This is a genomic window from Maribacter luteocoastalis, assembly GCF_048890225.1.
GTDB lineage: Bacteria > Bacteroidota > Bacteroidia > Flavobacteriales > Flavobacteriaceae > Maribacter > Maribacter luteocoastalis.
In genome coordinates, this window is the sequence record NZ_JBMFZG010000006.1 from 115,343 (window position 1) to 230,685 (window position 115,343).

Annotated in this window: 111 protein-coding genes, 2 tRNA genes and 1 other RNA gene (2 of these 114 running past the window's edge); 65 read left to right on the top strand and 49 right to left on the bottom strand. The window is 37.3% G+C overall.

All coding sequences use genetic code 11. The features are described 5' to 3' along the window. On the top strand, positions 1 to 1,508 hold the 3' portion of the coding sequence (lon, locus tag ACOCEA_RS12805; RefSeq protein ID WP_420756648.1) for an endopeptidase La. It extends 943 nt beyond the left edge of the window; the window shows 1,508 of its 2,451 coding nt (coding positions 944-2,451); the start codon falls outside the window, past its left edge; the stop codon is at positions 1,506 to 1,508. Between the two features lie 16 nt (positions 1,509 to 1,524). After that, positions 1,525 to 2,220 carry a (d)CMP kinase gene (gene cmk, locus ACOCEA_RS12810; protein ID WP_420756649.1) on the top strand — a complete coding sequence of 232 codons (696 nt, stop codon included), beginning with the start codon at positions 1,525 to 1,527 and terminating at the stop codon, positions 2,218 to 2,220. 47 nt (positions 2,221 to 2,267) lie between these two features. Here the strand turns inward: cmk and ACOCEA_RS12815 are convergent, their stop codons facing one another. Next, the gene (locus tag ACOCEA_RS12815) at positions 2,268 to 2,648 is read right to left on the bottom strand and encodes a LysM peptidoglycan-binding domain-containing protein (RefSeq protein WP_420756650.1); all 381 of its coding nucleotides are present in this window, start codon (positions 2,646 to 2,648) and stop codon (positions 2,268 to 2,270) included. A gap of 266 nt (positions 2,649 to 2,914) precedes the next feature. Between ACOCEA_RS12815 and rpsA the strand changes: the two genes are divergently transcribed. The 8 genes from rpsA (at position 2,915) to ppk1 (ending at position 10,904) form a co-directional block, all read left to right on the top strand. Beyond that, positions 2,915 to 4,753 carry a 30S ribosomal protein S1 gene (gene rpsA, locus ACOCEA_RS12820; RefSeq protein WP_420756651.1) on the top strand — a complete coding sequence of 613 codons (1,839 nt, stop codon included), beginning with the start codon at positions 2,915 to 2,917 and terminating at the stop codon, positions 4,751 to 4,753. 126 nt (positions 4,754 to 4,879) lie between these two features. After that, the gene (gene pyrR, locus ACOCEA_RS12825) at positions 4,880 to 5,419 is read left to right on the top strand and encodes a bifunctional pyr operon transcriptional regulator/uracil phosphoribosyltransferase PyrR (RefSeq protein WP_420756652.1); all 540 of its coding nucleotides are present in this window, start codon (positions 4,880 to 4,882) and stop codon (positions 5,417 to 5,419) included. A gap of 3 nt (positions 5,420 to 5,422) precedes the next feature. Next, the gene (locus ACOCEA_RS12830; protein WP_420756653.1) at positions 5,423 to 6,349 is read left to right on the top strand and encodes an aspartate carbamoyltransferase catalytic subunit; all 927 of its coding nucleotides are present in this window, start codon (positions 5,423 to 5,425) and stop codon (positions 6,347 to 6,349) included. Between the two features lie 6 nt (positions 6,350 to 6,355). Further along, positions 6,356 to 6,688, top strand: coding sequence for a ribonuclease Z (locus ACOCEA_RS12835; RefSeq protein ID WP_420756654.1), 333 nt, complete (start codon positions 6,356 to 6,358; stop codon positions 6,686 to 6,688). Continuing rightward, positions 6,685 to 7,590, top strand: a complete 906-nt coding sequence (locus ACOCEA_RS12840) for a ribonuclease Z (protein ID WP_420756655.1) — start codon at positions 6,685 to 6,687, stop codon at positions 7,588 to 7,590. The genes ACOCEA_RS12835 and ACOCEA_RS12840 overlap by 4 nt, the downstream gene beginning before the upstream one ends. Positions 7,591 to 7,690: 100 nt before the next feature. Next, on the top strand, positions 7,691 to 8,338 hold the full coding sequence (gene pdxH, locus ACOCEA_RS12845) for a pyridoxamine 5'-phosphate oxidase (RefSeq protein ID WP_420756656.1): 648 nt from the start codon (positions 7,691 to 7,693) through the stop codon (positions 8,336 to 8,338). Between the two features lie 14 nt (positions 8,339 to 8,352). Then, the gene (locus ACOCEA_RS12850) at positions 8,353 to 8,841 is read left to right on the top strand and encodes a SixA phosphatase family protein (RefSeq protein ID WP_420756657.1); all 489 of its coding nucleotides are present in this window, start codon (positions 8,353 to 8,355) and stop codon (positions 8,839 to 8,841) included. Continuing rightward, complete coding sequence (gene ppk1 / locus ACOCEA_RS12855) at positions 8,838 to 10,904, top strand: polyphosphate kinase 1 (RefSeq protein WP_420756658.1); 2,067 nt, start codon at positions 8,838 to 8,840, stop codon at positions 10,902 to 10,904. The genes ACOCEA_RS12850 and ppk1 overlap by 4 nt, the downstream gene beginning before the upstream one ends. A 43-nt stretch (positions 10,905 to 10,947) precedes the next feature. Here the strand turns inward: ppk1 and ACOCEA_RS12860 are convergent, their stop codons facing one another. Continuing rightward, positions 10,948 to 11,529 (bottom strand): MiaE family protein, encoded by a 582-nt coding sequence (locus ACOCEA_RS12860; RefSeq protein ID WP_420756820.1) that lies wholly within the window; start codon positions 11,527 to 11,529, stop codon positions 10,948 to 10,950. Between the two features lie 116 nt (positions 11,530 to 11,645). Between ACOCEA_RS12860 and ACOCEA_RS12865 the strand changes: the two genes are divergently transcribed. The 7 genes from ACOCEA_RS12865 to ACOCEA_RS12895 are packed head-to-tail and all read left to right on the top strand — an operon-like array spanning position 11,646 to position 18,425. After that, positions 11,646 to 12,491 (top strand): EboA domain-containing protein, encoded by an 846-nt coding sequence (locus tag ACOCEA_RS12865; protein WP_420756659.1) that lies wholly within the window; start codon positions 11,646 to 11,648, stop codon positions 12,489 to 12,491. Positions 12,492 to 12,495: 4 nt separating this feature from the next. Further along, positions 12,496 to 13,404 (top strand): TatD family hydrolase, encoded by a 909-nt coding sequence (locus tag ACOCEA_RS12870; protein ID WP_420756660.1) that lies wholly within the window; start codon positions 12,496 to 12,498, stop codon positions 13,402 to 13,404. A 1-nt stretch (position 13,405) separates the two neighbouring features. Continuing rightward, positions 13,406 to 14,305, top strand: coding sequence for a UbiA-like protein EboC (gene eboC, locus ACOCEA_RS12875; protein WP_420756661.1), 900 nt, complete (start codon positions 13,406 to 13,408; stop codon positions 14,303 to 14,305). Positions 14,306 to 14,309: 4 nt separating this feature from the next. Further along, the gene (locus tag ACOCEA_RS12880; protein WP_420756662.1) at positions 14,310 to 15,473 is read left to right on the top strand and encodes a 3-dehydroquinate synthase; all 1,164 of its coding nucleotides are present in this window, start codon (positions 14,310 to 14,312) and stop codon (positions 15,471 to 15,473) included. A gap of 4 nt (positions 15,474 to 15,477) precedes the next feature. Beyond that, on the top strand, positions 15,478 to 16,671 hold the full coding sequence (eboE, locus tag ACOCEA_RS12885; protein ID WP_420756663.1) for a metabolite traffic protein EboE: 1,194 nt from the start codon (positions 15,478 to 15,480) through the stop codon (positions 16,669 to 16,671). A 29-nt stretch (positions 16,672 to 16,700) separates the two neighbouring features. Next, complete coding sequence (locus ACOCEA_RS12890; RefSeq protein ID WP_420756664.1) at positions 16,701 to 18,074, top strand: alkaline phosphatase family protein; 1,374 nt, start codon at positions 16,701 to 16,703, stop codon at positions 18,072 to 18,074. Between the two features lie 6 nt (positions 18,075 to 18,080). After that, positions 18,081 to 18,425 (top strand): transmembrane 220 family protein, encoded by a 345-nt coding sequence (locus ACOCEA_RS12895; protein ID WP_420756665.1) that lies wholly within the window; start codon positions 18,081 to 18,083, stop codon positions 18,423 to 18,425. On the opposite strand, the gene ACOCEA_RS12900 is transcribed toward ACOCEA_RS12895, so the two are convergent. Further along, entirely contained in the window at positions 18,422 to 20,284 is a 1,863-nt protein-coding gene (locus tag ACOCEA_RS12900) for a DNA polymerase III subunit gamma/tau (protein ID WP_420756666.1), read from the bottom strand. The genes ACOCEA_RS12895 and ACOCEA_RS12900 overlap by 4 nt on opposite strands. A gap of 108 nt (positions 20,285 to 20,392) precedes the next feature. Between ACOCEA_RS12900 and rnpB the strand changes: the two genes are divergently transcribed. Beyond that, positions 20,393 to 20,707, top strand: an RNA gene (rnpB, locus tag ACOCEA_RS12905) — RNase P RNA component class A. 64 nt (positions 20,708 to 20,771) lie between these two features. Then, positions 20,772 to 21,458, top strand: a complete 687-nt coding sequence (locus ACOCEA_RS12910) for a class I SAM-dependent methyltransferase (protein ID WP_420756667.1) — start codon at positions 20,772 to 20,774, stop codon at positions 21,456 to 21,458. Between the two features lie 472 nt (positions 21,459 to 21,930). On the opposite strand, the gene ACOCEA_RS12915 is transcribed toward ACOCEA_RS12910, so the two are convergent. The 7 genes from ACOCEA_RS12915 to ACOCEA_RS12945 all read right to left on the bottom strand — a co-directional run bounded on the left by ACOCEA_RS12915 (position 21,931) and on the right by ACOCEA_RS12945 (position 25,990). Continuing rightward, positions 21,931 to 22,308 (bottom strand): hypothetical protein, encoded by a 378-nt coding sequence (locus ACOCEA_RS12915; protein ID WP_420756668.1) that lies wholly within the window; start codon positions 22,306 to 22,308, stop codon positions 21,931 to 21,933. Positions 22,309 to 22,529: 221 nt separating this feature from the next. Then, complete coding sequence (locus ACOCEA_RS12920; RefSeq protein WP_420756669.1) at positions 22,530 to 23,144, bottom strand: aspartyl/asparaginyl beta-hydroxylase domain-containing protein; 615 nt, start codon at positions 23,142 to 23,144, stop codon at positions 22,530 to 22,532. A 71-nt stretch (positions 23,145 to 23,215) separates the two neighbouring features. After that, positions 23,216 to 23,521: an alpha-ketoglutarate-dependent dioxygenase AlkB gene (locus ACOCEA_RS12925; RefSeq protein WP_420756670.1), complete on the bottom strand. Its 306-nt coding sequence runs from the start codon at positions 23,519 to 23,521 to the stop codon at positions 23,216 to 23,218. After that, the gene (locus ACOCEA_RS12930) at positions 23,522 to 23,800 is read right to left on the bottom strand and encodes a hypothetical protein (RefSeq protein WP_420756671.1); all 279 of its coding nucleotides are present in this window, start codon (positions 23,798 to 23,800) and stop codon (positions 23,522 to 23,524) included. Positions 23,801 to 23,989: 189 nt separating this feature from the next. Further along, entirely contained in the window at positions 23,990 to 24,526 is a 537-nt protein-coding gene (locus tag ACOCEA_RS12935; RefSeq protein ID WP_420756672.1) for an RsmD family RNA methyltransferase, read from the bottom strand. Beyond that, a complete protein-coding gene (locus tag ACOCEA_RS12940) occupies positions 24,526 to 25,398 on the bottom strand; it encodes a DUF3822 family protein (RefSeq protein WP_420756673.1) in 873 nt (290 codons plus the stop codon). The genes ACOCEA_RS12935 and ACOCEA_RS12940 overlap by 1 nt, the downstream gene beginning before the upstream one ends. Further along, the gene (locus tag ACOCEA_RS12945; protein WP_420756674.1) at positions 25,340 to 25,990 is read right to left on the bottom strand and encodes a hypothetical protein; all 651 of its coding nucleotides are present in this window, start codon (positions 25,988 to 25,990) and stop codon (positions 25,340 to 25,342) included. Before ACOCEA_RS12945 ends, ACOCEA_RS12940 begins: the two co-directional genes overlap by 59 nt. A 101-nt stretch (positions 25,991 to 26,091) precedes the next feature. Between ACOCEA_RS12945 and ACOCEA_RS12950 the strand changes: the two genes are divergently transcribed. The 11 genes from ACOCEA_RS12950 (at position 26,092) to ACOCEA_RS13000 (ending at position 40,739) form a co-directional block, all read left to right on the top strand. Then, positions 26,092 to 27,525: an ATP-dependent DNA helicase gene (locus ACOCEA_RS12950; protein WP_420756675.1), complete on the top strand. Its 1,434-nt coding sequence runs from the start codon at positions 26,092 to 26,094 to the stop codon at positions 27,523 to 27,525. Between the two features lie 95 nt (positions 27,526 to 27,620). Then, positions 27,621 to 28,190: a DUF4126 domain-containing protein gene (locus tag ACOCEA_RS12955; protein WP_420756676.1), complete on the top strand. Its 570-nt coding sequence runs from the start codon at positions 27,621 to 27,623 to the stop codon at positions 28,188 to 28,190. 19 nt (positions 28,191 to 28,209) lie between these two features. Beyond that, positions 28,210 to 28,923 carry a 3-deoxy-manno-octulosonate cytidylyltransferase gene (gene kdsB / locus ACOCEA_RS12960; protein ID WP_420756821.1) on the top strand — a complete coding sequence of 238 codons (714 nt, stop codon included), beginning with the start codon at positions 28,210 to 28,212 and terminating at the stop codon, positions 28,921 to 28,923. After that, complete coding sequence (locus ACOCEA_RS12965) at positions 28,914 to 29,612, top strand: HAD family hydrolase (protein WP_420756677.1); 699 nt, start codon at positions 28,914 to 28,916, stop codon at positions 29,610 to 29,612. Before kdsB ends, ACOCEA_RS12965 begins: the two co-directional genes overlap by 10 nt. A gap of 8 nt (positions 29,613 to 29,620) precedes the next feature. Next, the gene (locus ACOCEA_RS12970) at positions 29,621 to 30,748 is read left to right on the top strand and encodes an iron-containing alcohol dehydrogenase family protein (protein ID WP_420756678.1); all 1,128 of its coding nucleotides are present in this window, start codon (positions 29,621 to 29,623) and stop codon (positions 30,746 to 30,748) included. Between the two features lie 55 nt (positions 30,749 to 30,803). After that, a complete protein-coding gene (locus ACOCEA_RS12975) occupies positions 30,804 to 31,334 on the top strand; it encodes a 1-acyl-sn-glycerol-3-phosphate acyltransferase (RefSeq protein ID WP_420756679.1) in 531 nt (176 codons plus the stop codon). 163 nt (positions 31,335 to 31,497) lie between these two features. Then, entirely contained in the window at positions 31,498 to 32,529 is a 1,032-nt protein-coding gene (locus tag ACOCEA_RS12980) for a hypothetical protein (RefSeq protein WP_420756680.1), read from the top strand. Positions 32,530 to 32,875: 346 nt separating this feature from the next. Continuing rightward, positions 32,876 to 33,418 carry a peptidase associated/transthyretin-like domain-containing protein gene (locus tag ACOCEA_RS12985; RefSeq protein WP_420756681.1) on the top strand — a complete coding sequence of 181 codons (543 nt, stop codon included), beginning with the start codon at positions 32,876 to 32,878 and terminating at the stop codon, positions 33,416 to 33,418. A 5-nt stretch (positions 33,419 to 33,423) separates the two neighbouring features. Then, positions 33,424 to 33,936 carry a phage tail protein gene (locus ACOCEA_RS12990; protein ID WP_420756682.1) on the top strand — a complete coding sequence of 171 codons (513 nt, stop codon included), beginning with the start codon at positions 33,424 to 33,426 and terminating at the stop codon, positions 33,934 to 33,936. 55 nt (positions 33,937 to 33,991) lie between these two features. Continuing rightward, the gene (locus ACOCEA_RS12995; RefSeq protein WP_420756683.1) at positions 33,992 to 34,504 is read left to right on the top strand and encodes a phage tail protein; all 513 of its coding nucleotides are present in this window, start codon (positions 33,992 to 33,994) and stop codon (positions 34,502 to 34,504) included. 37 nt (positions 34,505 to 34,541) lie between these two features. Further along, the gene (locus ACOCEA_RS13000) at positions 34,542 to 40,739 is read left to right on the top strand and encodes a lamin tail domain-containing protein (protein ID WP_420756684.1); all 6,198 of its coding nucleotides are present in this window, start codon (positions 34,542 to 34,544) and stop codon (positions 40,737 to 40,739) included. Between the two features lie 448 nt (positions 40,740 to 41,187). Here the strand turns inward: ACOCEA_RS13000 and ACOCEA_RS13005 are convergent, their stop codons facing one another. The 19 genes from ACOCEA_RS13005 to gcvT form a co-directional block, all read right to left on the bottom strand. After that, complete coding sequence (locus tag ACOCEA_RS13005; protein WP_420756685.1) at positions 41,188 to 41,580, bottom strand: S41 family peptidase; 393 nt, start codon at positions 41,578 to 41,580, stop codon at positions 41,188 to 41,190. A gap of 17 nt (positions 41,581 to 41,597) precedes the next feature. Next, on the bottom strand, positions 41,598 to 41,888 hold the full coding sequence (locus ACOCEA_RS13010) for a hypothetical protein (protein ID WP_420756686.1): 291 nt from the start codon (positions 41,886 to 41,888) through the stop codon (positions 41,598 to 41,600). 53 nt (positions 41,889 to 41,941) lie between these two features. Next, positions 41,942 to 42,427 (bottom strand): hypothetical protein, encoded by a 486-nt coding sequence (locus tag ACOCEA_RS13015; RefSeq protein WP_420756687.1) that lies wholly within the window; start codon positions 42,425 to 42,427, stop codon positions 41,942 to 41,944. A 1-nt stretch (position 42,428) separates the two neighbouring features. Continuing rightward, positions 42,429 to 43,568 (bottom strand): serine hydrolase domain-containing protein, encoded by a 1,140-nt coding sequence (locus ACOCEA_RS13020; protein WP_420756688.1) that lies wholly within the window; start codon positions 43,566 to 43,568, stop codon positions 42,429 to 42,431. A gap of 47 nt (positions 43,569 to 43,615) precedes the next feature. Then, the gene (locus ACOCEA_RS13025) at positions 43,616 to 44,218 is read right to left on the bottom strand and encodes a hypothetical protein (protein WP_420756689.1); all 603 of its coding nucleotides are present in this window, start codon (positions 44,216 to 44,218) and stop codon (positions 43,616 to 43,618) included. Between the two features lie 122 nt (positions 44,219 to 44,340). After that, positions 44,341 to 44,610 carry an alpha/beta fold hydrolase gene (locus tag ACOCEA_RS13030; protein ID WP_420756690.1) on the bottom strand — a complete coding sequence of 90 codons (270 nt, stop codon included), beginning with the start codon at positions 44,608 to 44,610 and terminating at the stop codon, positions 44,341 to 44,343. 3 nt (positions 44,611 to 44,613) lie between these two features. Then, a complete protein-coding gene (locus ACOCEA_RS13035; RefSeq protein ID WP_420756691.1) occupies positions 44,614 to 45,282 on the bottom strand; it encodes an alpha/beta fold hydrolase in 669 nt (222 codons plus the stop codon). A gap of 91 nt (positions 45,283 to 45,373) precedes the next feature. After that, positions 45,374 to 46,018 (bottom strand): hypothetical protein, encoded by a 645-nt coding sequence (locus ACOCEA_RS13040; RefSeq protein ID WP_420756692.1) that lies wholly within the window; start codon positions 46,016 to 46,018, stop codon positions 45,374 to 45,376. Positions 46,019 to 46,235: 217 nt separating this feature from the next. Next, a complete protein-coding gene (locus ACOCEA_RS13045) occupies positions 46,236 to 46,853 on the bottom strand; it encodes a CatB-related O-acetyltransferase (RefSeq protein ID WP_420756693.1) in 618 nt (205 codons plus the stop codon). Beyond that, entirely contained in the window at positions 46,850 to 47,236 is a 387-nt protein-coding gene (locus ACOCEA_RS13050; protein ID WP_420756694.1) for a hypothetical protein, read from the bottom strand. Before ACOCEA_RS13050 ends, ACOCEA_RS13045 begins: the two co-directional genes overlap by 4 nt. Next, positions 47,233 to 48,105 carry an SDR family oxidoreductase gene (locus tag ACOCEA_RS13055; RefSeq protein ID WP_420756695.1) on the bottom strand — a complete coding sequence of 291 codons (873 nt, stop codon included), beginning with the start codon at positions 48,103 to 48,105 and terminating at the stop codon, positions 47,233 to 47,235. The genes ACOCEA_RS13050 and ACOCEA_RS13055 overlap by 4 nt, the downstream gene beginning before the upstream one ends. Positions 48,106 to 48,128: 23 nt before the next feature. Further along, positions 48,129 to 48,587: a hypothetical protein gene (locus tag ACOCEA_RS13060; protein WP_420756696.1), complete on the bottom strand. Its 459-nt coding sequence runs from the start codon at positions 48,585 to 48,587 to the stop codon at positions 48,129 to 48,131. Positions 48,588 to 48,608: 21 nt separating this feature from the next. Further along, positions 48,609 to 49,439: a serine hydrolase domain-containing protein gene (locus ACOCEA_RS13065; RefSeq protein ID WP_420756822.1), complete on the bottom strand. Its 831-nt coding sequence runs from the start codon at positions 49,437 to 49,439 to the stop codon at positions 48,609 to 48,611. A 3-nt stretch (positions 49,440 to 49,442) separates the two neighbouring features. Further along, the gene (locus tag ACOCEA_RS13070) at positions 49,443 to 49,688 is read right to left on the bottom strand and encodes a hypothetical protein (protein WP_420756697.1); all 246 of its coding nucleotides are present in this window, start codon (positions 49,686 to 49,688) and stop codon (positions 49,443 to 49,445) included. 100 nt (positions 49,689 to 49,788) lie between these two features. Further along, positions 49,789 to 51,561, bottom strand: coding sequence for a helix-turn-helix domain-containing protein (locus tag ACOCEA_RS13075; protein WP_420756698.1), 1,773 nt, complete (start codon positions 51,559 to 51,561; stop codon positions 49,789 to 49,791). An 807-nt stretch (positions 51,562 to 52,368) separates the two neighbouring features. Beyond that, the gene (locus ACOCEA_RS13080) at positions 52,369 to 53,076 is read right to left on the bottom strand and encodes a YebC/PmpR family DNA-binding transcriptional regulator (RefSeq protein WP_420756699.1); all 708 of its coding nucleotides are present in this window, start codon (positions 53,074 to 53,076) and stop codon (positions 52,369 to 52,371) included. Between the two features lie 57 nt (positions 53,077 to 53,133). After that, positions 53,134 to 53,421 (bottom strand): 4a-hydroxytetrahydrobiopterin dehydratase, encoded by a 288-nt coding sequence (locus ACOCEA_RS13085; protein ID WP_420756700.1) that lies wholly within the window; start codon positions 53,419 to 53,421, stop codon positions 53,134 to 53,136. Between the two features lie 10 nt (positions 53,422 to 53,431). Further along, complete coding sequence (locus ACOCEA_RS13090; protein WP_420756701.1) at positions 53,432 to 54,262, bottom strand: sugar nucleotide-binding protein; 831 nt, start codon at positions 54,260 to 54,262, stop codon at positions 53,432 to 53,434. 18 nt (positions 54,263 to 54,280) lie between these two features. Beyond that, the gene (gcvT, locus tag ACOCEA_RS13095) at positions 54,281 to 55,366 is read right to left on the bottom strand and encodes a glycine cleavage system aminomethyltransferase GcvT (RefSeq protein ID WP_420756702.1); all 1,086 of its coding nucleotides are present in this window, start codon (positions 55,364 to 55,366) and stop codon (positions 54,281 to 54,283) included. Positions 55,367 to 55,507: 141 nt separating this feature from the next. Here gcvT and ACOCEA_RS13100 point away from each other — a divergent pair, with 141 nt between their 5' ends. After that, positions 55,508 to 57,124 carry an aminopeptidase P family protein gene (locus ACOCEA_RS13100; RefSeq protein ID WP_420756703.1) on the top strand — a complete coding sequence of 539 codons (1,617 nt, stop codon included), beginning with the start codon at positions 55,508 to 55,510 and terminating at the stop codon, positions 57,122 to 57,124. Here ACOCEA_RS13100 and thrC read toward each other — a convergent pair. Genes thrC through thrA form a run of 3 tightly spaced genes read right to left on the bottom strand, consistent with a single transcriptional unit; the run spans position 57,121 to position 61,830 of the window. After that, positions 57,121 to 58,416, bottom strand: coding sequence for a threonine synthase (gene thrC / locus ACOCEA_RS13105; RefSeq protein ID WP_420756704.1), 1,296 nt, complete (start codon positions 58,414 to 58,416; stop codon positions 57,121 to 57,123). The two genes, ACOCEA_RS13100 and thrC, sit on opposite strands and share 4 nt — an antisense overlap. Positions 58,417 to 58,462: 46 nt before the next feature. Beyond that, positions 58,463 to 59,386, bottom strand: coding sequence for a homoserine kinase (locus ACOCEA_RS13110; RefSeq protein WP_420756705.1), 924 nt, complete (start codon positions 59,384 to 59,386; stop codon positions 58,463 to 58,465). Positions 59,387 to 59,388: 2 nt separating this feature from the next. Then, positions 59,389 to 61,830 carry a bifunctional aspartate kinase/homoserine dehydrogenase I gene (gene thrA, locus ACOCEA_RS13115; protein ID WP_420756706.1) on the bottom strand — a complete coding sequence of 814 codons (2,442 nt, stop codon included), beginning with the start codon at positions 61,828 to 61,830 and terminating at the stop codon, positions 59,389 to 59,391. A 264-nt stretch (positions 61,831 to 62,094) separates the two neighbouring features. Between thrA and ACOCEA_RS13120 the strand changes: the two genes are divergently transcribed. After that, complete coding sequence (locus tag ACOCEA_RS13120) at positions 62,095 to 63,639, top strand: NAD(P)H-hydrate dehydratase (RefSeq protein WP_420756707.1); 1,545 nt, start codon at positions 62,095 to 62,097, stop codon at positions 63,637 to 63,639. A gap of 32 nt (positions 63,640 to 63,671) precedes the next feature. Here the strand turns inward: ACOCEA_RS13120 and ACOCEA_RS13125 are convergent, their stop codons facing one another. Next, positions 63,672 to 64,073, bottom strand: a complete 402-nt coding sequence (locus ACOCEA_RS13125) for an STAS/SEC14 domain-containing protein (protein ID WP_420756708.1) — start codon at positions 64,071 to 64,073, stop codon at positions 63,672 to 63,674. A gap of 201 nt (positions 64,074 to 64,274) precedes the next feature. Next, on the bottom strand, positions 64,275 to 66,827 hold the full coding sequence (locus ACOCEA_RS13130) for an ATP-dependent Clp protease ATP-binding subunit (RefSeq protein ID WP_420756709.1): 2,553 nt from the start codon (positions 66,825 to 66,827) through the stop codon (positions 64,275 to 64,277). A 260-nt stretch (positions 66,828 to 67,087) separates the two neighbouring features. On the opposite strand from ACOCEA_RS13130, the gene gyrA reads away from it, so the two are divergent. Together gyrA and ACOCEA_RS13140 are read left to right on the top strand one after the other, a co-directional pair. Continuing rightward, positions 67,088 to 69,622 (top strand): DNA gyrase subunit A, encoded by a 2,535-nt coding sequence (gene gyrA, locus ACOCEA_RS13135; protein ID WP_420756710.1) that lies wholly within the window; start codon positions 67,088 to 67,090, stop codon positions 69,620 to 69,622. 33 nt (positions 69,623 to 69,655) lie between these two features. Then, positions 69,656 to 70,918 carry a tetratricopeptide repeat protein gene (locus ACOCEA_RS13140; RefSeq protein ID WP_420756711.1) on the top strand — a complete coding sequence of 421 codons (1,263 nt, stop codon included), beginning with the start codon at positions 69,656 to 69,658 and terminating at the stop codon, positions 70,916 to 70,918. A gap of 46 nt (positions 70,919 to 70,964) precedes the next feature. On the opposite strand, the gene ACOCEA_RS13145 is transcribed toward ACOCEA_RS13140, so the two are convergent. Both ACOCEA_RS13145 and ACOCEA_RS13150 read right to left on the bottom strand, forming a co-directional pair. Next, entirely contained in the window at positions 70,965 to 71,714 is a 750-nt protein-coding gene (locus ACOCEA_RS13145) for a C40 family peptidase (RefSeq protein ID WP_420756712.1), read from the bottom strand. Between the two features lie 17 nt (positions 71,715 to 71,731). Next, positions 71,732 to 72,907, bottom strand: a complete 1,176-nt coding sequence (locus ACOCEA_RS13150) for an acetyl-CoA C-acyltransferase (RefSeq protein ID WP_420756713.1) — start codon at positions 72,905 to 72,907, stop codon at positions 71,732 to 71,734. A 124-nt stretch (positions 72,908 to 73,031) separates the two neighbouring features. On the opposite strand from ACOCEA_RS13150, the gene ACOCEA_RS13155 reads away from it, so the two are divergent. The 3 genes from ACOCEA_RS13155 (at position 73,032) to ACOCEA_RS13165 (ending at position 75,371) form a co-directional block, all read left to right on the top strand. Further along, positions 73,032 to 75,068 (top strand): HD family phosphohydrolase, encoded by a 2,037-nt coding sequence (locus ACOCEA_RS13155; RefSeq protein ID WP_420756714.1) that lies wholly within the window; start codon positions 73,032 to 73,034, stop codon positions 75,066 to 75,068. A gap of 111 nt (positions 75,069 to 75,179) precedes the next feature. Next, positions 75,180 to 75,263, top strand: a tRNA-Ser gene (locus ACOCEA_RS13160). Between the two features lie 33 nt (positions 75,264 to 75,296). Continuing rightward, positions 75,297 to 75,371 (top strand) — tRNA-Pro (locus ACOCEA_RS13165). A gap of 1,164 nt (positions 75,372 to 76,535) precedes the next feature. Here ACOCEA_RS13165 and ACOCEA_RS13170 read toward each other — a convergent pair. From ACOCEA_RS13170 to ACOCEA_RS13225, 12 genes are all read right to left on the bottom strand, one after another. Then, positions 76,536 to 77,423, bottom strand: a complete 888-nt coding sequence (locus ACOCEA_RS13170; RefSeq protein ID WP_420756715.1) for a helix-turn-helix domain-containing protein — start codon at positions 77,421 to 77,423, stop codon at positions 76,536 to 76,538. A 15-nt stretch (positions 77,424 to 77,438) separates the two neighbouring features. Beyond that, a complete protein-coding gene (locus ACOCEA_RS13175; protein WP_420756716.1) occupies positions 77,439 to 77,870 on the bottom strand; it encodes a DUF1348 family protein in 432 nt (143 codons plus the stop codon). A gap of 36 nt (positions 77,871 to 77,906) precedes the next feature. Next, positions 77,907 to 78,179: a hypothetical protein gene (locus ACOCEA_RS13180; protein ID WP_420756717.1), complete on the bottom strand. Its 273-nt coding sequence runs from the start codon at positions 78,177 to 78,179 to the stop codon at positions 77,907 to 77,909. 62 nt (positions 78,180 to 78,241) lie between these two features. Further along, a complete protein-coding gene (locus ACOCEA_RS13185; protein WP_420756718.1) occupies positions 78,242 to 78,787 on the bottom strand; it encodes a carboxymuconolactone decarboxylase family protein in 546 nt (181 codons plus the stop codon). A gap of 368 nt (positions 78,788 to 79,155) precedes the next feature. After that, a complete protein-coding gene (locus ACOCEA_RS13190) occupies positions 79,156 to 79,608 on the bottom strand; it encodes a GNAT family N-acetyltransferase (RefSeq protein WP_420756719.1) in 453 nt (150 codons plus the stop codon). A gap of 14 nt (positions 79,609 to 79,622) precedes the next feature. After that, positions 79,623 to 80,546 carry a TolB family protein gene (locus ACOCEA_RS13195; RefSeq protein WP_420756720.1) on the bottom strand — a complete coding sequence of 308 codons (924 nt, stop codon included), beginning with the start codon at positions 80,544 to 80,546 and terminating at the stop codon, positions 79,623 to 79,625. Beyond that, the gene (locus tag ACOCEA_RS13200) at positions 80,543 to 82,234 is read right to left on the bottom strand and encodes a serine hydrolase domain-containing protein (RefSeq protein WP_420756721.1); all 1,692 of its coding nucleotides are present in this window, start codon (positions 82,232 to 82,234) and stop codon (positions 80,543 to 80,545) included. Before ACOCEA_RS13200 ends, ACOCEA_RS13195 begins: the two co-directional genes overlap by 4 nt. 17 nt (positions 82,235 to 82,251) lie before the next feature. Continuing rightward, positions 82,252 to 83,076: an NmrA family NAD(P)-binding protein gene (locus ACOCEA_RS13205; protein ID WP_420756722.1), complete on the bottom strand. Its 825-nt coding sequence runs from the start codon at positions 83,074 to 83,076 to the stop codon at positions 82,252 to 82,254. A gap of 62 nt (positions 83,077 to 83,138) precedes the next feature. Continuing rightward, a complete protein-coding gene (locus ACOCEA_RS13210) occupies positions 83,139 to 83,543 on the bottom strand; it encodes a DUF5367 family protein (RefSeq protein ID WP_420756723.1) in 405 nt (134 codons plus the stop codon). Positions 83,544 to 83,582: 39 nt separating this feature from the next. Beyond that, positions 83,583 to 84,077, bottom strand: coding sequence for an anthrone oxygenase family protein (locus tag ACOCEA_RS13215; RefSeq protein ID WP_420756724.1), 495 nt, complete (start codon positions 84,075 to 84,077; stop codon positions 83,583 to 83,585). After that, positions 84,061 to 84,423, bottom strand: coding sequence for a hypothetical protein (locus ACOCEA_RS13220; RefSeq protein ID WP_420756725.1), 363 nt, complete (start codon positions 84,421 to 84,423; stop codon positions 84,061 to 84,063). The genes ACOCEA_RS13215 and ACOCEA_RS13220 overlap by 17 nt, the downstream gene beginning before the upstream one ends. Before the next feature lie 105 nt (positions 84,424 to 84,528). Further along, entirely contained in the window at positions 84,529 to 85,518 is a 990-nt protein-coding gene (locus ACOCEA_RS13225) for an AraC family transcriptional regulator (RefSeq protein WP_420756726.1), read from the bottom strand. Between the two features lie 807 nt (positions 85,519 to 86,325). On the opposite strand from ACOCEA_RS13225, the gene ACOCEA_RS13230 reads away from it, so the two are divergent. The 9 genes from ACOCEA_RS13230 to ACOCEA_RS13270 all read left to right on the top strand — a co-directional run bounded on the left by ACOCEA_RS13230 (position 86,326) and on the right by ACOCEA_RS13270 (position 93,973). Further along, positions 86,326 to 86,919 carry a Crp/Fnr family transcriptional regulator gene (locus ACOCEA_RS13230; RefSeq protein ID WP_420756727.1) on the top strand — a complete coding sequence of 198 codons (594 nt, stop codon included), beginning with the start codon at positions 86,326 to 86,328 and terminating at the stop codon, positions 86,917 to 86,919. Between the two features lie 53 nt (positions 86,920 to 86,972). Continuing rightward, complete coding sequence (locus tag ACOCEA_RS13235; protein ID WP_420756728.1) at positions 86,973 to 87,617, top strand: hypothetical protein; 645 nt, start codon at positions 86,973 to 86,975, stop codon at positions 87,615 to 87,617. A gap of 23 nt (positions 87,618 to 87,640) precedes the next feature. Next, positions 87,641 to 88,012: a DoxX family protein gene (locus ACOCEA_RS13240; RefSeq protein WP_420756729.1), complete on the top strand. Its 372-nt coding sequence runs from the start codon at positions 87,641 to 87,643 to the stop codon at positions 88,010 to 88,012. A 174-nt stretch (positions 88,013 to 88,186) separates the two neighbouring features. Continuing rightward, a complete protein-coding gene (locus ACOCEA_RS13245) occupies positions 88,187 to 88,723 on the top strand; it encodes an NADPH-dependent FMN reductase (protein ID WP_420756730.1) in 537 nt (178 codons plus the stop codon). Positions 88,724 to 88,819: 96 nt separating this feature from the next. Then, a complete protein-coding gene (locus ACOCEA_RS13250) occupies positions 88,820 to 89,938 on the top strand; it encodes a type 1 glutamine amidotransferase domain-containing protein (RefSeq protein WP_420756731.1) in 1,119 nt (372 codons plus the stop codon). Between the two features lie 107 nt (positions 89,939 to 90,045). Then, a complete protein-coding gene (locus tag ACOCEA_RS13255; protein WP_420756732.1) occupies positions 90,046 to 91,023 on the top strand; it encodes an AraC family transcriptional regulator in 978 nt (325 codons plus the stop codon). 100 nt (positions 91,024 to 91,123) lie between these two features. After that, positions 91,124 to 91,852, top strand: coding sequence for a DUF4386 domain-containing protein (locus ACOCEA_RS13260; RefSeq protein ID WP_420756733.1), 729 nt, complete (start codon positions 91,124 to 91,126; stop codon positions 91,850 to 91,852). Beyond that, entirely contained in the window at positions 91,849 to 93,072 is a 1,224-nt protein-coding gene (locus tag ACOCEA_RS13265) for an alpha/beta hydrolase-fold protein (protein ID WP_420756734.1), read from the top strand. The genes ACOCEA_RS13260 and ACOCEA_RS13265 overlap by 4 nt, the downstream gene beginning before the upstream one ends. Before the next feature lie 145 nt (positions 93,073 to 93,217). Beyond that, positions 93,218 to 93,973: a type 1 glutamine amidotransferase domain-containing protein gene (locus ACOCEA_RS13270; protein WP_420756735.1), complete on the top strand. Its 756-nt coding sequence runs from the start codon at positions 93,218 to 93,220 to the stop codon at positions 93,971 to 93,973. A 196-nt stretch (positions 93,974 to 94,169) separates the two neighbouring features. Here the strand turns inward: ACOCEA_RS13270 and ACOCEA_RS13275 are convergent, their stop codons facing one another. Continuing rightward, positions 94,170 to 96,227: a helix-turn-helix domain-containing protein gene (locus ACOCEA_RS13275; RefSeq protein ID WP_420756736.1), complete on the bottom strand. Its 2,058-nt coding sequence runs from the start codon at positions 96,225 to 96,227 to the stop codon at positions 94,170 to 94,172. 234 nt (positions 96,228 to 96,461) lie between these two features. Between ACOCEA_RS13275 and ACOCEA_RS13280 the strand changes: the two genes are divergently transcribed. From ACOCEA_RS13280 to ACOCEA_RS13370, 19 genes are all read left to right on the top strand, one after another. Beyond that, positions 96,462 to 97,106 carry an ankyrin repeat domain-containing protein gene (locus ACOCEA_RS13280; protein ID WP_420756737.1) on the top strand — a complete coding sequence of 215 codons (645 nt, stop codon included), beginning with the start codon at positions 96,462 to 96,464 and terminating at the stop codon, positions 97,104 to 97,106. Between the two features lie 22 nt (positions 97,107 to 97,128). Beyond that, on the top strand, positions 97,129 to 98,226 hold the full coding sequence (locus tag ACOCEA_RS13285) for an acyltransferase family protein (RefSeq protein WP_420756738.1): 1,098 nt from the start codon (positions 97,129 to 97,131) through the stop codon (positions 98,224 to 98,226). 52 nt (positions 98,227 to 98,278) lie between these two features. Next, on the top strand, positions 98,279 to 99,331 hold the full coding sequence (locus tag ACOCEA_RS13290; RefSeq protein ID WP_420756739.1) for a serine hydrolase domain-containing protein: 1,053 nt from the start codon (positions 98,279 to 98,281) through the stop codon (positions 99,329 to 99,331). Between the two features lie 22 nt (positions 99,332 to 99,353). Next, the gene (locus ACOCEA_RS13295) at positions 99,354 to 100,121 is read left to right on the top strand and encodes a DUF6090 family protein (protein WP_420756740.1); all 768 of its coding nucleotides are present in this window, start codon (positions 99,354 to 99,356) and stop codon (positions 100,119 to 100,121) included. A gap of 28 nt (positions 100,122 to 100,149) precedes the next feature. Beyond that, the gene (locus tag ACOCEA_RS13300; RefSeq protein WP_420756741.1) at positions 100,150 to 101,238 is read left to right on the top strand and encodes an adenylate/guanylate cyclase domain-containing protein; all 1,089 of its coding nucleotides are present in this window, start codon (positions 100,150 to 100,152) and stop codon (positions 101,236 to 101,238) included. An 83-nt stretch (positions 101,239 to 101,321) separates the two neighbouring features. After that, complete coding sequence (locus ACOCEA_RS13305) at positions 101,322 to 102,176, top strand: CPBP family intramembrane glutamic endopeptidase (protein ID WP_420756742.1); 855 nt, start codon at positions 101,322 to 101,324, stop codon at positions 102,174 to 102,176. 16 nt (positions 102,177 to 102,192) lie between these two features. After that, positions 102,193 to 102,576 carry an NAD(P)-dependent oxidoreductase gene (locus tag ACOCEA_RS13310; protein ID WP_420756743.1) on the top strand — a complete coding sequence of 128 codons (384 nt, stop codon included), beginning with the start codon at positions 102,193 to 102,195 and terminating at the stop codon, positions 102,574 to 102,576. Between the two features lie 537 nt (positions 102,577 to 103,113). Further along, on the top strand, positions 103,114 to 103,887 hold the full coding sequence (locus tag ACOCEA_RS13315) for a DeoR/GlpR family DNA-binding transcription regulator (RefSeq protein WP_420756744.1): 774 nt from the start codon (positions 103,114 to 103,116) through the stop codon (positions 103,885 to 103,887). A gap of 26 nt (positions 103,888 to 103,913) precedes the next feature. Beyond that, positions 103,914 to 105,326 carry an L-fucose/L-arabinose isomerase family protein gene (locus ACOCEA_RS13320; RefSeq protein WP_420756745.1) on the top strand — a complete coding sequence of 471 codons (1,413 nt, stop codon included), beginning with the start codon at positions 103,914 to 103,916 and terminating at the stop codon, positions 105,324 to 105,326. 8 nt (positions 105,327 to 105,334) lie between these two features. Then, entirely contained in the window at positions 105,335 to 106,159 is an 825-nt protein-coding gene (locus ACOCEA_RS13325; RefSeq protein WP_420756746.1) for a transketolase, read from the top strand. 6 nt (positions 106,160 to 106,165) lie between these two features. Then, entirely contained in the window at positions 106,166 to 107,134 is a 969-nt protein-coding gene (locus tag ACOCEA_RS13330; RefSeq protein ID WP_420756747.1) for a transketolase family protein, read from the top strand. 7 nt (positions 107,135 to 107,141) lie between these two features. Beyond that, a complete protein-coding gene (locus tag ACOCEA_RS13335) occupies positions 107,142 to 108,560 on the top strand; it encodes a DUF1593 domain-containing protein (protein WP_420756748.1) in 1,419 nt (472 codons plus the stop codon). Between the two features lie 2 nt (positions 108,561 to 108,562). Further along, positions 108,563 to 109,510: a D-ribose ABC transporter substrate-binding protein gene (locus ACOCEA_RS13340; protein WP_420756749.1), complete on the top strand. Its 948-nt coding sequence runs from the start codon at positions 108,563 to 108,565 to the stop codon at positions 109,508 to 109,510. A 2-nt stretch (positions 109,511 to 109,512) separates the two neighbouring features. After that, entirely contained in the window at positions 109,513 to 110,130 is a 618-nt protein-coding gene (locus tag ACOCEA_RS13345) for a DUF2291 family protein (RefSeq protein ID WP_420756750.1), read from the top strand. 1 nt (position 110,131) lies between these two features. Continuing rightward, entirely contained in the window at positions 110,132 to 111,652 is a 1,521-nt protein-coding gene (locus tag ACOCEA_RS13350; protein ID WP_420756751.1) for a sugar ABC transporter ATP-binding protein, read from the top strand. 20 nt (positions 111,653 to 111,672) lie between these two features. Further along, the gene (locus ACOCEA_RS13355) at positions 111,673 to 112,644 is read left to right on the top strand and encodes an ABC transporter permease (RefSeq protein ID WP_420756752.1); all 972 of its coding nucleotides are present in this window, start codon (positions 111,673 to 111,675) and stop codon (positions 112,642 to 112,644) included. A gap of 6 nt (positions 112,645 to 112,650) precedes the next feature. Then, positions 112,651 to 114,138: an FGGY family carbohydrate kinase gene (locus ACOCEA_RS13360; protein ID WP_420756753.1), complete on the top strand. Its 1,488-nt coding sequence runs from the start codon at positions 112,651 to 112,653 to the stop codon at positions 114,136 to 114,138. 10 nt (positions 114,139 to 114,148) lie between these two features. Beyond that, positions 114,149 to 115,330, top strand: a complete 1,182-nt coding sequence (locus ACOCEA_RS13365; RefSeq protein ID WP_420756754.1) for an alpha/beta hydrolase — start codon at positions 114,149 to 114,151, stop codon at positions 115,328 to 115,330. Positions 115,331 to 115,342: 12 nt separating this feature from the next. Beyond that, a protein-coding gene (locus ACOCEA_RS13370; protein WP_420756755.1) for a DUF1593 domain-containing protein crosses the window boundary here: on the top strand, position 115,343 shows a 1-nt sliver of it. Its footprint extends 1,493 nt past the window's final position; a 1-nt sliver of its 1,494-nt coding sequence is all that appears in the window; its start codon straddles the right edge of the window (only 1 of its three bases is visible, at position 115,343); its stop codon lies beyond the right edge, outside the window.

A 115,343-nucleotide genomic window follows, 5' to 3' on the forward strand; every position in this document is an offset into this window, starting at 1 on the left:
TGAACCCACAAGTCGCAGAATATTCCATTCAAAGAAATTATTTGGACCTTTTTCTAGATCTGCCTTGGAATGAGTTTAGTAAGGATAAATTTGATTTAAGGAGAGCGGAACGAATCCTAAACAGAGATCATTATGGATTAGAGGACGTAAAGCGTCGTATTATTGAATATTTAGCTGTTCTTAAGCTTAGAAACGATATGAAATCGCCAATTTTATGTTTATACGGACCTCCTGGCGTTGGTAAAACATCCTTAGGTAAATCTATTGCAGAAGCGTTAGGTAGGGAATACGTGCGTATTTCTCTCGGTGGACTTAGAGATGAGGCGGAGATTCGTGGTCACCGTAAAACATATATTGGGGCAATGCCAGGTAGAATTATTCAAAGTTTAAAGAAGGCCGGCACTTCCAATCCAGTCTTTATTTTAGATGAAATCGATAAACTTACCAGTAGTAATCAAGGGGACCCTTCGTCTGCCATGTTGGAGGTTTTAGATCCAGAGCAGAATAGTGAATTTTATGATAATTTCTTAGAAATGGGATATGACCTTTCTAAAGTAATGTTCATTGCTACAGCTAATAATTTAAGTACGATACAACCTGCATTGCTAGATCGTATGGAAATTATAAACGTTACCGGTTATACAATAGAGGAAAAAGTTGAGATTGCCAAAAGGCATTTGTTGCCCAAACAGTTGGAAGAACATGGTTTGGATTCCAGTCATTTAAAAATTGGAAAACCACAATTGGAGAAAATTGTAGAAGGGTATACCCGTGAGTCGGGCGTTCGTGCATTAGAAAAGCAAATAGCTAAAATGGTACGATATGCTGCCAAGTCTATTGCCACGGAGGAAGCTTATAATATTAAAATCAGTAATGAGGATATAATTGAAGTATTGGGCGCACCCAAATTGGAGCGGGACAAATATGAAAACAATGATGTGGCGGGTGTCGTTACAGGATTGGCATGGACAAGTGTAGGGGGCGATATTTTGTTTATAGAATCTACCCTGTCAAAAGGTAATGGTGCCTTAACGATCACCGGTAACCTTGGTAAGGTAATGAAGGAATCGGCCACCATAGCTATGGAGTACATAAAATCCAATGCAGAACGGTTTGGCATTGACCCATCAATTTTTGAGAAATATAATGTTCATATACACGTACCGGAAGGGGCAACGCCAAAAGACGGTCCAAGCGCAGGTATTACTATGCTAACATCTTTGGTGTCTTTATTTACCCAAAAAAGAATAAAGAAAAGTCTAGCTATGACAGGTGAGATAACTTTGCGGGGTAAAGTTTTGCCAGTAGGTGGTATTAAAGAGAAAATATTAGCAGCGAAAAGGGCTAGAATAAAGGAAATTATTCTATGTAAGGAAAATGAACGGGATATTAAGGAAATAAAGGAATCTTATTTAAAAGGCCTAACTTTTCATTATGTTACCAATATGCATGAAGTAATAGATATTGCCGTGACGGATAGACCAGTCAAATTCGCAAAAAAACTCTAATAAACATCAATGTTGCATGAGTAAAATAACCATTGCCATAGATGGCTTTTCTTCAACCGGTAAGAGTACTTTGGCTAAGCAATTGGCAAAAGCATTGAAATATATTTATGTAGATACTGGGGCAATGTATAGGGCCATTACCTTGTATGCCATGAGAAATGGATATATTGGTAAAGGTGATGAGCAAATAGATGGTTTACTTTCTGATTTGGATAAAATAATCCTAAAGTTTGTTTACAATTCAGACAAGGGATTTGCAGAAATGTATTTGAATGGTGAAAATATTGAGCAGGAAATACGAACCTTGGAGGTTTCTAAACATGTGAGTAGAATTGCAGAATTAAAGGAAGTTCGTTCAAAATTAGTGGTCTTACAGCAAGAAATGGGTAAGAAAAAGGGAATTGTAATGGACGGTCGTGATATTGGTACTGTTGTATTTCCAGATGCGGAGTTAAAAATTTTCATGACGGCTTCCCCAGAAAAAAGGGCGTATAGAAGGTACAAGGAGCTTTTGGATAGGGGAGATAAAGTCACTTACGAAGAAATATTGGAAAATGTGGAAAAGCGCGATTATATTGATTCGCACAGGGAATTCTCACCTTTAAAAAGAGCAAAAGATGCTATTGAGTTTGATAATAGTGATATGGGCTTGAAAGAACAATTTGAACGCATACTTGGTTATGCGCTTCGCATCATAGAAAAACAAAAATAAAAAAAGCCGTTAGTATCCCTAACGGCTTTTTTGTTATTCTTCATTTTTTACAGGTTTGGGATAACCAAAACCTGATCAGGATGAATTACATCCGGATTGCTTAAAATATTTGTATTTGCCGAAAATATTTGCTTGTATTTCATTGGGTCGCCATAGTAATGTTTGGCAATCTTACTTAAAGACTCACCGCTTTTTACAACATGTCTGTGGTATACAGACTCATCTTCAACCGTAATGTTTGCTTTAATATCAGTAGGTTTTTCCCCTCCAATTTCTTTAATCTTGTCCCAAATAAGGTTTTTTTCATATTGGGTTTTTGCTTGTCCCTTTACTTTTAGGATATTTCCTTCTTCAGTAACGTTGCCGTCCTTTATTCCTAATTGCTCACCAAGGTCCAAAACCCCTTGGTATTTAGCTTTAACACTCATAATACTTTGTTTTAATGGTTAATATTAATGCATGTAATATAGTTATAAAATTTAGGATTTTAAGGTCAACTAATTGAAAATACATAGCTGTAATTGAACAATTGTAACTCTAAGTTGTTGGTTATTAAAAATTAATGTATTTTTGCACTCCTTTTTTGGCAAGGATATCAAGAAGAAAAGGGAAGAAAAACAAATAAAAATAACAACTTTCATAATTATTGCTTAAATCTTGATAGGGTTATGAAATACAAATTTTAAATCAGCAAATGGCTGAAGAAAAAACAACTGCTGAAGTAGAAGAAACTACTGAAGCAACACAACAACAAGCGGTGGCAACACCAGTACAGGATCCTCAGGAATTTTTAGAAAATTTTAATTGGGAAAAATACGAGCAAGGAATTGAGCGTGTTGAGGATTCTAAATTAAAGGAATTTGAAGATTTAGTAGCTGAAAACTTCGTAGATACTGCCGATGAGGAAGTAGTTGAGGGTACAGTGGTATATCTTACGGATAGGGAGGCGATTATAGATATCAATGCCAAATCAGAAGGTGTTATCTCTTTAAACGAATTTCGTTACAATCCAGGATTAAAAGTAGGGGACAAAGTAGAGGTATTGATTGATATCCGTGAAGACAAGAGCGGGCAATTGGTATTATCGCACAGGAAGGCTCGTACGATTATGGCTTGGGATCGCGTAAACGCTGCTCATGATAAAGAGGAAATCGTATCAGGTTTTGTTAAGTGCAGAACTAAAGGTGGTATGATCGTTGATGTTTTTGGAATTGAGGCATTCTTGCCAGGTTCTCAAATTGATGTGAAACCTATTCGTGACTATGATCAGTACGTAAACAAAACAATGGAATTTAAGGTGGTTAAGATCAACCATGAATTTAAAAACGTTGTTGTTTCGCACAAAGCATTGATTGAAGCGGATATCGAAGAACAGAAAAAAGAAATCATTAGCCAATTAGAGAAAGGACAAGTACTAGAGGGTGTTGTTAAAAACATTACTTCTTACGGTGTGTTTATTGATCTTGGTGGCGTTGATGGGCTTGTACACATTACAGATCTTTCTTGGAGTAGAATTAATCACCCGAATGAGGTGGTTGAGCTAGACCAGAAATTAAATGTTGTAATTCTTGATTTTGATGAGAACAAGTCTAGGATTCAATTAGGTCTTAAACAATTAGAGAAGCACCCTTGGGAAGCGCTAAGTGATGAGATCAAAATTGGTGATAAGGTAAAAGGTAAAGTAGTTGTTATTGCAGATTACGGCGCATTTATTGAAGTTGTAGAAGGTGTTGAAGGATTGATCCATGTATCTGAAATGTCATGGTCTACCCATTTACGTTCTGCACAGGATTTTGTGAAAGTAGGTGATGAGGTTGAAGCAGTGGTGTTGACATTAGATCGTGAAGATCGTAAAATGTCTCTTGGCATTAAGCAGTTAACGCCGGACCCATGGACCGATATTACTAGCAAATACCCTGTTGGATCCAAACATAAAGGTATCGTAAGAAACTTTACCAATTTTGGTGTATTTGTAGAGTTAGAGGAAGGTATTGACGGTCTTATCTATATTTCTGATCTTTCTTGGACCAAGAAAATCAAACATCCATCTGAGTTTACCAATGTAGGTGACACTTTGGAGGTTGAGGTATTGGAATTGGATGTAGAAGGTCGTAAGTTAAGCCTTGGTCACAAGCAGACTACGGAAAATCCTTGGGACAAATATGAATCTGATTTCGCAGTGGGAACAGTTCATACCGCTACTATATCCGATGTTGTAGATAAAGGTGCTACTATTGAATTTAACGAAGATATTATTGCCTTTGTACCACAACGTCACTTAGAGAAAGAAGACGGCAAAAAATTAGGTAAGGGCGATGAGGCAGAATTCAAGATTATTGAGTTCAATAAAGACTTCAAACGCGTAGTAGCTAGTCATACAGCAATCTTTAGAGAAGAAGAGCAACGTAATGTAAATGCTGCGGTTAAGAGACAAGCAGCTGCGGCCGATGAAGCTAAACCTACATTAGGTGATGCCAATGATGCCTTACAGGCGTTAAAAGATAAAATGGAAGCTGATTCTAAAAAGAAATAGTTTCAATTTTAAAGTAAAAAAAGCCCTGTCAAGAAATTGACAGGGCTTTTTTGTTTATCGAAACCATTCTAACAATATTAGTTAGAATTTCCTATTTTTGTTAAGCTAAAAGCACGGGTGCCCATTATGAGTCAAAAAGTTTTACTCTCTTCCAAGGAAATAAATATCATCCTGCATAGATTGGCTTGTCAGCTTCTTGAAAATCATTTAACGTTTGAGAATACGGTACTTATAGGTATTCAGCCTAGAGGAACCTATGTTGCAGAGCGATTGACCAAAATTTTAAAAGAAGAATATAAGGTAAAACATATAGACCTGGGTTTCTTGGATATTACCTTTTATAGAGACGATTTCAGAAGGGGAGAAAAGACCTTAGAGGCCACAAAAACCAATATAAATTTCTTGGTAGAGGATAAGAAGGTTGTATTAATTGATGATGTACTGTATACAGGGCGTAGTATTAATGCGGCATTAACGGCACTACAATCCTTTGGTAGACCATCGGAAGTAGAGCTTTTGACCTTGATAGATAGAAGGTTTAGCAGGCATTTGCCCATACAACCCAATTATAGGGGCAGACAGGTAGATGCCATTAACAATGAAAAGGTAAAGGTGATGTGGAAAGAAAATGAAGGTGAGGATGTAATTTATTTGATTAATAGGTAACAAATGAGCGAACTAAGTGTAAATCACTTGTTGGGAATTAAATATTTAAAAGAGACTGATATTCAGCTCATATTTGAAACAGCAGACCATTTTAAAGAGGTCATTAATAGATCTATCAAAAAAGTACCCTCTCTGCGCGATATTACCATAGCCAATATTTTTTTTGAAAACAGTACCCGTACAAAACTTTCGTTTGAGTTGGCGGAGAAAAGGTTATCTGCAGATGTTCTCAACTTCTCTGCAAGTCAATCATCGGTTAAAAAAGGGGAGACTTTAATAGATACCGTTAATAACATACTTTCTATGAAAGTGGATATGGTGGTAATGCGACATCCAAATCCAGGAGCGGGAATTTTTTTAAGCAAACATGTAAAGGCTGCAATTATCAATGCTGGAGATGGCGCCCATGAACATCCCACCCAGGCGCTACTAGATTCATTTTCAATCAGGGAAAAATTAGGGGATGTAGCAAATAAAAATGTGGTAATCGTTGGTGATATTTTGCACTCTAGAGTAGCATTGTCTAATATATTTGCTTTAAAACTTCAAGGTGCAAATGTGAAAGTTTGTGGACCTCAGACCTTACTTCCAAAATATATAACCGCTTTAGGTGTAGAGGTAGAGACCAATTTACGCAAAGCCTTGGATTGGTGTGACGTAGCCAATATGTTGCGTATTCAAAAAGAAAGGTTAGATATCAGTTATTTTCCCACAACTAGGGAATATACCCAACAATTTGGGGTCAACAAAGCTCTTTTGGATAGTTTAAACAAGGAAATTGTGATTATGCACCCAGGACCTATCAATAGGGGTGTTGAGATCACTAGTGATGTCGCAGATTCAAAACAATCCATTATACTTAACCAAGTAGAAAACGGAGTTGCAATTCGCATGGCCGTTATTTATTTATTGGCCTCAAAAATTAAATAAAAAGTTATGATTTTTGATAAAGAAGGAACTACTACCATAGTTTACCAAGAAAAAAATTCGATGGTTACTTTTCTTCAAAATTTGAATGAGGGCTACGAGAATATAAAAAACGATAACATTATAGTAAATCTGTTTTCGTTTGAAAAATTATCATCTGGAGATGTGTTGGAATTTCTTCCACTGTCTAATAAACACAGGGAAAATGGTAAATCTTTTGTTATTGTAACAGACAAGGTGGCTTATGATCAGCTACCAGAGGAAATTATGGTTGCCCCAACAATTCAGGAAGCCAAGGATATTATAGAAATGGAGGAAATTGAAAGGGATTTGGAATTGTGAATTTAACTATCCTCGGTTGTTATGCAGCTACACCAAGAACTTTGACAAATCCTACCGCACAAGTTCTTGAAATAAAAAACCATCTTTTTTTAATTGACTGTGGGGAAGGCACCCAAGTACAACTAAGAAAGCATAAGATTAAATTTACGCGAATCAACCACGTATTTATTTCACACTTACACGGTGATCATTTCTTTGGATTGCCCGGACTTATTTCCACCTTTAGACTTTTAGGAAGAGAAAAAGAATTGCATGTATATGGACCAAAAGGAATTAAAAAAGCCATAACCCTTTTGCTGCAATTGGGGGATTCTTGGACAAATTACCCATTGTATTTTCATGAACTTACATCAAAGGATAGTGATCTTATTTATGAAGATGAAAAGGTAATGGTAACTACAATTCCGTTAGATCATAGGATTTATACCAATGGATTTTTATTTAAAGAAAAAGAAGGGCCTCGTAAATTAAATATTGAAGCTGTAGAAAAGCACAAAATAGATAAGGCCTATTATCAGAATATAAAAAATGGAAAAGATGTTATTTCTGAGGAAGGTATTCTGGTGCCAAACAAGAAGTTAACATTAGACCCAGTAAACCCCAAGTCTTATGCGTTTTGCAGTGATACAATGTTTAAGCCAGATTTGGTCTCACAACTGAAAGACGTGGACATGCTTTACCATGAAGCAACTTTTTTGGAATCCGAGGAAAAACTAGCTATTAAAACCAAGCATTCAACTGCTAAGCAAGCTGCTCAAATTGCCAAAGATGCGCATGTTGGCGGTTTAATTCTAGGTCATTATTCCACTAGGTATAAATCTTTGGCTTTATTCCAAGAAGAGGCTTCTGCCATTTTCCCTTATGTTTACTTGGCAGATGACGGTAAATCATTTGAAATCTAAAATCTTTTTTCTTTAAATTTCAATAGAAAAGAGATACTCTTCTCTTATTTTATGATTTCTTTTCCTGATCTTTGAGTATCTTGTTTTTTTAGTTGAATTGATGCAGAAAGACTTAGCAAATTATAGGAAATCTTACGAGAAAAGTGCTCTATTGGAAGATAGTATTTCTGATAATCCTATTCAGTTGTTCCAGACTTGGTTTTATGAAGTTGAGCAATCAGATGGTTTGGATGAACCAAATGCCATGACAGTTTCCACAATTGGATTGGATGGATACCCAAAAAGTAGGGTGGTACTATTGAAAAAATACACCTACGAAGGTTTTATTTTTTACACTAATTATCATAGTGAAAAGGGTAGGGCAATTGAGCAGAATGCCAATGTTTGTCTCTCTTTTTTCTGGCCAAATTTGGAACGTCAAATAATCATAAAGGGTAAAGCAGAAAAAATTTCAGAAAATTTGTCCGATGGTTATTTTGAATCCCGACCAGAAGGGAGCAAGTTGGGTGCAATAGTTTCAGAACAAAGTAGTGTTATAGAATCAAGGGAAACCTTAGAGGAAAACTTAAAAAAATTGGAGAATGAGTATAAAGGTAAAGAGATCAAGAGGCCTGAACATTGGGGTGGATATCTAGTTAGACCAATTTCCATAGAATTTTGGCAGGGACGTCCCAACAGGTTGCATGACCGGATTAGGTATACTTTAGAAAATGATTTAGATTGGATTATGGAGCGATTGGCCCCATAAAGACATTGTTTAGAATGAAGGATTTATTTTTAATGCGCCATGGTAAGTCTTCATGGGAGTTAAACGTTAATGATCAAGACCGTGCCCTTTCACAAAGAGGGGTATTTGATGCACATTTGATTGGTTCTAAATTTGCAGAACAAAATTTAAAAATTGAATATGCATTTTCCAGCCCTGCAAATAGGGCATTACATACCGCTTCAATTTGTTTACAAGAGTTAGGACATTCCTTTGGGAAATTTAGCATTTCTCCTGAACTATATGATTTTTCGGGAAACCAGGTTCTTAATTTTATAAAAAACATTGGTAATAGTATAGATACGGTTATAATATTTGGGCATAATCATGCCTTTACCCACTTAGCTAATATGTTAGGTGACAGACATATAACCAATGTGCCAACAAGCGGTTTAGTTCATTTACGTTTTAATGAAACCACATGGCAAAATATTACAAAAGGCAATACAGTACAAACCATTTTTCCAAAGCAGTTTAAAGAATGATGAAATTTAATAACCAGTACGTTAATAGAGAAATTAGTTGGTTGTGGTTTAATGAGCGTGTTCTCCAAGAGAGTGCGGATAAAAAAGTCCCCCTGATTGAACGGTTACGATTCTTAGGGATCTTCTCTAATAACTTGGATGAATTTTTTAAGGTACGGTATGCTACGGTTAAAAGAATTGTTGAAGCCGGGAAAACTGGTAAAAGTGTACTAGGAGGGGAAAAGGCCAAAGATTTACTGGAAGAGATCACCAAAATAGTAATAGATCAACAAACTAAAAGTTTGGCAATCTTAAAGCAGATAGAAGATGAGCTGGAGAAACAGAACATATTCATCATTAAAGAAACTGAGCTTAAAGAAAGCCAGAAAAGTTTTGTTAAGACATACTTTCTTCAAAATATAAGTCCACAGCTAATGACGATCATTTTAAATGATCTAACAAGATTTCCGACATTAAAGGATACTGCCGCTTATTTGGCTGTACGAATGCTGATAAAAAATGAATTGGGTAAAAAAGAAAAGCGTTATGCTTTAATAGAGATACCTAAAGGCATTGATCGTTTTGTGGTATTGCCCCAAGAAGGCGAAAAGAATTATATAATAATTTTAGATGATGTCATTAGATATTGTTTGGACAATATTTTTACAATGTTCGATTACGAATCTATTTCTGCCCACATGATTAAGATTACAAGGGATGCAGAGTTAGATATGGATAATGACCTAAGTAAGAGTTTTATAGAGAAAATATCCACAAGTGTAGAGCATAGAAAAATTAGCGATCCAGTACGGTTTGTTTATGACAAACGTATTGGCAAGGATACTTTGGCATTCTTAAAAGAGAAGATGAACATAGAGGATACGGATAGTGTAATTCCTGGAGGTAGGTATCATAACCGACGAGATTATATGGGATTCCCTAGCCTAGGAAGACAAGATCTTTTGTATGACAAGATTAAACCGTTACCTGTCAAAGGTCTAAGTGTTGAAGGGAGTATCTTGGAAGACATCTCTAAAAAGGATTATTTACAATACACTCCGTATCACACATTTTCTTATATCATCAAGTTTTTGAGAGAGGCGGCATTAGATCCAAAAGTAAAAACAATAAAGATAACCGTGTATAGGCTGGCCAACGATTCCCAGGTAGCTGCATGTCTTATCAATGCCGTTAAAAATGGGAAGCAAGTAACGGTACAAATAGAGCTACAGGCGCGTTTTGATGAACAAGCAAATATTGAGTATGCAGAACAGCTTCAGGCTGAAGGGGTTAGATTGATTTTTGGTGTACCAGGATTAAAAGTACACAGTAAAATTTGTCTTATTGAGCGTGAAGAACCAGAGGGTGTTAAACGTTATGGTTTTATTAGTACAGGTAACTTTAATGAATCAACTGCAAGAATTTATACAGATTATACACTTTTTACTGCTCATGATGCCATTTTAAAGGAATTGAACAAAGTATTTGATTTCTTTGAAACTACATATAAAATCAATAAATACAAGCATTTAATTGTTTCTCCACATTATACGAAAAGTACATTTGCCAAACTTATTGATAATGAAATTGCCAATGCCATTGTAGGAAAGGAAGCCTACATCAAAATAAAAATGAACAGCTTCACCTCCTATAAAATGGTAGATAAACTCTATGAGGCCAGTAGGGCAGGTGTAAAAATCCAGTTAATTATTAGGGGGATTTGTTGTTTGGTGCCCGGTGTAAAAGGTATGAGCGAAAATATCGAGGCCATTAGTATTGTTGATAAATTTTTAGAGCATACCAGATTGTTTGTATTTGCCAATGAGGGTAATCCTAAAGTATATATTTCCTCTGCAGATTGGATGACACGTAACCTAGATTATAGGGTAGAGGTAGGTTGTCCTATTTATGATCAGGATATTAAGGAAGAATTAATGGATACTTTTGAAATTTGTTGGAGCGATAACCTAAAAGCACGTGTTTTTTCCGAAAAGCAAGATAATGCCTATCGTAAAATTAAAGGACCAGAAAGCAGATCGCAATTTGCAACCTATGATTATTATTTAAAGAAATTGAAAGAATAACCAATTTGTAAATCAAATTGTCTCATCGGATATCTTAATTATCCTATCCGTGTATGGTTTCAGTTTTACTTAAATTGAGCATTATTTTAGCTTCATATTCCAAAAGATCTTGCCATTTTTTGTCCACTTCCTGCCGTATGCCGTATTGTCGTGCAAACTTCAAGAACATGGTGTAATGGCCAGCTTCGCTGATCATGAGTTTGTGATAAAATTTTGCCAATTTCTTATTAGGCAGCTGTTCTGAAAGTAGTCGAAAACGTTCACAACTACGTGCCTCTATGAGCGCGGCATATAATAATCGATGAACTAATTGGGTGGTGCGGCTACCGCCTTTTGGGAAAAATTTCAAAAGTTCTATTACATAATAATCTTTTCGGTCTCTACCAAGTGTATTACCACGGGCTATTATTAAATCATGTACCATTTTAAAATGCCCCATTTCTTCTCGTGTTAATGCTACCATTTCTTCAACCAGTTCGGTATATTCTGGGAAGGAAACTATTAATGAAATAGCGGTACTTGCTGCTTTTTGCTCACAAAAGGCGTGGTCGGAAAGTATTTCATCAATATTCTTTTCAACAATATTGACCCATCTTGGATCTGTTGGTAGTTTTAAACCTAGCATTTGTCCCATTAATTATGTTATTTTTAACGCTCCCGTATGTTCTTTAGACTGTAAAAATAAGGCATTATGGCTTTTAATAATTATTTTTGAACAAAGACAATTACAATATATCCTGAATGGAGATAAGTGAAGAATTATTAGGCGTACTGTCCACATACGGTAATCAAGAAGCATTACATTGGCTGAGTCAAAGGATACAAAAATTAGAATCGGATAAATCTGTTAAAGATTTATTTATGACATATAGCATATTGGCTTCTAAGTTTAATGCAGACCCTATTGCTCATCTGAATTCCGACAAAAAGATAATTAGGTATCTAATATCTCAAAATGCCAACTATCTTGAGATTGCTAGAATATATTTTCTGATCAAAATTTTGGAAATTGATGAGGATTTTTTTGGTCCAAAAGTGTCCAACATCATTCAGGTAGCGGATACAGGGGAATTGGTAGCGTTTTTAAAATTTTTAGTATTGTTGCCTAATCCAGAACGTTTTAAGGCTGTGGCTGTGGAGGCTTTGCGAACCAACATAGCTACGGTGTTCGATGCCATCACATTGAACAACCCTTACCCCGCTAAGTATTTTAATGATCAACAATGGAATCAAATGTATCTTAAGGCTGCATTTATGGAGAGGGATCTTTCTTTGATTTTATCTGTTGATGAAAGAGGAAATGAAGATTTAGCACGAATTATATCGGACTATGCCCATGAGCGTTGGGCGGCATCAAGAAAAATTGATCCATTGTTTTGGAGACCGGTATCTAAATTCTTGAATGATAAATTACTTTCAGACATGCAACATTTGTTAAACAGTGATAATGAAATAGAACAACGTGCTGCTGTGTTATGTTGTTTTTACTCCAATAATGATAAGGCAAAAAAGCTATTGGATAAACATAGTAATTTAACTAAAGCGATAAAAACCGATAAACTAACCTGGAATACAATTAAGGATTAAGAATATGGAAGATAAAATGATGATTATAGACCCACATGTGCACATGAGTTCCCGTACAACAGATGATTACGAGGCTATGGCGGCGGCAGGGGTTGTGGCAATAATAGAACCCTCCTTTTGGCTTGGTCAACCTAGGACACAAGTAGGTTCTTTCCAAGATTATTTTAGTAGTTTGGTGGGTTGGGAACCCTTTAGGGCAAGTCAGTTTGGAATTAAGCATTATTGTACCATTGGTTTAAATTCTAAAGAAGCCAATAATGAAGCATTAGCGGAACAAGTGGTTGAATTATTGCCCTTATACCTACATAAGGAAAATGTGGTAGCCATAGGTGAAATAGGATATGATGACCAAACACCTGCAGAAGATAAGTATTTTAGAATGCAGCTAGATTTGGCTAAGGAGCTGGATATGACGGTTCAAGTACATACACCTCACCGAGATAAAAAAGCGGGTACCATAAAAAGTATGGAGGTGTGTTTGGAACATGGTCTAGACCCAGCTAATGTTATTATTGATCATAATAATGAAGAGACTGTAAAAGAAGTCCTTGATCGTGGTTTTATTGCAGCGTTTACCATATATCCTAAAACCAAAATGGGGAATGAACGTATGGTAGAGGTGGTAAGAAAATTTGGAAGTACAAATATTATTGTTGATAGCTCGGCAGATTGGGGTGTTAGCGATCCTTTGGCTGTTCCTAAAACAGCTTCTTTAATGTTGAAAAGGGGAATTGCAAGAGAGGATGTAGTTAAAACATGTTATCAAAATGCTTTGGATGCCTTTAGTAAAAATGGTAAGATGAAAGAGGAGCACTGGTTAAAGCCAAATGGAATAGACCAATCTCAATTATTCAATGACAATAGTGTTTTAAGGGGGCAATCACCGAGAATAGATTCGGACCAAATTACGTAATATGAGGGAGAAACTCTTGGGTTTTGCCCGTTTGGCAAGGCCTGCGAACTTACCCACTGCCGCTGCGGATATTATAGCTGGAATTGCCATATGTCTTTCTCATGAAGGTATTTCAAGTATTGATTTCTTTCAAGAAAACATGACCCTACTGGTAGCCTTAGTTTTTTCATCGGTATTTTTATACGCAGGAGGTGTAGTTTTTAACGATGTTTTTGATGCTAAGTTAGATGCCGTTGAACGACAGGAAAGAGCAATTCCTAGTGGATTAGTTTCCTTGAAAGAAGCTGTGGTTTGGGGTATTATACTTCTTGCGCTAGGTGTTACTTTGGCTTTTGTAGTAAATCAGTTAAGTGGTTTGTTGGCTGTAGTCTTGGTTGCTACCATTTTATTATATGATGCCATTGCTAAAAAGTATTCTTTTTTTGGACCTCTGGTCATGGGACTTTGTAGAGGTTTAAATCTTTTGTTAGGTATGTCTTTTTTAGGAAATCTCAATCTTTGGTGGATTGCAATAGTTCCCGTAGCATATATTTTCGCTATTACCTTAATTAGCAGGGGAGAAGTACATGGAGAGAATAAAAGGCATATTGTCATGGCAGGTATATTGTATTTAATGGTAGGTTTTTCAATGGCATATGTTGTTATTGTGAAAACCGGAGAAATAGTACTCATTTTGCCTTTTTTACTATTATTTTCTTACCAAATTTTTCGTCCTTTAATTAAAGCTTATCACGAGAATTCTCCCTCAAATATTAAGAAAGCAGTAATGGCGGGTGTCTTGTCGTTAGTTATAATGGATGCTTGTTGGGCGGTTGGATTTTCAAATTGGTATGTGGGTTTAGGTGTTTTATTACTTTTGCCACTATCTTTATTGCTTTCAAAATTATTTGCTGTTACCTAATTGTATGGATTTAAGACCGATAAAACAATCATTTTCAGTTGAATACAACTATCAACTTCATTTTGCAAAGGGTTTGTTCAAATTGGACAATCTTCTTTTTCTTAACATTATTAAGGATTATAAGGATTATGAAGCTGTAAAATTATTGTTTGTAGTAGATAAAGGTGTTGTTGGACATCATCCAGAGTTACTTTCCAAAATTTCTGAGTATTGTTCTGTCAATAAAAATTATTTGGCACACACACAGAGTTTAGTTTTAGATGGTGGTGAACAGTCTAAAAATAGTGCTGAATATGTTGATATTGTTTTAAAGGGAATAAATGAAAATGCCATATGTAGGCATTCCTTTGTTGTTGCCATTGGTGGTGGAGCCATCATCGATATGGTTGGCTACGCGGCCGCCATTGCCCATAGGGGGGTAAAATTAATTCGTATCCCCACAACTGTTCTTTCACAGAATGACTCTGCTGTGGGCGTAAAGAATAGCATAAACTTTTTTAAGAAAAAAAATTTTTTGGGAACTTTTGCTCCTCCTTTCGCCATTATTAATGATAGTGATTTTTTAAAAACATTAGAACAACGTGATTGGATATCTGGTATTGCAGAAGCTATAAAAGTGGCATTGATAAAAGATAAGCACTTCTTTACATATATTTCAGATAATGCATTAGCATTAAGGAATAGAGAACATGAGCCTATGCAATATGTAATTTATAAATGTGCTGAGATGCACATGCACCATATTTCCCAAGGCGGTGATCCTTTTGAGTCAGGCTCCTCAAGACCACTGGATTTCGGTCACTGGGCTGCCCATAAATTAGAGTATATGACCAACTATCAGTTGCGTCATGGTGAGGCAGTTGCCAAAGGTATTGCATTGGATGTTACCTATGCCCACCAAGTTGGTCTAATATCAGAATCAGATTTGGATTATATTTTGAGTGTAATGACGACTATAGGTTTTGACCTCATGTTACCGTTAAATTCTGATGTAGAGATAAATAATTTATTAGCTGGTATAGAAGAGTTTCGGGAGCATTTAGGAGGGGAACTTACCATTACATTAATTTCTGATATTGGCACAAAACATGATGTTCATGAAATAGATTTAGGGTTAATGACCCAAGCTATTGAAAAATTAAACCATCACTTCGCCTTAAAGCAGTAGAGTCATGTTTATTGATAATACGTTACATCTATCCTATTGCACTAATATTCATCCTGGGCAAGATTGGGAAAGTACTTTTAATAGTTTAAAGGAATATGTTCCGGGAATAAAAAACTCTGTGTCTCCTGAAGCTCCGTTTGGAATTGGATTAAGGTTGTCTAATAAAGCAAGTGAGGAGTTAGAATTAGGGAATTCAATGGAAGATTTTCAAAATTGGTTAAAGGATAACCATCTTTATATTTTTACTATGAACGGTTTTCCTTATGGCAATTTCCATGATGAGCGCGTTAAGGATGATGTTCACAAGCCAGATTGGACCACTAAAGAAAGATTAATCTATACCCAAAGATTATTTAGACAATTGGCTGCTTTGGTACCAAAAGGAATATCTGGGGGTATTTCTACATCCCCAATAAGTTATAAATATTGGCATAATACAGATGAGGATAAGCAAAACGCGTTTGCCAAAGGCGCAGAACATATGATTCTTGTAGCCCAGCAATTATATGAACTAGAACAGGACTCAGGAACATATCTTCACTTGGATATTGAACCTGAACCAGATGGGTTGCTAGAAAATAGTGATGAGGTTATTTCGTTTTATTCGGATTATTTAATACCAACGGGAATAGCGATGCTAGGCGAATCATTGCATTTGGATGGACCAGAAGTTGACAAGCTTATTAAACGCTACATTACTGTTTGTTATGATATTTGCCATTTTTCTTTAGCTTATGAAGAGCCAGAGGATACATTCGGCAAGTTTAAGTCAGCAGATATTAAAACAGGGAAAATACAAGTAAGTGCTGCCTTGAAAATTTTGTTCACCGGAAAGGATGATGATGAAATATGGGATTTACTTGCTCAATTTAACGAACCAACATATTTGCATCAGGTTACTGAAAAGGTGGATTCTAAAGTGAAAACCTATAACGATTTGCCGCAGGTTTTAGAACAAAGGAATTCCTATGATGAATTAAGGGCCCATTTTCATGTCCCCATCTTTTTGGAACAATTTGGCCCTTTGTATTCTACCCAAGACCATATTTTAAAAACGCTTTCTTATTTAAAAAGCGACCCGGTTTCAGAACATTTGGAAATTGAGACCTATACTTGGGATGTGTTGCCCAAAGATTTAAAAGAAGATCTTTCGGTCTCCATAACCCGAGAAATAAAATGGCTTAAAGATCATTTGTAACAAGCTATCCATATCATTAAAAAGAGATAATGAAAAAGACTGTGGTAATTAATGTTGTGGGACTTACAAAACGACTCATTGGTGAACACACACCATTTATTGAGGAATTTTTAGCTAAAAATAACTTGTCCTTTATAAAACCCGTGTTGCCTGCAGTTACCTGCTCAGCACAATCTACATACCTTACCGGTAAATGGCCGAACGAACATGGTATAGTAGGAAACGGGTGGTATTTTAAAGATGAATGTGAGGTTAAGTTTTGGCGCCAGTCCAATAAATTAGTGCAACAGCCTAAAATATGGGATGCCCTTAAAGAAAAAAATAAAGCCTTTACCTGTGCCAACCACTTTTGGTGGTATAATATGTATTCCAATGTAGATTACAGCATAACCCCACGACCTAATTATCTGGCAGATGGCAGAAAAATACCAGATATATATTCGCATCCAGCAGAACTTAGGGATGAATTAAAAAGTAAATTAGGAACTTTTCCATTGTTTGAATTCTGGGGCCCTAGAACAACTATAAATTCCTCCAAATGGATAGTAGATGGGGCCATTTATACCGATATAAAACATGACCCTACTCTTACGTTAATATACCTGCCTCATCTAGATTATAATTTACAGCGGTATGGTTTAAATTTTGATATCATCTCCAAAGATCTCAACGAGATTGATGAAGAAGTGAAAAAATTGGTTACACATTATCAGGAGGCAGATGCTAATATCATTTTATTATCAGAGTATGGAATTACAAATGTAAACAGACCAATTCACTTAAACCGTATTCTAAGAAAGGAAGGTCTTATTGCCATTCGAGAGGAAAGGGGACTAGAATTATTAGATGCTGGTGCGAGTGATGCCTTTGTCGTAGCTGATCATCAAATAGCACATGTTTATATTAAAGATCAAGTTAACAGGGAAGCAGTTAAAGCGTTGATAATGAATGTTCCAGGTGTGGAAAAAGTATTGTCAAAGACTGAAATTGACGAAAACCATTTAAACCATGAAAGGTGCGGTGATTTGGTGGTAGTGGCAGATAAGGATTCTTGGTTCACCTACTATTTTTGGTTAGATGATGCCAAAGCCCCAGATTATGCCCGTATGGTGGATATTCATAAAAAACCAGGCTATGATCCCGTAGAAATGATGACTGACCCTAAGGATAAATTAATAATGGCCAAGGTTATGGGTAAACTTATAAAAAAGAAACTGGGTTTTAGAACCGTTATGGATATTATTCCATTGGATGCCACTTTAATCAAAGGCTCTCATGGCCGTATTACAGAAGAAAAGGATGATTTTCCTGTATTCATTACAAATAGATATACTAACAATCATAAAGAAAGCATTGAAGCTATCGATGTTTACGATCTGCTTGAAGATCATGTATTAAACTAGATATAAATGAAGCAATTATTTAAATTTATTGGAATAGTATTTGCGATATTATTTGCTTTGGGCGCAGTTGTGCAATACAATGACCCAGATTCATTATTATGGATTATTATTTATGGTTTTGCTACAGTTTTATCCATTCTATTTACACTAGATAAACTAAAGTTCATTGTTCCCGTAGTAGTAGGCGTACTTTGCTTGCTTGGTTTTTTTTATTTGTATCCAACAGATTTTCAAGGTTTTGATTTAAATGATGGAGATATTAAAACTGTAGAATTGGGAAGAGAAGCCTTTGGTTTATTGATTATCGGTTTGGTAATGTTTATTTATTCATTCCGTATAAAGCGATCTTAAAAGTTTAGATCAAACTCTTGTCTTAAAATATCTATTGCAGGATTTTTTTCCCTTAACTTTTGGTACTTTTCCTCTGGAGTAAAGGCAAACTTTTTTGCACTACTCTCATTCACGGTAATATTTAACTGTATAAAATGATTATTCAGTTTTGCGCGTAGATAGTTCATGAGTTCAAAATTTTCACGCTCTATCTCTTTCTTCATGGTACTGTTGGGCAGCTCAATACTAATAATATGGTCTTCTGTTAATGTAGGGACATCGGTATTAAGGTTTGAAGCCAATATTTTTTGCCCATTTTCATCAATTTGATTTACAAAATCGTTCCAATGCTGTTCTAACTGTTCTTGTGTAAAAGGGTCTTTTGGTAAATCGTTCTCATCAATTACTACCTCAATTTTATTTAGCTCATGTTGTTTTTTGGCCTTTAAACTAGAAATGGAAAGCCCAGAAACTCTTTTTGAAGGCGCTTTAATGTCGATTTTTTTATTGGTAGATTTTAATTCTACTTCAACAGTTGATTCATTTACCACGTTAACAGCAGATATGGGTTGTTTATGGCTACCAGTTTCTAAAACATCCGGAATCGAAAAATTTTCATGGGCAACCGATTCTACATCTGTAGTAGACTTGTCATTAATAACCTCCTTAGGTTCTTGGATAATTTCAGGAAGAGGCTCCGTTATTATTTCTGAAGAAGTATTCTTATGGGTTGACTTAGGGATGTTTTGATAAAAAGCCGCTGGAGCAATAAAATCTATTATTTTATTCTGAAATGCTAACGATTCAGGATTTTTTTTTTCTCCATCAAAATCGATAGAGGCAAGTTTCATTAAGGTGAGTTCTACAAGTAAGCGTTGGTTTTTACTTGTTTTATACTTTAAATCACAGTCATTTGCCAAGTCCAGACCCTTCAGCAGAAAGCTGTTGGATGTTTTTTGTGATTGTTCACGGTATTGTTTTTGTGCGCCGTCACCCACCTCCAATAGGACAATGGTGTCTTGATGTTTGCAAACCATTAAATCCCTAAAATGGGATGCTAATCCACCAATAAAATGATGTCCGTCAAAACCAAGTGACAATGTTTTGTTGAATAAAATTAGCAATTGGGGAATATTATGTTCCAAGATTAAGTCTGTTGCTTCAAAATAGGTGTCATAATCTAACACATTCAAATTCTCTGTAACGGCTTTCCTTGTTAGTTCTTTACCCGAGAAACTTACGACTCGGTCAAAAATTGAGAGAGCATCCCTCATGGCGCCATCTGCTTTTTGGGCTATGATATGAAGGGCGTCTTCCTCAGCATCTATGCCTTGGTTTTCAGCAATATACTTCAGGTATTCAGCCGCATCCTTAACGGTGATCCTCTTAAAATCAAAAATTTGACAACGCGAAAGAATCGTTGGGATTATCTTATGTTTTTCAGTAGTTGCCAAAATAAAAATGGCGTGCTTTGGCGGCTCTTCCAATGTTTTTAAAAATGCATTGAAAGCAGATTGCGAAAGCATATGTACCTCATCAATAATATAAACTTTGTACTTGCCAACTTGCGGTGGAATACGAACTTGGTCTATAAGACTTCTAATATCATCTACAGAGTTATTGGAAGCCGCATCCAATTCAAAAATATTAAAGGCAAAATCTTCATCCTCACTTTCCGTTCCATCAGAATTAATCTGTTTGGCAAGAATACGGGCACAAGTAGTCTTACCGACACCTCTGGGACCACAGAATAACAATGCCTGTGCCAAATGGTTTTGATCAATGGCATTTTGGAGTGTATTGGTAATGGCTTGCTGCCCAACAACATCCTTAAATGTTTGGGGCCTATATTTACGTGCCGATACAATAAATGGTTCCAAAATGTAAAACGTTTAGTACAATTACAAATATAAAAATAGCGACTAATTCTACTAGGTATTTAAAACAGAGATCATCCTTAGTTATCAACAATTGCAGTACCTTTGTATTTAGCAGGCTGCCTTATCGCGGTTTGTTCCTTTTTTGGAACAGAACGAGGAAAGTCCGGACACCATAGTACAGTATAGCGGGTAACGCCCGTCCGCCGAAAGGCGAGGACAAGTGCAACAGAAAGCAAGTACAGTTCGGCTGTAGTGAAATCAGGTAAACTCTATACGGTGAAACGTCATGTAAATCGGTGTTTGAGGGTTGTACGCCCAAGCCGAAGGGTAGGCGGTTTGAGCCTTTGGGCAACCATTGGCCTAGATAAATGATAAGGGTTCGTATATTCGAAAACAGAATCCGGCTTATGGCCTGCTATTTTTTATCTTTCCTTTGTATATATTCCGGCAGTTTAATTTAAAGTTTTGAATTTTTATTTCAAAAAAAATGTTTGTCAATATGGGCGATAATGATTTTGAAAAAATTAAGAGACCCTGGCCAACCAAAGACGCCATGGAACAGATTTATGAGAAGAATCTTTGGGGTGGCGACTCTTCTGTTTTTTATTCAGGTATCGGATCTCATAATCCAGAGATAATAAATCCATATATAGCTGTTCTACAATCATTTTTGAAATCTTTTGAACACCCTATTACGGTTTGTGACTTGGGCTGTGGTGATTTTAATGTTGGAAAAGAATTGGTAAAACATACCAGAAAATATGATGCTGTAGATATAGTGTCAAATCTAATAATTTATAACAAGGGAAAATTTAAAGACGAAAATTTAAAATTTCATTGTTTAGATATAGCGGTAGATGACCTACCTCATGGAGATTGTGCTATTCTACGGCAAGTGCTCCAACATGTATCCAATACTGAAATTCAATGTATTTTGACAAAATTAAACCAATTCAAATATGTTATAATTACAGAGCATTTGCCCCAAGGGAATAATTTTATACCTAATAAGGACATTGTTTCTGGTCAAGGGATACGATTAAAAAAACAAAGTGGCGTAAACATATTGGCAGTGCCTTTTAATTTTAAGGTAAAGCAAGAAAAACAATTATTGTCTTTAAATTTAAAAGATGGTACAGGCGTTATAGAGACCACTTTATATAAAATCTTTTAATCTAAATTCAGTTTGATATATGATTGTCACATCTTTAAGAGAATTGATGCGAGCATAAATTTAAGGAGCCAACAAATTTAACTCCTTAGAGTAATCAAATACTAATCTACGAATGAATGTTATTTTACTTGTTTTGCAGAAAATTTAGTTCTTTTTTGAGACTGAGAATTCTAATCTTTATAAAGCGGGTAATGCTGGATGAATCAATACATCATTATAAATTGAAGCGATTACCAATATAATAATGTCAGGTCAAAAGGGACTTTATAGTATTTCTCAAGGTTAGTTGGTTTTACATTTTATAATACTACTTTAAGATTTGTTCAGCTTATTTTCAAAGTGATGTGTAAGATTGATTATACAAAACATCAGTATATGAAAATACTTGCTTAATAGTCGGTTTTATGATTCTATTATAATAGTAGGTAATAGTAGCAAGATGTTAGTTCAATTTTTGTTCTTTAATGAAAATTTATCTGAGCCACTTTCTCATAATTGGAAATTCTTCTTTCTTACATAGTGACATCCATTCCAAGAGTGGAAGTGCCAAATAATTTTTGTTGTTAAATTGTTCGATTAGCCATGAAGCTTCATTTTTATATCCGTCAGGGTGAAAGACCACCTCTAAATCGAGATTCAAATGACAAGACGCTGCATAAGACCATAATATGGCAGCCAATTCCTCACCGTCAGTTGGCCATGAATTATCGATTTCTTTTGAGCCAAGTAAAGGTCTAATAGTTTCTTCTGTTACAGCAATGTGACCAGCTTCATGTAGGAGGTCTCCAGGGTATTTTAGTTTTGTCCTATCCAATAAAATTGTACTACCTTTAATTTGTAAACCAGGCAAAAAAGTAGGATTAGTCAATTCTTTTTCAACAACCAGTATTGTAATGGAACTCAGAAAATTGACTATCTGCGTTACTAATTCTTTATTATAATTCAAACACGAAATTTTTTAGTTTATATGTTCATTTAGAATTTGTGCATATTTTAAGAACATAATAATAGTAAGGTACAGTCTATATCTAGAATATTGGATAAGGTTAATAGATAATAGAAACAGAATCCTTATTTAATCAAAGGTTGGCCCCTTCTAATCATTTTAACTACCCAATCATTGGGAATCACATCTATGGTTAAGTTTACACGATCAGTTGCTCCATGGTTTATTACCTTATGTGGGTCCGTAAGTCTTAAATACCAACATTCACCGGGTTGCATTGGAACCGGATCTCCGTTTAAGAAGAAGCTGACCTTTTCATTTATAGAAATTGGAATCGTTAGGCGGATAACGGATTTTTGTATCTCTAGTGCCAACGTAGGATCGGTATGTTCTTTTACCACTGAATCAGGAGCTAATCTTAGTAATCGGACTAGTGTGACCTTTGTTTTTTTTCTAAAAGTATTTACGACACTCATCAAGTATGGAGAATTTTTTAAAGCAGCCGTATCAAGCCAGTCTGTCCAAGAACCATCGGCATAATCTTCCGCTGGTGGAGGTGAAGGCAATGTAGTATCTACCATAAATGCGGGTGCCCTTAGTGGAATTACATCGTAATATTCAAAATGTTTCGATTTTTGTGTTTCAAATTCTTCTAACATTTTGACTGTATCAAAGGTCAAAGGTAATTTAACCCTGTCGTTAATTACATACTGTTGATCTACATTAGGTTGCTTTGTCATCAATGTTTAGTTTAAAATATAGTTTTGAATTGTATTGGTGAAGTTGCGCTTTTATTTGATTTTACAGTTTGCTAAAAGCCATATTTTCTAAAAGTCAAATTGATTCTTGGTTTCAAATACTTTACATCTGTAGGTAAACTATGTTCAAAACGCTCTTGACATCCATCTTTCATAACCAGTAAACTGCCGTGTTTTAATATCAACTTGGTTGTGGACATGTTTTTTTTCTCTCTTAAACAAAATTGTCGCTCTTCTCCCAAACTAATTGAAGGAATTATTGCGGTGTCACCAAATGCTGTTTTATCTGAATGGTAATCTATACCAGAATTTCCATCTGGATAAAAAATACAAACACACGTTTGAAATACAAGGCCCACTTAATTTTCAACCTGTTTTTTTATGGGAATTATATGTTCTGACCATTCCATAGTATTTCCCCAAATTGATTTTGGAAGTGCGTTTTTTGCAATCAGTTCATTGTCTAAAAACATCATTTTTCCAAAGTTCAAATTAAACTTCTCACCAGATTCAGTTTCTATTTTCACCATATTGGTAAGATCAGAGTAGCTCATTAATTGATTAAATAACGCAGTTGCCTTTTCTTTGGTAAGAAAGATTTCGTTGTAGTCGATAACATCATTAATAGTACTTGACATAATTCTACTCAAATATTCAATTATAAAATTAATTTGTTGCTAGACTGTTTGGTATTTAACGTTTTATGTGTAGGCTTTGTTGCTTTTAAGTGGAAAACATTTTCCAACAATAACATTTCACATATATATGGTTGCTTATAGCTATATTCCAATATGAAATATGTATGAAAGAAAAATTACGTTAAATAGTTAGCCTTTAAAAAAGCTAAAAACACTACCACCATATTTACGGGAGCGTTCAAAATTGGGAAGGTGTTCTAGGTTGGTGTGTTTGGAATGCTCAATAATCAAAACTCCGTCGGGTAACAACAGGTTCTTTTCGAAGATGAGTTCGGGAATTTTTAAAAAATCATCAAGTTCCATATTATAAAAGGGATCTGCGAAGATGATGTCAAACTTTTCCGTATTTCGACCTAAGAAAGTAAAAACATCACTTTTAAGGGTGCGTATTCCCATTTCTAGGTCTTTTGAAGTTTTATCTATAAAAGATATACAGCCCAGATCGGTATCTACTGCCAAAATATCTTCTACGCCCCTTGAGGCAAACTCATAACTTATATTTCCGGTACCTGCAAAAAGGTCAAGTACTTTAAGGTCTGGGAAGTAATAACTGTTGTGAAGAATATTAAATAGCCCTTCCTTGGCCATATCCTTAGTAGGACGTACCGGTAATTTTTTAGGCGCCATTAAATGGCGGCCTTTATGTTTTCCAGAGATAATGCGCATTAAAGAGCGTTTAGTACTGTAAAGTCGATAACTTCTGCTTGTGGTTCACCCAGTTCCATATGATGTGGGGAACTGGGGACAAAGATACCTATGTTTTTAATATATGTGTAGCACAGTTCAAAAATAGGGTCGTCTTCCTCAATGGTGCCAAAAAGTTTTACGGCAACCGTCTCCGTGTCTAAATCCAATTGTTCTAATACAAATAAAAGGAAATAGGCAAAGTCTTCCTTAGTTTCAAATATGAAGCTGTTGTAAAGTTGTAATTTGCGTTGTGAGATTACAGCAACATCCATTTGTCCTTTACCTACGTGTACATAGCAAATAGGGTCCTTTTGGTTGCCATATAGGTCCAATAGTGATTGTATAAGAACGGTGCCATTATGTAAATAAGTGAATTCTCCGAAAATTTCATAAACGTAATTGTTTATGTTCATATATGGTACATAAACATTCACAATATCTTGATTTCCTAACTCATCATAGGCAAGCTCGTCATTGGCCAATATTGTGGTATTGTACCTTAAATATTGTGCTAGGGTATCAGCGTTAAATAGTGGTTTTGGTACTAAGCCAAAAAGAGTATTTCGGTGAACAACAACAACATCGTCAAATTGTTGTTCATCTAATTTGTGTTTCCTGAATAGCTTTTCTAGTTCTGCTTTTGTTGAAATAGGGTTTAGCTCCTCTTTAAAAAACAAAGTATCGGACATAAGTACTTTGTGTGAAACCGTATCGGCCACACAAAAAGAAAGTCCATTCAAGCTAACCTGAATGGACAATTTCTTAAAATTCTTATCAGCTATGTCTAAGCCTTTATTGATCTTGTTTTTTATCATAGATTGGTGGCCAGTTACCACTGGTACTAACTTCATCTAAGGAACCAACTGTTATTTCTGACCCATTGACTTCTTCAACACTCATTTGCGCATTTTCACGAGCCAATAAGTCTTTTGGCTGATCATACAAAATTATGCTTTTATCAACTTTTGCCTCAAAAACAGGGGCTTTATAACCACTTTTTTCAATAATGGCAGATTTCATGGTAAATTTTTCACCTCCTGGCGCTGTAGGCACAACTGCCAAATCTTTATATCTGTTATCGCTTTTAAATAAAGAGTCACGCACAGAAACAAAACCTAAGGTATCAATAATCTTAACTTCTTTAAGTAAATCAATTCCATATGCTTTATCAAACTCCATAAATGAAGAATCCCTTTGTTGCGTGATAACATATTTACCTGTATCAATGAACTTGATCAAACTCGGAAAATCATTTGCGTACTTACCGTTTACAGTTTTATAAGCTTCCTGGGAGTTTCTAATATCCTTTAATTTCGCAACTACTTGTGCAAAACGTTCTTCCTTAACTTTTTTAAATTCAATAGGTCCGGTAACCGAATTATAAATAAGGTACCCTAAACCAATACAAGCAATCCAAAGTACAATCTGTATTATGGTCTTCATTTCGTAAGTGTTAATTTAATTTAGTGGTTGTCACAAATCTACAATTTTTTTTTAATCGCAAAAGTTTTTGCCCTAAAAATCCTCTTTATATTTGACATCACATGAAACCACTTACACCCACTATATTTTATAAAGAGTTAAAAACCAAGTTTCCACATGACCCTACGGTTACACAAGAGGTAGCTTTAGAAAAGCTGGCTAACTTTATTTTGTCTAAAAATAAGGACGAAGTATTCCTTTTAAAAGGTTTTGCTGGTACTGGAAAAACAACTTTAGTAGGTACTTTAGTGAATAGTCTCTGGAAAACGCGGATGAAATCCGTACTTATGGCCCCTACGGGAAGAGCGGCAAAAGTAATGTCCAATTATTCCCAAACACAGGCCTTTACCATTCACAGAAAAATATATTTCCCAAAGAAACAGACTGGAGGAGGTGTGCAGTTTGTTTTAGCGCCCAATAAACACCGGGACACCCTTTTCATTATTGATGAAGCTTCTATGATTCCAGATACTCCAGCCGATTCTAAACTTTTTGAAAATGGTTCTTTGTTGGACGATCTTATGATGTTTGTATATTCCGGTTATAATTGTAAACTCTTATTAATTGGTGATACGGCACAATTGCCTCCTGTACATTTACAGCTAAGTCCTGCCTTGGATGCCGACAAATTGGCTTTGAATTATAATAAAGAGGTAGAGCTATTGGAGTTGGATGAAGTGGTGAGGCAGGCAGAAAACTCTGGTATTCTAGTGAATGCTACTTTGCTTAGGGAGCAATTACAGGGTGATTTTTTTGATGATTTTCGTTTTGATGTAAATCCGTATAAGGACATTGTACGTTTAATAGACGGCCATGAAATACAAGAAGCCATAGATGATTCCTATTCCCAAAATGGAAAAGAAGAAACTGCTATTATCGTGCGTTCTAACAAAAGGGCAAACCTTTATAATCTGAGCATTAGGGAGCGCATTCTTTTTTTGGAAAACGAACTTGCTGCAGGGGATTTTATGATGGTGGTCAAGAACAATTATTTTTGGCTAAAACCCAATTCCGAAGCTGGGTTTATTGCCAATGGAGATATTATAGAAGTACTAGAAATTTTTAACTTTAAAGATATTTATGGTTTCAAATTTGCGGAGGTAAAAGTGCAGATGGTAGATTATCCCAATATGAAACCCTTTGAGACGGTGCTACTTTTAGATACCATAAAGGCAGAATCACCATCCCTGTCCTATGAAGACGGCAACCGTTTATACCAAGAGGTAATGAAAGACTATGCCCATGAAAAATCCAAATACAAGAAATTTCTAGGTGTAAAGAACAATAAGTATTTTAATGGTTTGCAGGTTAAGTTTTCATATGCAATAACTTGTCATAAATCTCAAGGCGGACAATGGAATACAGTTTTTGTAGAACAGCCCTACCTTCCAAATGGAATAGATAAGGAATATCTTCGCTGGCTGTATACTGCGGTGACTAGAGCAAAGGAAAAACTCTATCTTATTGGCTTTAAGAACGATTTTTTTGTTGAATAGGAAAAGGCTATTTTAGTGGAAAATAATCGAGTCTGTATCTAGTCCCAAAAATAATGGATTAGTAAATAATTGATTTTTAGTTAAATACCCCATTCATGACTTCCGAAACAGTAATTAGTATATTCTTAGGCGTTGGACTCGCTGCCTCCGTTGGTTTTAGGGTGTTTTTACCTTTATTCGCACTTAGTATAGCTTCCTATTTTGATGTTTGGACACTAAATGATAGTTGGGAATGGATTGGGAGTTTGGCTGCAGTAATTACATTGGGTGTGGCCACCTTAGTAGAGATTTTTGCATATTTTATCCCTTGGGTAGATAATCTTTTGGATAGTTTTGCCATTCCCTTGGCAGCTATTGCCGGTACTGCGGTAATGGTTTCTACAGTTGCAAATCTAGACCCCGTAGTAACTTGGTCATTGGCCATTATTGCTGGTGGTGGAACCGCAACAGCCATTAAAGGGGCTGGTGCTACCGGAAGGTTGGCATCCACTGCAACCACAGGTGGACTTGCCAATCCCGTAGTTGCCACCGTAGAAACGGGCACAGCTGTTGCGGTATCGGTAGCCTCTATATTTGCACCTATACTTGCAGCGGTCTTGGTAATAATCATTTTATTTTTCATTTTTAAAATTTATAGAAGTTTAAGGCCTAAATCTAATACGTAAACCAGTGAAGATAATTGCAATGATTCCAGCCAGATATGCGGCATCTAGATTTCCTGCTAAACTTATGCAGGACTTATCTGGCAAACCCGTAATTGTGCGTACCTATGAAGCAGCAATAAAAACAGGGCTTTTTGATGATGTTTATGTGGTGACCGATAGTGATATCATTTACGAGACAATTACTAATGTAGGTGGTTTGGCCATTATGAGCCAAAAGGAACATGATTGTGGTAGTGATCGTATTGCTGAGGCGGTTATGGACATGGATGTTGATATTATTGTAAACGTACAAGGTGATGAACCATTTACGGATCGTGAGAGTTTGGCAGGGGTTTTGGAGGTTTTTAAGAACGATGTTAACGAGGAAATAGACCTAGCTTCTTTGATGGTCAAAATTACAGACGAAGAGGAAATCAACAATCCTAATACGGTAAAAGTAATTGTAGATAACAGAAATTTTGCACTCTATTTTTCCAGGGCACCAATACCTTATCCGAGGTCAAAAAACGAAAATACGGTTTATCATAAGCATAAAGGTATTTATGCTTTTAGAAAACGTGCTTTAATGGATTTTCAACGATTACCTATGTTGGCATTGGAAGCGACAGAAAAGATAGAGGCCATAAGATATCTCGAGTATGGTAAGAAAATAAAAATGGTAGAAACTACAGTTTCTGGTATAGAAATAGATACCCCAGAAGATTTAAAAAAAGCGCAGGCTGCATGGAGATAGATTTTAGTACTATTAAGGTTATAGGATTTGATGCAGATGATACCCTTTGGGTGAATGAAACTTACTTTAGGGATGCCGAGGAACATTTTGCAACTTTGTTGGAAGATTACGAGACCAAGAATAAGATAGACCAAGAGCTTTTTAAAATGGAAATAAAGAACTTGGGGTTATATGGGTATGGGATCAAGGGGTTTGTACTTTCTATGATAGAATCTGCCTTGGAACTTTCAAATAATGAAGTTTCACAAGCAACACTTTTGGAACTATTGAATCTAGGTAAAAACATGATTGATCATCCTGTTGAAATATTGGATGGGGTAAAGGAAGTACTTAAAGGTTTAAATGGAAAATACAGGTTGATAGTTCTTACAAAAGGCGATTTACTTGATCAAGAACGAAAATTAGAAAAATCTGGATTGTCAGTATATTTTCATCATGTTGAAGTCTTGAGCGATAAAAAAGAGAAAAACTATCAAGATTTATTGGATCATCTAGAGATTCCGGTGAACGAGTTTTTGATGATAGGAAATTCATTAAAATCAGATGTCTTGCCGTTAGTGAACATTGGGGCTAAAGCTGTACATATACCATTTCATACCACATGGCAGCACGAAGAGGTTGAAGAGCCCAAGGAAAAGAATGGGTATATAACCGTAGGCAAATTAACAGATGTCTTGGATTTCCTTTAATATAAAGTATGAAAATCAAAAAAGAAAGAAGATTGAAGAATATACCTACTAGAGCTTCAGAAAAATATAGAAATTTCCCAATGGTACCAAGGGTCGTCTACGGTATTGGTAGTTTTGACCAATTGGGAACTATTTTAATGCCCAAAAGGAAACATTCAGAGGCACCAGTTATTTATTTAGTGGATGATGTTTTTGAAGGTACAGATTTGGTAGCGCGAATTCCTAAAATTTTCTGTGATCAGATTGTCTTTATTTCAGCTGGGGAGGAACCCAAAACAGAACAGGTTGATGCTTTGGTGGAAATGATTAAGGACAATTTCCAAGAACTACCATCAGGTATAGTAGGTATTGGAGGTGGAACATTGTTGGATCTAGCAAAGGCACTTGCAATAATGATGACCAACAAGGGTAGTGCTGCAGAATATCAAGGTTGGGATTTGGTGCAGAAAAAATCGATATATCATGTGGGTATCCCAACAATTAGTGGCACTGGGGCAGAAGTTTCTAGAACCACAGTTCTAATGGGACCAGATAAAAAATTGGGAATAAATAGTGATTATACCACGTTTGATCAAGTGATTCTTGATCCAGATTTGACAAATGGAGTGCCAAAGCAACAATGGTTCTTTACGGGAATGGACTGTTATATACATTGCATAGAGTCTTTAAATGGCACTTTTTTAAATGCCTTTAGTCAAAGTTATGGTGAGAAATCATTAGAACTTTGTAAGGAGGTTTTTCTTAAGGATTTGCCGGTTTTAGAAAGTAGAGAGAAACTGATGATGGCGTCGTGGCATGGTGGTATGAGTATAGCGTACTCACAGGTAGGGGTAGCCCATGCCTTGAGCTATGGTCTAGGTTATCTTTTGGGTGTAAAACACGGTATAGGCAACTGTATGGTTTTTCAGCATTTGGAAGAGTTTTATCCAGAAGGTGTTTCGCTTTTTAATGAAATGGTCAAAAAACATGAAATTGAAATCCCTACCGGTATTTGCAAGGATTTATCGGAAAGTGAATTTGATAAAATGATTTCTGTAGCGTTGAATATGGAACCATTATGGGAAAATGCGCTAGGTAGACAATGGAAATCTATTATTACGCCAGAAAAATTGAAATCAATCTATAAAAAAATATAAGAGTCTATCAGTACAAAAGGTTCTCCCTCTTAATATAGATCTACAATCCAAACTCATGCAACAACTGGCCAAATTCATTTATTTTAAACTTATGGGCTGGGAGATAAAAGGCAAGTTTCCTTCGAAATTAGACAAATTTGTAATTATTGTCGTGCCCCATACAAGCTGGTGGGATTTTCTTTTAGGTCTTTTAATAAGAAAAGTTTGGAATGAAGAGATAAACTACATCGGTAAAAAAAGCCTTTTTGATTCCCCTTTAGGCTGGTTTTTCAGGTGGACAGGCGGTGCACCAATAGACAGGAGTAAAAGCAGCGATACCGTAAGTGGTATTGCTCAAATTTTTAAGGAAAGAAAAAAATTCCGTTTGGCACTTTCTCCAGAAGGTACCCGTAAAAAAGTGCAAAATTGGAAAACGGGATTCTACTTTATAGCAAAAACAGCTAATGTCCCCATTGTCCTAGTCGCTTTTGATTATGGTAAGAAAGAAATAAAAATTTCAGAACCGATTCCTGTATCGGAAAATCAAGTTGCCGATTTTAAAAAGTACCAAGCTTTTTTTGAAGGTATTGCGGGAAAGGTAAGATAACGATCTTCTTGTTTTATTCTTCTTCATTTCTAGAGTCAATCTATCAATCTCACTTAATTTTAAAGGTGTTTTGTGATCGATGAAATACACTCGTTTTTAACATTTTATTTAGAACCTTACCCTAAAAACTACGTAGGTATGGTAAAACAATTAAATCTTAAAAATGATGATTAATAAAATTTTTTGGAAATGTAGTTTGGCAATTACTATTGCTTTAATGTTGTTTGTATCCTGCGATAAGGAAAATGATGGTGGCGATGCTATGCAGAATTTAGAAAGCACACAATTATATGCATCAAATAATACTGATGGGAATATAACGGTATATGACATGGTAACTGGCGATGTAAACACTTTGACTACAATTTCTACGGCCGCTGAAGGAATATATTACGATGCTGAAAGGGATGAAATAATCCAAGCTTCAAGATCTTCAAATAGGTTGAACGCCTATACAGATATAGCTTCAGTGTTAGGTAGTGTGAGCATTAATGCTACTTTCTCTAGTAGCGCTGATGTATCTAGTCCTCGTGATATTGCCGTTAATGACAATTTTGTGGTTGTTTCAGATAACGCTGATGTTGATGGGGATGAGACCACTGCCGATGGAAGGTTATTTATCTATACACGTGTTAATGGATCTTTAACTTTAAGAAACACTTTGGTAACGGACTTTGCATTATGGGGAATTGAGTTTGTTGGTAATGATTTATATGCGGTAGTAGATAAAACAAATCAATTGGCAGTATTTGCCAATTTTACGGCAACGAATACAACGGATGCAACCGTTAGTGTTAGCAAAAAAATAGCAATCGAGGGAATAGTAAGAACTCATGGTTTGGCATATGATAAAGGTACTATGGTTTTAACGGATGTAGGTGATGCAGCGTCCGATACGGATGGTGGCTTTCATATTATATCAGATTTTGAAAGTAAATTTTCAGGTGTTTCCAATGGAGGTATCCTTACCGTGGCTGGTAATCAAACACGAATAGCTGGTAACGCTACTTCTTTAGGTAATCCGGTAGCAGCAGAATATGATGCGACTTCAAATACCGTTTTTATTGCTGAAGCTGCAAATGGAGGGGGTAAGGTATTGGCTTTTTCAAATGCGGATACGGGTGGTAATATTACACCATCAGTAAATAATAATTTATCAAAGGCATCTTCATTATATTTCTATAGTACTAAATAATAGGTTGTTGGGTTTATTAGGTTATTGGTTTTGGTCTGTCTGGGAAGACAGGCCTTTTTTTATTATAGGATGGTGTGGTTATATGAATCTAAGAATCAGAAGATTTGTGAATTTAGGATTACTTTAAAAATGTAAGGATCTTTAGAATATGTTAACATATTTTAACCGTTTATCGTAGAAAATATACCATTCATATAACTTTTAAAGTAAAATGTTAACAAACACCTATCTTTTGAGTGTTCAACTAACTTGAAGTTTATTGACAATTAAATATTGTGACCCCCACATTTTATAAAGCTTAAGTACTTCCTTATGGTTTGGCTAACCAACAAACTGTAATAGGAATATGAAACAAAACTACCTAAGGAGGAATTTTCTAAAAAATTCCCTTATAGCCTCTGGAGGGCTAATTCTCTTTCCAACCATAGCAAGTGCTTCGAATTCTGGTCTAAGAACAGAAATTGGGATATCTCACCAAACAGATATCCGAAGGAACCTTTTCGGTAAACAATTAGAAATAACAGGGCAAATTTTTGACGTAACGGGTAACAATACCTTAAGAGGTGTAAAAGTTGAGTTTTGGCACCTTTCACCTAATTCGGAAATAATAGAGTATAGAGGTGAAATGTTCACTGACATAAATGGCAGGTATCTTCTAAAAACAGATTATCCTTCTAGGTCAATAGGTAAAGCTGCGACCATTCATTTTAAAATATCCAAAGATTATGGTCAATTCGAAACAGAATTAAAAATTTCTGAGTTTGGTGCTAATATTACCGGAGAGCATTGGGAGGCCAACAATCATATTGGTAATGACCTTCTTTTTCCAAAAATGGATAAAGCTCTTTATAAGACTAAAATCAATTTCAATTTTTCATTAAAGAAATAAATATTATGGAAGGATTTATAGGACAAATCATTTTATTTGCAGGTAATTTTGCTCCACGCAATTGGGCTTTTTGTAATGGACAACTTTTGGCCATTTCACAGAATACGGCGCTTTTCTCTATTATAGGCACCACTTATGGGGGAGATGGCAGGACAACTTTTGGCTTACCTGATTTAAGAGGTAGGGCAGCCATAGGAGAAGGGACGGGACCTGGACTGCCAAGTGTTAGGTTAGGTGAAAAATCTGGTAGCGCGCAAAACTATTTAACCGTTAATCAACTACCCTCTCATAACCATGGAGTAAGCTTACCTGCGAAAGAAGAAGCAGATACTGAGGTTCCAACTGGAAATTTTATTGCTGGTGCAGGTTTTGATGGTTTTGGTACAACTTCAGATACTACAATGGGTAGCTTACCGCAAAATAATGTTGGTGGTGGTCAGCCTGTCAATAATATGCAACCTTCTTTGGTTGCAAACTATATCATATGTCTTTATGGTACTTTCCCTTCAAGATCTTAATCTTTGTGAATTATGATATGTTCAAATTTAATAATCTAAAAAAATAGTACGATATATGGAACCCTATTTAGCACAAATCATTTTATTTGCAGGTAATTTTGCACCTCGAGGTTGGGCATTTTGCCACGGACAGATTTTACCTATAAGTCAAAATCAAGCACTTTTCTCTCTTTTGGGAACAATTTATGGAGGTGACGGAAGGACAACGTTTGCCCTGCCAGATTTAAGGGGTCGAGTACCTATTGGAGTGGGACAAGGCCCAGGGTTGCCTAATTATCGTGAAGGGCAAAAAGTTGGAAGTCATATCACGATATTGAACACCAATCAATTACCCTCCCATAACCACGGGGTGTCCATGCCAGCGAAAGAAGAAGCCAATTCTGATGTACCTAATAATCACTTTGTGGCAGGTGCCGGTTTTGATGGTTTTGGCACCACTTCAGATACCACCATGGGTGCTTTGCCCCAGAACAATGTAGGTGCAAACCAAGAAATCAATAATATGCAGCCTTCCCAAGCATTAAATTATATCATTTGTCTCCAAGGCATATTCCCTTCAAGATCATAAATAACAAGTACTGAAACATCAACCATAAACCAATCCTATGAAAAAATCTTTACTTTCTTTACTAGTTATTTTATCGGTATACCTCTCAAATGCACAAACGGTGCTAGCACCCGGGGATATTGCCTTTTTAGGTGTTAATACGGATGGAGCAACCGATGCAGATGACAATTTTGCATTTATTCTTTTAAAGGATATTGATGCTGCTACCCAGATTATTTTCACCGATCGGGGTTGGAATGATGGTACTGGTTTTTTTGAAGCAGTTGGTGACGGTGATTTCACTTGGACCGCTAGCACTGCTTTAAGTGCAGGAGAAGTGGTAGTGTTGGATTTCAGTAATTTACAACCTTTGGCAGCTTCCTTTACAGTATTGGGGGATCAATTATTTGCCATTCAAGGTAGTCTTTCCAGCCCCACATTTATTGCAGGGCTGCATTTCAATGTGTTAACGGGTATAACGGACGATGCAAATTGGGATGGTGCTGCAACCAGCAATACCACTTCTGCTCTGCCCGATGCTTTAACAAACGGTGATACTGCCATTCGGCTTTCGGGTCCAGGAGGTATTGAGCAAGACAATTTTCAATTTAGCTGTGCAACCGCTACTTGTCCGTTGGCTGGTACACCAGAAGAAATCAGGACCATTGTGCATAACCTATCCAATTGGGTTAGCAAAAACGATACTCCTTTTTCAGGAACAGTTGACACCAATTTTGGTACGCCTACGGTTACGGATTGTGTAGCAACGCTAACAGCCTCTGAAACCGAGGTTTGTTTGTCATTTAATCCGCCCACATCTATAGACTTATCAGGTAATTCCACGCCTGATCCAACAGGGACTGGTTCTTTTAGTTTTGGTGCAGGTTCAGATACGCCAGCGGCTCCTGCTTTGGTAGATAATAATGACGGTACGGGTACATTTGACCCAATAGCTGCGGGAGCAGGCACCTATATTATGGTCTATACTCATACAAATTCAACAGGATGTGTTGCTGTGGCCCAAGAGACCATAGTGGTTTATCCTGAGGTAAATATTAGTATAACGGGTTCTTCTTCGGTTTCTGAGGACGCAGCCCCGGTGAACTTTCAGGGACTTTTAGGAGGTACTTCTACTTCAGGTGTACTGGCAATGTCTCCTACTCCCCCGAATGGGAGTTATGTTGGTAGTGCTCCAAATGCAACTGGTCAATATACCCCTGCAATCGGTGATGCCGGAAATTATACTATAACCTTTACGTACGTAGACACAGATAATAATAATTGTATCAACCAAGTAAGTATACCGTTTACTGTGGAGGAGTTGCCACCGTTTATAGTTATAAACGAAATCATGCAAAACCCTTCAGCAGTTGCAGATAGCGCAGGAGAGTGGTTTGAATTGTATAACGCCGAGACTACTGATATTGATATAAATGGGTGGACTATTAAGGACAATGATGCCGATAGCCATGTAATTAACAATGGTGGGGCTTTAATTATCCCTGCTGGTGGCTATTTGATCCTGGGTAATAATGCTGATACAGGTACCAATGGAGGAGTAGCTTTGGATTATCAATACACTGGTTTGTTTTTGGCTAATGGAGACGATGAAATTGTACTTCTCGATGGCTCAGGTAAGGTAATAGACCATATTGAATATGATGGTGGACCTAATTTTCCAGATCCAACCGGAGCTTCTATGGCCCTTAAAAATCCTACCAATGACAATAATGTGGGGAGTAATTGGGAAACATCAAAAAATCCATTTGGTAGCGGTGATTTAGGTACTCCCGGACTTTCCAATGATACACCGGCAGATATCACTCCTCCAGTCATCACCTGCCCCGGGGATATTATTATAAGCAATGATTTAGGGCAATGTGGTGCAATGGTTAATTTTACCGCTACTGCTACGGACGATTCTTCATTTACTATAGCCTATAATATTGATCCAGGTAGTTTTTTTAGTGTTGGCACGACTACGATAACCGCTACAGCTACCGATGTGGCTGGTAATCAAAGTGTATGTAATTTTAACGTAACGGTAAATGACACGGAGCCTTCAGCTATAGAATGTAAACCACTATTTGCAGAACTTGATAGTGATGGCAAATTTGAAATATCAGCAAATTTCTTGTTTAACAATGCATTTTCATCAAGAACAGATAACTGTGGAACTAATAATGGTAATATTAATGTAACAGGGCCTCTTATTTACGATTGTTCCAACATTGGAGAAAATTCCATAACGCTATTTGTTTTTGATGTTAATGGGAATCAAAGTTCATGTAAAACAACTATAACCATCACAGACCCTTTGAATACTTGTCCGGAACCTTGTTCTGTTGTTCTGGATTCCCAACCACAAGATATTACAGTATTTGAAGGCGATTCAGATAGTTTTTCTGTTACGGCAAGTGGTACTGGAATTTTATCTTATGATTGGCAGTTATCTAATGATCAAGGTGTAACATGGACGAGTTTCGCTCCTGAGATAAATGGAGGAACTACACTTCATTTGGCTAGAATTGACCTAATTGAAAATGGAAATCAATATAAGGTGAAAGTAACTTCAGATAATGGTACACCTGGTAATGACAAAGATGATTGTTTTATAATAAGTGATGTGGCCACATTAAACGTTAATCCATTGTCAAAAGTAATAGTTACAAAAGATGTAATCGGTATAGGTTCAAATCCTGATGCGCAATTCTATTTCTTTTACAATACCTCTATACCTAATGAGTATGGGAATTTTTATCTAAGTGAAAGTGGTATTAATTCTCCAGAGCAGGAAGGCGGTTCGTTTTCATATGCCGGTACTTTCTTGATTCAAATTAGGGAAGAAAATCTACCTGATAAATACTCGATAAGTGATATTCAATTTAATTCTGAGAAAGGTACTTCCACAATTAGGTTAAAAACACAAAATGAAATACAGATTGATGTGGCTTCGGGAGATAATGTTTCCATAAAGTTTATAAATGAATATACTGAACCTTGTTCAGTTGAGATAGATACCCAACCAGTTAGCGCAACTATTTGTGCGGGAGATCCTTTAAGTTTTGATGTAGGAGCCACAGGTACAGGTACCCTGTCCTATCAATGGCAAGTGGATACTGGCAACGGTTTTGAAAATTTAGGAGGACCAAGTTTCAATTCACTATTAAGCTTTGCTTCTATGGAAATAGGTGGTGACGGCTACCAATATAAAGTCATTGTTACTTCGGACAATGGTACACCAAATGTTGATACTGACGACTGTAGTGTAACCAGTGAAGTCGCAAGATTGACAGTGAATCCAGCACCAATAGTCCAGATTTCAGGAAATGAAAGCTATTGTCATAACGGTGATGGTGTGGTTCTAGATGCTGGTGCTGGCTTTACGAGTTATTTATGGTCACCAGGCGGCGAGACCACCCAGTCTATTACAGCTATGGCAGGTAATTATTCGGTTCAAGTAACCAATGAATTTGGATGTGGTGCAATCTCAGAGGTGTTTATGGTAACCAATAACCAACAATTGGTCTGTAGCATAGAACAAGAAAAACTTGCCACGAACCACATTACAGAAGATGGGGTTGCGACTGTATATGCAACTGGCGGAACTGGCCAATTCACCTTTTTATGGGATAATGGTGAAACCACCCAAACAGCCAATAGCTTGACATACGGCCTTCATAACGTAACGGTTACCGACTCCAATGGATGTGAAACCAGTTGTCAAATAGATATAGCCAAAGAATTGTACTGTTGGGTCAACTTAATTCAAAATGTAAGTGTGGTCGGAGGAAACGATGGAGCAGCACAGGTTAAAGGTAATGGAGGGTACAGACCTTATACCTTTAAATGGGAAGATGGCTCAATAGCGGAAGTAAACTCCTCGTTGACAGTAGGTACCCATTATGTGTCCATTACGGATGCCACTGGGGCCACATCGCAATGTAGTGTAACTATTGCTGAGCCTACCAAAGAAAAATGCAATGATTTTGTAAGTACTATAGAGCAGGACGAGCTTGCAACAAACCACATAACAGAAGATGGGGTTGCGACGATATACGCAACGGGCGGTACAGGCAAATTGACCTATTTGTGGGATAATGGCGAAACTTCCCAAACGGCAACAAGATTAACATATGGTCTACATAGCGTTACGGTTACCGATGCCAAAGGTTGTGAAACTACTTCTCAAATAGATATCGCAAAAGAATTGTATTGTTGGACATATTTGATAAATAATGTTAGTGAATATGGTGCTAATGATGGGGCTGCAGGAGTAAGAGGTAATGGAGGCTATAGGCCATACACGTTTAAATGGGATGATGGTTCAACTGAGGAGGTAAATTACTCGCTATCTGCAGGTAGCCATTATGTAACGATAACGGATGCTACTGGGGCCACATCAAGATGTGGTATTACCATTACCGAACCAAACCAAGAGGTGTGTGACGGTGTGGACAATGATGGTGATGGAGACATTGACGAAGGTTTTGACCAAGATGGAGATGGAATAGCCGATTGTTTTGATAAGTGTGCTAAAGGAGATGATAGTGTAGATATTGATAATGATGGTATACCGGATGCTTGTGATGATAATGTTTGTATTAAGAGTGATGAGCCAGTAACGGAATGCTACCAGACCGCTGAATGGAACGAACAGACCTGTAGTTGGGATATTGTTGGGGAGAAGCCTATGGAGCCGGTGACCGAGTGTTATGAAACGGCCGTTTGGAACGGGCAGACCTGCAGTTGGGACATAGTAGATGGACAGCCAGAGAAGCCAGTAACGGAATGCTACCAGACCGCTGAATGGAATGAACAGACCTGTAGTTGGGATATTGTTGGGGAGAAGCCAATGGAGCCGGTGACCGAGTGTTATGAAACGGCCGTTTGGAACGGGGCTACTTGTAGTTGGGACATAGTAGACGGCCAGCCTGAGAAGCCAGAAACGGAATGTTACCAGACCGCTGAATGGAACGATCAGACCTGTAGTTGGGACATTGTTGGTGAGAAGCCCATGGAACCGGTAACCGAGTGTTATGAAACTGCTGTTTGGAACGGGGTTACCTGTAGTTGGGACATAGTAGACGGCCAGCCGGAGAAGCCAGAAACGGAATGTTACCAGACCGCTGAATGGAACGATCAGACCTGTAGTTGGGACATTGTTGGTGAGAAGCCCATGGAACCGGTAACCGAGTGTTATGAAACAGCAATATGGAACAGCCAGACCTGCAGTTGGGACAAAGTGGACGGACAGCCAGAGAAGCCTGTGACAGAGTGTTACCAGACCGCTGAGTGGAACGAGCAGACCTGTAGTTGGGACATTGTTGGTGAGAAGCCAATGGAGCCGGTAACGGAATGTTACGAAATAGCAGTTTGGAACGAACAGACCTGTAGATGGGATATTGAGGGTGAACAACCCGAGATGCCAGTTACAGAATGTAATGAAACTGCGGTCTGGAACGAGATAACCTGTGACTGGGAAATTATTGAAAATGATAATGACTGCGGTACTGGTACAATTGATCAATGCGAAACAGCGTTTGCCAGATCTTCGGATGTAAATGTAAGGACATGCCTCTTGGATATTGCTAATGTAAGTGGTAACCGTTGGGGATGGACGAATGAGTTCCCATCTATTAATGGTACATATCAAATGGATGTATATGCTGCCGCTGGTCAGTGTGATATTTCAAAAGGTGCTTTGGTAGGTAATGTTGAAATTATTTATACCGATGGTAAAATAGATGTGACTGTTTCTACCCTAAGTGCATATGAAATGACGGATGCTCAATTGCATGTTGGAACCAAAGTTTTACCAACACAAGGCAATGGGTTTACTGCTGCACCAGGTCAGTACCCTTATCCAGATATGGCCAATGGAGCTTTCAATACGTATACATTTGAGGATATTTACACAGGGGATATGGACAGCTTTTATGTAGTGCTTCATGCCAATGTTTGTCCAATTGAAAGTTTAACGGTGAAGAGACCTGTTGCTAAACTTGAATTAAACGCTTATCCTATTCCATTTAATGAAAACCTGAATCTTGAAATAGTTTCTCCAATGAACATGATAGGCACGTTATCATTATATAACGGAATTGGACAAAAAGTACAGGGTTTTGGCACATTTAACTTAAAGCAAGGTGACAATGAAATTAATCTGAATATCGGTGAATTGCCAATTGGCATGTATTTTATTCGTATGACTTCTATTTATGGAAATGAAAGCTTGAAGGTGATAAGGAAATAGAATGAAAATGTAAGAAAGATACTGCTGTTAAGTAGATATTTTAAATTGATGAATTAAAAAAAGCCACTCCTAGGAGTGGCTTTTTTTACTAATTACAATTATTTTTTATTCTTGCATGGTATGATAAACGTTCTGTATATCATTATATTTTATTTAAATCATTCATAATCAAATAATTAATAAAATATAAAATTAAGTTTGTTCGACATTTGTTCGTTAATCTATGTGTAAACCTACTATAAAATTAAATATTTCTTATTCTTTCGATGTTTTTTCTACTCAAAATTGACGTAATAAATTCCTGCAATTAGTCTTACAATACTGCTAGGATGTGGATTAAGGAATCTAGTAGCGCAAGTCTCGTATCGGGCATAGTCTTCCAAATTGCTATGGGATCGATTTAGACTATGACTAGAACTTTCTATTTTTCGCAACCTGGGTTTAATTATTACCAGCTCTGTATTAATTCTTTCAAAACAGTATCTATTCCCTCATATAAATCATCCCGTTTCTGATGTAATAAAACATCGGGTTGAAGCGCTCTATTTACCTGGTCTGACAATCGAAATAGTCTTTTTGAATAGGTGATTGCTAGATTTGAATGCGGTAAGGTAAAGCTATCCATATCTTGATATCCATTAGGATTGGAACCCGTGGGTTGACCCACAATTTTGGCATTCAACAATTGCTTGAACAGGGCCGCACTGCTTGTGGCAGCAGAAAAGGTCTTGTTACTGGTTAGCTCAAACACGCCATGCTTCCAATCAATGGAATCAGCAAGATTTAGAGCATACGCTAAAACGGTGCCTACGTATAAATCCCCACCGCCATTTTCACGCATATCTATAATAACTTGCTTCAGTTCGTTTTCTTGAATAAGGCTGCCAAGTGTTCACCAAAAACTTGCATTTCTTCAAAAGAAGGATAGTCCGTGAATTGTATATATAGCGCTTTTATACCTGAAACTGGCGCGAACCAAAAACCGACATCGACGGTTTTGGGATTTTTTATTCCAGGTACCGTTAGCTTTAATTTAGAAACTTCACTGTGTTCCCACATTTCAAGTGATACCGCTTCCAATTCCATCGTTATCAATTCATTGGCTTTATTCCTGAAACCAAAGGTGGCCTTGGTTTTAGAATCTATCAAATTCAGATGGAAAAGCAATTCCTCAATCGGCACATAACTTCCCGTTCTTTCCTTTAGGGAATATTCATTTTCAACGAATTGGCAATCACCGATACTTTTTGAGCAATGGTATCCATCGGAACGCCATTTATGGATTCCAAGGTAGTTTTGAACAACTTTTTATTTTCAGGCAATGTTTTGGTTACATACCATCGGTCTGCTATCCATTCAATTTCCAAAGGAAAACGATAGGTGGAAATATTGCTTAGGGAAACCGCAGTATACCCGTCATTGATTCGTCTGGTTAAGCGCATCAATTTTAGAATGATTTCAAAATCATTTAAGGTGTCGACACTGTTGTAAATATTATTCCAGTAGTTGTAAAATACTTCCCGAGTTACCGAATGGTAAAGATCGATATGTTTTTGCTCCAAAGATTCCTTGTAGATTTTAAGGTCTTCTTTCCAATCCGTTTTGTATGATGCCTGTGCAAATACTGAATTCATTACAGAAATCACGAAAATGGAGGTATAAACTATTCCTTTCTGAAATGAATTCATATTATTGCCTATTTTCTACCAGCTCAAGTATGTTATACACTAAATTCAGGGTGCTTTTTGAAGCTTCCAGTTGGTTTAAAGTGCCAGCAATATAGGTATCCCCTTGTGGGCAATACCATAAAAAGGATGCGGTACTACCCGAATGGCCAATGACTTCCAGGTTTGTATCTTTCTCAAAAAGAGTTTTGAAAGATACCTTTCGTATCCCATAACCGTATTCCATACCCATTGTTTCATTGACCCATTGTTGCATGGCGTGGCGGGTTTTTCTTTTTACCAGTTTATTGGTGTTATAGGCTTCCAAAAAAGTAATTAGATCCTCGGTGGTGGATACCAAACCTCCGCCACCCCAATCGGCACTTAAACTTTTAATGGATGATACTTCCGTATCGCCCACATAAAATTTAGCCATGGGCCGTTCACTCTTTGACGGCGATGATTTTAAATTGATATATGAAGACTCCATCCCTAAAGGCTGAAAAATATACTTCCTAAAAAACTCATCTAAGGGAATGCCACTTACCTTCTCGATTAGCAAGGCCAACAGCACATATTCCGTATCCGTATATTGATAGCCCTTACCAGGTACAAAATGAGGTTTCATCTTTTCTTTAGTAAACTGAATTGTTTCCTGAGGTGACCAAGATTTATCGGTATCCGTCAATAACTGATTTATGATATTGGGACTATTATCCAAAGTTCCGTTCGTAAAATAATCCGGCAGACCCGATGTATGCTGCAAGAGATGGGCGATGGTGATGTCTTTTGAGTACTCCTTTCCATCCAATAGGTGGAGCTGTGTAACTAATGATGCTGACAGATATTGGGCTATTTTATCTTCAAATTTTAGCTTTTTTTGATCTTTTAAGATTCCTACAGCGGTAGCCGTCAGCATTTTGGTAATACTGGCCGTGTAAAACGGATTATTAATCGTTAGGTCATGTTCCGATTCGACCGTACTCTCGGCCAACTGTATATTAATTCCTTTGGATTTGGAATAGACATGCAGAAATGCACTTTTGACGGGTTCCTTTTCCAATTCGGCCGTAAACAATTCCGCAATCTTTTGAGGTGCGGTCCGCTGACCAAATGCCCATATCGAAACAAAAAGAACTATGGTTGGTATTACCTTATTTTTCATTGTATTGCTTTAGTTATGTAAGATACTTCATTTAAAATAGTACTTTATTAGAACCAACTGAACCCTAACCCGATGTTAACGCTTACTATATCCCTATGGGCATCTCCTGCTAAAAACGTCCTGCCCATCACCAGCTTGGACTGAATATTTAGCGCAAAATTTTTCTTCTTGTAGATTTCATAGCCCGTGCTGGCCATCACGGCACATCCAAAATTCCAATCATCATTTTCGTTGTCCTTAATGTCGTAGAGTGCCGGTGAATCTATGGCCAGGCCTAAACCTCCATGAATCCACCATCGGTCTTTTGCCCAATATTGTAGGGAAGGTATAAAGCCTCCAAAATGTCTGTCGTTGTCCTGAAATTCGTATATGTTTCCTGGTAAAGAGACCGTAATGGCGAGATTATCGTTCAACATATGGCCAAACTTTAAATCTGGAAAAACTAAAGTTCCTTGAGTTTTGTCAAATGTTTGATTACCAGCACTATCTTCTATACCGATTATGCCTCCACCTGCTACGAATTCGAAGATGAAACCATCCCTTTGTGTTGTTGTTTCAGAATTTGTGTTTTGCGCGTATGTTGTAGTTGATAATAATGCAAAGGCTACAAAAGCCATTTTTAATACCATTTGTTTTTTGATTGTTTTCATGATTGTTCGTTTTTTGATTGTTTTAAAATGATGTTACAAAGTTGGGGTACATATTCAAGCAAATCGTCTTGAATTATAATTTGAAACCTTTTACTTTAAATTGATTACTTGCTGGGCCTCGCTTAGACATTGCAGATCAAATTCTGCATTTCTGCGGATTTGTACATCGGTATTTGATGTCCCGCATTTTTCAGCCGAAACAGTTGTTTTTTGGGTGCTTCTAGCTTTTTATAAAATTTTTGGGTGAGTTCAAAACCAGTGGTTACATCTTCCTCCCCTATGAATACATACACGGGGATTTTAAAAAGGGTTCGATGCTTTAATACGGTAATGCTATACAGTTCTTTATAAAGGGGCATCCATTGTGGCTCCCATTCCTTAAAGAATTTCATGAATTACCCATATTCATTTTCTAGAATGGGAGTTCCCTTGTAATCACTGATCCATATAAATTGAACGGCCATATCCTCGATATTTTCATAAGGTATATATACAGCTTTAAGTTGCCTAACAGCTTCCCTATTGTTGCGTGCCCTGTAGTGTTGTATCAGTTTGGATTGGGTCGCGTTTTGACTTTTTTGATTATCTATTACGGGACTAATGGCCACTAATGAGGCTATTTTATTTGGACATTTTGATGCCAAATGGAACCCTAAAACGGTTCCCCAAGAATTGGCTACCAATATCATTTTGCCTTTTTGAAACGCTTCCAATAGATATTCCAAGATGTCCTCGGCATCTTCTTTCATAATCGATAGAGTGGGCGATTTTAAATTACCGAGCGATGATTTTCCCGACCCTCTTTGGTCCCAATGGACCACCAAGAAATGTTCTTCCAGAATATGGGTGATTTGTTCTCTGTGGGATGAGCTCGCGGCTCCGGGTCCACCATGTAAATACAGCATAAGGGGATTGCTTTTATTCCCTTTGATACTGATGAATTGCTTACTGCCCCCAATTTTCACAAATTGGGTGGTATCCACACGTTTTGAATCAAGCCTAGGGTTTTGCGCGAATAAAGTACAGGATAGCGCAATACAAATTACTGTAAATAGATATTTCATGGTGTTGTAGCAAAAAAAATGTTCGTTAAATCATATAATCCAAAGTCTTACTTGACGTCTCATTGAGGACTGTATCGCTTTGGGATTGTCTTTAAAATTTGATCCCAACGTACAGATTCGGTTCAAAAAGGAAATAAGATTTCCATCGATTGTCCAATTGTTTAAAGGCGTCCGGGGTATTTGTATCGAACATCCAATTTTGAAAATGAACCTGGGGCTCAATAAAAATGCGCTTCTTTTTTCCGAAAGCAATATGATAACCCAGATGGTAAGACGTGTAGAGCTTAAATCCGTTGGCTATTTTTTCATTGTTCAGGTCTAGATAGGTTTTGTATTGCGGTAGCACTTCCACCGTAGCGAACAATCCTTTCCAAAGCATGCGTTGGTATGAAATTCCAATACCCGTTTCACGTAGGTAGCCCGGGTAGAATTCACTTTCGGTATCAATTTTATCCAAAAGACCATCCCACCACTGTATCCCCATGGGCTGAAACAATCTCCAAGTGGCGAATTTTACACCGATGATATTTTTTGAATCCAATTCGCGCTTCACATGAATCTCAATATGTTGGGTATTGGTTCTTTCTCCTCCTTTGCCAATATTACCAAGGATGATGGCAGGAAAGCTTACCCTGTACTTATAATCGGAACCATTAGGTAATTTGGACTCCTTGTTACCCTGTGCAAAAACACTTAATGTGCAAAGTGTTAGGCCGATGATGAATAGTTTTTTCATTGTAATGTGTTTTTAATTTTCGTTTTTGACTATTAATGAATTGTTGGCGCAAAGAAAACTTAGAATGAAAGGCTCATCGTCCTGAATTATGATTCCAAACCTTTTTGTTTTTAGAACTATTTCTAGGTTTTTGTAAAGGGGAAAGACAAGAAAGGATACACAAAAAAAGGCTCAACATTTTTAGTGTTAGGCCCAGTAGAACATGATGTTTTTGTTTTTAGAACAATTCTTCCAGATCACCGGTAAGTTTCCTTAGGTTTTGGGTGATTTTTTCATTATCCCAATGCCACCATTGTAGTTCCAACAACTTGGAAATGGTAGCTTCGGAGAAGCGTTTTTTGATTGGTTTTGCCGGATTGCCACCCACTATGGTATAAGGCTCTACATTTTTAGTGACTACTGACTTTGTGGCAATGATGGCTCCATCGCCTATATGCACTCCTGGCATAATCGTTGCCCCGTGGCCTATCCACACATCATTGCCAATAATGGTATCCCCTTTTGAGGGATAGCTTTTACCCTCCATGGCGTTTTGCCAAGAACCTCCAAATATGGCAAAGGGATAGGCCGTTGCGGCTTCGGTTAAATGATTGCCACCGTTCATAATAAAAGTAGCACTGGAGGCAATCATACAGAACTTCCCAATAATGAGCTTGTCCCCAATAAAATCAAAATGGTATTTGACGTTTTTTTCAAAGTTGGAAACATCTTCAAAATCATCGTAATAGGTATAATCCCCAACAATGATATTCGGATTTGTAACTATGTTTTTCAGAAAACAAAGGGTATCATAGTTTGGTAAGGGGAATCGGGTATTAGGGTCTGGAGCTTTCATGGATTACGTTTGGACATTTTAAATAAACTTAGTGCTAAAATAAGGGTAGGCAAGGCTTGCGTGTTTTCAAAAATAGTTTCAGCCAATAAATTACCTAGGGTATTGAGCACAAAATATACCGAAAACACCAATAACCATCTATTTAGGGTTTTCTCTTGCCATTTATTGGGAATTACTTTAGTTTTCATCAAAATCAAAGCGCCTAAAAACAGCATAACCAAAAGTGCTGCTCCTTCTAAAAATAGAATCGTTTTGGGTTGAACTATTTTTCCACCCCAAACCACATTGGATGGAATGAGTTGTAGTAGGATCAGTAAATGAAATAGAACGTAGGAAATTACAATACCCAGCGCAATTTTTCCGAAAACGTTTATTTTTTTCATTTTGGTTCTATACTATTTTTAACTTCTTGCTTATAAAAATCCTCCAAATGATGGGTTCCATAGCAAGGGGCAATACAATCCTCTGCCATTAAGGTGAGGAAAAATTCGATGGGTCTATAAGTTTTGACACTGGTAAAGGTTCTTAGAAACCAGAGGGTTGATTTTCTTAGCCCATCGGGCAGGTGAACAATTTTAATGGGCTTGTTCAAGGTTTTAAGCGCGAGTTCACTTATTTCATTTAAGCTTAAAACATCCGGACCTCCAATAATGAACTCCTTATTATAATCATCCAAAGTATCCAAAATGGCCCTTGCCAGGTCTTTGCCATGGATGGGATTAAATTTTTGATGGCCGGAACCAAACAAATAAACACGGCCCGATTTGGCCATTTGTAAAAAATCCTTCATATCTGAGAAAAAACCATTCGGTCGTACGATGGTATAGTGCAATCCCGAAGCTTTCAAAGCATCCACAAACTTTTCCTTGGCTTCAAAAATTTTTAGATTGCGGTGTTTGTCCCCGTTAATGGCGGATACGTACACAAAGTGCTTTACATCCGTCTTTTTAGCTTCTTCCAACAAATTCATATTGGCCTTATAATCTACATCCATGTAGGTAAGACCGTCTTTTTGCCTGGTGATACCCACGGTGGATATTACGGTGTCAATGCCCTTACAGATATCCCGCAGGGTTTCGGGTCGTGTTACTTGGGCTTGTTTTATTTCCAAATAATTTTCCTCGTCATTTTGCAAGCTATCGGGATTGCGTACAATAGCGACAACCTGATTTTTCCTTTCGATGAGGACTTTCAATAAGGAACCACCCAAATAGCCTGTAGCACCTGCTAATAATACGTTGGTTTGTTTCATCACTATTAAAAATTTAGTGTTTTTTAGTCCAGTTTTCTTTTAAAAATATATCGCGTTATAAAAATCCCATTATCATCATTTTTGCCTGCGTCACTTTCCACGGCACTGGTTACGAACACTAAATCCCAACCTTCTGTAAGCATGTCCGTTAGTTTTGATGAAATCAATGCATCGTTCGCTACAATATTTTGAAAGCGTATACCACCCAAATTGTAAAAGTTCAAAAGTTTCGTTTCTTCAAAGTTTTTGACCCTAATGTCCTTTCTCTTGGAGGTATTCCGAGTATTGTCATCTTCTGTTTGCTCAGAAGTGAATTGTCTATAATCCCTTTCATCATTGGATGAGAGCATACGTGATCGGCCCAATCCGCTTGAAACAATAGATTCTACACTTGTTATGACTTTAACTTCATAGTCTTGCTGACTAAAAACAGGATTTGTACAAAATGTGTAAAAGGCAAATAATACTAATAACTTTTTCATGTCTAAATAGTTGAAATATTTTTAATTAAACTCTTTGGTCAATACTTGTTCTATAATCGTGTTACGTTGCGTTCCCGTATCGTCTTGCTGATTGCTTAACAGTACGATCGTAGCATCATATTCCGGTATAAAACCGATCATACTCCAATAACCATTAATATCGCCACCGTGCCAGTACATGGTGGTACTGCCCTCTTGTATGGTAAACCATCCCAGGCCAAAATCCACATAGCCACTTGGAACATCTTTGGCGAATATTTCCGACTTTTCCGCTTCGGTAAACCAATCCGTTTTTGCGGCATTGGTCCAAGTTTCCATATCGCTTGGCGTACTACTGAAATCGCCTGCCCCAAAAGGAATGTCCATAGGATACGAACTGATAGGGCTTCCGTTCAAATAGCCCTGTGCATGGGTATCGATATCAATCTCATCCGTCCCTTTGTAGGATCCTGACATCCCCAACGGATTGAAAATTTTCTGCTGCACATAATCGTGATAAGGCATTTTCGATACCTGCTCCACCAACATGGCTGCAATGAGATAGTTTGAGTTGCAATACTGTTTGTTGGACCCTGGTGTAAAATCGAGTCCATTTTCAAGTATTAATTCCTTGATAAGGTCATAAATAGTCCCTTCATCCAGGGTTTCCTCTTGTTCGTAAGCGCCTTCAACCAGCAATTGATACTCTGGAACACCCGATTGATGGGCTAGTAACTGGGCAATGGTAATTTGATCACCATTCTGGAATTCGGTATCAAATTCATCCAAGGTTTGATCAAAGCTTTGGATTAACCCATCACGTTTCAATTGCACGACAGCAGCTGCAGTAATTGTTTTGGTAACCGAACCTATTCGTTACCCTAGGTTATCCCCTTGGGGCAATTCCGTGTTTTGATTGGCCCATCCAAAACCCTGGCGTACCAAATCCTTCCCGTTTTTGGTGACAATGGCATAGCCTTGAAATCCGATATCGGTGAGGACAGTTTCAATTGTGGTGTTCTTGGGATTGGGTGAAGTGGTGTCGTCTTCCTTAGAGCAAGATGTAAAAAGCCCTAAAAGGGATACCATGAAAACGACTAAGCGTTTGTGTAAAGTTGTCATAATTGTTCGTTTTTTGATTTGTAATTTTGATGCAAAGATTGATCGTAAGTACAAATCAATCGTTCTGAATTATAATCTGATACGAACTAAAGAAGATGAATCATGAATTGGCCTTCATCCAAGCCCTAGGGGTTATCCCTTCCATTTTTTTAAAGTAGGTATTGAAAACGCTTTTGGAATTGAACCCACTATCATAGGCCAATCCAAGAATGGTCAAATGCGAATTTTTTGGGTCCAGTGCTATGGATTTAAAGCGCTTTAGGCGGTATGAATTCACAAAGTCATTAAAATTTAGATCAAAGGCGGTATTTATCAGGTAGGATATTTTATTGGTATTGAACCCTAGGACATCGGCCACGAATTTTAAACTCAATTGCGGATTCAGAAAAGGTTCTTCTTCCTCAAAATACGTTAGCAGTTCCTCTTTTAAGGCCTCAATTTGTGTAGCATCTAATATAGTAGGTGTTGATTTTTCTTCCTCTTCCAAGGGCGATGTAATATCCGAAAGGCACAGGTTGGAATGATGCAAATCCGAAAAACCTGCTATCCCGTGTAAGGGTTTTAAAAAAGGTTCTTGCCTGTAATTGATGATTTGGCCACGCCTGCTTCCGATCATTTCCTTTAAACGGGAAAAACCTAGCACTTTATGGTTGGAATTACTTAATATATAAAGGTCATAGGGAACGAGCATAGTTTCGTTGCTTTCACTAGCTGTCCATCGTGATACGATTTCCTCTGGGACTTCTACAGGCTTTTCATTGATAAGTTGGAACAACAATTTTTTCTCTTCGAGTAATGGCGTGTCCTTTATAAATTCTTGAAACTGCTGTTTTTGGTTTAGCCATATGAAACAAAAACACTTTAAGTGATGCGCTAAGGCCAATTCCGGATTAAGGGTTAGGGCATAGTTTACACTTTCCAAGGCTTTATCAAATTGACATTGATAATAGCAGATATGGGCAAAAGTGTAATGATTGTTCGCCGAAAGCGGATCTACATCCAAAAGTTTGTTGGCATATACTAAGGCCTTGTCAAAAAAGCCGAGGGCAATGAACAGTTCAGCCATAGCTTCCAAACCATCGATGTGATTCGGACTAATGGCCAAGACTTTATTGATATGGATGTACGCATTTTTGAAATCCCATTCCCCCCAAAAAAACTTACCCACAAAGGAATGCGGGTATTCGGGCAACGAAGTGTCTATTTCTTTGGCGATCAAAAGATTGCTAATAGCCAAATCCATAGCTTCTTGGTAGGGCATATACCCCCACATGGCCAATAAGCCATAGCATTGTAAATTGGCGTAGTAGGCCTTGGCGTATTGGGTATCCAGTGCAATGGCTTGGTTATAAAAATCAATGGCCTGATTAAGGCTTTCAGGTGTCCATTTTAATTGCAGTGAACGCCCTTTTAAAAACAACTGGTAGGCATCTACATTGGTGGTCGGTTGCTTTATTAAGTGATCCTGAATTTCGAAGTGCCCAAAATTGTTCCGGACCTCATCCGCAATGGCGAGGCTAATCTCATCTTCTAGATCGAATATATCCGTTAATTCCCTGTCAAACCTTTTGGACCAATAATGCGTTCCGTCCGCAACATCAATTAATTGTGCCGTTATCCTAACCCGCTCCTGAGATTTTTTAATACTTCCCTCAAGAACTGTGTTGACACCCAATTGCCCTCCTATTTCCCTAATATCAATATCCTTTCCCTTAAAGGCAAAGGAGGAGGTCCGGGCAATTACCTTAAGTTCGTTGATTTTTGTTAGTGCATTGATGATTTCCTCGGTAATCCCATCACAGAAATATTCATTATCAATATCATTGCTCATATTGACAAATGGTAAGACCACTATGGACTGAATGCTGTTCATTTATTACTGAGCTCAGTTAAATACCAAATAATCTTGATTGAAGTAATTAGGGCAAGTTACTTATTTGGATTTGACCAGCCCTAAGGATAAAATTAGTTTTTTAAAAAATCTTAATAAAATGATATCAAAATATTATCTGTTTTAAGTCATAAAAAGTACAGTCTTAAGCTCCTATTTTTTTGAGTATACATATTGGCTTTTGATTTAAATAAATGTTTTTTAATTTATTTAAATGATTATTTTATAGTACATGTTAGGATTATTAAGTTAATATCTAAAATAATAGAAGGGTTAGACAAATAATCAATTGACTTTTATTCAAAATGATGTTATATAATGCCTTTAAAAAAATATATAACAAAACCTAATAACCGAACTTATTTAGCATATTCACTAGGAGGGACATTTGGGGTATAAATTAGGATGTTTTTTAAACTTGTCTTTTAATGCAAAAATTTTTAATGATTCATGTCTTCTTTCCCTGTCATAATAATATGGCGAATTGAAGGTTTTTCCATGAAACTATTTTAAATCCTTCCACAATATTCTTTAGTTTATCTTGAAAGACTTTCCTATAATAATCAAACTAAAGTATACTAAAATTTTTTATCAACTTTGGCCATCTTAGGGTCTAGTCTTTTTAGCTGTAACTATTTTATATGATACTGAACATATATTAAGTATTTGACTGAAAGGAAGTTGTATTCTACTGCTAAGCTTTATTCAACCAACAAAATTGAAGTGTATGATGTACAAAACGTATTTTCTAAAATTCAAGTAAGTTATTGAATATCAGATAAATAAAACTCATTCCATATTGTTGAACACGTTCTGCACATCATCATCTTCCTCAATCTTTTCTAAAAGCTTTTCTACATCTGCAATTTCTTCCTCGTTTAAGGTTTTTGTAACTTGTGGAATGCGTTCAAAACCAGAAGAAAGAATTTCAATGCCTCTATTTTCCAATTCCTTTTGAATAGCACCAAAACTTTCAAATGGTGCATAAATTAAAATACCGTCATCATCAACAAAAACCTCTTCCGCACCAAAATCAATCATTTCTAATTCCAACTCTTCAGGGTCAATGCCTTCTGCTGGAATTCTAAAATTACAAGTATGGTCAAACATAAATTCAACAGAACCAGATGTGCCTAGGCTTCCGTTACATTTATTAAAATAACTTCGAATATTGGCAACAGTACGTGTGTTGTTATCTGTTGCTGTTTCAATAAGAATTGCGATTCCATGTGGAGCATATCCTTCAAAAAGGACTTCTTTATAATCACCCAAACTTTTATCGCTAGCTCTTTTTATGGCCCGTTCAACATTGTCTTTGGGCATGTTGACCGATTTGGCATTCTGGATAACCGCCCGAAGACGGGAATTGGAATCGGGGTCTGGCCCACCTTCCTTTACGGCCATTACAATATCCTTGCCAATTCGCGTAAAGGCCTTGGACATGGCGGACCATCTTTTCATTTTACGTGCTTTTCTAAACTCAAAAGCTCTTCCCATGGTATTCTTTATTTAAATGCAGACAAATTTAACAAAAATTGCAGAGGTTATTGGATATTAATCACTTTCCACAATATCTTCTATAGCACGTGCCAAAACAAAATCCTTCTCGGTTACCCCGTTGGCATCATGTGTACTTAAACGAATATTCAAGGTTTTATAAATATTGCTCCAATCTGGGTGATGACCTTGGGCCTCACATTCAAAGGCTATCCTGGTCATTACGGAAAAAGCTTCTTTAAAATCCTTAAACTCAAAGGTGGTTTCAATGGCACCATCCACATATTCCCATCCTTCTAATTGCCCTAAATAATCTGCGATCTGTTTATCTGTAAATTTTTCCATGTTAAGTATTTTAATTGATTACATGATGTTCTATAATATCCTGATAGCTAAACTGTAAGTTTTTGGGTAGTTTGTTACTCTTTGGTAAAACAGCTAAATAACGATCTTCATTGGTAGTATAGACTCTTTTTATTAATGCGTTAAAATTTCCTACCCTTTCTAAGACTTCTTTTATAAACTCTTCATGGTGAACCAAGTCAGAACTTCCTAAATGATATATACCTGTTTTGTTTCTATTGATAAGATAATGAATTTGTTGGGTTAATTTATCATCATTGGTTACATTTAAAATCAAGTTTGGAAACACTTCTATAGGCTCATTGTTGAGAATCAGATTTTTCATTTCCTTAATTCTTGGTGAACTATTTCCAAAGACCATAGGTATCCTTAAAATTCCCATTTTATTCTTGGGAACTCGGAGTAGCATATTTTCAATCTTAATTTTCAGCCTGCCATAAATACTGTCGGATAAAGTTTTGTCATTTTCGTAAGACGGAAATTTGCTATAATTATCAAAGACGTTTGCAGAAGATAGGAAATATAACCTGCAATCGTTCTTGTTCAAATATTCGATTACATGTTGATGTGCTATTATTTGAGCTGCAAAATTACCTCGTAACGCTGAAATAACGATATGGGGTTTAACGGCTTCTAGAATATCAAATATGTCGTCTTCCTCAATATTATATTCAAAAAATTGTTGATTTTTCTCAAATGGATGTTTAGTGTTGTTAAACGTACCAAAAGTATTATAGTAATTACATAGCTCCTTATAAATGGCGTTTCCTAGAAAGCCACTTCCACCTAGTATTAAAATCCTTTTTCTATCCCCTTCCAACACCTAATTTCATTCTATAAGTTAACCTTTGTAAAACGGTAGTTTTACAATAGTGGCCGGTACTGCTTTTTTTCGGATTTGGATGTGTATTTTACTGCCCACATCGGCAAAAACAATGGGAACATACCCTAGGCCAATACCCTTATTTAATGAAGGGGACATGGTTCCTGAGGTTACGACACCAATTTTTTTACCACTATTATCTACAATGTCATAATCATGCCGTGGAATACCACGCTCATCTAATTCAAAAGCCACCAATTTTCTTTTTGTTCCATGTAATTTCTCAGTGGCTAAGGATTCACTGTTCACAAATTCCTTGGAAAACTTGGTAATCCATCCAAGTCCAGCCTCAAAAGGAGAAGTATCATCATTAATGTCATTACCATATAAACAATAACCCATTTCAAGTCTTAACGTATCCCTAGCAGCTAGTCCTATAGGCTTTATACCAAAATTTGCTCCAGCTTCAAATACTTTGTCCCAAACTTGTTTTACCTCTTCATTTTTACAATAAATTTCAAATCCGCCAGAACCTGTATAACCTGTGGCAGAAATAATAACATGTTCAATTCCGGCAAAATCTGCAATTTCAAAATTATAAAAATTAATTGCGGACAAATCTGTTGACGTTAATGATTGCATTGCCTCAACTGCTTTTGGGCCTTGTATGGCCAAAAGGGAATAGTTCTCAGAAAGATTTCGCATTTCTGCATTAAAATCTTTATTATACTTGGTAATATGCTCCCAATCCTTATCTATGTTGGACGCGTTGACCACTAAGAGATATTGCTCTTCTTTTATTCTGTAGACTATCAGGTCATCAACAATCCCTCCTGTTTCATTTGGCAAACAACTATATTGTGCCTTTCCAATGGTTAATTTGGAAGCGTCATTGGAAGTTATTTTTTGGATAAGGGGCAATGCGTTTGGCCCACTTATTAAAAACTCACCCATATGGGAAACATCAAATACTCCAACACCATGGCGCACTGTTTCATGTTCCGCATTGACACCTTCGTAGGATACAGGCATATTATATCCCGCAAATGGAACCATTTTGGCACCAAGGGACTCATGGGTTTTAGTAAGCGCAGTATTTTTCATGGTCTTAATTTAAAGAGCACAAATTTATAGAAATAATTAAGGATACACCTGCTTCAAGTTCTTATGTTTTCCATAAAATTTTACCATGAAAATGAATAGTGTTGACTAAAAAACAGTATTTTAAAGGCATAAATTTCAATTATGTTTAAAAATATTCTATCACTAGGGATTATACTATTTGTTGTTCTTGAAATAAACGCCCAAGAAACGCCTTCCGATTATTTAACCGCGGAATTTCACACATTGAGAAGGGAAAAAGTTAGGGAGATGATGCCAACAAATAGTGTGTTGGTGTTTTTTGCAAATGCAGAAAGAAATCGAGCCAATGATGTAGATTACATTTATCATCAAGATCCTGATTTTTATTATTTAACTGGATATAAAGAGCCTAATGCTGTCCTCCTTATTTTCTCCGAAAATCAAAAGGATGCTAGTGGAAAAGTATTTAACGAACTTATTTATGTTCAGGAGCGTGACCCACTAGCAGAGCAGTGGAACGGTAAACGGCTTGGGGTAGCTGGAGTTAAAGGCCAATTAGGTTTTGATATGGTTTATAATGGAAGTGAATTTGCGAATTTATCAATAGATTTTTCAACCTTTGACAAAGTTTCATTTTTTGATTTTAAGAATGATTATAGGGATAAACAGGGAAACGCTGATTTGTTCGATTTAATCAAGGCCTTTAAAATAAAATCAAATTATCCTACCGATTATAATGCAACAAAACAGCAATTGTACAAAATGATAACCTCTACTGATGTAGAGAATAGTGCCAATGTTGCCCAAACCCTTGGTAGATATCTGAACAATTACCCTAATTTGCAAGAGGATGAGCTTTTGAGCAATTTTGTGAATGCACCAGACCAGGAACTAAGAAAGGAAATCAAGGAAAAGGTATTGTTAGTTCAAAAGTCAACTAATTTGGATTCTAGTATTATCGCCGAAATAATGGATAAACTTCGGGAAACAAAAACAGAGGAAGAGTTAAAACTATTAAAAAAAGCTATTGAAATCTCAGCAGTTGGCCAAGTAGAGATCATGAAGGCCATGCACCCTAATATGTCAGAATCAGAAATTCAAGGTGTTCACGAATATATTTATAAAAGATATGGTGCTGAATATGAAGGCTATCCTTCTATCGTAGGAGGAGGTAACAACGGTTGTATTCTTCATTATATAGAAAATAACAAAACCAAGGTGGCCACCGACTTGGTCTTAATGGATTTGGGAGCAGAGTATCATGGATATACAGCAGATGTTACACGGACTATTCCTGCAAACGGCACATTTTCAAAAGAGCAAAAGGCGATATATGATATTGTTTATAATGCCCAAGAGGCCGGTATAGCGGTTAGTGTTGTTGGTGCTTCTTTTAGGGCTCCTGGAGAGGCCGCCATTAAGGTGGTTGCAGATGGACTTTTAAAGCTCGGAATCATTAAGGATATAAGTGAGGCAAGAACCTATTTCCCGCACGGAACCTCCCATTATTTAGGATTGGATGTACATGATAAAGGAACCTATGGGGATTTTAAACCTAATACTGTAATTACTGTAGAACCAGGAATATATATACCAGAAGGTAGTGCATGCGATGAAAAATGGTGGGGAATTGCAGTACGCATAGAAGATGATATTTTAATTACGGAAGATGGTCCAATAAATTTGTCGGCAATGGCGCCAAGAACGACAGAAGCCATAGAAGCTATGATGAAAATTACGAGTCCACTTGATGAATTTAAACTACCGGGCCTAGATTAACTAGTAATGAGAAAGGCTTTAAGTTCATTATAGCTGGTGATTTTGGTTGATTTTTTTTCCTTACCCATCACTTTTTTAATTTGTGAAGGAATTTCCAATTGCACAGAAAGTGTTTCCTCAACAATATCCAAAAATTTAACGGGATGGGCGGTTTCCAAAAATATACCAAAAGTATTTGGATGCCGCTCTTGATATTTCTTGAGACCTAAATAACCTACAGCACCATGCGGGTCTGCTATATAACCACTTGTTTTATAAATGTGTATTAATGCTTTTCTAGTTTCCTCATCATTAAATGAATAAGATGAAAGGTTATTTTTTAAGGTATCAAAATCATCTTCAAATAAATGTCTAATCCTAATAAAATTGCTTGGATCACCAACGTCCATTGCATTGGAAATGGTTGCGGTAGATGGTTTTGGTAAATACTCTTTTGTCCGCATGAATTCTGGCACGGTATCATTTACATTTGTTGCCGCAACAAAGTGTTTCACGGGCATTCCTAAACGTTGCGCTACCAAACCTGCGCAAATGTTTCCAAAATTTCCAGAGGGAACAGAAAAAACAATCTCTTTTCCTTTGGATTTAACTTGTTTATAGGCAAACATGAAGTAAAAAAGTTGCGGAAGCCATCGTGCTACATTAATGGAATTTGCAGAGGTTAACTTCATTTTTTCCAATAGGTCATGGTCCAAAAAAGCCCTTTTCACCATAGCTTGGCAATCATCAAAAGTGCCATTTACTTTCAAAGCGGTAATATTTTTGCCTAAGGTAGTTAGTTGCCGTTCTTGGATATCACTTACCTTACCACTAGGATATAGAATAACTACTTTCACACCATCAACCCCCAAAAATCCGTTAGCTACTGCACCACCAGTATCACCAGAAGTAGCCACGAGAACAGTTACTTCATTCTTTACGTCCTTTGAAAAATAACCAAGGCATTGTGCCATAAATCGGGCGCCAACATCTTTGAAAGCCATAGTTGGTCCATGAAAAAGCTCTAATGTGCCAATATTTTCTTCAATTTCTATGACTGGGAAATCAAAATCCAAGACGTTATCAAGAATTTCATTCAGTATATTGCTGGGAATAGTATCACTGACAAATTGATTAATGGCTGTAAACGCAATTTCTTTGTTTGATAATTCTGTGATTTTATCGAAAAAGGAATCGGGTAGCGGCGTAATACTTTCTGGGAAATACAAACCTTTGTCCGGTGCGATACCATTAATTACGGCATCTTTAAAAGATACTTCCGGTGCTTTATTATTTAGACTATAGTATTTCAATTTTCAATTTTTTTGTAATTAATTTATCCTTCGGATCGTAACTTATTTATGGTAAGATTTTAATTCCTTCTGTATTTACCTTGGATACATGAATGTCAAACGTAATGTCAATGGCTTTATAAACTTCTTTCATGGCTTTACCCACTTTTAATGCGGTATCATTTCCTTTGCTAAAAGCGAATATTGAGGGGCCAGAGCCAGATATGCCACATCCTAATGCCCCAGCACTAATAGAGGCCGCTTTAACTTTGTCAAACCCAGGAATTAAAATGGACCGTATGGGTTCAACAATATGATCTTCCAGTGACCTGCCAATTAAGTCATAATCCTCTTTAAAAAGACCAGCAACAAGTCCACCTACATTACCCCACTGTTTTATACCCGTTTCCATGCTAATGGTTGATTTTAGTATTTTTCTGGAATCTGATGTTTTTACTTCTATTTGTGGGTGAATTATGGTTGCATAAAGTTCTTTAGGTGCCGGTATGGTAATTATATCCAATGGTTGGTAACTTCTTACCAAAGTAAAGCCACCAAATAGGGCAGGGGCTACATTGTCTGCATGTGCCACATCACTGGCAAGCCTTTCCCCTTCCATGGCAAATTGCACCAGTTGGGTTGTGTTGAAAGGTTTGCCTAAGAGTTGGTTTATTGCCCAAACCGCACCAGAAGAACTGGCGGCACTACTACCTATACCGCTACCAGGTTTTATCTTTTTATAAATTTCAATTTCAAATCCGCCACTATAATCGGTGTTTTCCAACAGAGCCAACCCTGCGACCCCTGCGACATTTTTTTCTGTTTCCAGTGGCAGGTCTTGACCTATTATTTTATTGATACGAATCCCTTTTTCTGCGGTTTTTCTAACTACCATTTCATCACCAACCGCGTCTAGGGCTACGCCTAGAACATCAAAGCCGCAAGAAATATTTGCAATAGTAGCTGGACAGAAAACCTTTATCTCATTCATAATTAAAAATTACCTATTCTAATAATATCAGCGAATATTCCCGAAGCGGTTACATCTGCACCGGCACCTGCTCCTTTAATTATCATAGGCTGATTTGGATATCGTTCTGTATAAAATAAAACAATATTGTCACTGCCTTCTAAATTATAAAAATCATGGCCTTTGGGTATTTGTTGTAATCCTACGCTTGCTTCACCGTTTTCAAATTGGGCAACATACTTAAGTTTACTATCTGTATTTTTGGCGGCTGTATACAATTTTTGGAAGTCAGCTTCATACTTCTTTAATGAATTAAAAAAATCTTCATTATTGGTAGTGGCTAAACTTTCTTCAGGTAAAAAAGGTTTGTTGGCAATATCTTCAATTTCCAATGCATAACCACTTTCCCGCGCCAGAATCAATATTTTCCGCATAACATCAATTCCGCTTAAATCAATTTTTGGATCAGGTTCGGTATATCCTTCTTCTTGTGCTTGTTTCACTATATCATGAAAAGTTGTTTGGTCACTGAAATTGTTAAAAACAAAGTTTAAGCTGCCAGAAAGAACCGCTTGTATTTTTAGTATTTTATCACCCGATGCAATTAAATGCTTCAATGTGTCAATAATGGGCAGGCCGGCTCCGACATTGGTTTCGAACAGAAATGGTGCATTGTATTCACGGGCCAATGATTTTAGGGATAAATAATTTTCATATTTAGAGGAACAGGCAATTTTGTTACACGTGACTACAGATATACTGTTACCTAAAAAGGAACTATAGGTGTTCGAAATTTCTTCACTTGCTGTGTTATCCACAAAAATGCTATTGCGATAATTTAGTGCATTGACCTTTTCTATAAATACATCTTTATCTGCTTTTTCTCCTTTGGAAAGTACATCTTGCCAAGAATCTAAATTGATACCTTTTTCATCAAAATAAAAATTTCGAGAATTGGATATACCAATAACCCTAATGTTTAATTTTAGGTTCTCCTTTAAAAACTTATGCTGTAATTTAATTTGATTTAAGAATTTAGCACCTACGTTACCAACGCCCATTACAAAAAGGTTAAGCTGCTTTATGTTTTCCTCAAAAAATTCCTCATGAAGTGCATTCAATGCTTTCTTCACATCCTTTTCATTAATGACACAAGAGATGTTTCTTTCGGAAGCACCCTGGGCTATTACCCTAATGTTGACATTATTTTTACCAAGGGTACTAAACATTTTACCGCTTAGTCCTTGGTGACTTTTCATATTGTCGCCTACAAGTGCAACTATAGCTAAATTTTGCTCTGGATGAACAGGTTTAATAAAACCTCTTTCAATTTCAAACTCGAATGCTTCGTTCACAACATTTACAGCTCTTTCCACATCAGCAGATGCTATACCAACACAAATAGAATGTTCCGATGATGCTTGCGTTATAAGAACCACACTGATATCTGATTGAGAAAGGACTTCGAAAAAACGTTTAGATATACCGGGAATACCAACCATTCCAGGTCCTTCTAAAGAAAGTAAGGCTATATTTCCAATATGGCTTATACCCCTTACTGTTTTACCTTTTTCGTTTTTGGATTTTGTAATTAATGTACCAGCTTCTTGAGGTTCAAAAGTGTTTTTTATTACAATAGAAATACCCTTGTTCAGCACTGGCTGTATTGTTGGAGGGTATAATACTTTGGCACCAAAGTGGGAAAGTTCCATGGCCTCCTCATAAGAAATATGTTTTATTGCCTTGGCCTGTTTAACAATTTTAGGATTTGCGGTGAACATGCCACTCACATCAGTCCAAATCTCTAAAAGCTCCGCATTGATCGCGGCAGCATAAATTGCGGCCGTATAGTCAGAACCTCCTCTACCCAATGTAGTGGAGTCTCCTGTTTCTGAACTGGCAATAAATCCAGGGCAGATGATTATTTTAGATTTTACAGCATTAAAATATGCCGTGCAGTTAGCATTGGTAAGATTAAAGTTTACGGTATCCTTCCCCATAACATTGCGGGTAACAATGAGTTCCCTACTATCTCTATATTCACAATCCAATGACTGTGTTACGAAGTATTCACTTATAATATATGAGGATAGAAGTTCGCCATAGCTTACTATTTTATCGGAAAGTTTTTTGGTTAGTTCCCCAATCAAATAGGCGCCTTCTAATAGGGTCTCCAGTACATTTAACTCGCTCTTAACTTTGCTAAGTACTTTACTCTGTGCTGTTACTGGAATTAACTCCTTGACTGTATCAAGATGTCTATCTTCAATTTTCTTTATAATCGTTTGGTAACCCACATTTTGTTGCGAAGCTAAAAGGCCGGCTTCTAATAACTGGTCTGTTATCCCTCCAAAAGCAGAGAAGACAAGAATTATGTTTTCGTCATAGGAAGAAACTATGTTCTTTATTTTTATGATGTTATCAGCACTGGCTACGGAAGAACCGCCAAATTTTAAAACTTTCATACGAGTTATATATTAACTTTTTGGGAAATGGTTGGTGTTCGTAAACACGAGATCGGAGGTGTATAGTTTTTTACCCCATTGGGGTGAACCATACCGTAGTAGTACCATAAATTTTGGTTACGGAAGAAATTGCAAATTCTTTATTTGTACCTGTACAAATCATCTTAATAGTTAAAATTCAAAAGTAGTACATTTGGTTTGCTAATCAAATGATTCTACAATTTTTTGTGGAATCGTTACTTTTTAATAAAAACATCCCTTAGAATGAAGATCTTTTCTGCGAAACAGATATATGCAGCTGACAAAATTACAATAAAAAGACAGCAAATTACAAGTGACGAGTTAATGGAGAGGGCCGCTGTACAAATATTTAACTGGTTACATCTTAGATTACAGGGTGCACCGGTAAAAATTCATCTTCTTTGTGGCATAGGAAATAACGGTGGCGATGGTTTGGCATTGGCTAGGCATTTAACTGAACATGGCTATGATATTGCTGTTTATATAGTAAATTATAGTGATAAGCGCTCCCAAGATTTTTTAATAAATCTAGATAGGTTGAAAGACCGAAAAGTTTGGCCAATATTTTTAGATTCTGCAAGCGATTTGCCAATAATAGCCAATGAGGATATTATTGTGGATGCAATTTTTGGTATTGGATTAAACAGGACACCAGATGATTGGGTAAAAAAACTTATCACGCATATAAATACATCGGAAGCATTTATACTTTCCGTTGATATTCCATCGGGTTTATTTACCGACAAGGTACCTGATGATAAGGTAGCTGTTGTACAATCCAACTACGTGCTTAGTTTTCAAACACCAAAATTGATTTTCTTTTTACCGGAAACTGGTGGGTATGCGGAGCATTGGGAGGTTTTGGATATAGGATTGGACAGGCAATTTTTACTTGAAACCGAGACTAATTTTGAGTTAATCGGAAAAAATGAGGTCTTAGCTATGTATATGCCCAGGGCAAAGTATTCCCATAAAGGAACTTTTGGTCACGCATTGATAATTGGGGGAAGCTATGGTAAGATAGGCGCGGTGAATTTAGCGAGTAGGGCTGCATTAAAGTCTGGTGCAGGCTTGGTTACAGCTTATATTCCAAAATGCGGATATGAGAGTATGCAATCTTCAATACCAGAAGTAATGGTTTTAACAAGTGAGCAGAATGTAATAGCCAATATTCAATTTGATATAGAGCCTAATGTCCTAGGAGTTGGAATGGGAATGGGAGCACAAATAGAAACTTTAAGTGCATTGACCAATTTATTGGAAAATAATAAATTACCCATGGTTATTGATGCTGATGGATTAAATATGTTGTCTAGTGAAAAGGAGTTGTTGGCCAGGTTGCCAAAAACGTGTGTGCTTACACCACATCCTAAAGAGTTGGCAAGGCTAATAGGTTCTTGGAAAGATGATTTTGATAAGTTAAGGAAAGTAAAACAGTTCTCAAGTAAATATGATTGTATTGTGGTTATCAAAGGTGCCCATACAATCACCGTATATAAGGAAAAAGGCTATGTAAATACCACAGGTAATCCCGGTATGGCAACAGCAGGAAGTGGAGATGTCTTGGCAGGTATGATAACAGGATTAATCGCTCAAGGTTATAGTGCACTAACTGCAGCAATTTTTGGAGTATATCTACATGGTAAATCAGGTGATATAGAAATTGAAAAACATGGTTTTCAAGCCTTACTTGCTTCAGATATTGTTAATGGAATTGGTGCAGCCTATCTGGATTTATTTAAGGCGCCTGAGCAACAGCAACCTCAAACCGAAGAGGAACAACCTTAACTAATTAAAGTTGTTCTAAAGGAAGATGTAGTTTATCTAACCTTTATTCTACGTTTGACCCAGTTAAGTGCATTATCGTACTCAATAAAGAATTTCATAGGTTTTTTATAGAAAAGTTTCTCTATTTTAAAATTGTGCATGTCAATCTCTTTAATAGAAACTATGGCAAAGGCCTTTAAATTATCTAATTCTTTTAAATAATTATAGATGGTAGGGTCAATGGCGTAGGAGTTCTTCCTTAGACTTATAAAACCAAAGTTTTTATCCCTAAAATGAATTTCTGAAATTCCTATTATTTGGTAAGCACGTTCAAGTGTCAAGGTTGCACCTTCATCGAAGATGGAAACCATATAGTTATCATAAACTTGAATTTTACCAACTTCTAATTCGTATTCCCTTACGATGATTTTGTTCTTCGCCGATCCAACGCTCATTTTCTAATAATTAATAGTGTGTCTGGGACGAAAGTAAATTTATAAGAGGGTTTGGGATAAAATTTTAGATTAAAAGCGCAAATATCGTTCGTATTGCTAATTCGAAATATTCGCTGTGATTGCTTTCCTACGTTGGCAATAGTAAAATACTAAAAAAGGAGTCCGTAATGGGACTCCTTTTTTAAGCTTATAAGGTTCAATTTATTCAGTTTTCGATGATGTTTCGGCTTTTTCTATTTTTATCGTCAATTCATCTTTCTCAGCATCCAAATCCATATAAATGCTATCGCCTTCATCTAATTTACTGTTGACAATCTCCTCTGCCAAAGCATCTTCAATATACTTCTGAATAGCTCTTTTTAAAGGTCTTGCGCCATATTGTTTATCAAATCCTTTATCGGCGATATAGTCCTTGGCAGCTTCTGTGAGTTTTAATTCATACCCAATGCCCTTTATTCTATTATAAAGCTTAGAAAGCTCTATATCAATGATTTGATGAATATGTTCTCGCTCAAGGGCATTAAAGACAATTACATCATCAATTCTATTTAAAAATTCGGGTGCGAATGCTTTTTTCAGTGCATTTTCTATAACCCCTTTTTGATGGGTACTTTCTTGCTCTTTTTTCGCAGCTGTTCCAAACCCTACGCCTTGTCCAAAATCCTTAAGTTGACGGGCGCCAATATTGGAGGTCATTATGATAATAGTGTTCCTAAAATCAATTTTTCTTCCAAGGCTATCAGTAAGATATCCGTCATCCAACACTTGCAATAGCATGTTGAAAACGTCTGGGTGCGCTTTTTCTACTTCATCCAGTAAAATTACTGAGTAAGGTTTTCTCCTTACTTTTTCCGTAAGTTGTCCGCCTTCTTCATAACCCACGTATCCTGGAGGAGCTCCAACCAATCTTGAAATGGCAAATTTCTCCATGTACTCACTCATATCTATACGAATAAGTGCATCTTCAGAATCAAAAAGCTCCTTAGCCATTACTTTGGCCAATTGTGTTTTACCAACACCAGTTTGACCTAAAAATATAAAGGACCCAATAGGTTTGTTGGGGTCTTTTAATCCGGCCCTATTTCTCTGTATTGCTTTAGATACCTTGGCAACCGCCTCATCTTGACCTATTACGTTGGCTTTTATAAGTTTTGGCAGCTCTGCTAATTTATTACTTTCGGTTTGGGCAATCCTATTTACAGGAATACCGCTCATCATGGAAACTACATCCGCAACATTGTCTTCGGATACTGTTTCTTTATGAAGTTTGCTTTCATCCTCCCAGCGTTCTTGGGCTATAGCTAGTTCTTTCTCTAAGCTTTTCTCATCGTCCCTCAGCTTTGCAGCCTCTTCATACTTTTGCTTTTTAACAACGCTGTTTTTAAGTTCCCGTACATCTTCCAGTTTTTTCTCCAACTCCAAAATTTGCTTGGGAACGTCCATATTGACGATATGGACCCTGGATCCCGCTTCATCAAGTGCATCAATTGCTTTGTCCGGCAAAAAACGATCTGTCATATAGCGGTTCGTAAGTTTTACGCAAGCTTCAATAGCAGCATCTGTATAGATTACATTATGGTGGTCTTCGTATTTACCTTTAATATTGTGTAGAATTTCAATTGTTTCATCTACGCTTGTTGGTTCTACTATTACTTTTTGGAACCTTCGTTCCAAAGCACCATCTTTCTCTATGTATTGTCTGTATTCATCTAGTGTTGTTGCACCAATACATTGAATTTCACCACGTGCCAATGCGGGTTTAAACATGTTTGAGGCATCTAAACTTCCGGTGGCCCCACCTGCACCAACTATGGTATGGATCTCATCAATAAAAAGAATAACATCATCATTCTTCTCCAGTTCGTTCATAACGGCTTTCATCCTTTCCTCAAATTGACCACGGTATTTGGTACCTGCTACTAATGAAGCCAAGTCTAAAGTAACAACTCTTTTATTGTAAAGGATGCGGGATACTTTTTTATCAACAATTCTAAGCGCTAGCCCTTCCGCAATCGCACTTTTACCCACACCGGGCTCACCAATAAGCAAAGGATTGTTTTTCTTGCGACGACTGAGTATTTGTGAAACACGTTCTATTTCCTTTTCTCGCCCTACAACGGGATCCAATCTGTTTTCCTCCGCCATTTGGGTCAAATCCCTACCAAAATTATCCAACACTGGGGTTTTGGATTTTTTGGCACCTTTTTGTCCTGAAGGCGTTCCAAAGGTACTTTCCTTACTATCACCGGTGTCATCTGAATCACTTGAAAACGATTCTGCGGTTGGGGAGTCTACTATTTCATCATCACTTGTAATCATAAATTTGAATTGTTCCTTAACGCCATCATAATCTACTTTAAGCTTATGTAATAGCTTGGTAGTAGGGTCATTTTCATTTCTCAATATGCACAATAATAAATGCGCAGTGTTAATTGAAGAACTTTGAAAAAGTTTTGCTTCAAGAAATGTTGTTTTTAAGGCTCTTTCTGCTTGTCTTGTTAAGTGAAGGTTCTTCTTGTCTTTTTGAACACCACTAGCATTAGGGTTAGATGGACTTAAGATTTCCACCTTTCTTCTCAAATGGTCCAAATCAACATCCAATGCATCCAAAATGCTTATGGCTTTCCCGCTCCCATCCCTTAATAGACCCAACATCAAATGCTCGGTTCCTATAAAATCATGGCCAAGACGCAATGCCTCCTCCTTGCTATAAGCAATTACATCTTTGACCCTAGGTGAAAAATTATCATCCATAAACTATAATATCAACTATAAAATTACTAAATCTCCTTCAATCATGAGCAAATACTGTACCTATATTCGTTAAAGTTGTTCTAAATGACGAAAAAACTAATGAAATTCAAAGCTGTGGCTAGTTTAATTATTAACTAATTACTTACGTCTAAGTGTTAATAAATTATTGAATAAATGTAATTGAACATTCTCTAAAGGCTTCGATTTTACGTATATTGGCATGCTTTTTTACTAATAAAAAAACAATCAAAGATTTTACAATGGCGGAAGGTGAAAAATTGATTCCTATTAACATAGAAGATGAAATGAAATCTGCCTACATTGATTATTCAATGTCGGTCATAGTGTCACGAGCCCTGCCAGATGTGCGGGATGGATTAAAACCTGTGCACAGGCGTGTGCTTTTTGGAATGCACGAACTAGGGGTTAGAAGTAATAGTTCACATAAAAAATCTGCCCGTATTGTGGGTGAGGTTTTGGGTAAATATCACCCTCATGGTGATACCTCCGTTTACGATACCATGGTTCGAATGGCCCAAGAATGGAGTTTGAGATATATGTTGATAGACGGTCAAGGTAACTTTGGGTCTATAGATGGTGATAGTCCTGCAGCAATGCGTTATACAGAGGCACGTATGCGGAAGATTGCCGATGATATGTTGGCGGATATTGATAAGGATACCGTAGATCATCAGTTGAATTTTGATGATTCCTTAAAAGAGCCAACGGTTTTGCCAACTAGGGTTCCTAATCTTTTGGTAAACGGGGCATCGGGTATTGCCGTTGGTATGGCCACCAATATGCCACCGCATAACTTATCTGAAGTTGTGGATGGTACTATTGCCTATATTGATAATAATGATATTGAGATAGAGGAGCTTATTACCCATATCAAAGCGCCAGATTTTCCGACCGGTGGTATTATTTACGGTTACGACGGTGTAAAAGAGGCATTTCATACAGGACGTGGAAGGGTAATGATGCGTGCAAAAGCTACTTTTGAAGAAGTTCAAGGGCGGGAGTGTATTATTGTTACTGAAATACCGTACCAGGTAAACAAGGCCGATATGATCAAAAAAACGGCCGACTTAATAAATGACAAAAAAATTGAGGGTATCTCTACCATTCGTGATGAATCTGACCGTAATGGTATGCGAGTGGTTTACATCTTAAAACGAGATGCGATACCTAACATTGTTTTAAATACGCTTTATAAATATACAGCACTACAAACGTCATTTAGTGTAAACAATATTGCATTGGTAAATGGTAGGCCCAGATTACTTAATGTAAAGGAAATGATTCATTATTTCGTGGAACATAGACACGAGGTAGTTGTAAGGCGTACAGAGTTTGAGCTTAAAAAGGCAGAAGACCGCGCTCACATATTGGAAGGACTGATTATAGCCTCTGATAATATAGATGAGGTTATTGCGATTATTAGGGCTTCTTCCAATGCCGATGAGGCACGGGAAAATTTGATGGAACGCTTTAAACTTACTGAAATTCAGGCCAAGGCAATAGTAGAAATGCGTTTGCGCCAACTTACTGGACTGGAGCAAGATAAATTACGTTCTGAGTACGATGAGATTATAAAGACCATTGCCGATTTAAAGGATATTCTGGCTAAGAAAGAGCGAAGGATGGATATCATTAAAGAGGAGCTTATTGAGGTTAAGGACAAGTATGGTGATGAACGCCGTTCAGAGATTAACTTTGCGGGTGGCGATTTGAGCATGGAAGATATGATCCCAAATGAGCAGGTTGTAATTACCATTTCTCGCGCAGGTTATATCAAGAGAACACCGTTAACAGAGTATAAGACACAAAATAGGGGAGGTGTAGGTCAAAAAGCATCTTCTACACGTAACGAGGATTTCTTAGAACATTTGTTTGTGGGAACCAACCACCAATATATGTTGTTCTTTACCCAAAAGGGAAAATGTTTCTGGATGCGTGTATTTGAAATTCCTGAAGGAAGCAGAACTTCAAAAGGTAGGGCCATTCAGAACTTGATCAATATAGAACAGGATGATATGGTAAAAGCCTTTATATGCACACAGGATTTAAAGGATGAGGATTATGTAAATAGCCATTATGTTATTATGGCCACTAAAAAAGGTATTGTTAAGAAAACCTCATTGGAGCAATATTCTAGACCAAGACAAAATGGTATCAACGCCATCACCATCCGTGAGGACGATGAACTTTTAGAGGCTAAATTAACAACAGGAACCAGTCAAATTTTCTTAGGTTTAAAATCTGGTAAGGCAATTAGGTTTGAGGAAAGCAAGACGAGGCCTATGGGAAGAAATGCTTCCGGTGTTAGAGGAATAACCTTGGCTAGTGAAGATGATGAGGTAATAGGAATGGTATCTGTACATAATTTTGAGGATGAACTATTAGTAGTTTCCGAGAATGGATACGGAAAGCGTTCCAGTATTGATGATTATAGAATTACCAATAGAGGGGGCAAAGGTGTAAAGACCATAAGTATTACTGAAAAAACTGGAAATTTAGTCGCCATAAAGAATGTTACAGATTCTGATGATTTAATGATTATCAATAAATCAGGTATTGCCATTAGAATGAGTGTTGAGGACCTTAGGGTAATGGGAAGGGCTACCCAAGGTGTAAAACTAATCAATATAAAAGGTGATGATTCTATTGCTGCTGTCGCTAAAGTTATGAAGGATGAAGATAATCTTGATGACGCTGAAATAAAGGATATTGAAGTAACTCCTGAAGATGGCACAAGAATTGATAAAGAAGATAACGATGATGATAAATCATAAATATTCAAACACTAATAATTAATAAATTAAAAAATGAAAACTAGAATTATAATGCTTGCAGCACTATCACTTTCAATGGTAGGTTTCGCACAAAAAAACGAAATTAAAACTGCTGAAAAAGCACTTAAAGACGGTGATGCCAATGCTGCCAAAACAGCTATAGAAGGTGCAATGGGAAGTGTTGCCGCCGCCGATACTAAGGTTCAGGCCCAATATTATTTTACAAGAGGTAAGGTTTATGCTGATTTAGCAAAAAAAGGAGATAATACTGCATTTGAAAATGCGGTGTCATCTTTTCAAAAGGTGTTAGAGATTGAAGGAAGCACTGGAAAAGAGAAATATACTTCCGAGACAAACCAATATTTGGCTAGTTTAACGGCTGATTTGGTAAACTCTGCTGTTGAGGACAACGGTAACAAGAAATTTAAAGAGGCTGCCGAGAAGTTGTATATGAGCTACAAAATTAGTCCTAAAGATACTTCCTATTTATACTATGCTGCTGGAAGTGCAGTTAATGGCGGTCATTATGAGGATGCGCTTAAATATTATAACGAACTACAAGAAGTTGGTTATGATGGTAGTGGTGTAGTGTACAAAGCCACCAACGTGGAAACCGGTCAGGTAGAGGAAATGGATAAAATTCAAAGGGAGTTGATGGTGAAATCAGGAACTTATAAAGATCCTATTGATGAAAGAACACCATCTAAACAAGCGGAGATTGTGAAAAATGTTGCTTTGATCTACACGCAGTTAAAACAAAATGATAAAGCTTTGGAAGCGTATAAGGCTGCAAGGCAAAATAATCCTGATGACGTTAACCTTATTTTAAACGAGGCCAATCTTTACTTTAGTATGGGCGATAAGGACAAGTTTAAGGAATTAATGGCTGAGGCAATTGCTTTGGCGCCAGATAATGCAGATTTGCATTATAACGTAGGTGTTATCAGCATGGAGCAAGAAAATTATGAAGATGCCAGAAAATCATATAATAAGGCCATAGAACTTAACCCAGGTTATACGAATGCTTATTTGAACCTTTCTACGACTTATGTAAATGAGGGCAATGGGCTTATAGACGAGATGAATTCCTTAGGTAACTCAAGGGCAGACATAGCTAAATATGATGAGTTAAAAGCAAAGAAAGACGCTTTGTTTAAGCAAGGTGCAGATATTCTAGAAAAAGCTTTGACCACTAACCCAGATAACCAGAGTGTTTTAACGCAATTAAAAAACATTTATGGGGCAATGGGAGATAATGATAACTTTATGAGAATAAAGAAATTATTAGGAGAATAATAATTTTCTTAACAAAATTTGAAAGCCCTCTAATTGAGGGCTTTTTTTATATTATTTTTTTAATTACCCGAAGTTTATGGGTATAGTTTCTTACATCGTTATTAAAGATACCCGTATGATCTATTCTATCAATTCTAACCATACCGTTAACATGGATTACATAGTTGTTTTCCATGATAATGCCTACATGATCGATAATTCCGCTAGCATTGTCAAAAAAGGCAAGATCGCCAGGTTCACTCTCTTCTACAAAACTCAATGCTGTTCCCTGTGAGGCTTGTTCTTCAGCCGTTCTTAGTAATTTATAACCGTTTATTTTATAAACCATTTGCGTGAGTCCAGAAGCGTCTATACCAAATGGTGTTCTTCCACCAAAGAGTTGGGGTGTGTTTAAATACAAAAGAGCAGTATTGATCAAATTTATTTTTTCTTGTGCTTCCTCAATAATGTTACCATCAAAATGAAAGGAAAGTAAATCGCTATGGCAAACGGTAGAGCCTAATAGAATGGGTAATAATAAAGAATTTTCTTTCTCAACAAATGTTATTAAATCAAATGAATATGTATTTGGTGCGTTTAGAATGTCGTCATAAGTTTCTTCGGTGATAAAAACTAATTGTGTATTTAAAATCCATCCTTCATATGAATCATAAGCAGCTCTTATTTTGGACCAATATTTTCTGGTTTCTAAGATTTTAAAATGCTCGCCAAATAACAATTGGCTGATCATTGCTGCAGATTCATCAGGCGAATCTCTAACAGGAACTATACTTAAAGGGCAAATACCGTACTGCATGTGTGCTTTTCCAGAAATTATATTCTTTCTACCACTATAGCGGAGGCACCACCACCACCATTGCAAATTGCAGCAGCTCCAATTTTACCGTTATTTTGTTCAAGTACATTGAGAAGTGTTACCAATATTCTTGCACCGGAACAACCCAAAGGATGACCTAATGAAACCGCCCCGCCGTTAACATTAACAATATCTTCTTTAAGTCCTAGTAATTTTGTATTTGCTAATCCAACTACAGAAAATGCCTCATTAAACTCAAAAAAGTCAACATCATCAATTGCTATTCCAGCTTTGTCCAATGCTTTTGGTAGTGCTTTGGCTGGTGCGGTGGTAAACCATTTTGGTTCTTGTGCGGCATCAGCATAACTTCTAATTTTAGCAATAGGTTTTAGGCCTAGTTCCGCTGCTTTTGCCGCACTCATAAGTACCATTGCTGCGGCACCGTCATTTATAGTGGATGCATTAGCCGCGGTAACAGTGCCATCTTTACTAAAGGCTGGCCTAAGTTGGGGTATTTTATCAAGTTTTACATTTTTGTATTCTTCATCTTCCGACACTAAAATAGGTTCTCCTCTTCTCTGGGGAACAGTTACAGGTACAACTTCATTTTTAAAATTTCCCTTTTTCCATGCTGCGGTAGAACGGGTATATGATTGTATGGCAAAATTATCTTGATCTTCCCTTGAGAATTTATATTTTTCGGCACATGCATCTGCACATACGCCCATGGCATTTTGATCATATACATCTACAAGTCCATCTTTTTGCATACCATCAATCATGGTAGCAGGGCCAAATTTTGTCGCAGTACGTAAATGAACGTAATGAGGGATAAGACTCATATTTTCCATACCACCAGCAACTACAATGTTTGCATCGCCAAGCGCAATGGCCTGTGCTGCCTGCATAACAGCCTTCATTCCAGATGCACATACTTTATTAATAGTGGTACATGGAACAGTTTCTGGCAAACCGGCAAAAATAGCAGCTTGTCTTGCCGGTGCCTGTCCTGTACCTGCCTGTACTACATTTCCCATTAATACTTCGTCTACCAAAGCGACATCCAGATTTATTTTTTCTAAAGCACCTTTAATCGCGGTTGCCCCTAATTTTGGTGCAGGTACGGTAGATAAGGAACCCATGAAGCTCCCAATTGGCGTCCTTACTGCGGAAACAATAACTATCTCTTTCATGTGTCAAATTGGTTAATACTGGCGAAATTACTAAATTCTTATGCAATCAACTTGTATTGTTGGTAATTCCTGAATATCAGGTTATAATTTTCTATTTTTGAATTCATATCAAAACGTAAGCCACTTGGATAACCTTTATAATAAGCAATCACTCATTTATAAATACATACTTTATGTAGCGGCAATAGGGTTTATTGTTTTTTTCTTTCCAAAGGGAGGTAAGTTTAAATATGAATTTCAAAAAGGTAAACCTTGGCAGTATGAGAATTTATATGCACCTTTTGATTTTTCGATAAAAAAGACGGAGGAAGAGCTTGCCTTGGAAAAAAAGGAAATTGCTGAAAAAACCTTACCATATTATAGATTCAATAATGATTTAGTAGATAAGGTCTATTCTGATTTTGATTTAAGGTTTGATACGCAGTTTGCTTCCAGTGAGTTAAGAAATTCTCAAAAAAACCAATTAAGGGTTATAGCCAGATCAATTTTAGATTCAATTTATAAGTATGGAATTTTAGATAATACCTCCAGTAAAATTACAAATAAGTATGTGTTACTGGTTAAGAATAATGAAGCCCAACAAGTAGCGGTATCTGATTTGTATAGAATTACAGATATCAACCAATTATTGGATTCAGAGCTTGATTCACAGGGTCTGCTGGTCTTTAAAAAGGATTTTGAAGAACTATTCTTTGATTTAATAATGCCCAACGTAACTTATGATGCTAATTTATACAATAAAAGTCTTGACGATGCTCTTTCCAAAATTTCTTATACCCGTGGCTCTATAGATGAGGGTAAATTAATAATAGCAAAAGGTGAGGTTGTAGAAGGTGAGAATTTAAAAATTTTAGACTCCTTAAAAGCCGAGTATGAATCTGAGCTGTGGACGGCGGGCAATTATTATTATATACTTATTGGCTATACGGTTTTGGTAGCTTTAGTTTTAATAATGCTCTTTCTTTTTTTGAAAAAGTACCGAAGGGAAATTTATGATAATAATACCAAAGTAACATTCATTTTCTTTAATATACTGTTGCTTGTGTTTATTACTACAATTGTGGTAAAATACAATGATATGTACGTTTTTGTAGTGCCTCTATGCATTTTACCATTAATACTGAAAACGTTCTTTGATGCTAGGTTGGGCCTGTTCGTACATGTACTCACGGTTCTGATTTTAGGTTTTGTAGTACCCAATAGTTTTGAATATATTTTCTTACAGATTATAGCTGGTATCGTTACTATTCTAACGGTTTCTGAACTTTACAAAAGGGCGAACCTTTTTGTTTCAGTAGGTCAGATTACATTAATTTATATCGTTGGATATCTGGCTTTTCATGTCATTCACGAAGGTGATTTAAGAAATATACAATGGATTACTTTAGGGCTGTTTTTGTTAAATGGAATGATTACCTTGTTTGTACAGCCACTTATCTATATTTATGAGAAGGCCTTTGGATTGGTGTCCGATGTTTCCTTATTGGAACTTTCCGACACGAACTCTAAATTATTAAAAGAACTATCAAATAAAGCCCCCGGAACATTTAATCATTCATTACAGGTTGCTAATTTAGCTGAGGCGGCAGCCAACAAAATAGGAGCAAATGCCATGCTAGTGCGAGTTGGGGCATTATACCATGATATTGGTAAAATGAATAACCCCACTTACTTTACAGAAAATCAAATAACCAATGTAAACCCACATGATGAGATTAGTCCAAAAGAAAGTGCGAAAATAATAATTGATCATGTAATTAATGGGATTGAGCTCGCTAGAAAAAATAATATCCCAGATAGGGTCATTGATTTTATAAGGGCGCATCATGGCACAACCATAGTGTACTTTTTCTACAAAAAGCAAAAGGAATTGGAAGAGGAAGTTGATGAAGCTGATTTTCGCTATCCAGGACCTTTACCATTTTCAAAAGAGACCGCAATTTTAATGATGGCCGATGCAGTTGAGGCAGCTTCTAAAAGCCTTAAAAATCCAACGTATTTAATAATAGATGAATTTGTGGATAAAATTATTTCAGGACAAATGAAGGCGAACCAATTTTTAAATGCCGATATTACCTTCAAGGAAATAGAAATTATAAAGAAAATATTCAAACAAAAGCTTACCAATATTTATCATTTAAGGGTGGAATATCCTGAATAACAGATTACTAAATTTTCAATCAAAAAAAACATCAAAAATAGTTGTTTACTAAGGCTTATAAATTTACATTTGCATCCGCTTTTAAAGCGAAAGTTCATTGAAGAGATTTTAGGAGAGGTGCCGGAGTGGTAACGGAGCAGATTGCTAATCTGTCGACGCGTAAGTGTCGCATGGGTTCGAGTCCCATTCTCTCCGCAATTTTCTCTCAAAAAAAGAGATAACCGTTTTCGGGGTGTAGCGTAGCCCGGTTATCGCGCCGCGTTTGGGACGCGGAGGTCGCAGGTTCGAATCCTGCCACCCCGACTTTAATTTTTAAAACCCTTGTAATCAATAGATTATGAGGGTTTAATTTTTTATGCCTTTTTGAGAAAAGCCCTTTTTTGTGTTAAAATTACTCAAAGAGGTTAGCAAATCGGTCAACACTTTATGTGCTTAATTCTTAACTTGCTGATAACCAAGCAATATGGGAGTGGGTTCATCGGGTAAACAGGATTTGAATGATGAAATATTTAGTCAATACTTATTTTACAGTGTGAGTTTATATCAATAATGGATAACATTGTTACTAATGCTCCACAGTTGGCAACACTCATGTACCTTTACCATCTTTAAATATTTTTTTTCGCCCTCAAAAAAGGGTTATAGTGGCGGTTCGGGTAGTAGATTAAATACTTTGAAGCAGTGAAATTTTAAAGTCTCTTGAAGTGGAACAAAACAGTACATATCAATTTCAGTTGAAGCGGACTCGGTTCACGGTTTTGGTTTGGGAATGAAGCCCTTCGACTTCGCTCAGGACAGTTGTTCCTTCCCATCACAGCGGGAAGGTTTAACGGAATGGAAAGCTGAAATTGGGAATTGTGTCCAGGACCTTTTTGTAGAGAAGCTCTTTGCCAGAAATGTAATAGAGTGGTAATGTGCTAAACGGAATTTAATTAGAAATTAGTGACTTAAGTCTCAGGTCTATAGAAGCTTTAGCATTATTTAAAAGTATAAATAAAGGAGGGAAGTTTGCGCATGAAAAAAGGTTCATAGACTTATAAAATTGCTATATCCTTTTTCAAGTAGTACAAGTAGGGAAGCAAAATACATCGAGTTAACAAATTTTGATTTGGACATCAATCTGTATTTGAATCTAAAAACTCTTACTTAAATGTTTGAATAATTTTATTGTGAGAGTTATGCCATGTTATAGCTTAAAGCATTCTGAAGCTTATCCTTCAGGTTGTGAATTTGGTAAAAATCCCTATCTACAGTGCCTTCCAGAGGTTTTTCTTCGTTTTTTCGCCAAAATCGTATGCGATAGCGTATGCTCTAATTTAACTTTAAAAACTATCTCAATTTAGATAATTTGAACCTAACACAGAATATAATTTCCAGCTTTTTATGGGATTTAATTTAATGGTTGCCCATTTGAATTTTTATCATTGAAATTTTTGGTGTCGAACTAGGGTTTTATAGTATGAATCCTTACATACTCACCGTAGCTCTATCAAAGCCTACTGTTTCCCTATAAATTTGAGGCGATACCTCAGCGTTTTTTTTAAAAAACCGACTAAAGTAATATTCGTCGTTATAACCTAGTTCAAAGGCAATTTCCTTCACCGTTTTATTGGTCAGATAAAGTTCCCTTTTGGCTTCTATAATAATGCGTTCGGATATTAAATCGGTCAACGTTTTATTAAAGTGCGATTTGGTAAGTTTTGAAAGGGCCTTGGGAGTAATCGCCAGCATATCTGCATAATCGCTTGCAGAGTGTTTTGATTTGTAATGTGACTCAATATAATTTTTTAGATTCTGTAAGATATAGGGTTCCTCTTTATCAAGAATAGGTTCTTCCTTTTCAGCCTGTTGTTCTCTCTTAAGTCTTGATGCCGTAATCAAAAAAATTTTTAAATAGGAAATCAATAGTTCATATTGGGCCAATGCAGACTTCTTGATTTCCTCCTTGAGTTGTTCAATGACCATTTCAAAATTTGTGGAGGTTTTCCCATCTACCAGGACAATGGGGGTGTCATAGATATTATTGAACAATACACCATGACAGGCAACTTCTTGATGGTGCTTATGAATACAGAAAAAATCGGGATGAAATTGAATAACGATGCCCTTAAGACCCTCAGTAGATTTGAAGGAAAAAGGTTGGTAGGGTGAAAAGGACAGTAACATATTCTCCTGAAATTCATATTCATGAAACTCAGAGGTTAGTATACCCCTTCCTTTTTGAACCCAAATAAGGGAATAATGGTTTAGTCTTTGGGTTTCCTCAAAAGGATTTTCCAATTCGAAAGGATGGATTTTAAGCGCTAAATTCCCGGATTTAGGTTCAATAAGGGTATAGATGTTCGTCGGTATCACAATTGGTAGAAGGTTTTAGTGTAGTTTTCTTTCGTTTTCTTCGATTTTTAGGTCATTGATACTAGCAAATCTTTTCCGCATAAGACCATTTTCATCAAATTCCCAAAGTTCATTTCCATATGCTCTGTAGCATTGGTCGTATTTATCTTGAAATTCATACTCAAATTTAACAGCCATTCTATTTTCCTTAAAACCCCAAAGCTCTTTTTTTAGCTTATAGTGCTTTTCGGATTTCCATTTTTGGGTCAGGAATTCAACAATCTCTTCCCTTCCATTGATGAATTGTGTTCTATTTCTCCACTCGGAATCGACCGTGTACGCTTTGGAAACTTTTACAGGGTCTTTAGTATTCCAGGCATCCTCTGCCATTTGAACTTTAAGTTTTGCCGTTTCCTCATTAAATGGTGGTAGGGGATATTTCTTCTCGATTCCAATTTCAGTTGCCATTTTTCTGTAGTGTTTTGTTATTAAAAAGATTATTATTTAATTGGCATAGCTTTGGAAGCATACATTGCATACTTCTTTTGTAATGTGGTATTTAGGATACATACCTTTTAAATTTCGCTCTGCGTAGGATCTGACCCATCCCTTTTTTTGTTCCATAACTGCTGGATTGTCCGTTTTTAGAGCTTTATAAAATTCACCACCATATTCCTGTCTTCCCCAACAATTTGGACACGCATATTCTAGAGATTTAACACGGGTGTAAACAGGATTTTTCCTGAAGAAATAGCGTATATTATTTAATAGTTTCATTTTGATGATTTTAGAAATTTAAAAGGAAGTACGCTTTTGTTTAGCGCACTTCCAATTATAGGTTATAGGGTTTCGGCCAATGGGAAATCTACTGGCACCTTAGTTAGGTTGTGTAAATAGTTCATGGCCGTTTTATCACTTACCTGTAGAATGACATCTACAAGATTTTCTTTCGTATACCCTTGTGCAAAAAAGTCTTCTACAGTTTGGCTACTTGCCTTACCACGGTTCAAGGTAATATCGGCCGCCAATTTCACTAGGGCATCTAACTTGGGATTGTCACTTTTTCCCTTTCGGATATCCAATAATTGTGCATCGTTAAAACCGTTCATTTTACCCAAAACGGTATGTGCGCTTTGGCAATAAACACATTCATTTACTTGGCTGACAATTAGGTTAACGGCCTCCTTTTCTTTATTGTTTAGAGATGTCTTTGCGTTCTGATAGTCCAAAAATCGTTTTAGACCATTATCCGAATAGGCTATGGTAGCATATAGATTAGGCACAAAGCCCAAGGCTTTGTTTAAATTGTCAAAAATCTCTTGATTGAGGGGAGCTACTTCTTCTCGTGTTGGAACCTTAAATTCCGTTGCAGTTACATTTTCCATGTGATTATATTTAAAATTGTATGTCATTATTGACAATGCAAAGTTGATAAAGAATGGTATCCCCTAAAATGGATGATTTTCGCTTATTAATGGATAATTTTCCTCTTACTCTAAAGTTGGACAATTCTGTTTTTATGCTTAATAATTTATAACCATGGTTTAATTGAGAGTCAGGAAATGAGGTAAACTATTCAAAGGTTTCCTTGGCTATAATTGTAAAATTCAATTCACTGATTAATAGGTATGTCAATTGGTGAGTGCTTAGTTCAAATTGAACTGTAAATAGAAGTTATCGGGCAAAACTTCCAATTAAAGAATTTCTTTAAAGGAAATTCTTTTTAGTTTTTAAAGGCATCAATTAAGAATAGTTAAAAATGCATTTTCATGCCTTCATGGCTTGGCTTGAATCCGAGGGACTCATAAAAACGAATGGCATCAGGGCGCTTTTTATCTGTGGTCAGCTGCAATAGATGGGCCTTACGTTCCTTCGTTCTTTGGATGGCCCATTGAAATATGCTTTTCCCAATCCCCTGATTACGATGTCCCTTGTGAACCCTAACCCCTTCCATTTGTGCTCTTATACCTCCTTGGTACGTCAAATACGGGATAAATGTCATTTGAAATACTCCTACAACTTCATCTTTATCGTCGATCACAACAGTGAGTTCTTGATTTGAATCCGAATCGATGCGTTCAAATGCATCATAATAGGTTTTGGGTAATGTGGTAGTGAAGTATTCCCGTTTGCTGGCAAGAGCATCGTCTGAAATCATCTTTATAATGGTCGGTATATCCTTGATGGTCGCTTTTCTGAATTTCATCAATTTTCCAAGTGTTAGTTGACAGTCAGTTTCTTCTCCATACTTGCTTTGATCTGCTTGAAATCCACCCAGTAAATATCACCATTATCTTCCCTCCCTCTATGGAAAAACAAAAAGTTACCATCTGGTGAAACGCTTGGTGTCATTTCGGTTTGTTCTGTATTTATTTTCGGACCTAAGTTCAACGGTACTGTCCATTCATCATTTTTGTTAAAGCTGATGTATAAATCACTGGCACCAAATCCCAAATCACTTTTAAAATCATAAATCATAAAGCTTTCATCCGGAGCAATGTAGGAATGGGCTATCCATTTACCGGTAGCATTAAATTCCTGTCCCATTCTATCGATACTTTTGTATTGACCATCTTCCATAACCGACTTGTATATAACCCAATCTTCAGGTTTGTCTCCTTTTTCTCCGGTAGTAAAGTATAGATTTCCATTCTCGGAAGACGTTAGGTACATAATGACAGATCTGTCCATGAATGGTTTCTCCAACGGTAATGGGGAACTCCATCCATTTACTTCTTTTTTACTGTACCACTGGTGCAGTCCATTTGATTTAGTAGCGTCGGGGAGTGGTCTTGTACTACCAAAATATAGTTTATCCCCTTTAGGACTAATATGAGGTTCAAAGTCCCATCCTTCAGTTGGTGAAAAAAATGCGGGTTCTGGTTTTGACCATTTCCCGTCTCTTAATCGCATCGCATAAATTTCATTGTCTTCCTCTGGTTTTCTTCGGGTGAAATAGATTTCATCCATTTCCGGAGAAAAGGTGATAGCAAACTCAAAACTATGGGTAGAAACAATTCCTTCTGCAAAAATCAATGGGGTATCTGTTGGAATCTTAGAATCCAATAGCATTAAATTAGATGGGGTTTCGTTGCTGCAAGAAAGGAATATCACGAACACGTATAAAGGGTAAACTACTTTCATTGATTTATTTTGACAAATGATACATTTTTGGCCCTGCTACTTGATACTTCAAAACCTATCACATCATTAGAATAATTCCTTACAAAAACCACTTTAAGAAAAGAACCCTTATTACCGATGAAATAGTCATTTTTGATAGCTTTTAATTTGAAATCACCAAGTCTTGTGTGTTTTGCTATTAACTGTTCCTGTTCAATGTTAAACGAGTAATAGGCATTTAATTCAGAACTGTAATATCTACCCGTGAATTCATCAAGTGTTGTTGCATTATAATTTGCAGGAATATATTTTTCAGTATAAATCTGATATCCATCATCCAGAGTGATAATCATTTGGTTGCTCGCAAAATAGACACCCACATAGTCATCAATATCCATTTCAAATTCATCCTTACCAACAGGTACTAAGGTAGTTGTTCCCTTTTTAGTAATGAAGCGTAAGGTATCATTTTCTACCTTGATTTCTCTGGAATACCAGTCTCCTTCATCCCAATAATGGCCTTCATAGCGTATTAACTCAACAGGTTTTTTTGATATTGGTTTTTGATGTGTCAATTTTTCTATAGATGAATTTTTGGCCGTCTCATCAATAATATATTGGTCTAAACAAATATCCATGATGTCATACACCATTCTAGCACCATTGATTTCACCATTGGTATTTGTGAATATCACACTGAAGTTCAATTCCGGAAAAGTTGCCAAATAGGCTTGATAACTTGCATCTTGGCCACTGTGTTCAATACGTTCGAAACCTTTATAGGTATTAATGAACAAACCATTTGCATACCCATAGGTTTCCCCATTATTCAAATGCTGTAAGGTTTGCATTTTTTTAAAAATGGCTTCGCTACCTACTTTTTTTGTGTCATAATTAATGGCCCATTTACTTAAATCTGTAATTGTCGTATTAAGATTGGTAGCACCAACGCTAAAATTGTTAAATAGGTCTTCTACATACATTGAATCGACTTTGAAATAGGAAAGGCTTTTGTTTTTAACAACCTGTCCTTTTTTATCTACAAATTTAGAATCATACATCTGCAGAGGTTCAAAAATGTGCTTTTGCGTAAATTCTGCAAAGGACATCTTCGATATTCTAGTCACGATTTCTGCCAACAATGCATAGTTGGCATTGCTATACATATGTTTTTCGTTGGGTTTGAAATTTAAGGTCTCTTGATTAAAAATAATATCCAATACCTGTTCATTGGTAATCAAATCATCCAGCGTCCAGCCTGAGAGACGTAAAAGGTTATACTTATCTTTTAGGCCACTTGTGTGATTTAGCAAATGACTAATGGTAATTGTAGGCTCAAAGTCATGCATCTCAGGAAGATAGTTTCTAATATCATCCTCTAAAGACAATTTTCCTTCATCTTCAAGCAAAAGAATAGCAAATGCAGTAAACTGTTTTGAAACTGAGGCCACATGAAAGGAAGTCTTTCTCTGAATCGGTATCTGATAATCAAGATTGGCCAATCCAAAGTACTTTTCATATATCAATTGATTGTCCTTTACCAGACCAATGGCAACACCTGGTTCCTTCTCATTATAATTACTTAAAAGGCTATCGATTTTAGTTGCTATATGGTGAATGTTGATTTGCTCATTATTATTTTGAGCAGATACAATCGTAGCAAATAAAACGGGTAGCATGGCCGTTATTAGTTTGAACCTTTTACTCATTTCTATTATTTTTATACCTAATTCCAAACTCCGGTTCCTGCAGTTTTAAAAGCAAAGGTTTCAAAATCTATGGCAGGTCTACCGAGTACTTTCGCAACATCATCGGAAACTTCCTGATTTTCCGGATTTCCTAAAACTTCTTTGAACAAATACCCAAAAAGCCAAACATAAGAATCGGGTAACCCGGCCCTTCGCATACCCTCCTTAAATTCCTCGATAGATATGGGCACAAATTGAATCTGTTTTTTGGATGCCTCGGACATGATGCCAACGACCTCTTTAAAGGTTCTTTTTTGAGGTCCGGTAACGGTTATGGTCCGCCCATTATAGGAATCATCTAACAACACTTTTGTAACCACATCTGCTATATCGTTGACATCTACAAATGGAATCCGTGCCTCTGGCATGGGCAAGGCAACGGTCCCGTTTAAAATAAAATCTAGAAAGGCTCCTTCACTGAAATTTTGGTTAAACCAGGATGCCCTCACAAGGGTATAGTTCAGCCCAGAGTTAGCAACGATTTCTTCACAAGCTTCCGCTTCGGACTCTCCTTTACCCGAGAGTAGGACCACCTTTTCCAATCCTGCTTCTAAAGCTTTTTCAGTAAGTGTTGTTATTGCATCTCTTGATCCTGGAACGGCAAGATCGGGATAGTAAACGATATACGCCCTGTCCATGTCCTTTAGGGCATCATCGTAGGTCTCAGGATTTTCCCAATCTAAGGCCGGGGTTGTTTTTCTTCCGACAATCCTAACATTATGCCCAACTTGCATTAAATTTTCTGCTACGCGACGACCAGTTTTACCTGACCCCCCAATTACTAAAATGTTTTCTGTTTTCATCTGTGTTTGTTTTAAAAATTGATATTAATTGAGTTTTACTTAATTGAAATTTTCTATAGTCTTTATTGATAATTTCCGATGGTTCTTTTGCTACGAATGTTGGTATACCAGTAAACATAGGTGGTCGCTATAAACTCCAGGCCAATGAACCAAAAGCCAAAGTCGATAAAGAAATCAGCATAGGTACCGCCATAGGGCAATACGGTAAACGGCACTGTGATAAGGGCATCCAGAATTGCCGAAACACCAAAGAAAATGAGCCCTACCCATAGACCGTGGTTGGTGGCGTTCTTTTTGAAATATAGTTTGGAACAAAACCAAACCACGGGAATAATGATTATGGATAGCCAAATGTTGGCCTGTTTTTCTGCATCCTCCATAAAGGGGAGATAAAAGGATAGGGCATATAAATTCACTCCAATTATCCAAATCAATACCCCAAAGCCAATAGTTCTAATTAGTTTCATGATTGTTCGTTTTTTGATTGATGTTTTTTGATATGATTTTTATTTGTTGACTATAATTCCCATAAGCAATAAAATGAAAGAGATCGTGGAACAAACTGTCCGTACCGTATGCCAATTGTTCCATGGCTGTTCAAAGGTTTTTCGTAAATCTGCCAACTCTATTTGACTTGCTTTCTCTAACACGGTATTATCCAATAGTTCATTTAATGGCACATTTTTGAAAACCGTGACAAGACCTATTCCAACGAAGAACAGCATTGCAGCTATAATAAAAGACCAAAAGGTTGCCGGATGAGCGTTGCGGTGCAAAAACGCATTGAGGATCAAAAGAATCACCGGTCCAAAAAAGACGATTAGAAAACTACGGTTGATAATGGCTCGGTTCATGGCTTGGAACGATTGTAAGAAACCGTAGTCATCCAATCTGCCAATACCCGGTGTTATGGCATTGGACCATGTGAAACATAGACCCGCCGTTAATCCAGTAAATAAGATGCCCAGCATCAATACGATAATTTTAAAGTTTAGTTCCATTTTGATTGGTTTTAGGAGATGATATCCAGGTTAATAAGTCTTGATACTCGTTGGAGGTGAGTTTTATTTTTTTACCCTTGGGCATTCTTTTCTTTATATAAACTTGCCTATAAATGTCGTTGACCCAAGTATTCATGTTTTCGGGGGTGAACACACGTCTCTTGTTTCGTTGCTTGTGACAAACATTACATTTGTTCTCTAAGATTTGAAATGCTTGTTCTTTTGGATTCTTTAAAGCCTGCACTTCACCCAAATTGTTGATTTCATCAATTGATGTGTTATTATTCGTTGAACTGGTACTAATCGTCAGAAAGAATATGATTGCATGTTTTACTAGTGTTGTCATCTTTTTATCTAATCGTTAATTTGATGATACAAAGGTGCGTAGCGTTCAAAAGATTTTTTTGACACTTCAAGACAACAATTTGACAGTTTACGCCAAAATGGGGTTCTAGCTATTTTTGCGGAATTCTGAAGGAGTGAGGTCCGTCCATTTTTTAAATGCCCGATTAAATGCACTTTGCTCTGAGAAACCTGTTAAAAATGCAATTTCTCCAATGTTGTAGGCATTATCGCTTAACATTTCCTTTGCGAGATGTTCTTGGGTTTTTTTTACCAAATCACGATAGGTAACACCCGCTTCGGATAGTCTTCTGGTAAGTGTCCTATTGCTCATGGCCGTAAGATCACTGATATGATGAATGCTTGGAATACCAGTGGGGAGTGCATCTTTAATAAGTGCTTCAACATCCCTTACAAACTTATTGCCCGCAATCTTGATACCTTTAGTCTCCTCATCAACTTGTTTTAACAGATATGCATTAATACTGGCGTCCGCCTTGGCGGTTCTTAGATTTAGATCAACCGTTCTATAGCTAATTGAGTATTTGGGTTGGTTGAAGTGTATTTTACACTTAAATGCTTCATTGAAACTACTCAAATCTTTGGGAGGGTCATGTTTAAAGCATACTTCTATGGGAGACAACACTTTTTCGGATATCGCCTGTGTCACGACAACTGTAGCAGCTAAACTAGCTTCGGAGGACAGTTGCATACCTCTTCTTGTTGCATCCCTATTAAGAATTATATGAGAAATCTCCCCTCCATTCTGGACTTCCCAATTATAGGTATTGGAGAGTAACTTAAAATATCGCTCGCTGCGATCAAAAATCTCGCTAACCTTTGAACAGGTTCTCCATGATAATCCTAAGACACCATAATCATCCATTTTCATTTGCGCTCCAACCCTTATGGCAAAACCTGGCCTTAGTTTTTTATCAAGTAACTCATGAGCCCTTAAATGTTCATCAGCGGATACAAATTTTAAATCATCGGCATCCTCAATGGAAATGGGTAAATCTTCAATATCCGCCCTATTCAAACCTTCCGCGATGGCGCAGTTAAGTATTTTTTTATAAAGATTGACGGAGAAGTATTTCATTATTTTGTCTCAATAATTACTACAGGTTTTTAGCTCTTTATTCCACTTCCAACAATCAGAATGTTTGAAAGTGCGTCAACATAAATGAGTCATTTACAAGACATGAATTTACGAAAGTCTTACCAATAGAAGTTTCTTTCAAGAAAAGGGATAATGTCATTTGTATCTATTATTTCAGAATTCATACCAATAAAAATGATCATATATACCTTTTTGTTATTTGTTAGCTAGTGGTTCCATTGCCATTCTAAGACATAATACTGCCAGTACACCCGTAAGAATCGCAAAAAAATTCTCAAATAGCGTTACAGCCACCACATTTCCTAAAGTATTCAAGATGAAAAGTATGCAAAGCATCCATAAAAATATCCTAGAAAGGCCTAATAGTTGGGGTATTCGTATAAATTCTATCCTTATTAGTACAATAAGAATACAAAAAAAAGAAATAAGCAGTGAAGCAAATTCAAAGTTGAGAAGTTCATCTTTCGTTTGCATTCGTCCTCCCCACAAATATTCTAACGGAACATAATTAAATAGAAGGATACCAATAATAATTGTGACATGAAATATGACAAGGAGGCAAAAAAATCCTAGACTTATATGGGCGGCCTTTCTGAAACTTAAAAGTTTTTTCATAATGCTATTGATTCATTTATTGGTAGGTGTCCCTGAAATTGTATGTTTATTGTCTTTAAGGATTATATGTTTTCATTCTTTCCAAGGTCGCGACGTTACAGAAACGATGTAAGGGAGTTTTTTAATAGGAAGCTTCAAATACTTAAATTTAAATAAATTATAAGATTCATTTTGAAATTTGAATACCCATATAAACTAATTATTGATAACATTAGCAGGTATATTGATTTGACCGAGCCTGAGAAGCAGAAGTACATCTCATTGCTTACTGATATTAAAATAAAAAGAAAAGGGTTTTTGTTACAAGCTGGTGAGACCGCTAAATATGAGTATTTCATTACGAAAGGTTGTTTAAAAGTATACACATTGGACGAATATGGAGCACCTCATATCTCCATGTTCGCAGTGGAAGATTATTGGACGGGCGATATGGCCAGTTTTATGACCAAGGACCCATCCCGATACTTCATAAAGGCTACGGAAGATTCTGAGTTACTGGGCATCTCCAGGGCCAACTATGATTTACTTTTTCAAGAGATACCAAAATTCGAACGATTCTATCGCATATTATATCAAAAGTCCCTCATAAGCTATATAATACGCTCCAATCACGGTATATCCTTAACCGCAGAAGAAAGATATATGGTTTTCAAAAAGAAATACCCCAATATAGTCAATAGAATTACCCAGAAAGACTTGGCCGCCTATCTTGGCATTACCCCAGAGTTTATGAGCAAGATTATCTCAAAGGTCAACAGAATGTAAAAGTCTTAAACTAGTTCATTTTTTTTCATGTCTTCCTACTGGAATTTTGAGGCATGAAAAAAATTATAACAATCACTTTACTCCTATTTCTTGGGTTTGCCAAGCTTTGCAATGCGCAATTTACCCAGGTGGAACTTTTTTATGGTTTATCAAAAACAGATTTTACCCTTTATTTAAGTTATCCAATCAATGAAAAGAACACGCTAAGTATTGCTACCCTTGCTTTCTTTCAAAACTTCAGCAAAATGGAGAATGGGCAATTTGATGAGGTAGGAGTGCAACCAACGCTATTATGGAACATTAACAAGTCCATTTCAATTGGTCCTTCTATTTACTACAATAGTGCGGCTGGTTACTCGGAACGTCTTTCGGCAAAGCTCACATTAAAAAACTCAAGTTTATTATTTGTAATTATTCCCACGTTTGCCCATTCCGAGCAGACGAATGCTAGTTATGCCGAGGTGTTTGCCCAGTTTCAATACAACATACCAATAAAGGAGAACATATCTCTTTGGTTCAATGGACAGTTTTTAACGGTCTGGGATAAGCTCAAAACGCATTCTAGGAGCTTCCAACAACTAAGGGCTGGAGTATCCCTATATGATCACCAATTTGGAATGGGGGTGGACTTTGATCAGTACGGAACGGACCCCTTAGTGAAATCATCTTTCGGTTTGTATTACCGAAAAACTTTATAAACAATTTTTAAATCTTAAATATCATGAAAAATTTAGTACGAGTTTCACATTGGATAGCCTACGGATATTTGATCTATGCCTTTGGTTATGCAAGTCTTTTTAAAGTTTTCCAAAAACAAAGTATGATGGATAACATGAGCAATTTTGGTTTCGGAAAAATCTGGACTTTGTTTATTGGTTACGGCGAATTGCTGGGAGTAATTGGTTTGGTTGTTGGGTTTTGGAGACATCACGTTAAAAACCTATCGACCTTATGGTTATTTCCATTCGCAATTGGTGCATTGATAACTCATTTCGCACACCATGACTATGAATACTTTTACACTGCATTATATTGTTGTGTTGCTTGTATGGTTCTGCTCGCCACAGATAAAAATTTTAAAGTAATACTATAAGGATTAACCTTCTAAATTTTAAAGCACCTATACTTTTTAAGGGAACTGGTATAAAAATCAAGATGTTGAAGGTTATGAATATTCCCTTACAATAATTGGTCTTGCCTTGACCATATTGGTCAATGGTATAGGAAAATATACAATGGATACATTAATTTCTAAATAACAATAAACATGAAAAAAATCATAACAATAGCAGGAAGCAATAGTCAAAAATCCATCAATAAAAACTTATTGTGCTATTCTAAAGGAATAATAGAAAATATTGAAATCATTTCAATTGACTTAAATGATTTTGTCCTACCTATCTATGGTGTAGATTTTGAAGCTGAGAACGGTATTCCAACAGCGGTCAAGAGATTAGACCGGTTATTTGATACTGCCGATGGATTTATGATATCCCTGGCAGAACATAACGGCTCCTATACAGCAGTATTCAAAAATACCTTAGACTGGTTGTCCCGAGTTAACACGAAGGTTTGGAGAGAGAAACCCATGTTGTTAATGACAACTTCTCCAGGAAGCCGAGGCGGTGCAACCGTATTACAAGCTGCAAGTGCCTACTTCCCTTATATGGGTGCTAGCATTACGGATACCTTTTCGTTGCCTTCATTTTACGATAATTTCAATGGTGCAGAATTTACAAATGAAGATTTGAAAGAGGAGATTCAATTTAAGCTCCAAAAATTTCAGACGAAGGTCAAATCATAAAGAAATCAATTACAGTTTGGTATTGAACGTACAACTATGGATGTAACAAAAAATAGTTCAGTTCGTGTTATATATCTAATTCAAAACAATCAAAAAATGAAAAAATCAATTTTAAGTATCCTTTTGTTAATGCCAATCATTCTTTTATCACAGACCATTAATGTCCAGAAAAAGGTCTTGATGGTAGTCAGTAGCTATGGAAAGGATATGGGGTCGATGAGGCCTGGCTACGAGTTTGATGAATTTTCCCAAGCTTATTTAATATTTAAAAACAATAATTTATCCATAGATGTAGCCAGTCCAAAAGGAGGAAAGGTGGAACCCGATAAATACAATACAGAAAAACTGTATAACAAAATACTATTGGAGGACAAGCACGCAATGAACTTGTTGGACAATACAAAGGCTACGGCAAACGTAAAGGCAGATGACTATGACGCAATATACATTGTAGGTGGTAAAGGAGCCATGTTTGATTTACCATTTGACCCTTCATTGCAAGACATAGTATTGAATTTATATGAGAGGAATAATACGGTTATTTCTTCTGTTTGTCATGGACCGGCCGCCTTTGTAAATATCAAAAGCGACGGTGATTATATTATAAAAGATGTTGAGATTACAAGTTTTTGCAATATCGAAGAGGAGCTTTTCGGAAAAAAATGGGTTAAGGAATTCCCATTTGGTCTGGAAACAAAATTGATTGAAAGGGGAGCGATTTTTAAGCAAACCGATTTTATGTTATCAAAAGTAGTAGTTTCCGGTAAGTTCGTTACAGGGCAGAATCCCTTTTCAACGACACGTTCCGCAGAGGCCGTGGTAACCTCCTTAGGCCTAGTAACCGTTGACCGAGAACTCTATTATGATGAAAGGAGTGCCTATTTGATACAAGACCTTTTGAATAAAAATTATACAATTAAATGGGCCGAAAATGAACTAGCAAAAAATGAAGTCAACTATGATTTGCCTTTAATTGCTGCTTACGGCTATTATAAAATCCTAGCGTCCACAGAAAATATTGAAGGACTAAAACAAGGAGTGGAATTGGTTGAATTAACGGCACCTTATTTTTTTAACGAAAACCTGCAACTGTTATTGGCCAAATCCCATGTTTCCCTGAATAATAAGGAAAGAGCCGTACAAATTGCAAATGAATTGATTTCTAAGAATCTTTTAAAGGAACAAGCTGAAGAACTACTTAAAACTTTAGGTTAGAACAAATTTTCATTACATTTTGCCGTTGATACAAGATATTTTGAACAGTACATCAGAAATTTTAAACTATAAAGTATATATTGAAGAATTGGAATAATTAACGGCAAATGGCATTTGTTTCTGCTAGTATCTATAAAAAAGCTATTGCCCTAGCACAAAAAGAAGGTCTGAACAAGGATTTCATAGCCTCTTTAGAGCCTGGTATGACGACGGCTGCACATATACCAATGGAATTATTACTTCAGGTATATGAAACGGCAGAAAAGCAACTATCGCCAGGTTTTGGATTAAGACAGGGAAAGCAACTTGATTCCAATGATTATGGCACACTAGGTCTTTCTTGGAAAACTTGTCTTAAAGCGGTGGATGTTCTTCGAAATGTAAAACGGTACATGGTCCTAGTCACCAATGATGGTAGCATTGAGCTACAAGAAGGTCCATTGGAAACAAGATTGATATTACATCGGGATGTGTACCGGAATGGGATAAAAACAGCCAATGAAGCTTCATTTGTAATGTTAAACGGAGTTTTAAAAGAAGTGAGCGGAAGATTATTACAACCTATACAAGTAAGTTTTAAGCACAAGTTTTCCCATGAATTGTATTTCTCTGAACATTTCAATTGCCCGGTTATATGTAATGCATCGGAAAATGCTTTGACGTATAATACCAAAGACCTTCAATATTCCACAATTAAGGCGGATAAATTCATCCATAAGTTTCTTGTGGAAAGAATGGAAGAGGAAAAATCCAAACTAAAGGTTGAAGTAGACATTCTAAGTCAAGAAATCAATCAATTGCTTGAACAGTCCATTTCTAGTGGTATACCCAGCTTGGAACAAGTGAGTGCCTATTTGGGTATGAGTGCAAGAACGCTTAAGCGAAGACTTTCGGAAAGAAATCTTTCGTTTAGAAAACTCATTCAAAAGAAACAGGAGGAGACAGCTTTGCATTTACTTTCCAACACAAATCAGTCCATTGGTGAAATAGCATTTTTAACCGGATTTTCGGAACAGAGTGCATTTAATAGGGCCTTCAAAAGATGGACAGGGATTTCGCCAAACTCTTATAGAAAGGAGATTTAAAACCTTGGGTTGTCCCGAAATATCAAAACTTTGGAACTAAAGGTCAAAAAAATGAAAGTGATAGTCATGAAATTTGCTTCTGAACAAAATATGTTTAGAGGTGATCAAAACTGTAAAGAAATTATCAAGTATCCAACAAATACGGTTCACAGGATTTTTATATCTACTAGTTATAATATGTGCCGGGTTTGCGCAAGGGTACGTTAGGGGAATCCTTGTTGTACCTGAGAACCCTGTGGAAACCGCAAATAACATACTTAAAAATAAAGGGCTATTTCAATTGGGCCTTACAGCGGACTTGATTGCATTTCTTTTGGATGCGGTAATAGCCGTGTTTTTGTATAAAATCTTTAAACCCTTTAGCAATACCCTGGCCATATTGTCTTCCTCATTCCGACTAATCGCACATCCGGCCATCGGAAGTTTAAATTTATTGAATCATTACATGGCTTTGAAGGTACTGAAAACCGATAACCTATTCAATTCATTCAATACTGAGCAAATACAACAAATAAGTTTTTCCTTTTTGGAAGCGCATCAGTACGGTTATCTCATTGCAGGAAGCTTTTTTGGGTTACACTGTGTTTTGTTTGCCATACTTATTTACAAGTCGAATGTGTTTCCAAAGGTGTTCGGAGGGTTATTCTTGGGCGCAGCAGCAAGCTATCTCATAGAGTCTTTTGGAAATTTTAATGTTCCGGGGTATGAAGGTTATACGGCCTTATTCGTAGGTATTGCTGCCGCTCTTGGTGAATTGGGACTAACCCTATACATGGTCGTTATTGGAACTACAAAGTCATATAAGAATTTAAAAAACTTACCATTATGAAATCGATATCTACAAAACAATTGATACGCTTAATCATGGTGTTATCTTGCTGCTGTTCTTCATTTGGACAGGTAGCACATAAAATTGAAAAAACCGAAAATGGACAATTATTGGGATTGGGTACCCAACACTTTTTAAAATCAACTATTTTACAAGAAGAACGGCCCATTATCATTTCATTACCCTTTGGGTACAAGGATACCCATACAACTTACCCCGTACTTTACGTATTGGATGGTCTTGCCAATATTAAACATACGGTTGGAACGGTAGAGTTGTTGACGGAATCTGGATTGATGCCTCCCCTAATTATAGTCGGCATAGAGAGTTTGGACAGAAATAGGGACTTAACCCCTTCCAATGCAGGTCAGAATTTACACGGAAGTACTGGAAATGTCGGTATCCCGCAGAGCGGAGGAGCTCCAATATTCCTTGATTTTTTACAAGAAGAATTGATTCCTTTTATAGATAGTAATTATAGAACTCATCCTTATCGAATATTGGAAGGTCATTCGCTGGGAGGCCTGTTCAGCATATATGCCCTTATGGAACGCCCGGATCTTTTTGATGCATTTATTGTTGCAGCTCCGGCACTATGGTGGAACAAAGAAGAAATGATCGAAAAAGCAAAATCATTTTTTAAGTTAACTAAAACCCTGGATAAAACAGCCTACTTCGGAATCGGTGGAGGGGACGGATGGGGAATGCGTCAGGAGCTGAAAAGGTATATTGATGTGGTAGAGCAGCATAGGCCTACCAATTTTAGATGGATGCATGAGCAGGTCGGGGATGAAGGCCACATGGCTTCCAGGTTGCTTTTGAATTACAATGGTCTCAGATTCTTGTTTTCGGATTTGAAAATTAGTGAAGGCTTGATTGATAATTATGGTGATACGGCATTTTTAGAATCGGAAAAATGGTTAAAAAAAAGGTACGGTAAGAACGCCCGCAGACCTGCCGAAGACTATTTTAGTCTTGTCTCTTTATTGGTCGACAAAGGCAACAAACTAGGTGCTATAACCGTTCTTGAAAGTGCTTCAAAAGAATACCCGGAATATATTGGCTTACTGACTTATTTGGCAAAATTGTATGAGAAAACGAATCAAAGAGACAAAGCTGTGGACACCTACTTACTTGGGGTAGAAGTTTCCAAAAAGTATAAGCAGGGGCAAGAAGACGACTTGTTAGAAGAGGTCCGTAAGCTGGATCAAAAAAATTAATAAATAAACATTTTGCAAGAGGTCAAAATGGTATCAGTATCATACACATGGTTGCCTGAGTTCTTAGTATTTCATTAAACCGAATCGATTTCGTATAGAGCACTAATTGTAACAATAAAAAAGTATAAACCTCAAATAATTAAAAATGAAAAGGACATTTTTAGCAATAGTAATAATGCTGCTATTTATTGCGTGTAAGGATAATGAAAGCGAAAAGGGAAGAATCTTGATGATAGTATCAAACACTGAAGACATGGGAGACCCTGAAAAGCATTTTGCAGGAAACAACCTATGGGAAGTAGCGCCCCCATATCACATTTTTGTGTCACATGGATATGAAGTTGATTTTGTTTCACCTACGGGGGGAAACGTACCTTTTTCCATGGACCCTATGGGAATAAGTAGCTACACCATTAAATATGAGAATTTTAAGGACAAAGTTGAAAGTTCATTGACACCTGATGAAGTGAACTTCAAAAACTATAAAGCTGTTTTTATTGGAGGTGGTTATGGGCCCTTGTTTGATGTTGCCAACAACGAGAATTTGTTGTCCATCATTGCCCAAATTTATGAGAATGGCGGGGTAGTAGGAGGTTGCGGACATGGCCCCGGTGCTTTGGCCAATGTAAAACTTAATAGTGGTGAATATATGGTCAAGGATAAAATGGTGACAGGATTTCCAAATTCGACGGAGGTGACCAAAAGTTGGGCTAAAGAAGGAACCTTATTACCCGTAATGCTCGAAGATCACCTACGAAAAAATGGCGCCCTTTTTCAGACTAAAAATGACTTAAACGATAAACACGATGTGGTATTAGATTCAAGAATCGTTACTACCATGTTCTTACCTTCTTCCGCAATAGTGGCAAAAGAAATGATTTTAGAAATTGAAAAAAACTAATTTTCAATTGGAGCTGATGTTCTGTTAACAGCTTTTTACATTATGAGTGAATTTTGGGTGTACCTAAATAAAAAATATTTAGAACTTAGGTATTAGATAGGCCAATTCATCAATCAATTTTAGTTGATACTAATATGATTTAAGAATGTCACATTAAATGTCAATAAAATATTTATGGAAAGAGGCATTTTATATATTAAATCAGTTTATTTTCCTCTAAAGTCTTTTTGAGCTCAGCATGATTTTCCCAAAACTTATCTTTTATCTTTTTAATCGTCGCTTTATAGTCGGGATGGCCTTTTAAAGGTTTCATAAGAGGGTCTTTCTCTATAAACAACAGAATCCAATATTGATAATGATCTTGTGAAGCGAAAACCTTTAATTGTTCGATACCTAGTTCAATATTTCCTTCATATGCGTATTTCAGGGCCATACTTGCGCTTTTATATATGGATTTGTCACGTTCGCAATAATTGGCATAAGCATTGAAAAAGTGGGATGCTCGTTCTTCAAAGCCCATTTTCTTATAGACCAGCGCTATTTTGGCATCTTCTTGAGGATAAATATTGAGACCATTCTCTCTTTTCGCCTTTACAAATTTTTCATAATATACATAAGCACGTTCATGGTCTTCTTGAAAATAGTACAGTTTCGCTATGTCCTGTAGGATGTCCAAACGGGTACTATCCTTTTCAAATTCTTTTTCCAATACTTTTTTTAGTTCTTCGATATCTTGATTAATAGCATATTTTATGAACGCCTTTAAATGGGGAGCATAGAAATTCTTAGAGTCATAATCCAAAGTCTTATCGATGTATATCATCGCTTTTTTGATGAACCCGTTTTGGGCAAGAGCATTGCTTAAATCTAAATAAATGAAACTTTGGGCAACTGAGTCGCTGACGCCAACATCAAGCTGAACGCCCATTAGTGCGTTTTTCAAGTACTTGCCCGTATCAGGAATGTATATGGAGTATAGCCTAGAAAGAACTTGGACCACCGCTGCCGAATTGGGATTATATTCCAAAGCCTTCTCCAAATGTGGCAAGGCCAATCTATATTCTTCCGTATGCATATAATACAATGCTTTGGATATCAGGCTTATATCATTTTTGGAATCATACAGTAGTGCTTTGTCCGCATAATTGTTTATTACCTCCGTATATTGTTTCTGCTGTTGAAAAATATCAAGATAGTAATATGAAATAGCTAGATTGGCATAGGCTAGTGCAAATTGTGAATCCTGTTCCACAGCTTTCTGAAATAAGGGAATCGCCTTATCTAGCCCTTCCTTGGTTCTTGAGAGGTATGGCTCTAAAGCTTGCAGGTAGTAATCGTAGGCCAATAGGTTTTCCGTTGGTTTTTTCCCTATTTGTTCCAATTCGGCCGGTGTCACGACTGCTTCAATGGCATCTGCAATTTTCTTGGCCACATCGTTTTGTAAAGCAAAGATGTCCACCACTTCCTGATTGTACTGTTCCACCCAAATCGGAGTATCCGATGAAGCTTCGATTAACTGAATATTGAGTAAAACCTGATTACCTATACGTTGACCACTACCCTCAACCAGGTAGTTCACATTAAGTTCTTTGGCTATCTCCGGGATGCCCTTGTCTGTTTTTCTATACTTTTCTACAGAAGTTCTACTTATTACCCTCAAGTCTTCAATCTTCTGAAGGTTATACAATGCCGATTCCATAAGCCCGTTTACAAAATAAAGATTAGTGGAATCCGAACTCTCATTTTTGAAGGGCAAAATAGCAATGGATTTTTCAATTTCAAGTTGGCCTATGGCATCCTTTTTCTTGAAAAGCAAGTAGGAAGCCACTATCAGAACTATGGTAGTCGTAGCTATTATAGGCCATCTATATCGCTTTAAAAAATTAGTTTGAGTCTTTTCCTTTTCGATTGCTACTATGCCTTTTCCAACCTCCCCGGGAGGAAATCCATATTGTTCCCGGAAGCATTTAATAAAATAGGAAGTACTACCAAACCCTACTTGATACGAAATTTCAGAAACTGTCGAGGAAGTTTCCTTGAGTAAAGTCATTGCTTCTTGAAGACGAATTTGACGAATGAATTGGCTAGCGGAAAGTTTAGTTTGCTTCTTGATTTTCCGGAGCAAGTTAGACCGGCTCATATGCATTGCCTCGGCCAGTTCGGACACCCCAAATTGCTCGTTCGCCAAATTCTCCAAAATGATGGCTTCCGCTTGCTCGATAAAGGTTGATTTGTTTGACAATTCGTTGGACATGATTCTTTCTGCTAGCTCTAAAATAGATAAATGTAAAGAAATAGCCCGCATGAAAACGGTTTCATATTTTGTATTAGAGCCATCGTTTGCTCCATAATTACTATCCCTGCGCCATAATTTTTATCCCTTCCCGAAACTTGACATTTTTCTCCGCATAGCTCATATGCCTTGCGCCAGCTCCTATATGACCTTTGTAACAGTAAAAATAAAGTCAAACAATTAAAAATTTAAATAATGAAATCGAAGATTCACGAATACCAATTAAAATTAAAAGCCATGAATAAAACATTTAAAATTACTTCTTTGAGAACCTTAACATACATGTCATTAGTTCTCCTTTTATTAACATCGGCCTGTGGTCAGTCTGGTAACAAGGCAAAATCCGAGGCGAACAATACTAAGGAAACGAAGTCGGTAGTCGCCGCACCTGAAATGGATATTCAGGCTGCAATACTATCTGATAATCTTGAAGCTGTTAAACAGCATATTTCGGCAGAAACAGATTTGAACAAAAAAGACCCCATGACTGGGGCCACACCCTTGATCACTGCCGCGAGTTTTGGAAAAAATAAAATCGCACAACTGCTCATTGATGCCGGTGCGGATTTAACAGTTAAAAATAACGATGGGGCGACAGCTTTGCATACGGCCGCATTCTTTTGTAGGGTCGAAGTCGTACAGTCCCTTATTGATGCCAATGCTGATAAGACTGCAAAGAACAACTTTGGTATGACCCCAAGGGAAAGTGTTATGGGGCCTTTTGCGGAAATTAAACCCATTTATGAAATGCTTCAGCAACAATTAGGGCCGATAGGTTTACAAATTGACTTGACCGAAATCGAAAAAACCCGTCCAGTCATCGCTATGATGTTGCAGTAATCAATCTAAAATAGATATTCCAATGACAACAGAAAGAAGACACGATATTGATTGGCTCAGGGTCATTGCCATTGGCTTGCTTCTCATTTACCATATAGCCATAATTTTTCAGCCGTGGGCCATGTTAATTGGCTTTATCAGAAGTGATGAACTACTGGAAGGTTTGTGGAAACCGATGACCATGCTTAACGTTTGGCGTATTCCACTTTTATTCTTCGTCTCGGGAATGGGACTCTATTTTGCAATGCGTAAAAGAAACTGGAAGCAATTGCTATTGGAACGGACAAAGCGAATCTTTTTACCTTTCTCCTTTGGAATTTTCGCCATCACGCCATTGCATATGTTTATCTTCCAGAAATATTACAATATGCCCTTGGGCTATTTTCCTCATGCCGGGCATCTATGGTTCTTAGGAAATATTTTTGCATATGTATTGCTTTTACTGCCTTTGTTTTACTATCTGAAAAAGAAAAAGAACGAAAGGTTTAAAAAATGGCTGTCCGCATTTATGGCTAATCCTGGTGGACCATTGTTGATTACCTTGTTTTTTGTGTTAGAAGCTCTAATGGTAAAACCCCAACTATTCGCCATGTATGCCCAGACCTGGCATGGATTTTTCCTAGGCTTGCTTGCATTCTTTTTTGGTTTTCTTTTCGTGTATAGCGGCAAAACGTTCTGGCTAACGGTTTTAAAGTGGCGATGGATATATATTGGGTTGGCGGCTGTTTTGTATAGTATTAGGCTCTTTGTGTTTGCAACGGAGGCACCAGGATACCTTATGGCTATAGAATCAAATTGTTGGATTTTCGGGGTTTTTGGATTGGGGTACAACTATTTGAACCGCCCGAGCAAAACACTAAACTATTTGAGCCAAGCTGCCTATCCTGTGTACATTATCCATATGTTCGTATTATATGGCGGGGCTATGTTTATTTTACCATTGGATATGCCCGTTTTCCTAAAATTCATGGCTATCACTGTGTTTACGATTATTGCTTGCTTTCTTATTTATGAGTTTATCCTTCGGAGAGTCGTTTTCTTAAGGCCTTTGTTTGGACTGAAATGGATTTCGAAAGGTTGGAGCTCCAAAACCAAAATACCTACTAAATCGAAAATTTAGTAAATTAAGCCTCACGTTGATATAAGATTTGAAAATACACTATCTATAATTGATGAATACTACTAAAAGAAAAATCACAAAAACAAAACAGGTGTTCAGAGTCGTATTGCTTGTAGGCACTCTAATCTCCATGTTCTTTGTACCATGGATTTTGGTAAAGGCTTGGATTTTACCGTTACCGGATACGGTACAAGAACAAGTAGATGAAGCGATAGGCCATGGCTTTGATGGAATGATCGTTTATGTGGACCAAGCGGGCAAACCACCCGCATTTTTTACAGGTGGTTGGAAAGATCGACAAAACAAAATACCAGCCGACCCGAAAGCCTTGTTCAAAATAGCCAGTATCAGCAAATTATATGTTGCAGTTGCCATTACTAAACTAGCCAAAGACAAACGTTTGTCCTTAGATGAAACGCTCGCTGATTACTTTCCTGAACTTGTAGGGAGAATAGAAAATGCAGAAAAAATCAGGTTAAGATTAATGGTACAACACCGGAGTGGCATTCCCAATTTTACCGATAACCCTAGGTATTGGGAAAACGAACAGGAAAATGGTAAAAAAGCGCTGGAATTCGCTCTTGATCTACCCGCTAGTTTTGAACCTGATGAAGGGTATGAATATTCAAACACGAACTATTTATTGCTTCGTCGAATAATCGAAAAAGTGACAGGGTATAGTCATGAACAATATATCAAAGAAAAAATTCTAATTCCTCTTGGACTAAATAACACATACTTTTCGCTTAACGAAGTAAATATAGATGATGTGATGAGCGGTTATTATGTAGGCATTGACAAAGATTTTAAGACAAACGAAAACGGAATGTTGGCTACGGCGGTAGACGTTGGCATATTTCTTAGGGCATTGAACGATGGTTCTGTATTCAAAGAAGGAGAACAGGAGATCTATTCCTCCATCTATGAGTATGAACATGGGGGTCTAGTACCCGGTTATCAAAGTCTTGCCGAGTATCATGAAGACATCGATACCGTGGTAGTTCAATTTATAAATACAACCGATTTTGAGGGATATGAATGGAATTTGTCGGAAATCATAATTAATCGTATTGTGAAAATATTACGAAGACAGAAAAGTTCATAATCAGTAATTTTACAACAAACCAATGATAAAATTTTTTCGAAAAATCAGACAGAAGCTTGTTGCTGAAAATAAATTTCGCAACTATCTATTGTATGCCTTAGGGGAAATCATACTTGTGGTTATTGGAATTTTGATCGCCCTTGCAATCAATAACGGCCAACAGATGAGGATTCTAGAAAAAAAGGAGCAAATTTATCTAAAAGGATTAAAGACTGAATTTCAGTTTAGTAAGTTGAAACTGACAGAATTGATCGAGGTAAATAGGAATAATTATGAAGGCGCTAAAAAAATAATGGTACATATTTCCAAGGATACTATTGCAATTACGGAAAAGCACTTTTCCGAATTGCTTTATAATTCGTTTGTTTCTGATATTTCCTTTAACCCCAACAACTCTCTCTTGAATGAAATGCTCAATTCCGGTAGTTTAAAGGATCTTTCGAACCCAGTTTTGAGAATGGATTTGACGAATTGGATATCGACATTGGATGATATTGCCAAACAAGAGAACGAACTTGCCATTCAAAGAGAAAAAGTACTTGATATGTTCAGGAATAATGAAAATAGTATTCGTACTATTTTCGATTTGTCTGGAGTAAATGCAGCACTGGATTTACCCGAATTAAAAAAGGCAAGCAGTAACCTTCACCTATTGGATTCACAAGAATTCGAGAATAACATACTGACGTTCATCCTTACGGCCTACGCAACAGAGAGTGCCCATTATGTTCCACTAATGGAAAGCCTCGATGCTATTTTTGAATTGTTGGAAACAGAAATAAAGAAGTGACTGAGAATGGGTTCAATTTAAATTAAATATGGTGCTATCCCCAAAAACAAAGCGGAACATTTCTCGGATTCTTCCTTTTGGAGTGATCTGGTTGGTTCTGGGGTGGGTCAACCTCTTTTCCCAAGAGTCGGTCAAACAAGGTCAAAATTTAGATATATCCAGCGCAATCAATGTGACCCCTGAGGTTTTTGTTTTTGCAAGCATTGCCGTTACCGTAGTCGGCTTAATTGTCGGTGCCATCGAAGTGGCATGGCTGGGTAATCTTTTCAGTAAAAAGAGTTTTTCGCAGAAAATTGGCTACAAGGTAGTTTTTTACACCCTTTTCTTGTTAGTGGTCATCATCATAGCCTTTCCGATTGCGGCGGGAGTCGAGTTGCACGTATCTCCTTTAGATTCGATTGTTTGGGAGAGGTTTATGAACTTTATACCGAGTATTGAATTTGCTAGTACTTTGGTTTCCATTTCATTCAGTCTTTTTGTAAGTCTTTTTTATTCTGAAATCAGCGAAAATATAGGGCATGGGGTGTTGATAAAATTCTTCACGGGAAAGTATCATAAACCGATCGAGGAAAAACGTATTTTCCTATTTTCGGATATGAAGTCCTCCACGACCATTGCCGAGCAGTTGGGCCACATCAAATATTTTGAGCTGCTCAGGGAATATTATTCCGATTTTTCGGATGCCATCATTCGTCACTCTGGGGAAGTCTATCAATACATAGGGGATGAAGTCGTAATATCATGGAAATATGAAGATGGAATAAGGGCAAATAATTGTATCAACTGCTTTTTCGCCATGAAAGAAGACCTTGGTATAAGAGCGGAGTGGTATACTGCTACTTTCGGATTGGCACCGGACTTTAAAGCTGGACTTCATGTTGGTCATGTTACAACTGGCGAAATAGGTGCGTTGAAAAAAGAGATTATCTTCACTGGGGATGTGCTCAATACCACAGCTAGAATTCAAGGTCTGTGTAATAAATATAATGTCGACAACTTGGTTTCAGAAGATTTGATAACTGCGCTGCAACTTGATAACGAGTTTCGGATTACATCTTTGGGTAAAAATGAATTAAAGGGTAAAGAAGATAACCTAGAGCTATTTACGGTGCAGTGATTAGTGTCGAAAATTGGCTAAAGGTAGACTGATTTGGTAACATAGTATCCATCGATTCGTCATATTTGAATAAAATAAAAAAAATGTCAGAAAAAGTATTTGAACTCAAAGAAGCATGGAAAACAATATTCATTTTCTTGGCCATTGTTACAATTATGAGTACAATATTTCATTATGCCATAGTGAATTTGTACCCTTCGAGCATTTATATTGGCGCACTAATGTGGTGCCCGGCCATTGCTGCGATAATTACCTTAAAATTTAAAGGCCGGTCTATTTCTTCTTTAAATTGGGACTGGGGAAATTGGGAATATATTCGGTTATCGTATTTCGTCCCAGCATTCTATGTCCTGATTACCTATATACTTATCTGGCTTTTTGGATTTGGGGGCTTACCAAATGCCGAACAAATATTAGAATGGGCCAACGAACTCGGTTTAGTTGGAATTGGGGCATTGAGTCCGACCGTTTGTGTAATAGTCGGTATTATACTTATAGGAACAGTTGGGGTCATTAGGGCAATGGCAACTACCTTAGGGGAAGAAATCGGATGGCGTGGTTTTTTTATCTATGAGTTAAGAAAAGTACTTTCTTTTACAGGTGTTTCCCTTTTTAGTGGAATTGTTTGGGCTTCATGGCATTGGCCTTTAATTGTGTACTATGGTGGAAACATCGCTTTGGAACTGACAACCTTTTTGATCGTCATAATATCCATGTCATTTATCATGACCTATTATACCTTCAAGGCTAATAGCTTGTGGCCAGCTGTAATATTTCACGCTGTAAGTAATGTATACATCCAGAAAATATTTCCGGCCTTAACATCAAAAATTGAAGGAAGCGAACATTGGCTCGGGGAATACGGAATCATGTTTGCCGTTGTCACCTTTTTATTCGGAATCTATTTTTGGAGAAAAGCAAAGAAGGAAAAATTATAAAATAAGAACACAAAAAATGACAACACTGGTAGTAGGAGCAAGTGGTGCAACAGGTCAACATCTAGTGTCGCAACTTCTTGAACAAGGGCACCACGTTAAAGCTATTGTGCGGTCCGTGGAAAAATTACCGGAATCCCTTAAAAATGAAAGGGGTTTGACAATAATAGAAGCCAGTATTTTGGAGCTTACCGATGCTGAAATGGCCAAGCATGTGGCCGACTGTGATGCTGTAGCTTCTTGTCTAGGCCACAACTTGAACTTTAAGGGCATATATGGCAAACCAAGAAGATTGGTAACCGACTCTACCCGTAGATTGTGCGCCGCTATGAAGAAGATTAAACCGGTAAAACCAATGAAATATGTATTGCGTCAACAAATCGGTCAACAATTAAGTTTTTGAAATCGTAAGTTATTGATATATAATTTGTTACAAGGATTGGTTGTAATCCCGTCACCTCGACTTTAACATTTTGTTAACATTTTAACCCTGATAATCAACTGATTCTCTGGTTTTTTATTTTTTAGTCTTTTCCTTTAAAATTATATTTTGGCTAGATAATTCTATGAAAAGGTCAACAAATCCGTCAACACTTTTCGTGCTTAATTATTAACTTGTTGATAACCAAACAATTTGGGAGTAGGTTCATCGGGGAAACAGGATTGGAACTCTTGTTTTTTGCAAATATGCACTGTTTTAATCCATATTTGCTTCCATTTCCAAAGCTAACTAAGGGATGTTTCCTTGAAAGAACTTTTTCCTGACCTTTTATCGATTGTCACATACCCAAGTGGTTTTGGCAAGCTTTGCTTTAAATGTAGATAAATGAGATATAGAAAACACGCATCATAGTAATTAAATAAAAAACCCTTTCGAATACTTAGTTTATTTTTCGATTATTTTCTTTTTGTTTCGATTTTATTTTATATTTACTTTCTTATGTTAGCAAACCAAAGAAAATCAAAAATAATAGATATCCTAAAAGAGGATGGTTCTGCCAAAGTTGTAGCCCTTGCACGCATCTTTAAGGTTACCGAAGTTACCATTCGTCAGGATTTGGAAAAACTTGAGGAAGAAGGTTTGATCGTGCGCGAACATGGCGGTGCTTTTTTAAAGGATATACCAAGTCAGGTACAAAGTATGACCCTGGCAAATCAAGATAATCTGGACTTAAAGGAGGCAATAGCGATAAAATGCCTTGAATTTATTGAAAGTGGGGATACCATTATTTTGGATTCGGGAAGTACAACCACGGAGATAGCAAAGAAATTGGTTGGGTATACCAACCTTACCGTCATTACCAATGCTTTAAATATTGCATTGTTACTTGGAACAGAACCGGGAATCGAGGTTATTATGACCGGTGGGGAATTTAAACCGCCCACATTATCATTAACCGGACAAAAAGCCGCCGATTTTTTTGAAGGGCTCAATGTTCAGAAATTATTTCTGGCCACAGCAGGAATTTCTTTGAAGTCGGGACTCACCTATCCAAGTCTTAGTGATCTGGTTGTAAAAAAGGCCATGATAGAGGCTGCCCAAATTACCTATTTAGTGGCTGATCATACAAAGTTTGGTCAAAATGCCTTAGCTAGTTTAGGGGCACTTTCTTTGATTGATTATATAATTACGGATGCGGGCATGGAAAAAAAGGACAAGCAAGTACTTAAAGACAATGAAATCGAGGTCATCATAGCAAAATCTAATACATAATATAACTTTTTAATAAAACTATAAACATGTCAAAATCCGCCTTAAGTATAGGGATCATTATAGGTAACAGAGATTTTTTTCCAGATAGCTTGGTAGACAAAGCAAGGACCGAAATTTTGGAAGTTTTTAAAATATTAGGTCTAAAGCCAATATTGTTGGAAACCACAGATACTAAATTGGGGGGTGTAGAAACCTATAAAGATTCACAAAAATGTGCCGAGCTCTTTAAAAAACATAGTGCTGAGATTGCAGGTATTCTTGTGCTTTTGCCAAATTTTGGAGATGAAAGAGGTGTGGCCGATACATTAAAACTGGCCAATTTGAACGTACCTGTTTTAATTCAGGCATATCCAGATGAGCTTTCGAAGATGAATGTGGTCAATAGGCGTGACTCATGGTGTGGTAAAATTTCGGTATGCAATAATTTATATCAGTACGGAATAAAATATTCATTGACGAGCCAACATGTAATGTTCCCTTCTGAAAAAGCTTTTCAGCAAGACCTACTCAATTTCGTTGCGGTCTGTAGAGTAGTGAAAGGCTTGCGTAATGTTAGAATTGGTGCGGTTGGTGCACGGCCTGGCGCGTTCAACACGGTGCGTTATTCCGAGAAAATTTTACAACGGAACGGTATTACGGTCACTACGGTAGATTTATCCGAGATTCTTGGTAAAGCGGACAAGCTTACTAAGGATGACGCTGTGGTGAAACAACATTTAGATGCTATAAATTCGTATGCCCCAAAAGGGAAAACCCCCGATGCCGCCATGATACAAATGGCAAAGTTAGATGTGGTATTGAATCAGTATGTCGAGGAATATGATTTGGATGCTACTGCTATTCAATGTTGGACCTCGCTGCAACAGAATTTTGGATGTAATGTATGTACAAGTATGAGCATCATGTCAGAAAATATGCTTCCATCGGCCTGTGAGGTAGATGTTACGGGTACCTTAAGTATGTACGCCATGCAGTTGGCCTCTGGTTCGCCAAGTGCATTGGTAGATTGGAACAATAACTATGCAGATGATCCAAATAAATGTGTCCTATTCCATTGTGGCAACTGGGCCAAGTCCTTCTTGCCAGATATTCAAATCAGTAACGCTCCAATCCTTGGGAATTCTGTTGGTGTTGAAAATACCCATGGCGCTTTGGACGGGCGTACGCCATCCAATCCATTGACTTATGGAAGAATAAGTACAGATGACCCAAAAGGTATCATAAAGGCATACATTGGTGAAGGCGAACTTACCGATGATCCCTTAAAAACATTTGGAAATAGGGCTGTAGCCAAAATCAACGACCTACAAGGATTGATGAACTATGTCTGCAGAAATGGTTTTGAGCACCATGTAGTGATGAACGCCTCCAAAACCGGTGCTGTACTTGAAGAAGCATTAGGTAATTATATGGGTTGGGAAATCTACAACCACAAATAAAATTCGAAATGACGGATAAAGAATTGAAATTAAAATCAATATATCTTAGAAAGACACTTCTAAAGTATATCTATAAGGCAAAAGCGGGGCATACCGGTGGTAGTCTATCCTGCACGGATATATTGAACGTGCTCTATAATCGTGTATTACATGTAGATCCAACCGATTTTAAAAATCCAGACCGTGACCGTTATGTTCAGAGCAAGGGGCATTGTGTGGAAGCACTTTTCGTTACCCTGGCAGATCGAGGTTTTTTTCCGGAATCGAACTTGGAAACCTTATGTAGGTACCAATCACATTATATAGGGCATCCAACAAAAAAAGTAAACGGTGTTGAGCAAAATACAGGTGCCTTAGGACATGGATTACCCATTTGTGTTGGTGAGGCCATAGCCGCAAAATTGGACGATAAACAGCACCGTGTTTTTACTTTGTTGGGTGACGGAGAACTTCCGGAAGGCTCTAATTGGGAAGCTTTTTTGGCAGCCTCCCATTATAAACTGGATAATTTGTATGCCATTTTGGATTACAATAAACAACAAATCACGGGGTCCAATACAGAGGTCATGAATACCGCTTCGGTACGTGAGAAATTAGAGTCCTTTGGTTGGGCAGTTAAAGAAGTGGACGGGCATGATGTTAGGGAATTGGAAGAGGCCTTGAACAGTGGACCTTTTGAGAAAGGAAAGCCAAATTTCATTATAGCACATACCATTAAAGGAAAAGGGATTAGCTATATGGAAGGCAACCTAAAATGGCATCACGGAGTACCGAGTCCTGAACAATATGATTTGGCACAAAAAGAATTAACCGAAGCGGAAGCGCTAATCTAAAGAACTATGCAGTTAGATAAGATAGAGGAAAAGGATTTAAAAATGGGCCTGGCCAATCAAGAGGTTTTTGCGAAGACCTTGGAGGAATTAGCGTCTAAGGACAGGTCTATTTTAGCGGTAACAAGTGATTCCCGCGGTTCTGGAAAATTGGTGCCCTTTGCCGAAAAATATCCCAAGCAAATCGTAGAGGTGGGGATTGCCGAACAGAACCTTGTTGGAGTTGCTGCGGGGTTGGCGTCCGCCGGAAAAAAAGCATTCGCGGTTTCTCCGGCCTGCTTCTTGAGTGCTAGGGCACTGGAACAGATAAAGAATGATGTTGCCTATTCTGACAATCCTGTCAAATTGGTAGGCATAAGTGCCGGGGTAAGTTACGGTGCATTGGGTACTACACATCATAGTTTACACGATTTTGCCGCGCTGCGGGCTATCAACAATATTATAATTGTTGCCCCTGCCGATAATTTTGAGACGGAACAGGCCGTGCTGCAAGCAGCGAAACTGGATCAACCTATTTATTTGCGATTTGGAAAAAAAGCGATGCCGTTCTTAAGTGAAACCGAGCAAAATTTTGAGTTTGGGAAAGGTCGCGTTGTTAGAGAAGGGGAGGATGTAACCATAATTGCGAACGGGGAGACGGTTTATCCGGCATGGCTGGCAGCAAAAGCCTTGGAAGAAGCACATGGAATAAAAGCTGGAGTCGTTAGTATGCACACCGTCAAACCATTGGATACCGAACTATTGGATCGGTTATCCTCCAAAGGTAATCCAATAGTAACCGTTGAAGAACATATGGTAAATGGTGGTTTGGGTGAAGCCTGTGCTTCATATCTTTTCCAAAAAGGATGTACCAATCCATTTAAGATTATAGCCATTCCAGATGAATACACGGTTACTGGATCACAGGGAGAAATCTTTAACCATTATGGAATTTCACAAGAAGGGATTGCCAAATCTGTATTACAATTAATAAAATAAAATGATCATGAGGTATTTGTTTTTAGTTATAACGTTATTGTCATTGGCTACCAATGCGTGTTTGGCACAAAAAAATAGACTTTTAGTGCTTACCGATATTGAAGCAGATCCAGACGACTCCCAAACTTTGGTGCGCCTGCTCCTCTATTCAAATCAAATTGAAATAGAAGGATTGATTGCAACCACTTCCGTACATCAAAAATCCAAGGTGGTACCTGAGACGATAAAAACTATCCTGAATGCGTATGGCCAAGTACAACCCAATCTTGTAAAACACGAAGAAGGCTTTCCGTTGAAAGAAGACCTAATGGCCCTCGTCAAAAAAGGATTACCGCTCTATGGTATGGAAGGTGTTGGAAAAGGTAAAGATTCTGAAGGTTCCGATTGGATTATTAAAGTCTTGGAAGAAAAGGATGATCGACCAGTATATATTTCTGTTTGGGGAGGACCCAATACGTTGGCACAAGCTTTATGGGAAATACGCGATACGAAAAGTAAAAAAGAAGCTGCCCGTTTAATTGAAAAAATTAGGGTATATACTATTTCAGATCAGGATGATAGTGCGGCTTGGATCCGTAAGGAGTTTCCTGACCTCTTTTATATTGTAAGTCCAGGGGGTTATTTTAGCGCCACATGGATAGCCATTAACCGACCAATTGATGGTATTGACAACAAGACGATTAGCAATACATGGTTAAAGGAAAACATCCAGCAGGGCCATGGCCCCTTAGGTGCTATGTATCCGGATGTGGCTTATGGTATGGAAGGTGATACCCCGGCATTTCTTTCAGTTATCCCCAATGGTCTCAACAATCCTGAAAAACCAAACTGGGGGAGCTGGGGCGGTCGTTACGAATTGTACCGTCCAGACTCGGTTGCACAAGGCATTACTGGTGGTGTTCCCATTGAAAAGGAGACCAGACCCATTTGGACGAATGCCAATGACACCTATAGTCCTGTGATTGCCAATGAATTTGGAAGAACTGTTCGGAAGGACACCATAACTTTTACCGATAACAAGGTTACACTTTGGCGATGGCGTGATGATTTTCAAAATGATTTTGCTGCTAGAATGGACTGGACTACCCAAAGTTATGAAGAGGCAAACCACCCACCAGTACCTGCACTAGGGCATACAGAGGAGATTACCGTTACATCTGGCGAGATTTTTGGTCTTGATGCCAGTGGCACAACGGATCCAGATGGAGATAGTTTAAGTTATTTGTGGTTTCAATATCCAGAAGTGGGTACCTATAATAAGGAAATCAAACATGGTTTATCCGATAATTTATATTTTGTGCATACCATCAAAGCTCCAGAAGTTGATAAAACAGAGACCCTCCATTTTATACTCAAGGTAACCGATAAAGGAATGCCGGCTTTATCCAGATATAAAAGAGTTATTGTAACTGTTCAACCTAAATAATCATGAGGACCAATTCTATCATAGTTTGGGTATTGTTTTTTCTTTTAGGTGCCATAGGTTGCAAAAGAAGTGATGGCAATAATGGCCCAAAAAAAGTAGCTGTGGTAATCTCTACTTTGAACAATCCTTGGTTTGTGGTATTGGGTGAATCGGCTGCGGAACGGGCTCGTGAACTGGGATATGAAGCAACAATTTTTGATTCCCAGAACAATACTTCAAAAGAAGCTGAGCACTTTGAAAATCTTATAGCTGCAGGGTTTGATGCCATTTTGTTCAATCCTACGGATTCTGAAGGTTCCGTTTCTAATGTAAAAAGGGCCAAAGAAGCTGGACTTCCCACTTTTTGCATGGATCGCGAAATAAACTCCTTAGAGGTAGCTACCTCACAGATTACATCTGACAACTTTACCGGGTGTGTGGAACTGGGTGAATATTTTGTTCGCAAACTGGACAAAAAAGGGAAGTATGTAGAGCTATTGGGTTTGGTTGGTGATAATAATACCTGGAACCGTTCAAAAGGTTTTCATAGTGTGGTGGATCATTTTCCAAACCTGGAAATGGTGGCACAGCAAAGTGCTGATTTTGACCGTAGCAAAGCGATGGAGGTGTTGGAATCCATCATGCAATCCAACCCTGATATCGATGCCGTATTTTGTGGAAATGACGCTATGGCCATGGGTGCCTATCAGGCTTTAGTTGCATCGGGCAAGGCAGATAGTGTTATGGTTTTTGGTTTTGACGGGGCCAAGGATGTTATGGACGCCATCAAGGATAAAAAAATTGAGGCCACGGCCATGCAATCGCCTAAACAAATGGCGAAAACGGCTGCAGAATTGGCAGATGAATACCTAAAAGGAAAGCGGGATTTCTCTAAAAAAACACCCCTGCAGGTAAAAGTCGTTACACAAGAAAACATCGATGAATTCGGTGCTTACGGTACATCAAATTGATTATGGGTAAACTAGTAAAATATTCAGTCCTAACAATTATAGTGCTAATGGCCCTTTACGGGTCGGTTACTATATCACCTTTAGATGAGATCAAACAACGCCAAAATGATACTGATTTCAATGCTAAAGCGTATGCGGAGGATTTCATGAACAGTAAAATACAAGGCTTAAGAGCAATAAATGCTACGGATTTCCTTCAAAATATTTCCAATGACATTTCTGGTTATTGTGAGAAAAACGGAAAACGGCTAGGAATCAGCGATGCCTATAATTTTATTGTGGAAGGAAAAGGTACTGTCTCTTCCATTGAAGAAGAATATGTGGTCCTCACCCTTGAAAACGGAAGCGGAATGTATATTGCCACAGACTTCATATTCGGTAATGCCATTAGGGATGGGAGTGCTATGGCCAATATTGGGGACTATCAGAACACTATGGATTTCAATACCATTTCCATAGAACTGAACACTATTGTAAGGGAAACGATTGTAGCACCATTCAAGTCAAGAGTAAAGGAAAATGATACCATCTCCTTCAAAGGGGCCGTTACCGTTGCTATTACCGACCCTCGGTTAAACAGTTTAAAAGTGATTCCCCTCAGTATAAATTTTAACGATTAAATTGGAAAACACACCTAACATCATACTAGAGGCCAAAGGCATCACCAAAAGATTTGGTGGGGTTACCGCTTTGGAGAATGTAAACCTACAGGTACATGCCGGTAAGGTAAATGTTATTGTAGGTGAGAATGGAGCAGGGAAATCTACCCTCATGAAAATTTTATCCGGTGTGTACCCTACTTATGAAGGCACTTTGCTTTTGGACAACCAAGAAGTTCATTTTAGCAATCCTAGAGAGGCTATGGCCCATGGTATCGCCATCATCCACCAAGAATTGAACTTGATTCCCTATTTAAGTATCGCACAAAATATTTTTTTAGGTAGGGAAATTTATAACGCTTTTGGCATCTTGGATTCCAAAGCCATGAACGCAAAGACCAAGGAACTACTCACTCGTTTGGATTGTGACCTAAAACCAAAAACATTGGTTTCAGAACTAAGAGTAGGGGAACAACAACTCGTAGAAATAGCGAAGGCCCTCCTGGAGGAAGCACGTGTAGTTATCATGGATGAACCTACATCTGCCATTTCAGATACCGAGGTAGCCTCTTTGTTCAGGATTATTAAAAACTTACAAAAACAAGGAGTTGCCATTTTATACATCTCGCATAAGTTAGATGAGCTTTTTGTCATTGCCGATCGCTTTATTGGTCTACGTGATGGTAAAATGGTAGGTACTATTGAAGATGCGGCAGAGGCCAAAAAGGAAGACTTAATTCGTTTAATGGTGGGCAGGGATATAAAAAATGTATTCCAAAAAGAAGAAGTACCCTTAGGTGAGGAAGTACTTCGGGTTGAAAACATGGGCCTACCTAGGTTCAATAATGCATCTGACTATATTTTTAAGGACATCAATTTCAATGTAAAAAAAGGAGAGGTGTTGGGGATATTCGGTCTTATGGGTGCCGGAAGGACAGAATTATTGGAAACTATTTTTGGACTGCACCCCAAGACCATGAAAGGTAGCGTATACATTGATAATAAACCTGTTCGATTAAGACACGTAATGGACGCCATAAAAGGTGGTATGGGACTGGTACCTGAGGATAGAAAATTAAATGGACTGGTATTGCAGATGGAAATATCCAAAAACATAAGCATGGCCAGCATTTGGAATGTGGTCAAGAATGGATTATTGAGTCAAGGTTCTGAAGCCAAATTATCGAAAAAATATATTGAGGCCTTAAAAATAAAGACCCCTTCCGAAAAGCAATTTTCAAAAAATTTAAGTGGTGGAAACCAGCAGAAAGTGGTATTGGCCAAATGGCTGGCCACCAATCCAAAAGTCCTTTTCTTGGATGAGCCCACAAGGGGTATCGATGTAAATGCCAAAAATGAAATATATCATTTGATCAATGATTTGGCCAAAGAAGGCTTGGGTATTGTTGTAGTTTCCTCTGAACTACCGGAAATCCTATCCATTTCGGACCGTATTCTTGTTTTGAGCGATTGCAAGATCAGCGGGGAATTCTGTCAGGAAACGGCCAATGAAGAAGCTATAATGCAGGCCGCTATTTTATAAAAAACTTATAACCGACCAAAATGACCGATGTTAAAAGCACATTGTTGAAGTTCCAATCCATCATTGCACTTGTGGTGCTATGTATTGTATTGACCCTTTTATCCGACAAATTTTTGACCCCGGAAAATGGGTGGAACATTATGCGTCAGATATCTATAAACGTATGTATTTCCGTAGGGATGACCTTAGTGATACTTACCAAGGGTATCGATTTATCCGTGGGGTCCATGCTGGCTTTTGCCGGTGCGATCACTGCAGGCCTATTAAAAAACGGGATAGAGATTCCATCGCTAAATGTATTCATAGGCTTTACGGTTTTTGGAGCCATATTGGCCGGTTTGGTTATGGGAGGAGCCTTGGGTACTTTCAATGGCTGGATGATCACCAAATTTAAGGTTCCCCCTTTTGTGGCCACCTTGGCTATGCTTACCATTGCGAGGGGTGCAACCATGCTATGGACCGGTGGATTCCCAATTACAGGATTTGGTGAAGGTTTTGCCTTTATTGGTACCGGCTGGTTTTTGGGTATTCCCATGCCCGTATGGATTACCGCAATCGTAGTGATATTTGCCATTGTTCTGACCAATAAAACGGTTTTTGGTAGACACATCTATGCCATTGGAGGTAATGAGAGTGCCGCTCGATTGTCAGGCATCAACATCAATAAAGTGAAAATTTGGGTCTACGCGATTGCGGGAATTTTGGCCGCGGTCGGTGGGATTATCTTAACCTCTCGTTTGGATTCTGCCCAACCCAATGCCGGTATGAGCTATGAATTGGATTCCATTGCTGCGGTGGTCATTGGAGGTACATCATTATCAGGAGGAAGGGGATCCATCATGGGAACGGTACAGGGAGCACTCATCATAGGTGTGTTGAACAGTGGTTTGGTATTATTGAACGTCTCCCCTTTTTGGCAGCAAATCATAAAGGGCTTCGTTATTTTAATAGCTGTTATTATGGACAGGATCAATCATCCAAACGAAGATTAAACCGTAATGAACACGAATGTAATGAGCATGTCAAAACCTTATATATTAGCTATAGACCAAGGCACCAGTAGCACAAAAGCGATCCTTTTTGATGATGAGGGCCTAGTTGTTAAAAAAGCTACGGCCCACTTAAAAACAGACTACATGCCCAATGGGTTTGTAGAGCAAGATCCACAGGATATTTTAAACAGTGTTGAAGCGGCTTGTACTAGCTGTTTGGATGGCGTTGAACTTCATAAAATAGATACAATAGGAATTAGCAACCAACGGGAAACATTTGTTTTATGGGATAAAAATGGAAAATCTGTTTACCCTGCCATTGTATGGGCTTGTAAAAGGTCTACCGAAATATGCGGTACCATTAAAGATCAAGAAGCCTGGTTGAACGAAAAAACGGGCCTCGTGGTAGATCCTTATTTTTCAGGCACCAAATTACTTTGGATCATGCAGCATCAACCTAAAATTGCAGCGCGAATCAAAAATGGGGAACTATTTTTTGGTACGGTAGACACTTGGTTATTGTTCAACCTCACTAACGGGAAATCTTATTTTACGGACCATAGCAATGCATCAAGAACCCTGTTTTTTAATTTAAAGGATTTGGATTGGGACCAAGAAATTCTTGATAAATGGGAATTAGGTAACCTAAAACTTCCTGCTATTAAGTCTTCTTCCGATGAATTTGGGGAAACATCCCTTTTTGGCTTATTGGATAATGAGGTTCCGATCACTTCGATGATCGGTGATTCCCATGCTTCTATGTTTGGAGAGACCTGTTTTCAGATAGGAGAAACCAAAATGACTTTAGGGACTGGCTCATCGCTATTAATGCACGTTGGCAATACACCGGTGAAATCGGCTCATGGTTTGTTGAGCACCATTGGGTGGAGTACCAAAAATGAGGTAGCATATGCTTGGGAAGGCGCTATTGTAGCCTGTGGCTCTATGGTAGAATGGTTACGATCTATGAATATTATTGAAACTGTCGAAGAAACAGAAGTAATGGCCAAATCGGTACAAGAACCCTCGGAGGTATACTTAATACCTGCATTTAGCGGACTTGGGGCACCTTTTTGGCAAATGGACCGAAGGGCCTCTTTTCATGGGCTGACCTTTGGTACTACCGCTTCACATATCGTAAAAGCAACCTTGGAAGCCATTTGTTTTCAGATCAAGGCCGTAGTCGATGCCATGCAAAAAGATTTACAACAACCTATTGCCCAAATAGCCATGCACGGAGGATTGTCCAAAAACAATTTTGTACAACAAGGTCTGGTAAGCCTGATAGATGCCAAAATCAACGTACAGGACAATGCGGATATTTCAGCCCAAGGCGCTGCGTTTTTAGCCGGATTACAAACAGGCATTTTCAAAGACCTAGAACATATAGCTAGTTTAAAATCCACTCAACAAGTAGGCGATTCCAAAGAAAAAGAACAACTAACCGCCAAATACGAAAAATGGTCGGCATTAATTAATAACACAACAGAATAAAAGCACTTTTATGAAAACAACAGTATCGAATGGCATTAAAAAACACGTTGGTTTAGTTGCATTGGCCCTACTCTTGACGGTTTGTAATACAACCCAGGCCCAACGAACAGAACCTGGTTATAAGGCTTTGGAAATTTTAGAGGATAATTCGGTGCAGTTCCGTATTAAGGCACCTGATGCCAATAGCGTGGTGGTATGGGGTTCTTGGGACCCAGCCAAACGTATAGAAATGGTGAAAAAAGATTCTATTTTTGAGGCAAAAATAGGTCCGTTAGCGTCCAATGTCTATGAATATGAGTATGTAGTCGATGGCGTTTCGGCCTTGGACCCCAACAGTAAAATGGTAACAAGGGATGGTGCTTGGATCATGAACATGTTACAAATACCTGGCGAGGGTGCTTCGGTGTACTTGGCAAATGATGTGCCCCACGGTACCGTACATTCCGTATGGTATGATTCCCCTACCTTGAACTGTACTAGGCGCATGCATGTTTATTTGCCCCCAGGTTATGAAAGCAGCGACAAGGAATATCCGGTATTGTATTTATTACACGGTGGTGGAGGTGATGAGGAATGTTGGTTGAGTAGGGGCAGGACTAATTTTATTTTGGACAATTTAATTGCGGGAGGTAAGGCAGAGGCAATGATTGTGGTAATGCCTAATGGTAATCCAGATACCCCCGCAGCACCGTTAAGCCGAAATCCGACAGTAAAATCTGAGGGAGGTATTGGATCTATGGCCTCACAACGGTATGAAAAAAGTTTGGTGAATGACATTGTCCCGTTCATTGAAAAAAACTATCGCGTAATGGCAACACCCGAAAAAAGGGCAGTAGCAGGTTTTTCAATGGGTGGTTACCAAACACAGAACATTACCAATGCCAATCCTGAAATGTTTACCTATATTGGGGTAATGAGTATGGGCTTGTTTTCGTCGTTCAATGCGAGTACAGGAGGTAATTACGATCAGCAAAAGCATATAGACCAATTGACTGCCCTTAAAAAGGCCAACCCAAAAATGTATTGGATAGGTATGGGCACCGATGATTTTTTGTATGAGACCGGGGTAAAGTTAAGAGCGCTATATGATTCCATTGATTTTGATTATACTTATCGTGAAAACAAGGGAACGCACGATTGGCAGTCATGGCGCTTGTATTTAAAGGAAATCACCCCTCAACTATTTAAATAAAATACGATGAAAA

What these genes read in the sequence shown, in the direction of transcription:
- ACOCEA_RS13250 (WP_420756731.1), top strand. Translation starts at nt 88,820, where the DNA reads ATGAAAAAATCAATTTTAAGTATCCTTTTGTTAATGCCAATCATTCTT.
- ACOCEA_RS13145 (WP_420756712.1), bottom strand. Translation starts at nt 71,714, where the DNA reads ATGCAGTACGGTATTTGCCCTTTAAGTATAGTTCCTGTTAGAGATTCG.
- ACOCEA_RS13015 (WP_420756687.1), bottom strand. Translation starts at nt 42,427, where the DNA reads ATGAATTCATTTCAGAAAGGAATAGTTTATACCTCCATTTTCGTGATT.
- ACOCEA_RS13045 (WP_420756693.1), bottom strand. Translation starts at nt 46,853, where the DNA reads ATGAAAGCTCCAGACCCTAATACCCGATTCCCCTTACCAAACTATGAT.
- ACOCEA_RS13035 (WP_420756691.1), bottom strand. Translation starts at nt 45,282, where the DNA reads ATGAAATATCTATTTACAGTAATTTGTATTGCGCTATCCTGTACTTTA.
- ACOCEA_RS12975 (WP_420756679.1), top strand. Translation starts at nt 30,804, where the DNA reads ATGCAACAACTGGCCAAATTCATTTATTTTAAACTTATGGGCTGGGAG.
- ACOCEA_RS13060 (WP_420756696.1), bottom strand. Translation starts at nt 48,587, where the DNA reads ATGAAAAAGTTATTAGTATTATTTGCCTTTTACACATTTTGTACAAAT.
- ACOCEA_RS13325 (WP_420756746.1), top strand. Translation starts at nt 105,335, where the DNA reads ATGACGGATAAAGAATTGAAATTAAAATCAATATATCTTAGAAAGACA.
- ACOCEA_RS12985 (WP_420756681.1), top strand. Translation starts at nt 32,876, where the DNA reads ATGAAACAAAACTACCTAAGGAGGAATTTTCTAAAAAATTCCCTTATA.
- ACOCEA_RS12930 (WP_420756671.1), bottom strand. Translation starts at nt 23,800, where the DNA reads ATGTCAAGTACTATTAATGATGTTATCGACTACAACGAAATCTTTCTT.
- ACOCEA_RS13020 (WP_420756688.1), bottom strand. Translation starts at nt 43,568, where the DNA reads ATGAAAAATAAGGTAATACCAACCATAGTTCTTTTTGTTTCGATATGG.
- ACOCEA_RS13225 (WP_420756726.1), bottom strand. Translation starts at nt 85,518, where the DNA reads ATGAAATACTTCTCCGTCAATCTTTATAAAAAAATACTTAACTGCGCC.
- eboC (WP_420756661.1), top strand. Translation starts at nt 13,406, where the DNA reads ATGAGGGAGAAACTCTTGGGTTTTGCCCGTTTGGCAAGGCCTGCGAAC.
- ACOCEA_RS13340 (WP_420756749.1), top strand. Translation starts at nt 108,563, where the DNA reads ATGAGGACCAATTCTATCATAGTTTGGGTATTGTTTTTTCTTTTAGGT.
- rpsA (WP_420756651.1), top strand. Translation starts at nt 2,915, where the DNA reads ATGGCTGAAGAAAAAACAACTGCTGAAGTAGAAGAAACTACTGAAGCA.
- ACOCEA_RS13265 (WP_420756734.1), top strand. Translation starts at nt 91,849, where the DNA reads ATGAAATCGATATCTACAAAACAATTGATACGCTTAATCATGGTGTTA.
- ACOCEA_RS13030 (WP_420756690.1), bottom strand. Translation starts at nt 44,610, where the DNA reads ATGAAATTCTTTAAGGAATGGGAGCCACAATGGATGCCCCTTTATAAA.
- gcvT (WP_420756702.1), bottom strand. Translation starts at nt 55,366, where the DNA reads ATGAAAAATACTGCGCTTACTAAAACCCATGAGTCCCTTGGTGCCAAA.
- ACOCEA_RS13285 (WP_420756738.1), top strand. Translation starts at nt 97,129, where the DNA reads ATGACAACAGAAAGAAGACACGATATTGATTGGCTCAGGGTCATTGCC.
- ACOCEA_RS13310 (WP_420756743.1), top strand. Translation starts at nt 102,193, where the DNA reads ATGACAACACTGGTAGTAGGAGCAAGTGGTGCAACAGGTCAACATCTA.
- ACOCEA_RS12860 (WP_420756820.1), bottom strand. Translation starts at nt 11,529, where the DNA reads ATGCTAGGTTTAAAACTACCAACAGATCCAAGATGGGTCAATATTGTT.
- ACOCEA_RS13180 (WP_420756717.1), bottom strand. Translation starts at nt 78,179, where the DNA reads ATGAAACTATTAAATAATATACGCTATTTCTTCAGGAAAAATCCTGTT.
- ACOCEA_RS13235 (WP_420756728.1), top strand. Translation starts at nt 86,973, where the DNA reads ATGAAAAAAATTATAACAATCACTTTACTCCTATTTCTTGGGTTTGCC.
- ACOCEA_RS13150 (WP_420756713.1), bottom strand. Translation starts at nt 72,907, where the DNA reads ATGAAAGAGATAGTTATTGTTTCCGCAGTAAGGACGCCAATTGGGAGC.
- pyrR (WP_420756652.1), top strand. Translation starts at nt 4,880, where the DNA reads ATGAGTCAAAAAGTTTTACTCTCTTCCAAGGAAATAAATATCATCCTG.
- ACOCEA_RS12890 (WP_420756664.1), top strand. Translation starts at nt 16,701, where the DNA reads ATGAAAAAGACTGTGGTAATTAATGTTGTGGGACTTACAAAACGACTC.
- ACOCEA_RS13185 (WP_420756718.1), bottom strand. Translation starts at nt 78,787, where the DNA reads ATGGAAAATGTAACTGCAACGGAATTTAAGGTTCCAACACGAGAAGAA.
- ACOCEA_RS13365 (WP_420756754.1), top strand. Translation starts at nt 114,149, where the DNA reads ATGAAAACAACAGTATCGAATGGCATTAAAAAACACGTTGGTTTAGTT.
- ACOCEA_RS13050 (WP_420756694.1), bottom strand. Translation starts at nt 47,236, where the DNA reads ATGAAAAAAATAAACGTTTTCGGAAAAATTGCGCTGGGTATTGTAATT.
- ACOCEA_RS13300 (WP_420756741.1), top strand. Translation starts at nt 100,150, where the DNA reads ATGGTGCTATCCCCAAAAACAAAGCGGAACATTTCTCGGATTCTTCCT.
- kdsB (WP_420756821.1), top strand. Translation starts at nt 28,210, where the DNA reads ATGATTCCAGCCAGATATGCGGCATCTAGATTTCCTGCTAAACTTATG.
- ACOCEA_RS12965 (WP_420756677.1), top strand. Translation starts at nt 28,914, where the DNA reads ATGGAGATAGATTTTAGTACTATTAAGGTTATAGGATTTGATGCAGAT.
- ACOCEA_RS12835 (WP_420756654.1), top strand. Translation starts at nt 6,356, where the DNA reads ATGATTTTTGATAAAGAAGGAACTACTACCATAGTTTACCAAGAAAAA.
- gyrA (WP_420756710.1), top strand. Translation starts at nt 67,088, where the DNA reads ATGGCGGAAGGTGAAAAATTGATTCCTATTAACATAGAAGATGAAATG.
- ACOCEA_RS13275 (WP_420756736.1), bottom strand. Translation starts at nt 96,227, where the DNA reads ATGTCCAACGAATTGTCAAACAAATCAACCTTTATCGAGCAAGCGGAA.
- ACOCEA_RS13130 (WP_420756709.1), bottom strand. Translation starts at nt 66,827, where the DNA reads ATGGATGATAATTTTTCACCTAGGGTCAAAGATGTAATTGCTTATAGC.
- ACOCEA_RS13330 (WP_420756747.1), top strand. Translation starts at nt 106,166, where the DNA reads ATGCAGTTAGATAAGATAGAGGAAAAGGATTTAAAAATGGGCCTGGCC.
- ACOCEA_RS13040 (WP_420756692.1), bottom strand. Translation starts at nt 46,018, where the DNA reads ATGAAAAAACTATTCATCATCGGCCTAACACTTTGCACATTAAGTGTT.
- ACOCEA_RS13120 (WP_420756707.1), top strand. Translation starts at nt 62,095, where the DNA reads ATGAAGATCTTTTCTGCGAAACAGATATATGCAGCTGACAAAATTACA.
- ACOCEA_RS13000 (WP_420756684.1), top strand. Translation starts at nt 34,542, where the DNA reads ATGAAAAAATCTTTACTTTCTTTACTAGTTATTTTATCGGTATACCTC.
- ACOCEA_RS12980 (WP_420756680.1), top strand. Translation starts at nt 31,498, where the DNA reads ATGATGATTAATAAAATTTTTTGGAAATGTAGTTTGGCAATTACTATT.
- ACOCEA_RS13290 (WP_420756739.1), top strand. Translation starts at nt 98,279, where the DNA reads ATGAATACTACTAAAAGAAAAATCACAAAAACAAAACAGGTGTTCAGA.
- ACOCEA_RS12950 (WP_420756675.1), top strand. Translation starts at nt 26,092, where the DNA reads ATGAAACCACTTACACCCACTATATTTTATAAAGAGTTAAAAACCAAG.
- ACOCEA_RS13085 (WP_420756700.1), bottom strand. Translation starts at nt 53,421, where the DNA reads ATGGAAAAATTTACAGATAAACAGATCGCAGATTATTTAGGGCAATTA.
- ACOCEA_RS13335 (WP_420756748.1), top strand. Translation starts at nt 107,142, where the DNA reads ATGAGGTATTTGTTTTTAGTTATAACGTTATTGTCATTGGCTACCAAT.
- ACOCEA_RS13200 (WP_420756721.1), bottom strand. Translation starts at nt 82,234, where the DNA reads ATGAGTAAAAGGTTCAAACTAATAACGGCCATGCTACCCGTTTTATTT.
- ACOCEA_RS12850 (WP_420756657.1), top strand. Translation starts at nt 8,353, where the DNA reads ATGAAGGATTTATTTTTAATGCGCCATGGTAAGTCTTCATGGGAGTTA.
- ACOCEA_RS13190 (WP_420756719.1), bottom strand. Translation starts at nt 79,608, where the DNA reads ATGAAATTCAGAAAAGCGACCATCAAGGATATACCGACCATTATAAAG.
- ACOCEA_RS13210 (WP_420756723.1), bottom strand. Translation starts at nt 83,543, where the DNA reads ATGAAACTAATTAGAACTATTGGCTTTGGGGTATTGATTTGGATAATT.
- ACOCEA_RS12940 (WP_420756673.1), bottom strand. Translation starts at nt 25,398, where the DNA reads ATGAAGTTAGTACCAGTGGTAACTGGCCACCAATCTATGATAAAAAAC.
- ACOCEA_RS12880 (WP_420756662.1), top strand. Translation starts at nt 14,310, where the DNA reads ATGGATTTAAGACCGATAAAACAATCATTTTCAGTTGAATACAACTAT.
- ACOCEA_RS13110 (WP_420756705.1), bottom strand. Translation starts at nt 59,386, where the DNA reads ATGAATGAGATAAAGGTTTTCTGTCCAGCTACTATTGCAAATATTTCT.
- ACOCEA_RS13100 (WP_420756703.1), top strand. Translation starts at nt 55,508, where the DNA reads ATGTTTAAAAATATTCTATCACTAGGGATTATACTATTTGTTGTTCTT.
- ACOCEA_RS13295 (WP_420756740.1), top strand. Translation starts at nt 99,354, where the DNA reads ATGATAAAATTTTTTCGAAAAATCAGACAGAAGCTTGTTGCTGAAAAT.
- ACOCEA_RS13070 (WP_420756697.1), bottom strand. Translation starts at nt 49,688, where the DNA reads ATGACAACTTTACACAAACGCTTAGTCGTTTTCATGGTATCCCTTTTA.
- ACOCEA_RS13005 (WP_420756685.1), bottom strand. Translation starts at nt 41,580, where the DNA reads ATGCGTGAAAATGGCGGTGGGGATTTATACGTAGGCACCGTTTTAGCG.
- ACOCEA_RS12945 (WP_420756674.1), bottom strand. Translation starts at nt 25,990, where the DNA reads ATGAAGACCATAATACAGATTGTACTTTGGATTGCTTGTATTGGTTTA.
- ACOCEA_RS13125 (WP_420756708.1), bottom strand. Translation starts at nt 64,073, where the DNA reads ATGAGCGTTGGATCGGCGAAGAACAAAATCATCGTAAGGGAATACGAA.
- ACOCEA_RS12910 (WP_420756667.1), top strand. Translation starts at nt 20,772, where the DNA reads ATGTTTGTCAATATGGGCGATAATGATTTTGAAAAAATTAAGAGACCC.
- ACOCEA_RS13305 (WP_420756742.1), top strand. Translation starts at nt 101,322, where the DNA reads ATGTCAGAAAAAGTATTTGAACTCAAAGAAGCATGGAAAACAATATTC.
- ACOCEA_RS12865 (WP_420756659.1), top strand. Translation starts at nt 11,646, where the DNA reads ATGGAGATAAGTGAAGAATTATTAGGCGTACTGTCCACATACGGTAAT.
- ACOCEA_RS13255 (WP_420756732.1), top strand. Translation starts at nt 90,046, where the DNA reads ATGGCATTTGTTTCTGCTAGTATCTATAAAAAAGCTATTGCCCTAGCA.
- ACOCEA_RS13280 (WP_420756737.1), top strand. Translation starts at nt 96,462, where the DNA reads ATGAAATCGAAGATTCACGAATACCAATTAAAATTAAAAGCCATGAAT.
- ACOCEA_RS13270 (WP_420756735.1), top strand. Translation starts at nt 93,218, where the DNA reads ATGAAAAGGACATTTTTAGCAATAGTAATAATGCTGCTATTTATTGCG.
- ACOCEA_RS13345 (WP_420756750.1), top strand. Translation starts at nt 109,513, where the DNA reads ATGGGTAAACTAGTAAAATATTCAGTCCTAACAATTATAGTGCTAATG.
- ACOCEA_RS13075 (WP_420756698.1), bottom strand. Translation starts at nt 51,561, where the DNA reads ATGAACAGCATTCAGTCCATAGTGGTCTTACCATTTGTCAATATGAGC.
- ACOCEA_RS12830 (WP_420756653.1), top strand. Translation starts at nt 5,423, where the DNA reads ATGAGCGAACTAAGTGTAAATCACTTGTTGGGAATTAAATATTTAAAA.
- ACOCEA_RS13025 (WP_420756689.1), bottom strand. Translation starts at nt 44,218, where the DNA reads ATGAAAACAATCAAAAAACAAATGGTATTAAAAATGGCTTTTGTAGCC.
- ACOCEA_RS12815 (WP_420756650.1), bottom strand. Translation starts at nt 2,648, where the DNA reads ATGAGTGTTAAAGCTAAATACCAAGGGGTTTTGGACCTTGGTGAGCAA.
- ACOCEA_RS13195 (WP_420756720.1), bottom strand. Translation starts at nt 80,546, where the DNA reads ATGAAAGTAGTTTACCCTTTATACGTGTTCGTGATATTCCTTTCTTGC.
- ACOCEA_RS13140 (WP_420756711.1), top strand. Translation starts at nt 69,656, where the DNA reads ATGAAAACTAGAATTATAATGCTTGCAGCACTATCACTTTCAATGGTA.
- ppk1 (WP_420756658.1), top strand. Translation starts at nt 8,838, where the DNA reads ATGATGAAATTTAATAACCAGTACGTTAATAGAGAAATTAGTTGGTTG.
- ACOCEA_RS13205 (WP_420756722.1), bottom strand. Translation starts at nt 83,076, where the DNA reads ATGAAAACAGAAAACATTTTAGTAATTGGGGGGTCAGGTAAAACTGGT.
- ACOCEA_RS13355 (WP_420756752.1), top strand. Translation starts at nt 111,673, where the DNA reads ATGACCGATGTTAAAAGCACATTGTTGAAGTTCCAATCCATCATTGCA.
- ACOCEA_RS13215 (WP_420756724.1), bottom strand. Translation starts at nt 84,077, where the DNA reads ATGGAACTAAACTTTAAAATTATCGTATTGATGCTGGGCATCTTATTT.
- ACOCEA_RS13240 (WP_420756729.1), top strand. Translation starts at nt 87,641, where the DNA reads ATGAAAAATTTAGTACGAGTTTCACATTGGATAGCCTACGGATATTTG.
- ACOCEA_RS12995 (WP_420756683.1), top strand. Translation starts at nt 33,992, where the DNA reads ATGGAACCCTATTTAGCACAAATCATTTTATTTGCAGGTAATTTTGCA.
- ACOCEA_RS12990 (WP_420756682.1), top strand. Translation starts at nt 33,424, where the DNA reads ATGGAAGGATTTATAGGACAAATCATTTTATTTGCAGGTAATTTTGCT.
- ACOCEA_RS13175 (WP_420756716.1), bottom strand. Translation starts at nt 77,870, where the DNA reads ATGGCAACTGAAATTGGAATCGAGAAGAAATATCCCCTACCACCATTT.
- ACOCEA_RS13055 (WP_420756695.1), bottom strand. Translation starts at nt 48,105, where the DNA reads ATGAAACAAACCAACGTATTATTAGCAGGTGCTACAGGCTATTTGGGT.
- ACOCEA_RS13220 (WP_420756725.1), bottom strand. Translation starts at nt 84,423, where the DNA reads ATGACAACACTAGTAAAACATGCAATCATATTCTTTCTGACGATTAGT.
- ACOCEA_RS12970 (WP_420756678.1), top strand. Translation starts at nt 29,621, where the DNA reads ATGAAAATCAAAAAAGAAAGAAGATTGAAGAATATACCTACTAGAGCT.
- pdxH (WP_420756656.1), top strand. Translation starts at nt 7,691, where the DNA reads ATGCAGAAAGACTTAGCAAATTATAGGAAATCTTACGAGAAAAGTGCT.
- cmk (WP_420756649.1), top strand. Translation starts at nt 1,525, where the DNA reads ATGAGTAAAATAACCATTGCCATAGATGGCTTTTCTTCAACCGGTAAG.
- ACOCEA_RS13320 (WP_420756745.1), top strand. Translation starts at nt 103,914, where the DNA reads ATGTCAAAATCCGCCTTAAGTATAGGGATCATTATAGGTAACAGAGAT.
- ACOCEA_RS12920 (WP_420756669.1), bottom strand. Translation starts at nt 23,144, where the DNA reads ATGACAAAGCAACCTAATGTAGATCAACAGTATGTAATTAACGACAGG.
- ACOCEA_RS12955 (WP_420756676.1), top strand. Translation starts at nt 27,621, where the DNA reads ATGACTTCCGAAACAGTAATTAGTATATTCTTAGGCGTTGGACTCGCT.
- ACOCEA_RS12895 (WP_420756665.1), top strand. Translation starts at nt 18,081, where the DNA reads ATGAAGCAATTATTTAAATTTATTGGAATAGTATTTGCGATATTATTT.
- thrA (WP_420756706.1), bottom strand. Translation starts at nt 61,830, where the DNA reads ATGAAAGTTTTAAAATTTGGCGGTTCTTCCGTAGCCAGTGCTGATAAC.
- ACOCEA_RS12870 (WP_420756660.1), top strand. Translation starts at nt 12,496, where the DNA reads ATGGAAGATAAAATGATGATTATAGACCCACATGTGCACATGAGTTCC.
- ACOCEA_RS13245 (WP_420756730.1), top strand. Translation starts at nt 88,187, where the DNA reads ATGAAAAAAATCATAACAATAGCAGGAAGCAATAGTCAAAAATCCATC.
- ACOCEA_RS13080 (WP_420756699.1), bottom strand. Translation starts at nt 53,076, where the DNA reads ATGGGAAGAGCTTTTGAGTTTAGAAAAGCACGTAAAATGAAAAGATGG.
- ACOCEA_RS13360 (WP_420756753.1), top strand. Translation starts at nt 112,651, where the DNA reads ATGAACACGAATGTAATGAGCATGTCAAAACCTTATATATTAGCTATA.
- ACOCEA_RS12935 (WP_420756672.1), bottom strand. Translation starts at nt 24,526, where the DNA reads ATGCGCATTATCTCTGGAAAACATAAAGGCCGCCATTTAATGGCGCCT.
- eboE (WP_420756663.1), top strand. Translation starts at nt 15,478, where the DNA reads ATGTTTATTGATAATACGTTACATCTATCCTATTGCACTAATATTCAT.
- ACOCEA_RS13315 (WP_420756744.1), top strand. Translation starts at nt 103,114, where the DNA reads ATGTTAGCAAACCAAAGAAAATCAAAAATAATAGATATCCTAAAAGAG.